The organism is Herbiconiux sp., from assembly GCF_004297105.1.
GTDB lineage: Bacteria > Actinomycetota > Actinomycetes > Actinomycetales > Microbacteriaceae > Herbiconiux.
On the sequence record NZ_SCVE01000016.1, the window covers coordinates 57,205 to 147,295 of the forward strand.

At 68.6% G+C, this 90,091-nt stretch carries 80 protein-coding genes, 4 tRNA genes and 1 riboswitch; of the genes, 50 read left to right on the forward strand and 34 right to left on the reverse strand.

Features of this window, described 5'->3' with window-relative positions:
* Positions 1–237 precede the first annotated feature (237 nt).
* Complete coding sequence (gene glgP, locus EPO52_RS12870) at positions 238–2,823, forward strand: alpha-glucan family phosphorylase (protein ID WP_290807089.1); 2,586 nt, start codon at positions 238–240, stop codon at positions 2,821–2,823.
* Between the two features lie 37 nt (positions 2,824–2,860).
* Positions 2,861–4,282, forward strand: coding sequence for a DHA2 family efflux MFS transporter permease subunit (locus tag EPO52_RS12875; protein WP_290807091.1), 1,422 nt, complete (start codon positions 2,861–2,863; stop codon positions 4,280–4,282).
* Here the strand turns inward: EPO52_RS12875 and EPO52_RS12880 are convergent.
* A complete protein-coding gene (locus tag EPO52_RS12880) occupies positions 4,215–4,853 on the reverse strand; it encodes a TetR/AcrR family transcriptional regulator (protein WP_290807093.1) in 639 nt (212 codons plus the stop codon). The genes EPO52_RS12875 and EPO52_RS12880 overlap by 68 nt on opposite strands.
* Positions 4,854–4,925: 72 nt before the next feature.
* On the opposite strand from EPO52_RS12880, the gene EPO52_RS12885 reads away from it, so the two are divergent.
* Entirely contained in the window at positions 4,926–6,389 is a 1,464-nt protein-coding gene (locus EPO52_RS12885; RefSeq protein ID WP_290807095.1) for an MFS transporter, read from the forward strand.
* A 282-nt stretch (positions 6,390–6,671) separates the two neighbouring features.
* Here the strand turns inward: EPO52_RS12885 and glgX (EPO52_RS12890) are convergent, their stop codons facing one another.
* Positions 6,672–8,732, reverse strand: a complete 2,061-nt coding sequence (glgX, locus tag EPO52_RS12890; protein ID WP_290807097.1) for a glycogen debranching protein GlgX — start codon at positions 8,730–8,732, stop codon at positions 6,672–6,674.
* 126 nt (positions 8,733–8,858) lie between these two features.
* Between glgX (EPO52_RS12890) and EPO52_RS12895 the strand changes: the two genes are divergently transcribed.
* From EPO52_RS12895 to EPO52_RS12905, 3 genes are all read left to right on the forward strand, one after another.
* Positions 8,859–10,106, forward strand: a complete 1,248-nt coding sequence (locus EPO52_RS12895; protein WP_290807099.1) for a cysteine desulfurase family protein — start codon at positions 8,859–8,861, stop codon at positions 10,104–10,106.
* Between the two features lie 136 nt (positions 10,107–10,242).
* Positions 10,243–11,163: a DUF559 domain-containing protein gene (locus tag EPO52_RS12900; RefSeq protein WP_290807101.1), complete on the forward strand. Its 921-nt coding sequence runs from the start codon at positions 10,243–10,245 to the stop codon at positions 11,161–11,163.
* Between the two features lie 178 nt (positions 11,164–11,341).
* The gene (locus EPO52_RS12905; protein ID WP_290807103.1) at positions 11,342–11,653 is read left to right on the forward strand and encodes a hypothetical protein; all 312 of its coding nucleotides are present in this window, start codon (positions 11,342–11,344) and stop codon (positions 11,651–11,653) included.
* A gap of 6 nt (positions 11,654–11,659) precedes the next feature.
* Here EPO52_RS12905 and EPO52_RS12910 read toward each other — a convergent pair whose 3' ends face one another.
* The gene (locus EPO52_RS12910) at positions 11,660–12,637 is read right to left on the reverse strand and encodes an endonuclease/exonuclease/phosphatase family protein (protein ID WP_290807105.1); all 978 of its coding nucleotides are present in this window, start codon (positions 12,635–12,637) and stop codon (positions 11,660–11,662) included.
* A gap of 96 nt (positions 12,638–12,733) precedes the next feature.
* On the opposite strand from EPO52_RS12910, the gene mnmA reads away from it, so the two are divergent.
* Genes mnmA through gatB form a run of 7 tightly spaced genes read left to right on the forward strand, consistent with a single transcriptional unit; the run spans position 12,734 to position 21,467 of the window.
* A complete protein-coding gene (gene mnmA / locus EPO52_RS12915) occupies positions 12,734–13,873 on the forward strand; it encodes a tRNA 2-thiouridine(34) synthase MnmA (RefSeq protein ID WP_290807107.1) in 1,140 nt (379 codons plus the stop codon).
* Positions 13,873–16,305 carry an NAD-dependent DNA ligase LigA gene (gene ligA / locus EPO52_RS12920; protein WP_290807109.1) on the forward strand — a complete coding sequence of 811 codons (2,433 nt, stop codon included), beginning with the start codon at positions 13,873–13,875 and terminating at the stop codon, positions 16,303–16,305. Before mnmA ends, ligA begins: the two co-directional genes overlap by 1 nt.
* Positions 16,302–16,976, forward strand: a complete 675-nt coding sequence (locus EPO52_RS12925; RefSeq protein ID WP_290807111.1) for a hypothetical protein — start codon at positions 16,302–16,304, stop codon at positions 16,974–16,976. The genes ligA and EPO52_RS12925 overlap by 4 nt, the downstream gene beginning before the upstream one ends.
* A 43-nt stretch (positions 16,977–17,019) precedes the next feature.
* On the forward strand, positions 17,020–18,069 hold the full coding sequence (locus tag EPO52_RS12930; protein WP_290807113.1) for an alpha/beta hydrolase: 1,050 nt from the start codon (positions 17,020–17,022) through the stop codon (positions 18,067–18,069).
* Positions 18,070–18,109: 40 nt separating this feature from the next.
* Positions 18,110–18,409 (forward strand): Asp-tRNA(Asn)/Glu-tRNA(Gln) amidotransferase subunit GatC, encoded by a 300-nt coding sequence (gene gatC / locus EPO52_RS12935; protein ID WP_290807115.1) that lies wholly within the window; start codon positions 18,110–18,112, stop codon positions 18,407–18,409.
* On the forward strand, positions 18,406–19,950 hold the full coding sequence (gene gatA / locus EPO52_RS12940) for an Asp-tRNA(Asn)/Glu-tRNA(Gln) amidotransferase subunit GatA (protein ID WP_290807117.1): 1,545 nt from the start codon (positions 18,406–18,408) through the stop codon (positions 19,948–19,950). The genes gatC and gatA overlap by 4 nt, the downstream gene beginning before the upstream one ends.
* Positions 19,950–21,467, forward strand: coding sequence for an Asp-tRNA(Asn)/Glu-tRNA(Gln) amidotransferase subunit GatB (gene gatB, locus EPO52_RS12945; protein ID WP_290807119.1), 1,518 nt, complete (start codon positions 19,950–19,952; stop codon positions 21,465–21,467). The genes gatA and gatB overlap by 1 nt, the downstream gene beginning before the upstream one ends.
* Before the next feature lie 114 nt (positions 21,468–21,581).
* Here gatB and EPO52_RS12950 read toward each other — a convergent pair whose 3' ends face one another.
* Positions 21,582–22,175 carry a TIGR03086 family metal-binding protein gene (locus EPO52_RS12950; protein WP_290807121.1) on the reverse strand — a complete coding sequence of 198 codons (594 nt, stop codon included), beginning with the start codon at positions 22,173–22,175 and terminating at the stop codon, positions 21,582–21,584.
* A 123-nt stretch (positions 22,176–22,298) separates the two neighbouring features.
* On the opposite strand from EPO52_RS12950, the gene EPO52_RS12955 reads away from it, so the two are divergent.
* Entirely contained in the window at positions 22,299–22,820 is a 522-nt protein-coding gene (locus tag EPO52_RS12955; RefSeq protein WP_290807123.1) for a GNAT family N-acetyltransferase, read from the forward strand.
* Positions 22,821–22,867: 47 nt separating this feature from the next.
* Here EPO52_RS12955 and EPO52_RS12960 read toward each other — a convergent pair whose 3' ends face one another.
* Both EPO52_RS12960 and EPO52_RS12965 read right to left on the reverse strand, forming a co-directional pair.
* Positions 22,868–25,357, reverse strand: a complete 2,490-nt coding sequence (locus EPO52_RS12960) for a DUF2156 domain-containing protein (RefSeq protein ID WP_290807124.1) — start codon at positions 25,355–25,357, stop codon at positions 22,868–22,870.
* On the reverse strand, positions 25,354–26,658 hold the full coding sequence (locus EPO52_RS12965; RefSeq protein ID WP_290807126.1) for an alpha/beta hydrolase-fold protein: 1,305 nt from the start codon (positions 26,656–26,658) through the stop codon (positions 25,354–25,356). Before EPO52_RS12965 ends, EPO52_RS12960 begins: the two co-directional genes overlap by 4 nt.
* A gap of 137 nt (positions 26,659–26,795) precedes the next feature.
* Between EPO52_RS12965 and EPO52_RS12970 the strand changes: the two genes are divergently transcribed.
* Entirely contained in the window at positions 26,796–28,046 is a 1,251-nt protein-coding gene (locus EPO52_RS12970) for a DNA polymerase IV (protein ID WP_290807128.1), read from the forward strand.
* Here EPO52_RS12970 and treZ read toward each other — a convergent pair.
* Genes treZ through glgX (EPO52_RS12985) form a run of 3 tightly spaced genes read right to left on the reverse strand, consistent with a single transcriptional unit; the run spans position 28,008 to position 34,396 of the window.
* On the reverse strand, positions 28,008–29,798 hold the full coding sequence (gene treZ, locus EPO52_RS12975; RefSeq protein ID WP_290807130.1) for a malto-oligosyltrehalose trehalohydrolase: 1,791 nt from the start codon (positions 29,796–29,798) through the stop codon (positions 28,008–28,010). The two genes, EPO52_RS12970 and treZ, sit on opposite strands and share 39 nt — an antisense overlap.
* Positions 29,798–32,158, reverse strand: coding sequence for a malto-oligosyltrehalose synthase (gene treY / locus EPO52_RS12980; protein WP_290807131.1), 2,361 nt, complete (start codon positions 32,156–32,158; stop codon positions 29,798–29,800). Before treY ends, treZ begins: the two co-directional genes overlap by 1 nt.
* Positions 32,159–32,200: 42 nt before the next feature.
* Positions 32,201–34,396, reverse strand: a complete 2,196-nt coding sequence (gene glgX / locus EPO52_RS12985; protein ID WP_290807133.1) for a glycogen debranching protein GlgX — start codon at positions 34,394–34,396, stop codon at positions 32,201–32,203.
* 76 nt (positions 34,397–34,472) lie between these two features.
* Here glgX (EPO52_RS12985) and EPO52_RS12990 point away from each other — a divergent pair, with 76 nt between their 5' ends.
* A complete protein-coding gene (locus EPO52_RS12990) occupies positions 34,473–34,838 on the forward strand; it encodes a hypothetical protein (RefSeq protein ID WP_290807134.1) in 366 nt (121 codons plus the stop codon).
* Between the two features lie 681 nt (positions 34,839–35,519).
* Here the strand turns inward: EPO52_RS12990 and EPO52_RS12995 are convergent.
* Positions 35,520–36,317: a DUF559 domain-containing protein gene (locus tag EPO52_RS12995; protein WP_290807136.1), complete on the reverse strand. Its 798-nt coding sequence runs from the start codon at positions 36,315–36,317 to the stop codon at positions 35,520–35,522.
* Positions 36,318–36,766: 449 nt separating this feature from the next.
* A riboswitch (TPP riboswitch) is annotated at positions 36,767–36,878 on the forward strand.
* 72 nt (positions 36,879–36,950) lie between these two features.
* Here EPO52_RS12995 and EPO52_RS13000 point away from each other — a divergent pair.
* The 4 genes from EPO52_RS13000 (at position 36,951) to EPO52_RS13015 (ending at position 40,439) form a co-directional block, all read left to right on the forward strand.
* Complete coding sequence (locus EPO52_RS13000; protein ID WP_290807138.1) at positions 36,951–37,559, forward strand: ECF transporter S component; 609 nt, start codon at positions 36,951–36,953, stop codon at positions 37,557–37,559.
* A gap of 93 nt (positions 37,560–37,652) precedes the next feature.
* The gene (locus EPO52_RS13005) at positions 37,653–39,164 is read left to right on the forward strand and encodes an ATP-binding cassette domain-containing protein (RefSeq protein WP_290807253.1); all 1,512 of its coding nucleotides are present in this window, start codon (positions 37,653–37,655) and stop codon (positions 39,162–39,164) included.
* Positions 39,161–39,943 (forward strand): energy-coupling factor transporter transmembrane component T, encoded by a 783-nt coding sequence (locus tag EPO52_RS13010; protein ID WP_290807140.1) that lies wholly within the window; start codon positions 39,161–39,163, stop codon positions 39,941–39,943. The genes EPO52_RS13005 and EPO52_RS13010 overlap by 4 nt, the downstream gene beginning before the upstream one ends.
* Before the next feature lie 7 nt (positions 39,944–39,950).
* On the forward strand, positions 39,951–40,439 hold the full coding sequence (locus EPO52_RS13015) for an ATP-binding protein (protein ID WP_290807142.1): 489 nt from the start codon (positions 39,951–39,953) through the stop codon (positions 40,437–40,439).
* 18 nt (positions 40,440–40,457) lie between these two features.
* Here the strand turns inward: EPO52_RS13015 and EPO52_RS13020 are convergent, their stop codons facing one another.
* From EPO52_RS13020 to orn, 4 genes are all read right to left on the reverse strand, one after another.
* On the reverse strand, positions 40,458–41,726 hold the full coding sequence (locus EPO52_RS13020; protein WP_290807144.1) for a hypothetical protein: 1,269 nt from the start codon (positions 41,724–41,726) through the stop codon (positions 40,458–40,460).
* Positions 41,727–41,747: 21 nt separating this feature from the next.
* Positions 41,748–42,098 carry a metallopeptidase family protein gene (locus tag EPO52_RS13025; protein WP_290807146.1) on the reverse strand — a complete coding sequence of 117 codons (351 nt, stop codon included), beginning with the start codon at positions 42,096–42,098 and terminating at the stop codon, positions 41,748–41,750.
* Positions 42,099–42,202: 104 nt separating this feature from the next.
* A tRNA-His gene (locus tag EPO52_RS13030) sits at positions 42,203–42,278 on the reverse strand.
* Positions 42,279–42,326: 48 nt separating this feature from the next.
* Positions 42,327–42,947, reverse strand: a complete 621-nt coding sequence (gene orn, locus EPO52_RS13035; protein ID WP_290807148.1) for an oligoribonuclease — start codon at positions 42,945–42,947, stop codon at positions 42,327–42,329.
* A 78-nt stretch (positions 42,948–43,025) separates the two neighbouring features.
* Here orn and EPO52_RS13040 point away from each other — a divergent pair, with 78 nt between their 5' ends.
* Positions 43,026–43,244 (forward strand): SCO4848 family membrane protein, encoded by a 219-nt coding sequence (locus tag EPO52_RS13040; RefSeq protein ID WP_290807150.1) that lies wholly within the window; start codon positions 43,026–43,028, stop codon positions 43,242–43,244.
* A 37-nt stretch (positions 43,245–43,281) separates the two neighbouring features.
* Here the strand turns inward: EPO52_RS13040 and EPO52_RS13045 are convergent.
* The 3 genes from EPO52_RS13045 to EPO52_RS13055 form a co-directional block, all read right to left on the reverse strand.
* Positions 43,282–43,354: transfer RNA gene (locus tag EPO52_RS13045), tRNA-Arg, on the reverse strand.
* A 59-nt stretch (positions 43,355–43,413) separates the two neighbouring features.
* Positions 43,414–44,304 (reverse strand): hypothetical protein, encoded by an 891-nt coding sequence (locus tag EPO52_RS13050; protein WP_290807152.1) that lies wholly within the window; start codon positions 44,302–44,304, stop codon positions 43,414–43,416.
* 75 nt (positions 44,305–44,379) lie between these two features.
* Positions 44,380–44,643 (reverse strand): hypothetical protein, encoded by a 264-nt coding sequence (locus EPO52_RS13055; RefSeq protein ID WP_290807154.1) that lies wholly within the window; start codon positions 44,641–44,643, stop codon positions 44,380–44,382.
* 52 nt (positions 44,644–44,695) lie between these two features.
* Here EPO52_RS13055 and msrA point away from each other — a divergent pair, with 52 nt between their 5' ends.
* The 5 genes from msrA (at position 44,696) to EPO52_RS13080 (ending at position 48,767) form a co-directional block, all read left to right on the forward strand.
* The gene (msrA, locus tag EPO52_RS13060; protein WP_290807156.1) at positions 44,696–45,223 is read left to right on the forward strand and encodes a peptide-methionine (S)-S-oxide reductase MsrA; all 528 of its coding nucleotides are present in this window, start codon (positions 44,696–44,698) and stop codon (positions 45,221–45,223) included.
* Positions 45,224–45,355: 132 nt separating this feature from the next.
* Positions 45,356–45,925, forward strand: coding sequence for a single-stranded DNA-binding protein (locus tag EPO52_RS13065; RefSeq protein WP_290807158.1), 570 nt, complete (start codon positions 45,356–45,358; stop codon positions 45,923–45,925).
* Between the two features lie 103 nt (positions 45,926–46,028).
* Positions 46,029–46,571: a hypothetical protein gene (locus EPO52_RS13070; RefSeq protein ID WP_290807160.1), complete on the forward strand. Its 543-nt coding sequence runs from the start codon at positions 46,029–46,031 to the stop codon at positions 46,569–46,571.
* Between the two features lie 2 nt (positions 46,572–46,573).
* The gene (gene ettA / locus EPO52_RS13075) at positions 46,574–48,256 is read left to right on the forward strand and encodes an energy-dependent translational throttle protein EttA (RefSeq protein WP_290807162.1); all 1,683 of its coding nucleotides are present in this window, start codon (positions 46,574–46,576) and stop codon (positions 48,254–48,256) included.
* A gap of 28 nt (positions 48,257–48,284) precedes the next feature.
* Positions 48,285–48,767: a thioesterase family protein gene (locus EPO52_RS13080; protein ID WP_290807164.1), complete on the forward strand. Its 483-nt coding sequence runs from the start codon at positions 48,285–48,287 to the stop codon at positions 48,765–48,767.
* Positions 48,768–48,804: 37 nt separating this feature from the next.
* On the opposite strand, the gene EPO52_RS13085 is transcribed toward EPO52_RS13080, so the two are convergent.
* Entirely contained in the window at positions 48,805–49,695 is an 891-nt protein-coding gene (locus tag EPO52_RS13085) for an acyl-CoA thioesterase II (RefSeq protein WP_290807166.1), read from the reverse strand.
* Between the two features lie 77 nt (positions 49,696–49,772).
* On the opposite strand from EPO52_RS13085, the gene EPO52_RS13090 reads away from it, so the two are divergent.
* Positions 49,773–50,441 carry a hypothetical protein gene (locus EPO52_RS13090; protein ID WP_290807168.1) on the forward strand — a complete coding sequence of 223 codons (669 nt, stop codon included), beginning with the start codon at positions 49,773–49,775 and terminating at the stop codon, positions 50,439–50,441.
* Between the two features lie 66 nt (positions 50,442–50,507).
* On the opposite strand, the gene EPO52_RS13095 is transcribed toward EPO52_RS13090, so the two are convergent.
* The 4 genes from EPO52_RS13095 to pepN form a co-directional block, all read right to left on the reverse strand.
* Positions 50,508–52,166 carry an FAD-binding dehydrogenase gene (locus tag EPO52_RS13095; RefSeq protein ID WP_290807170.1) on the reverse strand — a complete coding sequence of 553 codons (1,659 nt, stop codon included), beginning with the start codon at positions 52,164–52,166 and terminating at the stop codon, positions 50,508–50,510.
* Positions 52,167–52,211: 45 nt separating this feature from the next.
* A complete protein-coding gene (locus EPO52_RS13100) occupies positions 52,212–52,613 on the reverse strand; it encodes a globin (protein ID WP_290807172.1) in 402 nt (133 codons plus the stop codon).
* 15 nt (positions 52,614–52,628) lie between these two features.
* On the reverse strand, positions 52,629–53,621 hold the full coding sequence (locus tag EPO52_RS13105) for a mechanosensitive ion channel domain-containing protein (RefSeq protein WP_290807174.1): 993 nt from the start codon (positions 53,619–53,621) through the stop codon (positions 52,629–52,631).
* Positions 53,622–53,803: 182 nt separating this feature from the next.
* A complete protein-coding gene (pepN, locus tag EPO52_RS13110) occupies positions 53,804–56,356 on the reverse strand; it encodes an aminopeptidase N (RefSeq protein ID WP_290807176.1) in 2,553 nt (850 codons plus the stop codon).
* Positions 56,357–56,428: 72 nt separating this feature from the next.
* Here pepN and EPO52_RS13115 point away from each other — a divergent pair, with 72 nt between their 5' ends.
* The 5 genes from EPO52_RS13115 to EPO52_RS13135 all read left to right on the forward strand — a co-directional run bounded on the left by EPO52_RS13115 (position 56,429) and on the right by EPO52_RS13135 (position 61,421).
* On the forward strand, positions 56,429–57,043 hold the full coding sequence (locus EPO52_RS13115; RefSeq protein WP_290807178.1) for a DsbA family protein: 615 nt from the start codon (positions 56,429–56,431) through the stop codon (positions 57,041–57,043).
* Positions 57,044–57,143: 100 nt separating this feature from the next.
* Positions 57,144–57,632 (forward strand): ribose-5-phosphate isomerase, encoded by a 489-nt coding sequence (locus tag EPO52_RS13120; protein WP_290807180.1) that lies wholly within the window; start codon positions 57,144–57,146, stop codon positions 57,630–57,632.
* Positions 57,633–57,737: 105 nt separating this feature from the next.
* Positions 57,738–58,913 carry a DNA glycosylase gene (locus EPO52_RS13125; RefSeq protein ID WP_290807181.1) on the forward strand — a complete coding sequence of 392 codons (1,176 nt, stop codon included), beginning with the start codon at positions 57,738–57,740 and terminating at the stop codon, positions 58,911–58,913.
* The gene (locus EPO52_RS13130; RefSeq protein WP_290807183.1) at positions 58,913–59,584 is read left to right on the forward strand and encodes an FMN-binding negative transcriptional regulator; all 672 of its coding nucleotides are present in this window, start codon (positions 58,913–58,915) and stop codon (positions 59,582–59,584) included. Before EPO52_RS13125 ends, EPO52_RS13130 begins: the two co-directional genes overlap by 1 nt.
* A gap of 106 nt (positions 59,585–59,690) precedes the next feature.
* Positions 59,691–61,421 (forward strand): amidohydrolase family protein, encoded by a 1,731-nt coding sequence (locus EPO52_RS13135; protein WP_290807185.1) that lies wholly within the window; start codon positions 59,691–59,693, stop codon positions 61,419–61,421.
* A gap of 400 nt (positions 61,422–61,821) precedes the next feature.
* Here EPO52_RS13135 and EPO52_RS13140 read toward each other — a convergent pair whose 3' ends face one another.
* The 4 genes from EPO52_RS13140 to EPO52_RS13155 form a co-directional block, all read right to left on the reverse strand.
* The gene (locus EPO52_RS13140; protein ID WP_290807187.1) at positions 61,822–62,307 is read right to left on the reverse strand and encodes a DNA starvation/stationary phase protection protein; all 486 of its coding nucleotides are present in this window, start codon (positions 62,305–62,307) and stop codon (positions 61,822–61,824) included.
* Between the two features lie 84 nt (positions 62,308–62,391).
* Entirely contained in the window at positions 62,392–62,853 is a 462-nt protein-coding gene (locus EPO52_RS13145) for a hypothetical protein (protein WP_290807189.1), read from the reverse strand.
* 37 nt (positions 62,854–62,890) lie between these two features.
* Entirely contained in the window at positions 62,891–63,685 is a 795-nt protein-coding gene (locus tag EPO52_RS13150; protein ID WP_290807191.1) for a nitroreductase family protein, read from the reverse strand.
* A gap of 3 nt (positions 63,686–63,688) precedes the next feature.
* On the reverse strand, positions 63,689–64,027 hold the full coding sequence (locus EPO52_RS13155; protein ID WP_290807193.1) for a hypothetical protein: 339 nt from the start codon (positions 64,025–64,027) through the stop codon (positions 63,689–63,691).
* A 63-nt stretch (positions 64,028–64,090) separates the two neighbouring features.
* Between EPO52_RS13155 and EPO52_RS13160 the strand changes: the two genes are divergently transcribed.
* Positions 64,091–65,248: a DUF6264 family protein gene (locus EPO52_RS13160; RefSeq protein ID WP_290807195.1), complete on the forward strand. Its 1,158-nt coding sequence runs from the start codon at positions 64,091–64,093 to the stop codon at positions 65,246–65,248.
* A 21-nt stretch (positions 65,249–65,269) separates the two neighbouring features.
* On the opposite strand, the gene EPO52_RS13165 is transcribed toward EPO52_RS13160, so the two are convergent.
* From EPO52_RS13165 to EPO52_RS13175, 3 genes are all read right to left on the reverse strand, one after another.
* A complete protein-coding gene (locus EPO52_RS13165) occupies positions 65,270–66,130 on the reverse strand; it encodes an LLM class F420-dependent oxidoreductase (protein WP_290807197.1) in 861 nt (286 codons plus the stop codon).
* Positions 66,131–66,372: 242 nt separating this feature from the next.
* Positions 66,373–67,173, reverse strand: coding sequence for a DUF4240 domain-containing protein (locus EPO52_RS13170; protein WP_290807200.1), 801 nt, complete (start codon positions 67,171–67,173; stop codon positions 66,373–66,375).
* A gap of 412 nt (positions 67,174–67,585) precedes the next feature.
* A tRNA-Gly gene (locus tag EPO52_RS13175) sits at positions 67,586–67,659 on the reverse strand.
* Positions 67,660–67,764: 105 nt separating this feature from the next.
* On the opposite strand from EPO52_RS13175, the gene EPO52_RS13180 reads away from it, so the two are divergent.
* The 9 genes from EPO52_RS13180 to EPO52_RS13220 all read left to right on the forward strand — a co-directional run bounded on the left by EPO52_RS13180 (position 67,765) and on the right by EPO52_RS13220 (position 75,904).
* Positions 67,765–67,839: transfer RNA gene (locus tag EPO52_RS13180), tRNA-Pro, on the forward strand.
* Between the two features lie 42 nt (positions 67,840–67,881).
* The gene (gene tig / locus EPO52_RS13185; RefSeq protein WP_290807202.1) at positions 67,882–69,243 is read left to right on the forward strand and encodes a trigger factor; all 1,362 of its coding nucleotides are present in this window, start codon (positions 67,882–67,884) and stop codon (positions 69,241–69,243) included.
* Between the two features lie 111 nt (positions 69,244–69,354).
* Positions 69,355–70,098, forward strand: coding sequence for a hypothetical protein (locus EPO52_RS13190; RefSeq protein WP_290807204.1), 744 nt, complete (start codon positions 69,355–69,357; stop codon positions 70,096–70,098).
* 100 nt (positions 70,099–70,198) lie between these two features.
* Positions 70,199–70,792, forward strand: a complete 594-nt coding sequence (locus EPO52_RS13195) for an ATP-dependent Clp protease proteolytic subunit (RefSeq protein WP_290807206.1) — start codon at positions 70,199–70,201, stop codon at positions 70,790–70,792.
* A gap of 35 nt (positions 70,793–70,827) precedes the next feature.
* Positions 70,828–71,493, forward strand: coding sequence for an ATP-dependent Clp protease proteolytic subunit (locus tag EPO52_RS13200; RefSeq protein WP_290807208.1), 666 nt, complete (start codon positions 70,828–70,830; stop codon positions 71,491–71,493).
* Positions 71,494–71,501: 8 nt separating this feature from the next.
* Positions 71,502–72,248: an AAA family ATPase gene (locus tag EPO52_RS13205; RefSeq protein ID WP_290807210.1), complete on the forward strand. Its 747-nt coding sequence runs from the start codon at positions 71,502–71,504 to the stop codon at positions 72,246–72,248.
* Between the two features lie 124 nt (positions 72,249–72,372).
* Complete coding sequence (clpX, locus tag EPO52_RS13210; protein WP_290807213.1) at positions 72,373–73,650, forward strand: ATP-dependent Clp protease ATP-binding subunit ClpX; 1,278 nt, start codon at positions 72,373–72,375, stop codon at positions 73,648–73,650.
* Between the two features lie 51 nt (positions 73,651–73,701).
* The gene (locus EPO52_RS13215; protein ID WP_290807215.1) at positions 73,702–74,895 is read left to right on the forward strand and encodes a benzoate/H(+) symporter BenE family transporter; all 1,194 of its coding nucleotides are present in this window, start codon (positions 73,702–73,704) and stop codon (positions 74,893–74,895) included.
* A 31-nt stretch (positions 74,896–74,926) separates the two neighbouring features.
* A complete protein-coding gene (locus EPO52_RS13220; RefSeq protein WP_290807217.1) occupies positions 74,927–75,904 on the forward strand; it encodes an aldo/keto reductase in 978 nt (325 codons plus the stop codon).
* Between the two features lie 4 nt (positions 75,905–75,908).
* Here EPO52_RS13220 and EPO52_RS13225 read toward each other — a convergent pair whose 3' ends face one another.
* The 4 genes from EPO52_RS13225 to EPO52_RS13240 form a co-directional block, all read right to left on the reverse strand.
* A complete protein-coding gene (locus tag EPO52_RS13225; RefSeq protein ID WP_290807219.1) occupies positions 75,909–76,154 on the reverse strand; it encodes a hypothetical protein in 246 nt (81 codons plus the stop codon).
* Entirely contained in the window at positions 76,154–76,597 is a 444-nt protein-coding gene (locus EPO52_RS13230; protein WP_290807221.1) for a GNAT family N-acetyltransferase, read from the reverse strand. Before EPO52_RS13230 ends, EPO52_RS13225 begins: the two co-directional genes overlap by 1 nt.
* A gap of 14 nt (positions 76,598–76,611) precedes the next feature.
* Positions 76,612–79,230 (reverse strand): valine--tRNA ligase, encoded by a 2,619-nt coding sequence (valS, locus tag EPO52_RS13235; RefSeq protein ID WP_290807223.1) that lies wholly within the window; start codon positions 79,228–79,230, stop codon positions 76,612–76,614.
* 462 nt (positions 79,231–79,692) lie between these two features.
* Positions 79,693–81,528 carry a phosphoenolpyruvate carboxykinase (GTP) gene (locus EPO52_RS13240; protein WP_290807225.1) on the reverse strand — a complete coding sequence of 612 codons (1,836 nt, stop codon included), beginning with the start codon at positions 81,526–81,528 and terminating at the stop codon, positions 79,693–79,695.
* 115 nt (positions 81,529–81,643) lie between these two features.
* On the opposite strand from EPO52_RS13240, the gene EPO52_RS13245 reads away from it, so the two are divergent.
* Positions 81,644–83,086, forward strand: a complete 1,443-nt coding sequence (locus tag EPO52_RS13245; protein WP_290807227.1) for a helix-turn-helix transcriptional regulator — start codon at positions 81,644–81,646, stop codon at positions 83,084–83,086.
* 1 nt (position 83,087) lies between these two features.
* On the opposite strand, the gene EPO52_RS13250 is transcribed toward EPO52_RS13245, so the two are convergent.
* A complete protein-coding gene (locus tag EPO52_RS13250; protein WP_290807229.1) occupies positions 83,088–84,128 on the reverse strand; it encodes a phosphatase domain-containing protein in 1,041 nt (346 codons plus the stop codon).
* 123 nt (positions 84,129–84,251) lie between these two features.
* On the opposite strand from EPO52_RS13250, the gene EPO52_RS13255 reads away from it, so the two are divergent.
* The 7 genes from EPO52_RS13255 to EPO52_RS13285 form a co-directional block, all read left to right on the forward strand.
* Positions 84,252–84,884, forward strand: coding sequence for a TetR/AcrR family transcriptional regulator (locus EPO52_RS13255; RefSeq protein WP_290807231.1), 633 nt, complete (start codon positions 84,252–84,254; stop codon positions 84,882–84,884).
* A 169-nt stretch (positions 84,885–85,053) separates the two neighbouring features.
* Positions 85,054–85,866, forward strand: coding sequence for an ATP-binding cassette domain-containing protein (locus EPO52_RS13260; protein ID WP_290807233.1), 813 nt, complete (start codon positions 85,054–85,056; stop codon positions 85,864–85,866).
* Positions 85,863–86,564 (forward strand): ABC transporter permease, encoded by a 702-nt coding sequence (locus tag EPO52_RS13265; protein ID WP_290807235.1) that lies wholly within the window; start codon positions 85,863–85,865, stop codon positions 86,562–86,564. Before EPO52_RS13260 ends, EPO52_RS13265 begins: the two co-directional genes overlap by 4 nt.
* Positions 86,561–87,298, forward strand: coding sequence for an ABC transporter permease (locus EPO52_RS13270; protein WP_290807237.1), 738 nt, complete (start codon positions 86,561–86,563; stop codon positions 87,296–87,298). The genes EPO52_RS13265 and EPO52_RS13270 overlap by 4 nt, the downstream gene beginning before the upstream one ends.
* A 4-nt stretch (positions 87,299–87,302) precedes the next feature.
* On the forward strand, positions 87,303–88,238 hold the full coding sequence (locus tag EPO52_RS13275) for an ABC transporter substrate-binding protein (protein ID WP_290807239.1): 936 nt from the start codon (positions 87,303–87,305) through the stop codon (positions 88,236–88,238).
* Positions 88,239–88,460: 222 nt separating this feature from the next.
* Complete coding sequence (locus EPO52_RS13280) at positions 88,461–89,876, forward strand: cytochrome ubiquinol oxidase subunit I (protein WP_290807241.1); 1,416 nt, start codon at positions 88,461–88,463, stop codon at positions 89,874–89,876.
* Between the two features lie 9 nt (positions 89,877–89,885).
* Positions 89,886–90,091, forward strand: a 206-nt coding sequence (locus EPO52_RS13285) for a cytochrome d ubiquinol oxidase subunit II (protein ID WP_290807243.1), incomplete at its 3' end; no start/stop codon positions are given.

Consider the following 90,091-nt stretch of genomic DNA (forward strand, 5'->3'; position numbering starts at 1 on the left):
CATCCGGAACCGGGATCGTGGGAGACGGCGGGGCCGCCTCCGCCTTTGTCGGTGCGGGCTCGGGGGCGACGGGCGCGGGCTTCGAAGCCGGTGCCGCCGCAGATTTCTTGCGCGTAGCTGCCACACCTCAGACCCTACCGACTTAGGGGTGCCCTGCAAGGTGTTCACAGTCTGGAAACCGGACTGGCCTAGGCTGGCGGGGTTGGTCGGAGCATCCCCGAATAAGGAGTCCATCGCGTGAAGGCGATTCGCAGGTTCATCGTCCGTTCCGTTCTGCCCGAGTCGTTGTCGGCGCTCGGGGAACTCGCCGCGAACCTGCGCTGGGCGTGGCACCAGCCCACGCGGCAGATCTTCGCGCACATCTCGCCCGACGACTGGCGAGCGACGCTCGGCGACCCGGTCGCTCTCCTGGGTGCCGTGAGCCCCGAGCGGCTCGAGCAGCTCGCCGGCGACGCCGGGTTCGTGGCCTGGGCGAACAGCCTGCGCGACGACCTGGCCGCCTACCTCCGCGAACCGCGCTGGTACCAGGGTCTCGAGAGCCCGCGCCCCCGCTCCATCGGCTACTTCTCGCCCGAGTTCGGCATCGCCGCGGCGCTGCCGCAGTACTCGGGCGGTCTCGGCATCCTCGCGGGCGATCACCTCAAGGCGGCCTCCGACCTCGGTGTTCCGATCATCGGCGTGGGCCTCTTCTACCGCTCGGGCTACTTCTCGCAGTCGATCTCGCGCGACGGCTGGCAGGAGGAGAGCTACCCCGTGCTCGACCCCGACGGTCTCCCGCTCTCGGTGCTGCGCCTCGCCGACGGCACCCCCGCGCAGATCGTGCTCGCGCTGCCCGACGGTCGCGCGCTCTACGCCCGCATCTGGCAGGCCCAGGTGGGCCGGGTGCGCCTGCTCCTGCTCGACACCGACATCCCCGACAACGACGACGACCTGCGCAGCGTCACCGACCGGCTCTACGGCGGAGGCGGCGAGCACCGCCTGCTGCAGGAGCTGCTGCTCGGCATCGGCGGCGTGCGCGCCCTCGAGGTGGTGGCCGAACTGACGGATTCGCCGATGCCCGAGGTCTACCACACCAATGAGGGCCACGCCGGGTTTCTCGGCCTCGAGCGCATCTCGCAGCTCATCGGTGGCGGGCTCTCGTTCGATGAGGCGCTGCAGGTGGTGCGCGCGGGAACCGTGTTCACCACGCACACGCCCGTTCCGGCGGGCATCGACCGCTTCGACCGGTCGCTCGTGGAGCGGTATTTCTCCACCGACATGCTGCCGGGGCTGGATGTCGCGAACGTGCTCGCCCTGGGTGCCGAGGACTACGACGGCGGCGCCGCCGACATGTTCAACATGGCCGTGATGGGCCTCCGGCTCGGTCAGCGTGCCAACGGTGTGTCGAAGCTGCACGGCGACGTGAGCCGAGGCATGTTCGCGGGGCTCTGGCCGGGATTCGACCGTGCGGAGGTGCCGATCACCTCGGTGACGAACGGCGTGCACGCTCCCACCTGGACCGATCCGCTGCTGCAGGAGCTCGCGCGCACGAAGCTCGGCACCGGTGACACCACCACGGCCGACTGGGCCTCCGACGCGGTGACGGATGCGGAGCTCTGGGCGGTTCGTGGCGACATGCGCCGCCAGCTCGTGCACGACGCCCGACGCCGGGTGACCGAGGCCTGGCGCGAGCAGAGCCCCGACTCCATCCCGCCGTCGTGGTACCAGAGCCTACTCGACCCCGAGGTGCTCACCATCGGCTTCGCCCGGCGCGTGCCCACCTACAAGCGGCTCACCCTGATGCTGCACGACCCCGCGCGACTGAAGTCGATCCTGCTGAATCCCGAGCGGCCAATCCAGCTCGTGATCGCCGGCAAGTCGCACCCGGCCGATGACGAGGGCAAGCGACTCATCCAGAAACTGGTGCAGTTCGCGGCCGACCCCGAGGTGCGGCGGCGCATCGTCTTCCTGCCGAACTACGACATCGGCATGGCGCAGCTGCTCTACCCGGGAACGGATGTGTGGCTCAACAACCCGTTGCGTCCGCTCGAGGCGTGCGGCACATCCGGTATGAAGGCCGCGCTCAACGGCGGGCTCAATCTCTCGATCCTCGATGGCTGGTGGAACGAGTACTTCGACGGCGAGAACGGCTGGGCGATTCCCACCGCGGACTCGGCCGGAGATGCCGCCGAGCGCGACGCCCTCGAGGCGGAGGCGCTCTACGACCTCATGGAGAACCAGGTGGCGCCGCGGTTCTACGACCGCAACGCCGACGGCATCCCTGAGCACTGGATGCAGTCGATCCGGCACACCCTCGCCACCCTCTCGCCCGAACTCAGCGCCGAGCGGATGGTGCGCGAGTACGTCGAGCGGCTCTACATCCCGGCCGCCGAGGCGGAGCGGGCGATGACCGCCGACGACCACGAGGCGGCGCGCGAGCTGTCGGTGTGGAAGGAACGCGTGCGGTCGGCGTGGCCGGGCGTCTCCGTGGTGCATGTGGAGTCGGGCGGGCTCGACGACACCCCGCAGGTGGGCGACGTGCTGCACGTGCGCGCGCACATCCAGCTCGGTTCGCTGGAGCCGGCGGATGTCGCGGTGGAGGTGGTCTACGGGCACGCCGTGCACGGCGACGAGCTGTCGGACGCAGCCACCGTGGAGCTCACGACCCCCCACACCGCGGCGGCGCCCTCCGACGGATCGGGCTCCTCGGGCCTCGACCGCGTGTACTCGGGCACCGTGCACCTCGCCCGGGCGGGTTCGTTCGGCTACACCGTGCGCGTGGTTCCGAAGCATCCCGACCTCGCCTCCCCGGCCGAACTCGGCCTGCTCGCCGTGGCCCGGTGACGTGAACTCGGTGAGGCCTGCGCCCACGGTGGAGGGGGTGAACGGTGAGGGGACGGCGCGGCTGAAGCGGGTGCCCGTGTGGTTGGCGATCGTGGCGGCATCCCTGCCGATGTTCATGGCCTCGCTCGACAACCTGGTGGTGACGACGGCGCTGCCCGTGATCGGCAAAGACCTCGGTTCGTCGATCGAGCAGCTGCAGTGGTTCGTGAACGCGTACTCGCTCGCGTTCGCGAGCTTCATGCTGCTGGCCGTGGCGCTCGGTGACAGGCTGGGGCGGCGCACGGTGTTCCTCGCGGGCATCGTCGTGTTCACGGCCTCGTCGGCGGTCTGTGCGCTCGCCACGTCGTCGGAGATGCTCATCGCGGCGCGGGCGGTCGAGGGGATCGGGGCTGCGGCCCTCATGCCGCTGTCGCTGTCGCTGCTGGTGGGATCGGTGTCGGAGAGAGTGCGGCCCCTCGCCATCGGCATCTGGGGAGGTATTTCGGGCCTCGGTGTGGCGCTCGGTCCGCTCATCGGCGGGGCCGTGATCGAAGGCTTCCAGTGGACCGCCATCTTCTGGCTGAACGTGCCCATCGGCATCGTCAGCGTGCCGCTCGTTCTCCTGGCGCTGCCGAACTCGTTCGGTGCGCGGCTGCGGGCCGACATCGTGGGCGTGCTGCTGGCCGGCGTCGGCGTGCTCGCGCTGGTCTACGGCATCGTGAACGGCAACGATCGCGGCTGGGGCAGCGTCGAAGTGCTCGGTGCGCTCACGGCGGGCGCGGTGCTGCTCGTGTGCTTCGTCTTCTGGGAGCGGCGCGTGCCGAGCCCGCTGCTGCCGCTCCGGCTCTTCCGCGACCGCAGCTTCACCGTCGCGAACATCGTCGGCTTCACCTTCAGTTTCGGCGTGTTCGGGGCGGTGTTCATCCTCATCCAGTACCTGCAGATCGTCACCGGTGCGACCCCGCTCGAGGCAGGGCTGATGACCACGCCGTGGACGCTCGCCCCCATGATCGTGGCCCCTCTCGCCGGCCTCATCGCACCGCGCGTCGGCACTCGGGTGCTGATCGTGCTCGGCTGCCTGCTTCAGGCGATCGGTGTGGGCTGGCTGGCCTTCACCATGAGCCCCGAGCTGCACTACCTCGAGATGCTGCCGGCGTTCATCTTCGCCGGGGTCGGGATGGGACTCGTGTTCGCGCCCTCCTCGACCGCCGTGCTCGCGCACATGTCGGCCGACGACAACGCGAAGGCCTCCGGCACCAACTCCACCCTGCGCGAGGTCGGCGTGGCCCTCGGCATCGCGGTGCTCACTGCGGTCTTCGTGGGCGCCGGCGGCTCGTTCACTCCCACCGGCTATGTCGACGCGGCAATTCCAGCCATCGCGACGGGCTCCGGTGTGCTCTTCCTCGCCGCGATCATCGGCCTGGCGCTGCCGTCCGGGAAGGCCCCGAAGGCGTCAGCGGTGGATGCGAGCGCCGGATGATGTCGAGCTTCTCGGGGAAGACCGTGCCGAGCAGTTCCTGCACCGCAGGCTCGGTGTCGTAGTCGTCGAAGAGACGAAGACCGAGCACCACGTTCGCGAGCATCCCGCCGGCGAGGAAGTCGGCGGCTTGCTGACCTGACATGCCGGACTCGTCGCGGAGCAGGCGGTAGACGTCCATGAAGCCGCAGCGCGCGGCCGTGCCGATCACCGGGTCGGCGCCGAGGGCGAAGGCGTGCATGAGGCAGAGCAGGATGCCGCGGTCGGCGGTGAGCTCGAAGTACGCGAGCCCCAGGCGACGCTCGATTCCGACCTCCGGATCGCCGGCGATCGCGGCGCGGAACGCGGTGTCGAGCTTGTCGAGCGCCCGGTGCAGAACCTCGAGGAAGAGCTGCTCCTTGGTGCCGAACATCCGCACCACGTAGGGCTGACTCACGCCGGAGGCCCGGGCGACGGCGTCGGTCGTGGTGCCTGCGTATCCGGTGTCACCGAACACCGTCGTGGCGGCGGCCAGCACGAGTTCGCGGCGCTCGTCGGAGGGCATTCTCGTCTTCTTCTCGGTCACACTTGACATGGTATCAGTTGATTACTTATGGTCGTCGTTGTAATCATCCGATTACCTATTCGACTGAGAGAGGAGACGCTCATGGCGCTCACCGATTCGGCACCTCCGGCCACCGATCGTTCCGCCGCAGCCGTGGGGGCGGCGGATGTCGCGCCGCGGCGCCGCATTCCCGTCTGGCTCGCCATCGTGGCGGCCTCCATCCCGATGTTCATGGCCACCCTGGACAACCTCGTGGTCACGAGTGCCCTGCCCGTGCTCGGCCGGGAGCTGAACGCCTCGATCGAGCAGCTGCAGTGGTTCGTGAACGCCTACACGCTGAGCTTCGCCACGTTCATGCTGCTGGCCGTCGCGCTCGGTGACCGGCTGGGGCGGCGCAACGTCTTCCTCGCGGGCATCGCGCTCTTCACGGTGGCGTCGGCGCTCTGCGCCCTCGCCGTGGAGCCGTGGATGCTCATCGCGGCCCGCGCGGTGCAGGGCGTGGGTGCCGCCGCGCTCATGCCGCTGTCGCTGACGTTGCTCGTGGGGTCGGTGTCGGCGAAGTTCAGGCCCCTCGCGATCGGAATCTGGGGAGGCATCTCGGGTCTGGGCGTGGCACTCGGCCCGCTCATCGGCGGCGCCGTGATCCAGGGCTGGAACTGGGACGCGATCTTCTGGCTCAACGTGCCCGTGGGCATCCTGAGCATCCCGCTCGTGCTGATCGCTCTGCCGAACTCGTTCGGGGCCCGGCTGCGCGCCGACGTCGTGGGCGTGGTGCTCGCCGGTGGGGGAGTGCTGGGCATCGTCTACGGCATCGTGCGGGGTAACGACGCAGGCTGGGGCTCGTTCGAGGTGGTCGGTTCTCTCGTGGCGGGCGTGCTGCTCGTCGCGGCGTTCATCCTCTGGGAGCGCCGGGTGCCGAATCCGTTGCTGCCGTTGCGGCTGTTTCACGACCGGAGCTTCACCGTGGCGAACGTCGTGGGGCTCACCTTCAGCTTCGGCATCTTCGGGTCGGTGTTCATCCTCATCCAGTACCTGCAGATCGTGGGAGGGGCGACGCCGCTCGAGGCGGGTGTGATGACCATGCCGTGGACTCTGGCGCCGATGGTGATCGCGCCGCTCGCCGGACTGATCGCGCCGCGCGTGGGCACCCGCACCCTGATCGTGGCCGGTCTGCTGTTGCAGGCCACCGGCGTGGCCTGGCTCGCGCTCGTGATGTCGACCACACTCGACTACCCGCAGCTCGTGCCGGCGTTCATCTTCGCGGGCGTGGGCATGGGCCTCGTGTTCGCGCCGTCATCGACGGCGGTGCTCGCCAACATGAGTCCTGATGACAACGCGAAGGCGTCGGGCACCAACTCGACCCTGCGCGAGATCGGCGTGGCGCTCGGGATCGCGGTTCTCACGGCAGTGTTCGTGGGTGCGGGCGGCTCCTTCACCCCGACGGGCTACGTGGATGCGGCCATCCCGGCCATCTGGGTCGGCGCCGCGGTTCTCCTCGCGGCTGCGCTCGCCGCCCTCGCCCTGCCTGCGGGCCGCGGAGGCGCAGCGTCACCCGCGGCCCACTGAGTTCCCGTCTGCCCGAGTGCCCGATAGAGTTGGTGAATGCTCACTAAGTGCCTCGGATGTCACCGGCGTCGAGTGCCTGGCTGATCCCGATGCCGAGGTGGTCGTGCTGACCAGTCTCGAGGACTTCCTCTTCCAGCAGTGAGCCGCACGAAGCGGAGAGCGGCGGGCCGCTCCTAGCCGAACCAGGGCGGGACAGCCGCCGGACCGCGCCGCGCAGCGACGTGGAACGACGGCTGCCCCGCATGTCGCCCGCGCCGCAGAGGCGGCGGCGGCGCGGAAGATTCACACAGCGCGGTAGAGCTGCAGGGAGGCGGCGGCCACCTCGACGGTCGTGCCTGGGGCGAAGCGGGGTGGGGTCTCATCGTGATGGTGGGCCGGCGGCGCGTCATCCGAGGAGTCCCAGAGCAGTTCGTAGGCCTCGACGTCGTCGTGCACCGGCAGGGTCACCGTGATCGGGCTCTCCACGCCGTGGATCACGGTCAGGATGCGGTTGAACTCCTCACGCTCGGGGGTCGACGCCGCCACGAATTGCAGGGTGCGGTTCTCGGGCGAGTTCCAGTCGGCCATCGACATCGAGTCGCCGCCCGCGTCGTACCAATCCATCTGGCTGGCCGACGGCGTGCGTTCGCCGAACACCCCGAAGCGCACCGGGCGCAGAGCGGGATTCTCGCGCCGCACCCGCAGCAGGTGCTGCGTGGTGCGCCAGAGGTCTTTCTGCCAGGTGCGCCTGTCCCAGCTGATCCAGGTGAGCTCGGAGTCGTGGCAGTAGGCGTTGTTGTTGCCCTTCTGGCTGCGGCCGAACTCGTCTCCCGCCGTGATCATCGGCACTCCGGCCGAGAGCAGCAGGGTTCCCATCAGGTTGCGCATCGCGCGCCGTCGCGACTGCTCGATGGCCCGCGACGTCGTGGGGCCTTCGATGCCGTGGTTGTACGACATGTTGTTGTCTGTGCCGTCGCGGTTGGCCTCGCCGTTGCCCACGTTGTGCTTGACGTTGTAGGCGGTGAGGTCGGCAAGAGTGAAGCCGTCGTGAGCGGTGACGAAGTTGACGCTCGCGAGCGGTCCACGTGCCTGTGAGAACGTGTTCGACGAACCGGCGATCCGGGTCGCCAGCATCCCGACACCGTCTCCGGGGTTGCCGTTCTCGCGGATCGACTTGATGTCGCGCAGCCAGAACTTGCGCATGCGGTCGCGGAAGCGGTCGTTCCACTCCTGCCAGCCGTCGGGGAAGTTGCCGGTCTGCCACCCGCCCATGCCCACATCCCATGGTTCGGCGATCATCTTCACGCCGGCCAGCTCGGGGTCGGAGACGATGCCCGTGATGAGCGGATGCTGGTTGTCGTAGTAGTGGTCGGCATTGCGTCCCAGGGTGGCCGCGAGGTCGAAGCGGAAGCCGTCGATCTGCACGTCGTTCGCCCAGTACTTCAGCGAGTCGAGGATCATGCGCGTCACGGCGGGGGTGGAGGTGTTGATGGAATTGCCGCATCCGGTGACGTCGATGTAGTCACCGCGAGATGTCTGACGGTAGTAGTTCGCGTTGTCGATGCCGCGGAAGCTCGAGGTCGGCCCCATCCGCCCCTCTTCGGCGGTGTGGTTGTAGACCACGTCGAGGATGACCTCGAGGCCGGCCTCGTGCAGCAGCTTCACCATGCCCTTGAACTCGCGCAGGATGGCACCCGGCCCCTCGGCCTGGGCCGTACGCGAGGCGTAGAGGTTGTGCGGTGCGAAGAAGCCGAGGGTGTTGTAGCCCCAGTAGTTCGTGAGCCCCTGCTTCTGCAGCCGCTGCTCGGAGACGAAGGCGTGCACCGGCAGGAGCTGGATGGCGGTGACGCCGAGGCTCTTCAGATAGCCGATGCTCGACTCGTGCGCGAGACCCGCGTAGGTGCCGCGGAGGTGCTCGGGGATGCGGTTGTTGATCTTGGAGAGGCCCTTCACGTGGGCCTCGTAGATGACGGTGTGGTCGAGGGGCGTGCGGGGCTTCTGCACCCCGTTCCAGTTGAACTCCTCATCGACCACGACGCTGCGGAACTGTTCGCGGCCCGCCCGCACGATTCCGCGGGCGTAGGGGTCGAGGAGGGGGATCTCGGGATCGAAGGCGTGCGTCGGGCCGTCGGGCCCCGTGACCTTCAGCGTGTAGCGGCGGCCGGGCGCGAGCGAGCGCGTCCTGCCGACCCACACGTCGTGTGCGTCGCGCACGAGGGGCACCGACTTGTAGACCCAGTTCGGGTCTTTGTGGTCATAGAGGCAGAGTTCGATGCTCGTGGCGTTCTGCGACCAGACGCGGAGTTCGCCGCCGTGGGAGGTCTGCCGAACGCCGAGCCGAGCGAGGGGGTCGGCCGGGGTCATGAGACTTAGAGTAGTTGCAGGCGAGTTCGCGCCTGAAATCGCACGGATGCTGCGCCCCCGCAGTTCTGCGTCGCCTCTGCGTCGACTCGCTCGTGTCTCCCATCGTGTCTTTCGAGGATCGCCCCCATGCCCATCTACTTCGACCATGCGGCCACCACGCCGATGCGCCCCGAGGCGCGTGCGGCCTACGTGGATGCGCTCGGTCTCGTGGGCAACCCGTCGTCGATCCACAGCCAGGGGCAGGAGGCGAAGCGCCTGCTCGAGGAGTCGCGCGAGGTGGTGGCGGCTTCGCTCGGAGCGGAGCCGATCGAGGTGATCTTCACCTCGGGGGGCACCGAGTCGATCAATCTCGGGGTGAAGGGGCTGTACTGGGCCCGGCAGACTTCTTCTCCTCGGCCCGTCATCCTCGCACCCGGCGGAGAGCACCACGCCACGGTCGACGCGATCGAGTGGCTGGTGCGGCACGAGGGTGCACGAGTGGTGTGGCTGCCTGTCGACGAGGTGGGGCGGCTCGCGCCCGCTGTTCTGGCCGCGGCGCTCTCGGAGCACGGCGCATCCGTTGCCCTGGTGACGGTGCTGTGGGGCAACAACGAGGTGGGCACCATTCAGCCCATCGCCTCGCTGGTGGCCGTTGCCCGTTCGCACGGGGTGCCCGTACATGTCGACGCCGTGGCGGCGTACGGATACGTGCCGCTCGATTTCGCGACGGTGGGGGCGGATGCGCTCAGTGTCTCGGCGCACAAGATCGGGGGCCCGGTGGGTATCGGCGCCCTCGTGCTGGCACGGAGGAGTCAGGTGGAGCCGCTCATCCACGGCGGCAACCAGCAGCGCGTGCGGTCGGGCACGCAGGATGTCGCCGGCGCGGTGGCGTTCGCGGCGGCCGCTGACGCGGTGATCCGCGAGCTGGCTCCCGGCCCGGTGGCGAGCGCCGCGGCACCTGAGGGACGCGGTGTGGCCGCGCTGTCCTACCCCGCCCACCTCGCGGCGCTGCGCGACCGGCTGATCGCGGGGGTGCGCGCGGCAGTGCCCGGGGCCGTGCTGCGCGGGGACGCGACATCCGAGGGCCGCCTGCCGGGCAACGCGCACTTCACGTTCCCGGGCGCGCAGGGCGATTCGCTGCTCTTCCTGCTCGACATGGCGGGCTTCTCGGTGTCGACGGGTTCGGCCTGTCAGGCGGGCGTGCCGGAGGTGTCGCACGTGCTGACGGCGATGGGTATCCCCGACGACGAAGCCCTGGGCGCCCTCCGCTTCACTCTGGGGCACGGAACGACGGAGGCCGAGGTCGACGCCTTGGTGGCGGCCCTCCCGGCCGCCTACGCGTCCGCCGCCCGAGCGGGCCTCGCCACCCGCGACGTGACCTCCCCCGCGCGCTGACCAGCGCTCGCGGGGTCGCAGAATGTGTCGCCAGATCCGTGATTACGCGACAAATCCTGCGACCTCACGCACGGGCGCCGTGTGAGGGCTGTGGATAACTCGGAAATGAGGAGGTGGCTGGGGCAGAGTTCTGGGCATGAGTCGCCCTCGAAGCTTGCCGGCCGAGCTCATACGGGCCCCCTTCTCGGTCGCCGCCGCGGCATCGGTCGGGGTCTCTGCCCGGCGGATACGGGGCAGCGACCTCCAGGCCCCCTTCTCAGGCGTGCGTATCCACGGCCGGGCGGTGCTCACGCTCCGCGAGCTGTGTGCGGCCTACCGAGTGCGGAGTCCCGAGGGTCACGTCTTCAGTCACGTCACCGCCGCGCGGCTGTGGCGGATCCCGCTTCCCCGGGCCGTGGAGGAGGGGGACGTGCTCGACGTCGCCGTGGTCACGCCGGCCGCATTGCCACGAGCGCACGGGGTGCGCGGGCACCGGATGAGCGACGAGGGCCTAGAGGTGACAATCAGGTACGGGGTACCGGTGTGCGACGCCCTGACGACGTGGTTTCAGCTTGCGCGCATCCTGGCGCACGACGATCTCGTGGCGGCGGGAGACTTCCTGGTTCGGAGACCCCGGCGACCCGAGGCCGACGACCATCGGCCGTTTGTCGACCTCTCCGAGTTGCGCGAGCGCGCGGCTCACCGGAGGTGCCACGGCTCGCGGGCCGTGCGCGCCGCCGCCATCGATGTGCGGGAGGGGGCGGACTCGCGGCCGGAGAGCATCCTTCGGCTCGTGCTGCAACGCGCAGGGCTGCCGGAACCCGAGCTGAACCCCCAGATCGTGCACCCGCGAGGCCACCCCCTCGGCTGGGCTGACCTGCTCTACCGCGATCGGCGGGTGATCGTGGAGTACGACGGCGATCAGCACCGCACCGACTACGAGCAGTTCGAGAAGGATGCGGTGCGGCTCGAGAACTTCCGCCGCGCGGGGTACACGGTCGTCCAGGTGCGCAAGAAGGGTCTCTGGCAGAACCGCACCCGCACGATCGCACGCGTCAGGGAAGCGCTGAATGGGTGATCGCCTGGGTCGCATGATTTGTCGCCGGATGGGCCTTCAGGCGACAAATCATGCGACTCCACGGTAGGGGGTCCGTCGCAGGGTGGATGTGTAGGTCCGGGCGCGTGCCTAGCGTGGAGGACGTACGCAGTTCAGGATGCGGCGCCCGACGGGCGGCCGACCATCGGAAGGAGCGGAGATGCTGAACGACCATTCGAGCGAGAACCCCCACGAGAAGAAGAGCTGGCTCGTGCGGGGAGAGGAGAACTCCACCTGGTTCTTCGCGGGGGCGACCTTCGCGTTCGCGGGCGCCACGTGGGCATTCACCTCACACGTCTACCTCCTCGGTGGGCTGTTGGTGGCGGCCGCGACGGTATCGATCGCCGTGGGCATCGTCGTGTGGCAGCGCGGTTCCGGTGGTCGATCGACAGAGCCGACCGAGTCGGACGCGGTCGTCGGCCCGCCTCCGACCCGAGACGGCGCGGCGCCCCCACCGCCGCCGAGGATCTGAGTCGGGCTAGAGGTTGAAGGTGGTGAGCACGGCGAGGTGGTCGGAGCCGCCCACCCGCATCGTGGTGTTCGAGGTGACCTCCATGCCGCGCTGCAGCACGTGGTCGGGGCGGGTGACGGGCAGTGACGCGGGCCAGGTGAAGCCGAAGCCGCCATCCGTCTGGTTGGCCTCGCTCAGCGACCCGAAGAGGCCCGCCATGTTGCGGTCGCTCGAGCCGGCGTTGAAATCGCCCAGCATGAGCAGGCGGCTGTTCTCGTCACGCGGCACGTAGTCGGAGAGATTGGCGAGCATCTCGTCGCGGGTGGCGTGGTCGTCGGGGCGGGCGGATGCCGCGTGCACCACATAGATGCTCACGAGCCCCGTCGGGGTGGCCAGGTCGGCGGCGATGCCGCGCTGCCAGCCGAGTCCGAGGTCGAGCGCCTGTGCGTTCTCGATGGGGTAGGCGCTCCACACGCCCACCGTGCCGATGCCGTAGGAGTAGGGGTAGTTCTCGCTCAGCACGGCCTCGACCTCGCTGCGAGCCGCGTCGTCCATCTCCTGCAGCGCGATCACCTGTGCACCGGTTGCGGCGAGGGTTGTGGCCGACTCGGCCGCCGTGCCCGATCCGGCCTCCACGTTCTGGCTCGCGATCGTGAGGGTGTTCGCGGATGCGGCGGGCGCCGACCACGAGAGCGGCACGATCGCCGGCACGAACATGACCGCCCACACCACCGCGGGAACGAGAGCTGCGGCAACCGCGCCCTTGCTGCGGGTGATGAACGCCGCGATCAGGATGACCGGCACCGCGAGGCCCAGCCAGGGCAGCGCCGACTCGACGAGAAGACTCACACCGAAGAGCGGGGGGATGAGCGCGTGCAATGCCAGAGCGGCCGCGAGCACGAGGGCGATGACGCACACGACGACGGCCGGTCCGGAGCGAGCTCGGGGCCGGCGGGTCGGGGTGGCGGGCCGGCGGTGTGGCGGCGCCTCGAGGAGTGCTGACATCCGTCTCATTCTGCACCGGCACACTGGGCATTTCCCTTATCCACAGCGTGAATCGCCCGCAGTTCGCTTGTCGGATGCCCCACGTATGCTGGAAGCATGAAGGTTCTCGCAGCAATGAGCGGAGGGGTCGACTCCGCAGTCGCCGCCGCTCGCGCGGTGGAGGCCGGTCACGAGGTGGTCGGCGTGCATCTGGCGCTCAGCCGAATGCCCGGCACACTCCGAACGGGCAGCCGTGGCTGCTGCACCATCGAAGACTCGATGGATGCGCAGCGGGCCGCCAACAAGATCGGCATCCCGTACTACGTGTGGGACTTCTCGGAGCGTTTCAAGGCCGATGTGGTCGACGACTTCATCGCCGAGTACACTGCCGGCCGCACCCCCAATCCCTGCATGCGGTGCAACGAGCGCATCAAGTTCGCCGCACTGCTCGAGAAGGCGCTCGACCTCGGCTTCGATGCGGTGTGCACGGGCCACTACGCCACCATCACCACGGATGCGGCGGGCAACCGTGAGCTGCACCGCGCCGCCGCCTGGGCGAAAGACCAGTCCTATGTTCTGGGCGTGCTCACCGCCGAGCAGCTGGCGCACAGCATGTTCCCGCTGGGTGCCACGCCCTCGAAGGCCGAGGTGCGCGCCGAGGCGGCCGCGCGCGGCTTCTCGGTGGCGAACAAGCCCGACAGTCACGACATCTGCTTCATCCCCGACGGCAATACCAGCGGCTGGCTGGCCGACAAGGTGGGCACCGCCACGGGCGACATCGTCGACCGCGACGGCTCGGTCGTGGGCTCGCACGAGGGTGCGCACGCGTTCACCGTGGGGCAGCGCCGCGGGCTCAAGCTGGGCATGCCGGCGGCCGACGGCAAGCCGCGGTTCGTGCTCGAGGTGCGTCCGGTCGACAACACGGTCGTCGTGGGCCCGAAGGAGGCGCTCGCCATCGCCGAGATCGCCGGGCACCGTTTCACCTGGGCGGGCCTGCCCCCCGAGCATCCGGAAGTCGAGTTCGACTGCCAGGTGCAGATCCGTGCGCACGCCGACCCGGTCGACGCCGCCGCGGTGGTGCGGGCGGATGCCTCGGGGTCGCCCGAGCTCGTCATCACACCTGTCTCCCCGCTCAACGGAGTGGCGCCGGGCCAGACCGCGGTGGTCTACGTGGGCACCCGGGTTCTCGGGCAGTGCACCATCGACCGCACCGTGAGCGCGGTTCCCGCGCTGGCGTCCGTGGGCACCGCGGTCTGATGCCACCACGGGGGAGGGCTCCGCAGAAGGGGAGCGCGACAGCCGGAGCCGCGTCGGCGGTGGAGGAGGCCGCGCTGCCGAGCGAGACGCCGGGCGAGCTCGAGGCGGCGAAGGCCGAGGCCGATGCGCTGACGGTGCGCATCCTGGAGCTGCGCGACGAGTACTACGCGAACAACGCCTCCACGGTCACCGACAAGGAGTACGACCTGATGGTGCGCCGGCTCGAAGAGCTCGAGCGCGCGCATCCCGAGCTGCAATCGCACGACAGCCCCACCCAGACCGTCGGCGGGCGTGCCGTCACCACCATGTTCACGCCCGTCACCCACGCCGAGCGCATGCTGAGCCTCGACAACGTGTTCAGTGAGGAAGAGCTCGACGAGTGGGCCGCCAAGGTGGTGCGCGACGCCGGGGCGACGACCGTGCGGTTCCTCTCCGAGCTGAAGATCGACGGGCTCGCCATCAACCTGCGCTACGAGAACGGCGTGCTGATCACGGCCGCCACGCGTGGAGACGGCGTGGTGGGAGAAGACGTCACCGAGAACGTGCTGCAGATCACCTCGATCCCGGCGCGGTTGAAAGGTACCGGGCATCCGCCCCTCGTGGAGGTGCGGGGCGAGATCTTCTTCCCGGTGGCCTCGTTCGACGAGCTGAACGCCGCCCAGGAGGCCGCGGGGGAGCGCGTGTTCGCCAACCCGCGCAACGCGGCGGCCGGGTCGCTCCGCCAGAAGTCGGAAGGCAAGAACGAGCGGCAGCTGGCCCTCGTCACCGACCGGCTGCACCGCCTGCGCATGCTCGTGCACGGCATCGGCGCCTGGCCCGACCCGCCGGTCGCCGCCCAGTCGGAGGTCTACGGCCTGCTGGCCGAATGGGGGCTGCCCACGTCGACGCATTACCGGGTGTTCGACACCATCGACGAGGTGGCGGGTTTCATCCGCGACTACGGCATCAACCGGGCGAGCGTCGAGCACCAGATCGACGGCATCGTGGTGAAGGTCGACGACCTGCGGCTGCACGAAGAACTCGGCGCCACGAGCCGTGCACCCCGGTGGGCAACCGCCTACAAGTACCCGCCCGAAGAGGTGAACACCAAGCTGCTCGACATCGTGGTGAGCGTGGGGCGCACGGGTCGCGCCACGCCGTTCGCCGTGATGGAGAAGGTGGAGGTGGCCGGTTCCGAGGTGCGGCAGGCCACTCTGCACAACCAAGACGTGGTGAAGGCCAAAGGTGTGCTCATCGGCGACACCGTGGTGCTGCGCAAGGCCGGCGACGTCATCCCCGAGGTGCTCGGGCCGGTGGTGGAGCTGCGCGACGGCACCGAGCGCGCCTTCGTCATGCCCGAGTTCTGCCCCGAGTGCGGCACGAAACTGGCACCCGCGAAAGAGGGCGACATCGATCTGCGCTGCCCGAACGCGCGCAGCTGCCCGGCACAGGTTCGGGGCCGCGTCGAGCACGTGGGTTCGCGCGGCGGGCTCGACATCGAGGTGCTCGGCGAGGTGAGCGCCGCCGCCCTCACCCAGCCGCTGGAGCCGGCCGATCCGCCGCTCGTCACCGAGGCCGGGCTCTTCGCCCTCACGATGGAAGACCTCTTCCCCATCCGGGTCATCGTTCGTGACTCCGAGACCGGCATGCCGAAGCTCGACAAAGACGGCGAGTCGCCGAAGGTGGTGGCGCCGTTCCGGCGGCTGCGCAAGAAGACCGACCCCGCCTACGATCCGGATGCGACAGGCATCGATTTCGCGGGCGACGAGCACTACGTGCCCTCCACCAACGCGGCGAAGCTGCTGCAGGAGATCGAGAACGCCAAGACGAAGCCGCTGTGGCGCATCCTGGTGTCGCTGAGCATTCGGCACGTGGGTCCGGTGGCGGCACGGGCGCTCGCCGACTACTTCGGGTCGCTCGACGCCATCCGCTCCGCCACGCGCGACGAACTCGCCGCGGTCGATGGAGTGGGCGGCATCATCGCCGATGCGTTGATCGCCTGGTTCGAGGTCGACTGGCACCAGGAGATCGTGGAGCAGTGGGCCGCGGCCGGTGTGCAGTTCGCCACGCCGGGCCATCCTGGCCCCGGCGCGGCGGTCGGCGCGGGCGGCGTACTCGACGGCATCACCGTGGTGGCAACCGGCTCTCTCGAGGGCTTCACCCGGGAGGGCGCGCAGGAGGCCATCATCGCGGCCGGCGGCAAGGCGGCTTCGAGCGTGAGCAAGAAGACCGACTTCGTCGCGGCCGGCCCCGGCGCGGGCTCCAAGCTCGGCAAGGCGGAGGCGCTCGGCCTGCGCATCATCGACGCGGCCGAATTCGCCCTCCTCGTCACGGAGGGCCCGGGTGCGCTCCCGCCCGCTCCCGATGCGGTCTCCGATTCCGCCGGTGCCGCGGAGCCCGCCGAGGCGGGCGCAGCTCCCGCCGACACGCAGAAGGGTGAGGTCGTCGAATGAGCACTCCTGCGGGCTCACGGTCGGGCAACGGCTACTGGAGCACGCAGATCGGCGCGACTGCGCTCTTGGGGGCCGGATGCATCGTCGCCAGCCTCATCCTGCTGGAGACGAAACCTGATGAACCGGGTGGCGCGGTGCTGGTCGCCCTCATCGGCATCTCCTCGCTCACGACGTTCGGGTGGGCGGTCGATTCCGCGACACGCTCAAGTGCGCAGGAGCGCGCCCTTTTCGCCTGGGCGATCGCTCAGCACGAGGCAGCGGGCCACGGGAATGACGCGCGGGCGATGAGTGACGCTGCGCGAGCACGCGACGGTGAACTCGGTGCCGAACAGATCCGGATACTGCAGGCATTCCGTCCCGACAACCGCTATCCGGCGCTCGTACCGCTGTCCGGCGCACCCCGTGAGCGTCCGATCGACGGGGCGAAGAACCGTATCGGCGTTGCCCTCATCGCGCTCTTCCTGGCGTTGACCGGCCTGTACTTCAGTTGCATCCCGGCGGTCTCCGTGCTCGGCTGGCCATTCCAGCTGGTGGCGACGATCCTGGCCGTGGTCGCAATCGTGCCGCCCGGCCGTGGGCGTCGTCTGGGTATCGCCGCGGGGATCGTCTCGGTTCTCGGCACCCTCGTGACAGTCGTCATCGTGGCCTGGCGAATCGTCACCGTCGGCTGAATCGGCAGCGCTCTGGCAGAATGGGCGCGATCAAGGGGGCCGCATGAGCGACGACTACCGGGAGGCGACGCGTTGGCGGCCCACGCCACGCACGCGGCGAACCGCGTTCGCGTTCACGATCGCACTCGTCGTGGTGCTCGTGGTGTCGATCATCGTCTCGGCCACCCCGTGGCCGCCCGCGATGCTCATCCGGAGCGTGTTCGAGAAGGGTGCCCGCGACACCGTCGACGAGATGCAGCCCTACGTACCCGACATCAACTTCGACGAACAGACCGGGATCGTCTACGGCGACGCCGGAGCCGACACGAGCCTCGACGTCATCCGCCCGGCCGGCGCCACGGAGCCGTTGCCGGTGGTGGTGTGGATCCACGGCGGCGCGTGGATCTCGGGGCAGAGCTCGAACGTCGTGCCGTACCTCAAGATCCTCGCGGCCGAGGGCTACGCCGGCGTGGCGCTCAACTACACGCTCGGCCCCGAAGCCGTCTATCCCACCGCCGTGCGGCAGCTCAACGACGCACTGGGCTACCTCACCGCGCACGCCGCCGAACTCGGCATCGACGCCGATCGCATCGTGCTCGCCGGCGACTCGGCGGGTGCGCAGCTCGCCAGTCAGCTCGCGGTGCTCACCACGAACCCCGACTACGCCACGCTGGTCGGTATCGAGCCCGCACTCCGCCCCGAGCAGCTCGTGGGCGCCATCCTCAACTGCGGTGTCTACGACCTGCGGGCCATGTCCGACCTCGGCGGCGTCATCGGATGGGGCTTCACGATCTCGCTCTGGGCCTACACCGGCACCAAGAACTGGTCGGTCGAGTCGCCCGGTGCCACCATGTCGACCATCGACTTCGTCACGGCCGAGTTCCCTCCCACCTTCATCTCCGGCGGCAACGGCGACGGGCTCACCTGGATCGAGTCCGTGCCGATGAGCAACCGGATGCGCGACGCCGGTGTCGACGTCACCTCCCTCTTCTGGCCGGCCGACCACGAACCCGCGCTGCCGCACGAGTACCAGTTCCACCTCGACTACGACGAGGCGCACACCGCCCTGGCCGAGACGGTGGCCTTTCTGAAGACGGTCACGCGAAGCGAATAGAATTGCGGCACACCCCCGCGAACGAGAACCCCGGAGCACCATGTCCGAAATCACACAGGAGCAGGTCGCGCATCTCGCGAACCTCGCCCGGATCGCCCTGACACCCCAGGAGATCGAGAGCCTCACGACCGAGCTCGGCTCGATCGTCGACAACGTCGCGAAGGTGTCGGAGGTGGCCATGGCCGACGTGCCCGCCACGAGCCACCCGATCCCGCTGCAGAACGTCTACCGCGACGACGTTCCCACCACGACGCTCACCACCGCCGAGGCGCTCGCGGGCGCCCCCGACCACGACGGATCGCGCTTCCGCGTCACCGCCATCCTGGGGGAGGAGCAGTGACGAACCAGCAGCACGAGATCGTGCGCCTGTCTGCCCACGCACTCGCGAACAAGCTCGCCGCGGGCGAGATCTCGTCTGTCGAGGCCACCACGGCCCACCTCGACCGCATCGCCGCGGTCGACGGCGAGGTGCATGCATTCCTGCACGTCGCTCCCGAGCTCAGCCTCGCGACGGCAGAACGCATCGACGCGCGCCGGGCGAACGGTGAGTCGCTTCATCCGCTCGCCGGGGTTCCGATCGCCATCAAAGACGTGATCGTCACCAACGACATGCCCACCACGAGCGGTTCGAAGATCCTCGAGGGCTGGGTGCCGCCGTACGACGCCACGGTCATGACGAAGCTGCGCGCCGCCGGCCTCGTGCCGATCGGCAAGACGAACATGGACGAGTTCGCCATGGGCTCCTCCACCGAGCACTCCGCCTACGGCCCCACGCACAACCCGTGGGACCTCGAGCGCATCCCCGGTGGCTCCGGTGGCGGTTCGGCCGCCGCGGTGGCCGCCTTCGAGGCGCCCCTCGCACTCGGCTCCGACACAGGCGGCTCCATCCGCCAGCCCGCCCACGTCACCGGCACCGTGGGCGTCAAGCCCACCTACGGCGGCGTCAGCCGCTACGGCGCCATCGCGCTCGCCTCGAGCCTCGACCAGATCGGGCCCGTGAGCCGCACCGTGCTCGACTCGGCGCTGCTGCACGACATCATCGGCGGCCACGACCCGCTCGACTCCACGTCGCTCACCGATCAGTGGCCCAGCATGGCCGAGGCCGTACGGCGAGCGGATGTCGCGGGCCTCCGCATCGGCGTCATCACCGAGCTCGACGGCGACGGCTTCCAGGCGGGCGTGCTCGAGCGCTTCCGTGAGGCGCTCGACCTGCTTGCGGCAGCGGGTGCCGAGATCGTCGACGTGAGCCTGCCGAGCCTCGAGTACGCCATCTCGGCCTATTACCTGATCATGCCCGCCGAGGCGAGCAGCAACCTCGCGAAGTTCGACTCCGTGCGCTTCGGCCTGCGCGTCAACCCGCCGGGCGGCGGCACCGTCGAAGACGTGATGTCGGCCACCCGCGAGGTGGGCTTCGGCGCCGAAGCGAAGCGCCGCATCATCCTGGGCACCTACGCGCTCAGCGCCGGTTACTACGACGCCTACTACGGCAGTGCCCAGAAGGTGCGCACACTCGTGCAGCGCGACTTCGCGGCCGCCTTCGCCGGTGTCGACGTGCTCGTCTCGCCCACCGCGCCCACCACCGCGTTCAAGCTGGGTCAGAACGACGGCGACCCGATGGCGATGTACCTCAACGACATCGCCACCATCCCCGCGAACCTGGCCGGCATCCCCGGCATCTCGCTCCCCGTGGGCCTCGCGAAGGAAGACGGGCTGCCGGTCGGCATCCAGTTCCTCGCTCCCGCTCGCGAAGACGCCCGCCTCTACAACGTCGGCGGCGCGCTCGAGACGATGCTCGAGGAGAAGTGGGGCCACTCGCTCATCAGCCAGGCTCCCGACCTCGCCCCCGGCGAGATGGCAGCCGCTCAGGAAGGGGCCGTCTGATGGCCAAGGCAGCACTGATGGACTTCGACAAGGCACTCGAGCTCTTCGAGCCCGTACTCGGCTTCGAGGTCCACGTCGAACTCAACACGAAGACCAAGATGTTCTCCAGCGCCCCGAACTACTTCGGCGGCGAGCCCAACACCAACATCACGCCCACCTGCCTGGGGCTGCCGGGCTCGCTGCCCGTGGTGAACGGCCAGGCCGTGCGCTACTCGATCAGCCTGGGCCTCGCGCTCGGCTGCTCCATCGCACCGTCGAGCCGGTTCGCGCGCAAGAACTACTTCTACCCCGACCTGGCGAAGAACTACCAGATCTCGCAGTTCGACGAGCCGATCGCGTTCGGCGGCTCGGTCGACGTCGAGCTGCCCGACGGCCGCATGTTCACCGTGCCGATCGAGCGCGCGCACATGGAAGAGGATGCCGGCAAGCTCACGCACGTGGGCGGCTCCACGGGCCGCATCCAGGGCGCGGAGTACTCGCTCGTCGACTACAACCGCGCCGGTGTGCCGCTGGTGGAGATCGTCACCGACATCATCTACGGCGCCGAGAAAGACGCGCCTGAGCTCGCCAAGGCCTACGTGGCCACCATCCGCGACATCGTGGTGGCGCTCGGCATCTCCGACGCGAAGATGGAGCGTGGCAACCTGCGCTGCGACGCGAACATCTCGCTGCGCCCGCGCACGGCTCCCGGCGAGCCGCCGGCGCCGCTCGGCACCCGCACCGAGACCAAGAACGTGAACTCGCTGCGCTCGGTGGAGCGCGCCATCCGCTACGAGATCCAGCGGCAGGCCGCCATCCTCGCCGACGGCGGAACCATCACGCAGGAGACGCGGCACTGGCACGAAGACACGGGCACCACGTCGGCCGGCCGGCCGAAGTCGGATGCGGACGACTACCGGTACTTCCCCGAGCCCGACCTGTTGCCCGTCGTTCCGTCGCCCGAGCTGATCGAGGAGCTGCGGGCCGCGCTGCCGGAGCCCCCGGCCGCTCGCCGGCGTCGGCTGAAGGCCGAATGGGGCTTCACCGACCTCGAGTTCCAAGACGTGCAGAACGCCGGCCTGCTCGTGGAGGTCGCCGAGACGGTGGCCGCCGGCGCGTCGCCGCAGGCGGCCCGCAAGTGGTGGTCGGGCGAGATCTCGCGGCTCGCGAACGCCCGTGAGGCCGAGGCGTCGTCGCTGGTGTCGCCGTCGGATGTCGCGGCTCTCGTAGCCCTCATCGACAGCGGTGCCCTCAACGACCGTCTCGCCCGCCAGGTGCTCGAAGGCGTCATCGACGGCGAGGGAACGCCGCAGGAGGTCGTGGATGCGCGCGGCCTGGCCGTGGTGTCGGATGACGGCGCGCTGATCGCTGCGATCGACGAGGCTCTCGCCGCCCAGCCCGACGTGTTGGCCAAGATCAAAGACGGCAAGGTGCAGGCCGCCGGCGCCGTGATCGGGGCCGTGATGAAGGCCATGAAGGGTCAGGCCGACGCCGCGCGCGTGCGTGAGCTCGTGCTGGAGCGCGCCTCGGCCGAGTAGCCGCGGGTTCGCACAAACGTCGTGCCGACCGGCCCCGTGAGGGGCTCGGTCGACACGACGTTTGTGGTTGTCCGCGTGCGCGTGCGCGCGCGGCACGGCCGTGACGCCGAGACGCTAGGCCGCGAGGCGGGCGTCGCGGCCCGTGAGCGCGAGCAGGCGCGACTGGAGCGGTGCGTCATCCGGAACCGGCACCGGCGACGCGAACACGCCGCTCGCCTGCAGGGTGTCACGTTGCGGCTCGAACACCGTCCAGACGTGAGCCACGAGTTCGTCGTCGAGCCGGTCGTCGGCGCCCACGGCGCGGGCCAGGTCCCAGCTGTGGATCGTGACGTCGGCCACCTGCTCCTTGAGGTAGTCGATCACCTCCACGGTGTCGTACGAGAGCTGCACCGTCGCGGTGGGCGAGGCGTCACGCCACGCCGTGGTGGCCGCCAGCGAGTAGCGGTGCCACTCCATCGGCAGGTCGGACTCGATCGGGCGGATACGACTCCGCGCGTGCCTCGTGCCGAGACCGGAGAGCAGCCACGGCACCCACTGCTGCTCCTCGATCACGTGCGACACGAGATCGCGCACCGACCACTCGGTGTCGGGGGTCGGGCCGTCCCAGTCCTGGATGAGCGCCACCCGTGTCGTGAACTCCTGGTGGGCGCGTTGCTGGAGTCGCAACCAGGTCGTCGCCTCGTCGTGCAGCGGGGTGCGTTCGGTCATCGATGCTCCTTCGTTCTCTGGGGTCAATGGCGAAGGCGCGCGCCGCATTCCTTGGTTCGGTCCGCATCCGTCGTTCTCCGCGCTCAGCGAACACGGGCCGTGCCGCACCGATAGGGTCGCTACGTGAACGAACCCGTCCCCACCCTCGCCGTTCGCCCGCTCGAGAGCCGCGACATCCCGCAGCTCGTGGTGCTCAACCGCGCGGCGGTGCCCGCCGTGAACGACATCGACGCCGACGCGATGCAGACCCTCGTGTCGCACTCGCGGCTGGCGGCCGCAGCGGTCGACCCCGCGCATCCGGATGCCGTGCTCGGGTTCGTGCTCGCCCTCGCGCCCGGTGTCGACTACGCGAGCGAGAACTACCGCTGGTTCTCGGCGCGCGGCGGCGCGTTCCTCTACGTCGACCGCATCGTGGTGGCCGAGGGCCGGAGGAGCCAGGGCATCGGTGCCCTGCTCTACGACGCGGTCTTCGCCGCAGCGAGTGCGGATGGCGCGGCCGAGGTCGACTGCGAGGTGAACGTCGAGCCGCCGAACCCGGGCTCTCTGGCGTTCCACGGCAGGCTCGGCTTCGAGGAGGTCGGGCGCCAGGCCACGAAGGGTGGAGCCGTGGTGGTGGCGCTGCTCGCCTGCACGATCCCGGCCTGACCACTCCCCGCTGAGCCAGCAGTACAGCTAGCGGCCGCCGGCTCGCCTCACCGCGCCGACAGGGTGCGCAGCGCCTGCCGCGCCGACAGGGTCGGCAGGTACGCCCGCGTGAGCGCCAGCCCGATGGCCGGCAGGGTGAGCGGGTCGAGGTAGCACAGGTGCAGCGACTCGAACTCGGGCCGGAACTTCATCTTGAACCGCAGCAGCGACCGGAATCCGTAGACGGGCTCGAGCGTGCGGCTCAGGAAGGCGAGGATGCCGGGCGACCGGTCATCGGCCCCGCCCGCGTCCTCGTTGCGCGCCAGAGGTGCACCCGAGAGGCTCACGAACGAGATGCCCTCATCGCGGGCCCTCAGGATCGCCTGGGCGATCAAGAACTCCATCAGCCCGTTCATGCTGTCGGGGGCCCGGCGCATGAAGTCGAGCGTCCAGCCCACCACCCGTCCCTCCTCGAAGGTCGGCAGCCAGCTGGTGACGCCCTGCACGGTACCGTCGGCGTCGACGGCGATCATGAGCCGCACATCCGGGTCGATCAGCTCGTCGAGCCCGCCGAGCGTGAAGCCCATCTCGGGCAGATCCTTCTCGGCCACCCAGAGTTCCGACAGCTGCCGGATCTGGCGCGTGATCGACGGTGGCAGCTCCGAGTACGACTGCCACTCCGCTCGCACGCCCTCCTTGGTGGCGCGGTTGATGGAGGTGCGGATGTCCTGCATCTTCTTGCCCTCCGTCGACCAGCCCGCCGGGCGCACGATGGTCTCCTCCGCCACCTGCAGCGACGACCAGCCGGCGTCGGTGAGGTGACCGCGCAGCGCATCCGTCACCGAGTAGAACGCGGGTGTCCAGCCCCGGTCGGTGCAATAGGTGGCGAAGTCGAGTGCGGTCTGCGGATGCGTCGCCACCGGTCCGAGCGGGTCGCCCGTCGTCACCGCCACCCCGTTCACCACCCGGTAGGCCACCGCGCCGCCGGTGGGGGCGAACCAGTAGTGGTTGCCGGGCCAGGTGGTCATCCAGGAGAGGCGTCCGCCCGAGCCTGCCACGAGGAGCGAGCGGATGCGGGCCTCATCCGTCTCGGCTCCGTGCGGGTGCGGGCGGCGCATGCCGATCACCGCGGTCACGATCACGGCCAGCCAGAACACCACGCCCACCCACTGCGAGGCGATGACGGCCACCGGACCGCTCGGGAAGATGTCGGCCGGCTCGAAGGCGAGGAAGCCGACCGGAACGAACCTCTCCGGCAGGTCGAGCAGGAGATCGCTGAGGCTCGCCGTCGGCGTGAACTGTGTGGGAACGCTCGCGACGATCACGAAGTACACACCGGCGACGGCCACGAACTCGAGCACCACGAGAACGGCGAACCGCCGCACCGTCATGCCTTCGCTCGCGCGGTCGTCGACCGGGAACAGCCGCGACGACGCCACCAGTCCCGCGGCGATGAGCAGCGGCACGAGCGCGGAGACGAACTCGTAGGCCCGGTAGTCTTCGGCCGCCGTGGTCTGGAACGCGGTATAGGCGCTGGCGGAGAGGAAGGGGACGAATCCGAAGTACACCGCGGCGAGAGCAGCCAGGGCGACGTTGATGGCGACGGCGAGCCAGAGGCCGATACGGCGGCCGCGCTGGATGCCCCAGGCGGCCACGAGGAGCGCCACGAGCGGGAGGAAGGTGAGGAGTACGGCTCCCGGACCGTCGAGCCGCGAGAGAGCCAGCGCATCGACGCAGTGCCGGGAGTAGTCGCTGGTCTCGCAGCGGGCCGCGATGGCGGCGTAGTCGCGCAACGGGTCGCGGAACAGCAGGCCGAGGGGGTTCAGAACCCCGCTCCCCGAGGGCGATGCCACGCTCACGAGTGGCCCGAGCGCGGTCACCGCCACGACTGCCGCGAGAAGGGTGCGGCTCTCCCGGCGGGTCGCGCGTGGGCGGCGCACCCGCAGCGGGGCGCGCGCGAGCCGCATGCCGAGGAAGAGGCCGACGATCGCCGCGAACAGGCGGTAGAGATCGGAGGGCTGACCCGAGTAGAGGACGAACATCAGGATGGCGGCGAAGCCCACGATGCGGATGCGGCGTTTCCACAACGGGCTGGTGAACGCGCTCGCCGCCATCACCACGCCCACGAGGGCGATGATCGTGTCGGTGGTGCGGTGCCAGCGGCTCAGTTCGGCCGAGTACAGGTCGAGGCCGATGCCGAGACCCTCGGTGACGAGCCCGAGCACGATGCCGCCGACGGTGACGGCGAAGAACACGACGATCGTGCGCCAGTGGCCCATCCGCCGCTCCGACCACCCCATGCCCACGATGAGAGCCACCACCACCACGCCGAGCACCACGGGGTTGAACACGAAGAACACGGAGGTGAACGTGGAGTACCAGTCGTGGTGCACGAACACGGCGTCGAACCCGGTCGACACGAGGAAGTCGATGCCGCCGCGGGCCCGGCCCGGCGTGAGCGAGAGCCGCACCACGCTCGCGGTGATCACGAGGGCCACCACCACCCACGTCACGGGGATGGAGGCGGCCAGGCGCAGCGCGCGCCGCCAGAGGCTCATCGGTCGAGCCCCCAGCGGTCGGCGATGAGGCCGAGGCCCTGCTGGAACACGTACGACCAGGTGGTGGCGTCGTGGCCGCTGCCCTCGGCCTCGATGTAGACGGCATCCATCCCGGCCGCCTGGGCGTCGGCGTAGAGCCGCTGGGTGCCGGGCATGAACGAGGTGTCCAGGCTGCCGACGCCGAAGACGGCGTACATGTCGCTGTAGGGGGCGTTGGCGGCCATGATCGCCGCGGGGGAGGCGGCCGCGTAGGCGGCGGCGTCGCCGCCGAAGCCCTTGTCGATGGTGGTCTGCTCGCTGCCGAGCGAGGGGAACTCCTCGCCCGAGGCGTCGAGGATGGCGCCGTAGAGCTCCGGATGCGCCGCCCCGAGCTGGATGGAGCAGGTGCCGCCCTGCGACAGCCCACCGATGCCCCAGTAGTGCGGGCCGTCGAGCACGGGGAGGTTCGCCCTGATCCAGTTCGTGACGTCGACGGTGATGTACGTGGCGGAGTTGCCGGCGGCGGAGTCGATGCAGAGGGGGTTCTTCGTGGGAGCGCTCAGCTGATCGGGGCTCACGATGATCGGGGCCAGACCCTGGTGCGCCGCCGCGTACGCATTCGAGCTCTGCTCCAGTTTCGACGAGAGCAGGGGGTCGTCGGGGGTTCCCGGCTGGCCCGAGAGGATCACCAGCACCGGCAGCTTCGGGGGGTTCGCGGTGAGGGCCGCGGGCGGGAGGTACACCACGGCCTTGCGTGCGGGGAATCCGGATACGGTCGAGGGGATCGTGACCGACCCGACCTTGCCGGCCGACGGCATGCCGGCGGGAGCGGTCCAGGTGGCGATCGAGGCGCTGGGGTCTGCGGGGTGGATGTACGGCGTGATGTCGTCGGCGTACACGCTGATGCCGAAGGCGGCGCGCACCGTGGGGTACTGGCCGAAATCGATGTTGATCGACATGGCGGTGGTGCCGGCGAAGAGGATGACGGCGAGGATCGACCCGATCACGCGCCGCCAGCTGGCGTGCCAGAGCGAGGCGACGGCCACGGCCATGCCCGCGAATCCCGCCGCGATCCAGGTGCGGGACACGACCGTGAGCACGGCGCCGAAGAGATTGAGGGTGTCGGAGAGCAGCCAGGTGAGGAAGAGGCCGATCAGCGTGCCGGCCACGGCGGCGATGACGACCGTGAGGAGCCAGCTGCGGCGACGCCATCGGATGCTCGGACGCACCACGACGAGCAGTAGTGCGACGAGGGCTGCGACCGCGTAGACCGTGATCACGAACCATCCGGAGAGCAGCCCGATGTCGAGGATCACATTCACGAGCGGCAGTCCTGTCGGCAGAGGGGCCCCGAGGTGAGTCGGGCGTCGTCCAGTATTTTCCCCCAGACTGGGCGATCTCTGGGAGAAGCTCGAGAACGGGTGACCTGCGTGTCGCTCGTCGCGCTTAGGCTCGAGGCATGGGTGCGGGATCGGACGGGTCGCAGCGGGAGCCGAGTCCGTCGATCCTGCATGTCGACATGGATGCCTTCTTCGCGTCGGTCGAGCTGCTCTCCCGCCCCGAGTTGCGTGGGCGCCCCGTGATCGTGGGTGGGCGATCGGCGCGGGCCGTGGTCACGAGCGCCACCTACGAGGCACGGGCCTACGGTGTGCACTCGGCGATGCCCGTGGGTGCCGCCCTGCGGCTGTGCCCGGGCGCCGTGGTGCTGGAGCCGCACATGGACCGGTACCGGGATGCCTCGCGCGCCGTGATGGCGTTGTTCCGCGAGGTGACTCCGCTCGTCGAACCGCTCAGCATCGACGAGGCGTTCCTCGATGTGTCGGGCGCCAGGCGCCTGCTCGGTGAGTCCGACGTGATCGCCGAGCGCCTCCGGGCGCGGGTGCTCGCCGAGACAGGACTGCCGTGCTCGGTGGGGGTGGCGCCCACCAAGTTCATGGCGAAGCTCGCCTCCGGGCGCGCGAAACCCGATGGCATGCTCGTCGTGCGGCCGTCCGAGGTGCTGGGGTACCTTCATCCGCTTCCCGTGCGAGCGCTCTGGGGTGTGGGCGAGAGCACGGCGTCGCGGCTCGAGCGTCTGGGCCTGCGCACGGTGGGCGACATCGCCTCGACCCCCCTCGATGCCCTCGTGCGTGCGGTGGGGGAGGCGAGCGGCGCGAAGCTGCACGAGCTCGCGAACGGCATCGACACGCGGGGCGTGGTGCCCACGAGCCAGGAGAAGAGCGTGGGCCACGAGCGCACCTTCGATGTCGACGAGCGCTCGCCGGATGTTCTGCGGCGCGAGCTGCTGCACCAGTCGAACCGTGTGGCGGCGCGGTTGCGGGCGGCCGACCTGATGGGGCGCACGGTGGCGCTGAAGCTGCGATTCTCCGACTTCACCACCATCTCGCGGTCGCGCACCCTCTCGGAGCCCACCGACCTCGGCCGCCGCATCTTCGACGAGGTGCTGGCCATTTATGAGGCGGTAGGGGCGGTGGGCGAGCCGATCCGCCTGATCGGTGTGCGCGTCGAACAGCTCTCCGCGGCCGAGGGCGCCGTGCACCAGCCGGCGCTCTGGGCCGACGAGGAGTCGCCCTCGGAGGGCTGGCGCGACGCCGAACTCACGGTCGACCGCGTCGCCGCCCGCTTCGGAGCCGACATGTTGCGCCCGGCCTCCCTCATGAAGTCCCCCCGCTCAGGCGAGACGGCCGACCAGAACGGAACGCGCCGCTGAGGTCGTGAGCTCGGCCGGCAGGGGGCGGCCGCGCAGGGCTGCGTGGGAGTCGAAGAGGGGCTCGCCGAGACGGGGCGCGACGGTGGCGACGTCGAGGGGGGCATCCGAGAGGTTCACCAGGATCACGAGGGCCGGGCGCTCCAGCACGAGCCAGCGGGCATCTTCGTCGAAGCTCACGGCGATGTCGGACAGGCGAACGTCGTCACCGGCGGGCAGGGTTCGGCGGAGGGCGCCGAGCGTGCGGTAGACCTCGAGCATCGCGGCGTGCTCCGGATGCGCGGGATCGGTGAGCTCCGACCAGTCGAGCTTCGAGTTCTGGAACGTGGCCGGATCCTGCGGGTCGGGCACCACGGCCGGGTCCCACCCCATCTTCGCGAACTCGCCGATGCGACCCTTGGCCGTGGCTTCGCCGAGCTCGGGTTCCGGATGCGAGGTGAAGAACTGCCAAGGCGTCGATGCAGCCCACTCCTCACCCATGAAGAGCATCGGGGTGAAGGGGCCGAGCATCGTGAGCGTGGCGGCGATGGCGAGGGAGTCGTTGTCGAGCGTCGCCGTCAGACGGTCGCCGACGGCCCGGTTGCCGATCTGGTCGTGGTTGTGCGAGGCCACCACGAGCCTCCAGGGCGCGGTGGCCGCCCGGTCGAGCTCGACGCCATGGGTCTTCTCGCGGAAACTCGACCACGTTCCGTCATGGAAGAACCCTCGCGTGAGCACCTTCGCGAGGGCGCCGACGGAGTCGAAGTCCTCGTAGTAGCCGATGGTCTCGCCGGTGAGGTTCACGTGCACCGCGTGGTGGAAGTCGTCGCTCCACTGCCCGTCGAGCCCGTAGCCGTTCTGGTCGCGCGGCAGGAACATCACCGGGTCGTTCAGGTCGGACTCGGCGATGAGCATCCGTCGCACGCCGTCGGCCTCCGAGAGCGCGTCGACCGCGGCACCGAGTTCTGCCAGCAGGTGCACAGGGGAGTCGTCGACCAGCGCGTGAACGGCGTCGAGCCGCAAACCGTCGACGTGGTAGTCGCGCAGCCACATGAGGGCGTTGTCGATGATGAAGCTCCGAACCTCGCCCGAACCCTCGTGCGAGAGGTTCACCGATGTGCCCCAGGTGTTGCTCGACGCATCGTTCAGGTAGGGCCCGTAGATCGGCAGGTAGTTGCCGCTCGGCCCGAGGTGGTTGTAGACCACGTCCTGGATGACGGCCAGCCCCGCGGCGTGACACGCGTCGACGAAGCGTCGATACGCATCCGGCCCCCCGTAGCCCTCCTGCACGGTGAACCATGCCACCCCGTCGTAGCCCCAGTTGTGCGTGCCGTTGAAGCCGTTCACCGGCAACAGCTCCACGTGGGTGACGCCGATCGACTTCAGGTGATCGAGCCGGTCGAGCGCCGCGTCGAGCGTGCCCGCGGGGGTGAAGGTACCGATGTGCAGCTCGTAGATCTCGGCGCGGTCGAGCGGGAGGCCCGCCCAGCCGTCGTCGTTCCACGAGTACGACGAGGGGTCGTCGGTGCGTGAGAGACCGTGCACCCCCTGGGGCTGCCGCCGCGATCGGGGGTCGGGGTAGGGCCCTTCGCCGTCGATGACGTAGCCGTAGTCGATGCCGGGCGCCCAGGTCACGTCGGGCGACGGAAGCCACCAGGCGTCGTCGCCTCTGACCATCGGATGCGCGACCCGGTCGCCATCCGCCCCCGAATCGATCACGAGTTCGACCAGCTCGGCCCGCGGAGCCCAGACCCCGAACGTGTTCTCATGGCTCATCAGTCTTCGATCCTCTGCAGCAGGGCGACGGGGTAGGTGGCGAGCAGTTCGGCGAGACGGATGTCGCCCTCGCTCACGATGCGCCCGGTGAACGTGTCGACGTACCCGGCCCGGGTGGCCGGCAGCTCGAGCGTGGTGTCGTCCCACCCTCCCCGCGCCGTCAGGCCGATCGGCAGTCGGGTGGCCACGGTGATGGCACCGCCTCGATCGAAGGCGAGCACGTGTGCGGCACCCGAACCTCGGGCCTCTAGCGGCTTGTAGCCAGTGAAGAGCTCGGGCCGGTCGCGGCGCAGCCGCAGCGCGGTCGAGGCAACGAGCAGCTTGACGGCACCCGCGTCGTCGGCCTCGTCGGGCTGCCAGAGCGGCAGCTCGCCCGCATCCTGAACCGTCAGCAGCTCGGAGCGCAGGTCGTAGTCGACCGGACGGCGGTTGTCGGGGTCGACCAGCGAGTGGTCCCAGAGCTCGGTGCCCTGGTACACGTCGGGCACGCCCGTCGTGGTGAGCTGCACGAGCTTCTCGGAGAGGGAGGTGATGCGCCCCGCGCCCCGCACGGCCGCAACCTGGCTCTCGATGAGGCCCCGCGCGATCGGGTCGGTGAACACCGCGTCGATCGCGGCGCTCATGCGGGCTTCGAACTCCTCGTCGGGCGCGAGCCAGCTCGTCGCGTCGCCCGCCTCCCGGGCAGCCTTCAGAGCGTAATCCTGCGCCCTCTCACGGGTGAGCGGCCACGCACCCACGAGCGCCTGCCACAGGAGGTTCTCGAACGACCCGTCGAACAGCGGCAGCAGCGCGCGGATCTTCGCGATCGTTCCCGCCCACCCGTCGGCGATCTCGGCGAGGGCCGAGATGCGCGAACGGGTGTCCTCGGAGCGCTTCGTGTCGTGTGTCGACAGCGTGGTCATCGTGTCGGGCACGGTTCTGTGCCTGCGCCGCTGCAGCTCGTGGAAGTGCTCCACGCTCACGCTGAACTCGTCGGGCTCGGCGCCGACCTCGGTGAGGCTCGTGAGCCGGGTGAAGCGGTAGAACGCCGTGTCTTCAACCCCCTTCGCCATCACCATGCCCGAGGTCTGCTGGAACCGGATGGCGGGTGCCGACCCCGTTCGGGCGAGCACCGTCGCCGTCTCCACCAGCACCGCGTCGAGGTCGGGTCGCTGCTCGCGGGCCCGCGCGAGCGCCTCGTCGAGGTGCTCCCGGCCGGCGGGCAGGTAGGAGCGGTAGACGGGGAAGCAGGTGAGCAGCTCGGCCACCGCATCCGTGATCACCGCGCTGTCGGTGGGAGTGGCGAGCCCTCCCGCCCGCTCGATGTCGCGGGTAAGCCGGCGTGCCTCGGCCTGGAGGATGCCGTCGGCGACACCCCGCTTGGTGTCGTGGATGAGAGCACGGTAGTCACCCGTGGTTGTGGCGCTCTCGAGCCGCAACGCGGCGGCGAGCCGATCGAGCGGCTGCTCACCGGCCGGGTCGACGAACACGCGGTCGAGTCCGGCAAGGGCGTCGTACCCGGTGGTGCCCGCGGTCTTCCAGTCGCGCTCGAGCGGCTCATCGCCCTCGAGGATCTTCTCGACGAGGATGTAGCCCCCGCTCGTGAGCTCGGAGAGCCGCTCGATGTAGCCGCCCGGATCGGCGAGCCCGTCGGGGTGGTCGACCCGCAGCCCGTCGACGAGTCCTTCCCGGAACCAGCGTGCGATCTCGGCGTGCGACTCGTCGAACACCCACGGCTCCTCCACCCGGATGGCCGCCAGCGTCGACACCGCGAAGAAGCGCCGGTAGTTGAGGTCGGTGCTCTCGCGCCGCCAGTTCATCAGCTCGTAGTGCTGCCGTGCGTGCACGGTCTGCGCGTCGGCGCCGTCGTCGGCGGTGCCGGGGGCGATCGGGTAGCGGTTGTCGTAGTAGGCGAGAACGGTGTCGCCCGCGTCATCCGTCTCCAGAGCGAGCGCCTCGATCGAGTCGTCGCCCAGCACGGGGATGCGGATGCGCCCGCCCCCGAACTCCCAGTCGACGTCGAAGGCGTCGGCGTACCGCGACTCGCGCCCGTTCTTCAGGAGATCCCACCACCACGGGTTCTGTGCCGGTGTCGCCACGCCCACGTGGTTCGGCACGATGTCGACGAGCACCCCGAGCCCCGCCTCGTGCGCGGCGTCGGAGAGCGCACGCAGCCCATCGGCGCCCCCTCGCGACTCGTCGACGCGGGAGTGGTCGGTGACGTCGTAGCCGTGTTGCGAGCCGGGCTCCGCCTGCAGGATCGGCGAGAGATACACCCAGTCGGCGCCGAGGCGCGCGAGGTAGGGGACGAGGCGTGCCGCATCCCACAGGGTGAAGTCGGCGGTGAGCTGGAGGCGATAGGTCGAGCGGGGGGTGCGCATCCGGGGATCCTTCGTGCCTGAGATGACTGCGGGGCGTCGTGCCTAGCCCACGGGTGGTGGGATGATCTGGGCCGACGAGTCCGCCTGGGCGGTGAGTGACGCTGCGACCGAGTGGTCGGGTTCCACCTCGAGTTCGCGGTGGAGTCGCAGCACCACCATCGAGCGTGCCTCGACCGAGAGAATTGCGCCAGCGGTGAAGACCTGTGAATCCGCCGCCTCTCCCGCGGTGTCGATCACGACATCCCACGACTCGGCGTACTCCGCCGACGGCAGGGTGAACCTCTGCTCCTCGTCGTGGGCGTTGAAGTAGAGGAGGAAGTGCACATCCGTGAGCGGATTGCCGCGAGGGTCGCGCGCACCGATGCCCTGCCCGTTCAAGAACACACCCACCGACCTCGAGAGGCTCGAGTCCCAGTCCTCGGGCTGCATCTCGCTCGCCTCGGTGTCGAGCCAGACGATGTCGGGGAGGGGCTCGCCCGCACCGCGCTTCACGGGCCGGCCGTCGAAGAACCGGCTGCGCCGGAACGTCGGATGCTCCTTCCGCAGCCGGGTGACGGCCGCGGTGAACTCGATGAGCGGCTGGTCTTCGGCATCCCAGTGCACCCAGGTGAGGGGGCTGTCCTGGGCGTAGGTGTTGTTGTTGCCCTCCTGCGTGCGACCCAGCTCATCGCCGTGCAGCAGCATCGGAACGCCCTGCGAGAGCATCATCGTGGCGATGAAGTTGCGCTGCTGGCGGGCACGGAGAGTGAGGACCTTCGGGTCGTCGGTGGGGCCTTCGACGCCGCAGTTCCAGGAGCGGTTGTGCGATTCGCCGTCGTTGTTGTCTTCGCCGTTGGCGTCGTTGTGCTTCTCGTTGTACGACACGAGGTCGCGCAGGGTGAAGCCATCGTGGGCCGTGACGAAGTTGATGCTGGCCACCGGGCGGCGGCCCGAGTGCTCGTAGAGGTCGGCCGAGCCCGTGAAGCGGCTCGCGAACTCGCCGAGCGTCGACGGTTCGCCGCGCCAGAAGTCGCGCACGGTGTCGCGGTACTTGCCGTTCCACTCGGTCCATTGCGGGGGGAAGTTTCCCACCTGGTAGCCGCCGGGGCCGACATCCCACGGCTCGGCGATGAGCTTCACCTGCGACACCACCGGGTCTTGCTGCACGAGCTCGAAGAAGGTCGACAGCCGGTCGACGTCGTAGAACTCGCGCGCCAGGGCGCTGGCGAGGTCGAAGCGGAATCCGTCGACGTGCATCTCGGTGACCCAGTAGCGCAGGGAGTCCATGATGAGCTGGAGGGAGTGCGGATGGCGCACGTTCAGGGTGTTGCCCGTGCCCGTGTAGTCCATGTAGTAGCGCTGGTCGTCTTCGACGAGGCGGTAGTAGGCCGCATTGTCGATGCCGCGGAACGACAGTGTGGGGCCCAGATGGTTGCCTTCGGCCGTGTGGTTGTAGACCACATCCAGGATGACCTCGATGCCGGCGGCGTGCAGCGACTTCACCATGCCCTTGAACTCCTGCACCTGCTGTCCGAGGTCGCCCGTGGAGGAGTAGGTGTTCTGGGGAGCGAAGAAGCCGATGGTGTTGTAGCCCCAGTAATTGCTGAGTCCCTTGTCGATCAGCGTGCTGTCGTTCACGAACTGATGAACGGGCATGAGCTCGATGGCGGTGACGCCGAGCTTCTGCAGGTGCTGGATCACGGCCGGATGCGCGACCCCCGCGTAGGTGCCCCGCTGCTCCTCGGGGATGTCGGGGTGCAGCTCGGTGAGGCCCTTCACATGGGCTTCGTAGATCACACTCTGGCTGTAGGGCACACGCAGCTTGCGGTCGCCCGACCAGTCGAAGAAGGGGTTGATCACGACGCCGTAGGTCATGTGGGCGGCGCTGTCGTCGGTGTTCTCCGAGTCGGGGTCGCCGAAGGTGTAGGAGAAGAGCGACTGATCCCAGTCGATCGTGCCGCTCGTGGCCTTCGCGTAGGGGTCGAGCAGCAGTTTGCTCGGGTTGGCGCGCTGACCCTTCGCCGGGTCGTAGGGGCCGTGAACGCGGTAGCCGTAGCGTTGCCCGGGCTGCACCTGGGGCAGGTAGGCGTGCCACACGAAGGCGTCGACCTCGATCAGTTCGACGCAGGTCTCGACTCCCTCGTCGTCGAACAGGCAGAGCTCGACCTTCTCCGCAGCCTCACTGAAGATCGCGAAATTCGTTCCGCTCCCGTCATAGGTCGCTCCGAGGGGGTAGGCCGATCCGGGCCACGACTGCATCTGGTCTCCTGACGATGTGTGACGTTCACGCTACCCGGTTCTGGTTTCGGGGCCATGTCCGCGGTAGCGTGGGCGCATGGCCAACCTCGTGGAAACCCTCACCGACGCAACTCGATCGATCGGAGTCGGTGCCGCGTACGGTGCGCCGGTGCAGGTCGATGGTGTGACCATCATCCCGGTCGCCCTCGTCTGGTCGGGCTTCGGCGGCGGCAACGGAACCGCATCGTCCCCCGGAGCCACCGACCACAAGATCGCCGCGGGCGATGCCGGTGGCGAGGGCTTCGGCGGCGGGGGCGTGTCGATCCCGATCGGCGCCTACGTGAAGACGGATGGCGCGGCCACCTTCGAGCCCAACATCATCGCGCTGCTCGCGGCCTCGGTGCCGGTCATCATCACCACGGGCTGGGCCGTCTCCCGCTTCGTGCGCGCCCTCAAGAAGTAGCCCGCCCCACCCCCCCCGACTTGCCACAACTTGTGGCAAGCGTGGGCCGCGCGCAACACTTTGCGGCAACTCGATGCGCGGGCGTGACCGCCCTGGATCCGCTTGCCACAAGTTGTGGCAAGTCGCGCGTGCGGGCAACACTTTGTGGCGCGTGGGTGCGGGGGCGCGTGCCGCCCCGAACTTGGTTGCCACATGTTGTGGCAAGTCGCGCGTGCGGGCAACACTTTGTGGCAAGCGGGTGCGGGGGCGCGTGCCGCCCCGAACTTGGTTGCCACATGTTGTGGCAAGTGGCGCGTGCGGGCAACACTTTGTGGCACGTGGGTGCGGGGGCGCGTGCCACCCCGAACTTGGTTGCCACATGTTGTGGCAAGTGGCGCGCGCGGGCAACACTTTGTGGCAAGCGGGTGCGGGGGCGTGCCGCCCCGAACTTGGTTGCCACATGTTGTGGCAAGTGGCGTGCGCGGGCAACACGTTGTGGCACGTGGGTGCGGCGGAGGGTGCCGCCCCGAAGGTGGTTGCCACAACTTGTGGCAAGCGGCGCGCGCGGGCAACACTTTGTGGCAAGCGGGTGCGGTGGGGCGTGTCGCCCTGAAGGTGGTTGCCACAAGTTGTGGCACGCGGTCGGCAGGCGCAACAGTTCGTGGCAAATCGATGCGCGGGTGAGCTCGCCTGGGGCAGCGGTCAGGCCTCGGAGCCCGGGATCCAGCCCCGCGCCCGCATCCGGGACTCCACTCGGTTCACCGCGATGGTTCCACGCCCCGCGAGAGCGACCTTGCCGACCCGGACGACCTCGAGGCCCATCGCGCGAAGCGTGTCGAGGCGGTGGACGTCTTTCTCGTACTGCTCGTCATCGGTGCGATGCTGCTCCCCGTCGTACTCCACGACGAGCCGGAGTGCGGGGTAGTACAGGTCGAGCCACGCGTGGAAGGACCCTTCACGGATCTCGACATCCGTGACCGGTTCGGGAAGTCCATGGTCGACCAGAGCGAGCCGCAGCCGCGTCTCCTGTGGTGACGCGACGCCGGTTCGCACACGCTCCAGCGCCCGCAGCGCCTGGCCGCGACCTTTGCCGTGATAGCCGGACAGTCGCTGGGCCAGGTGCTCGATCGTCGTGAACGGTCTCCCGTCGCGATCCGCGTGAAAGTGGGGCGTCGCCACGAGGTAGTCGGCGGCCGCGACGAGATCGACGTGGCGCAGAGAGGATGCGAGGTGGATCCAGGTGCTCGCCGGGTCGGTGACGGGCAGCCCGCCCTGCTCGAGAACGCGGACGTGCGCATCCTGAAATTGGTGCCCGCAGACCCTCGAGACGCGGGACGCCCTCGCCGGCGCCATCGTGGCGACATGCAGCGGTTCTCCCGGATCCCAGCGGGCGAGCGGAACGCCCCACAGCCTCGCGGCGGTCAGATGGCTGAAGAACTGACCCGGCCGCTCGATGGTGCAGTAGGCGCGGCAGCGGGCGTCGAAAGAGTCATCGCACACGGCGTGCACCCGAACACCGCGGTACGGGCGGCGCAAGTCGCGGTTGCGGAGTCGCTGAGGTGAGAGACCGTGGGCTCGCCCGTCGCTCACGCTGAACGGGGCGTCGCGAAGCTGGGAGGGGAGGGGCGACGGATGCGGCACGAGCCCATGATGCTCGCTTCGTACCCGCCGGCCTGAGTTATCCACAGGCAGGGAGCCCGCAGGTGCGATCCAGTTGCCAGAAACTGTTGCCCGGCGCCCGCACTTGCCACAAGTTGTGGCAAGTCGGGTACGGCCGAGCGAGAGCGGCGGGAGCCGCGGGAGCGGCGGCGGCGGGAGTGGCGGCGGCGGGAGTGGGAGCGGCGGGAGTGGGAGCGGCGGGAGCGGCGGCGGTGGCTGGAGTGAGAGCGGCGGGAGCGGCGGCGGCAGGAGGGACAACGGCGGAGGGCGGGGGCAGGGCGGGAGGCCTATACTGATGCCACACGGGAGTCCGGTGAGCCGGGCTGAGAGGAAGGTTCTCAACCTTCGACCGTCGAACCTGATCTGGATCATGCCAGCGCAGGGAGGCATCTCATGCCGCGTGGTGTCATCCGCAAGCGGACGAACACGACGCGGCGACCCGTGCCCCTTCCACCGACTGAAAGGGCACGAAAAGTGCATTCACAATTCAAGACCCGCCGCACCCTCCGCTGGCGTGTCGTCGACATCGTGGTGGCCAGCGTCATCGGCGTGGCCGCCGGCCTGATCTTCTGGATCTGGAACCTGTTCTACGCCCCCGTCACCGCCCCGCTCGAGGTCGTGGCCCCCGGCGCGCAAGCCCTTCTCTACGGAGTCTGGCTCTTCGCCGGAGTGCTCGGCGGCCTCATCATCCGCAAGCCCGGTGCCGCGCTCTACACCGAGCTCGTGGCTGCGATCGTCTCGGCCCTCGTCGGCACGCAGTGGGGCGGCGCGCTCACCATCCTCTCCGGCCTTGCGCAGGGCCTGGGTGCCGAGATCGTGTTCGCCCTCTTCCTCTACGGCAACTACCGCGCCTACGTGGCGGTGCTCGCCGGGGCGGGCGCCGGACTCGGCATGGCGGTGAACGACCTCATCACCTGGTATCCGGCGATGGACTTCTCGTTCAAGGCGATCTACGGCGTCTCCGCGGTGATCAGCGGCGCCCTGATCGCCGGCCTCCTCTCCTGGCTCCTCGCCCGGGCCCTCGCGCGCACCGGCGCGCTCAGCCGCTTCGCCGCGGGGCGCGAGGTGGCGGCCAGGGCCTAGCCCGTGCCACAGACGGATGATGCGAGCCGCGCGCATCCCGCCCCGCCGCCGGCCGGCCGCGTCCCCGAGGGGGTCGCGGCCCCCGGCGCGCGCCTGAGCGCCGAGGGCTGGGGCTGGCGGCACGCCTCCCGCACCGCCTGGGCGGTCAGAGGGCTCGACCTCGTGATCGAACCGGGGGAGCGTGTGCTGCTGCTCGGCGCATCCGGAGCCGGCAAGTCGACGCTCGCGCACGCCTTCGCGGGCGTGCTGGGTGGCGCCGACGAGGGGGAGCAGGAGGGCGTGCTCACCGTCGACGGAGCGGAGCCGGAGCGCATCCGCGGCCGCGTGGGCATGCTCATGCAGGACCCCGACTCCCAGCTCGTGCTCGCCCGCGTCGGCGACGACGTGGCGTTCGGCTGCGAGAACCTCGGGGTGCCGCGCGCCGAGATCTGGCCGCGGGTGGATGAGGCGCTCGCCGCCGTGGGTCTCGACCTGCCCCTCGACCGCTCCACCTCCGAGCTCTCCGGCGGGCAGAAGCAGCGCGTGGCCCTGGCCGGCGTGCTGGCCATGCGGCCAGGGGTGGTGCTGCTCGACGAGCCGACCGCGAACCTCGACCCCGCAGGGGTGCTCGACGTGCGCGACGCGGTGGCCGAGCTGGTGCGATCGTCGAGAGCCACGTTCGTGGTGATCGAGCACCGCGTCGACATCTGGCTCGACGTCGTCGACCGCGTCGTCGTGCTCGCCCCGGGTGGCGGTGTGCTGGCGGATGGCGACCCGCACGAGGTGCTCCGCGAGCGCGGCGCCGAACTCGCGCGCGGCGGGGTGTGGGTGCCGGGCCACGACCCGCTGGAGGGCCGATCACCGCGCCCCGCGCATCCGGCCGGCGCCCGCGGCGTACCCGCCGATGTCCTCCTCACCGGGCGTGAACTCGCCGTGGCGCGGGTGCCGGGCGTGCCTGTCGCGAGCGGGCTCGACGTCGACGTGGAGGCCGGCGCGGCCCTCGCCCTCACCGGCCCGAACGGTGCCGGCAAGACGACACTGGCGCTCACTCTGGCCGGCCTGATCCTGCCCGAAGGCGGCGAGCTCGCGGGTTCCGTCGAGCTCACCCGGGGCACCGCGGTGCGCCGCGCGGCCCGTCGGATGCTGGCCCGCTCACCCCTTCTCACCAGCGCTTCGCCCTTCGTCTGGCGCTCGCGTGACCTCCTCACCCGCATCGGGACGGTGTTCCAGGATCCCGAACACCAATTCGTCTCCGGCACGGTTCGCGGCGAGCTCGAGGTGGGCCTCCGCGTGCTGAAGCTCCCCGAGGCCGAGATCGCGGCCCGGGTGATGGAGACCGCCGGGCGGCTGCGACTCGACCACCTCCTCACGGCGAACCCCTATACGCTCTCGGGCGGCGAGAAGCGGCGCCTCTCGGTGGCGTCGGCCCTCGTGGCGCGGCCGAGCATCCTGATCCTCGACGAGCCCACGTTCGGGCAGGACTCGCGCACCTGGGCCGAACTCGTGCTGCTCCTCGCCGAGCAGGTGGAGCGTGGTACGTCGGCGGTCGTGGTGACGCACGACCGTGCCTTCATCGACGCCCTGGCCGACCGCGAGCTGGTGGTCGGGGCCGGGGGAGTGCGATGACCCTGCTCGGCCCTGTGCGCGGCACCCGTCGCATCCATGCCATCAACCCGGTGGCGAAGCTCACTGCCTCGCTGCTGCTCAGTGTGCTGCTGCTCGTCACCATCGACTGGGTGTCGGCGGCGGTGGCGCTCGTGCTCGAGAGCATCCTGTTCCTGTGGGCCGGTCTCGCCCCGAGGGCCTTCTTCCGGCGCACGGCCGCCCTGTGGATCGCCGCTCCTCTCGCCGGTGTCACCACGATCCTCTACGGAGTGCCCGCGGGTCAGACCTACCTGCAGTTCGGGCTGATCCACGTGAGCGACGGATCGATCGCCCTCGCGGTGGCCACCGTGCTCCGCATCCTCGCCATCGGCCTGCCCGCCGTGGTGCTGTTCGCGACGGTGGACCCGACTGATCTCGCCGACGGGCTCGCCCAGGTGTGGCATCTGCCGAGCCGGTTCGTGCTGGGCGCCCTCGCGGGCATCCGCCTCGTGGGGCTCTTCCTGGATGACTGGCGGCAGCTGGAGCTCGCCCGGCGCGCCCGGGGCCTCGGCGACTCGGGCCGAATCCGCCGTTTCCTCAACCAGGCGTTCGCCCTGCTCGTGATCTCGCTGCGCCGCGGCAGCAAGCTGGCCACGGCCATGGAGGCGCGCGGATTCGGCGGCGACACCGTGCGCACCTGGGCGCGCCCCTCGCCGTTCGGCGGTCGCGAGTGGCTGCTCATCGCGATCGGTGCCGTCATCGGTGCGACCGCCCTCACCGCCGCGGTGCTTGCGGGAACCTTCCGCTTCGTGATCGGGTGAGACTCCCATGACCGTGATCCTCATCGACGGCCCGAGCGGATCGGGCAAGACGCAGCTCTCGCTCCGGATGCAGCGGGGCTGGGTCGGTGCCGACGCGCCCACCGTGATCCATCTCGACGAGATCTATCCCGGCTGGGACGGCCTCGAGGAGGCGAGCGCGGAGATCGCCGAGCACCTGCTCGAGCCGCTGCGCGCGGGACGGCCCGGGCGCTGGCGGCGGTACGACTGGGAGCGCGGGGAGAAAGCCGAGTGGCACACGGTGGATGCCGCACATCCGCTGGTGGTCGAAGGATGCGGCGCGCTGAGCCGCCGCAACGCGGCTCTCGCCGACCTCACCATCTGGGTCGAAGCCGACGACGCCGAACGCAAGAGGCGTGCGCTCGCCCGCGACGGTGATCTCTTCGCCCGGGAGTGGGATCGCTGGGACCGCCAGTGGCAGGCATTCGTCGCGCGCGAGAACCCGCGCGCCCTGGCGACGTTCGTGGTGCCGAACTAGCCGCAGGCCTGCGGGCGATCAGCCCAGCGGCTTCGAGTCGATGAACGCCGAGATCACCGGTATCGGATGCGTCAGCCGCCACATCGGGCCGGGATCGCCGAGGCGCTGATCGAGTTCGAGCAGTACATTGATGTCGCCATCGGGCGTGGTGACCGTGACGCTGCCGATCTGCTCGCCCTTCGACCCGGTGCTCAGCTGCTTCGCGTCGACCGTGTATTCGAGCGGGGACGTGACCCAGAGCATCCGGCTCTCCGTCGCCATCGCGACCCCGTGCGCGGTCTCGCCCCAAGGAGTGGTGTAGGTCACGAAGGCCTGCCCCTCGGTCACGACAGGGGTCTGCGCGAGGGTGGCGGATGCGGATGTCGCGAGCGTGGTGAGGTCGGCGTCGAGGGTGTCCCAGTCGGGCTCGCGGAGGAAGGCGCCGTAGAGGGTGACCGGGGTCGTGCCCGCCGCTGCGCCACCGACCGTGACGTCGAGGGCGAAGAGGAAGCACACGCCTGCCTGGTCGGTGTAGCTGCGCGAGAGGCCGCGGTAGCCCTCGTCGGCGGCGTAGGCGGCGAGATTGTCGAAGCCGCGGTTGCCGGTGACCCGGGCCTCGGTGAACGACATGATCTCGGCGATGGCGGGGTTCGCGTAGGCCAGAGCGCTCACCCGGGCCAGGTCGGTGGCGGTGCCCACATCTCCCTCGTCGAGCCCGGTTGCATCGACGAGGGAGATGCTCGTGAGACCGTTCTTCGCGAGCCAGGTGGTCGCCGCCGCGAGGTAGGCGTCCATCGAGCCGAAGGCCCAGCGGGCGAGAGAATCCGCGTGGTTGTTGCTCGAGCCGAGGAGCATGGCCTGCAGCATCTCGCGCTGCGTCCACGTCTCGCCCGTGATGAAGGGCACGGCACGGGCCCGTTCGGCGAGGTAGCGCACGTAGCTGTCGTAGTCGTCGCGGGAGACGGTGATGGTCTCGCCCTGGGCGCCGGCATCCATCGGTTTGGCGTCGAGCACGACGAGCGCGGTGATGGCCTTGGCCGTTCCTCCGATCGGCACCGCCTCGGTGAGGCCGCCCGCGGCGAGCACGGGGCTGTCGGCGCCCGCCACGATGGCGCTCGCACCTGTTGAAGGCAAGGTGGGAGCCGCGGTGACCGGGGCCTCCCCGCTGGCGTCGGCGACCGCGGCGGAGGCCGTGGGCAGGGGGCCCACGAGCGTTGCGGGGCCGTAGAGGCCGATGGCGAGGATCACGAAGACGCCCACGAGCACCACCAGCGCCCGCACCGCTTTGCGTCCTGCCGAAGATGCCATGTGAACCAGGCTACGGGGCGATCAGCCCCAGCCGAGTTCGTGCAGCTTCGTGTCGTCGATGCCGTAGTAGTGGGCGATCTCGTGCACGAGCGTGACGTGCACCTGATCGCGCAGTTCGTCGATGTCGTCGCAGATCGCGAGCAGCGGTTCGCGGTAGATCAGGATGCGGTCGGGCATCTCCCCGAAGCCGTACTGCCCGCGTTCGGTGAGCGCCACCCCGTCGTACAGGCCGAGAAGATCGAGCGAGCCGTCTTCGGGCCGGTCCTCCACTACGATCACCACGTTGTCGAGACCGTCGACCATGTCATCGGGCAGCAGGTCGAGTTCGTCGCCCACCAGGATCTCGAAGGTGTCGGCATCCATCTCGACCATGAGCATCCATTCGTCGATCGCGAGGAGGGACCCGTCATTCCGGGCCCGGATATGCCGATGGCCCGGGATCGACCCGGGCCATCGGGGCGGCTCATGACCGCCAGTGGGGTGAATAACGGGACTCGAACCCGCGACATCCGGCACCACAAGCCAGCGCTCTACCAACTGAGCTATATCCACCATGTTCACCCTGCAAACGAGTTTGCGGGGCAACGAACAAAGAGTCTATTACAAACGCGAGCCGAATTCGCGCACCACGTCTGCGGAGACCGTCTTGAGCTCGGCCGAGGTGGGCCCGGGAGGCGCGATGAACACCGCTTTACGGTAGTACTCGAGTTCTCGGATCGACTCGAGGATGTCGGCCAGTGCGCGGTGCCCGCCCGCCTTCTCGGGCGCGTTGAAGTACACCCGGGGGAACCAGCGGCGCGACAGCTCCTTGATGGAGGAGACATCGATGCTGCGGTAGTGAAGGTGGCCGTCGACGCGGGGCATGAACTTGGCGAGGAAGGCCCGGTCGGTGCCGATGGTGTTGCCCGCGAGCGGCGCCTGCTGCGGTGTCGGCACGTGTTTCAGGATGTACTCGAGCACCTGGTACTCCGCGTCGGCGAGGCTCACACCGTTCGGGATCTCGTCGGAGAGCCCGCTCGACTCGTGCATCTTCGTGACGAAGTCGTTCATGTGCTCGAGAGCCGAGTCGTCGGGTTTGATGACGATGCTGAAACCCGGATCGACCAGCGCGAGATCGAAATCGGTGACGACCACCGCGACCTCGACCAGCTCGTCGACCTCGAGATCGAGCCCCGTCATCTCGCAGTCGATCCAGACGAGGCGGTCGGAGGAAGAACTCATGAACGAAGTCTATGACGTGCCTCCGTCAAGCGGTTCGCGGCCTGACGCTCCCCTGTGGGGACTCGTAGAGTGGAGTCGATGCTCACCACACTCGCGATCCTGCTCATCGTCAACGCCGCCTGGAACGCCATCGTCTGGCCCCAGTTCTACAAGCGGGTCAGCCGCGACGAGCGAGCGAGGGACGCGAACGGCAAGCCGACGCGCTTCCTGATCGTGCACGCCGTACTGATCGGCATCTCCCTGCTGATCGGCCTGATCTCGCTGGTAGCCGGGATAGTGGCTCTCGTCGCGGGCTGAGAGCGCCTGAGCACAGGCCGGCGCGCCGGACACGGGGTGCCCCTGGCTGGATTCGAACCAGCGACAAACGGATTAGAAGGCCGGTGCTCTATCCACTGAGCTACAGGGGCGACGCGAAAAGCGTACTACGGCCGCTGCGCCGGCCCCTGCGGGCGCGACTCGATCGTGGTCAGGACGACGGGTTCTCCGAGCCGGCACGCGGCGGGAAGGCGTGCACGGGAGGCGGGATCTCGCCGGCGGCGCGGGCCTCGCCCGGGTCGGTGGTGAGCTCGAGGTCACCGAGGGGCGACGTGGTCTTCGGGTCGGAGCCGGCCGCCACCCCGCGCGAGCCGGTTCCGGATGCCACCTGCTGAACCGTGGGGCGGGGTTCGTGCGTCGGCGGCAGGGGAGCGGCCGGAGCCATCACGACGGTCGGCGCGGGGGCGTAGGGCTGTGGGGCGGCGGGGCCGGGGCCTGCGACGCCGGATGCGGCGGCCGACGACGACGGCGTTGTGCCGTACTGCGAGTGGTGCTGCTGAGCGACCCAGGCGTCTTGCTGGGCGAGCAGCTCGCGTTCGGTGGAGGAGTCTTCGACGGCCCAGCGCTCGAGGTCGCTCTGGAACACGCGCTTGGCGCGGCCGGGCTTCTGCTGCCACTCGATGAGGCGATCGCGGAACTCGAAGACCGCGGGCTCCACGACGTAGCCGAAGGTGGCGGAGTTGCGCTTCATCTCGGCGAGGGCGTGCGCGGCCCAGTTCGCCGCGACATCCGCTCCCTTGATGGGCAGCAGGCGCACCTGGATGTCGGCCTGCCCCGTGGCCCGATCGGAGAGGATCTGCTCCTGCGGGGTGAGCGAGTTCCAGACGGAGGCCTGTTCTGCCGCGTCGATGAGCGACGCGATGGCCGAGATCTTCAGCTCGCGGTCGTGCTTGGCGAGCAGACGCTTGATCGACGAACTCGCGATCCAGGCGGCCAGGAGGCCTGCCACGATGATCGCCAGGGCAGGCAGCACCAGCTGCGACACCACGTACTCGCCGCTCGTCGAGGTGAGCCAGCCAACGAATCCATTCCACCATTCCATGAGCCGCACACTACCTCCGCATCGACCGGCTGCGGGGCCGACGAGCCGGTGTGGCCGGAACTCCCAGACGACCTCTCACCGCAGGCTCTCCGTCGCCTCATCGAGTGCAGCGAACTCCCCGATGGCGAGGATGCGCAGGCCGGAGTGCAGGCGCTTGGCGCGAAACCGGAGCCGCCCCTCGTCGGTGACCTCCTCGACGTACCCGAGCACGGCGCCGGATGCGGCGGTGACCCGCCAGTACCCGTCGCGCACGCGACGGAGGCCGGGGCCGGGGCTGATCGTTCTCGTCGCCGCCTGGCTCGTCGTCGCCTGGCTCGTCTTCGCCTGGATCGTGGTCATGGTCTGACGCTACGATCGGCCACCGACATCGGCCGGGCCGTAGAATCGCGGCATGGAAACTTTCGTTCTCGCCGGAGGCTGCTTCTGGTGCCTGGATGCTGTCTACCGCACGCTCGAGGGGGTGCAGGACGTCGTCTCCGGGTACACCGGCGGCACCGTTGCGAACCCCACCTACGAAGAAGTGTGCACGGGCACCACGGGCCAGGCGGAGGCCGTGGCGGTCAGCTTCGATCCCACCGTCATCCCCGCGGAGATCATCCTCGACGTGTTCTTCACGCTGCACGACCCGCGGCAGCTGAACCGTCAGGGCAATGACGTCGGCACCCAGTACCGCTCGGCGATGTTCTACGACGGCGACGCGCAGAAGGCGCTCTTCGAGGCGGCCCTCGAGCGCGCCGGTGAGCTGTGGGACGGCGGAGTCGTCACCACGCTCGAGCCTCTCGGCGAGTTCTACCGGGCCGAGGAGTACCACCAGGACTTCTTCGCCAAGAACCCGGGCCAGGGCTACTGCATGGCCGTGGCCGTGCCCAAGGTCACGAAGGTGCGCAAGGCCTACGCGAAGTACATCAAGGCAGCCTGACCCCACTTCTCCTGCACGGCTGCGAACGGCCGGGAATCCTTCCACAGAACGGATCCCCGGCCGTTCCGCGTTCCCGCCGCGGCGGAGACTCGGTTCGTCATCCGACCGAACCGATCTGCAAGGAGTCCAGCCATGCCCGACCTCATGTCCCTCACAGGAATCGTCGCGACGCCCCCGCGCCACATCACCACCAATTCGGGCCTCGAGATCACGAGCTTCCGGCTCGCCTCCGGCCAGCGCCGCTTCGACCGCGAGCAGCGCAAGTGGGTGGATGCCGACACCAACTGGTACACCGTCACCGCGTTCCGGCACCTCGCGGTGAACATCGCCGGCTCGCTCGAGCGCGGTCAGCACGTGGTGGTGACGGGGCGGCTTCGGGTGCGCTCCTGGGAGAGCGGCGAGAAGTCGGGCATCACGGTGGAGGTCGAGGCAGATGCGATCGGCCACGATCTCAGTTGGGGCACATCCGTCTACACGCGCTCGTCGCTGCCCGCCACCGGCGGCGCTCCCGGGAGCGAGGGTGCTCAGGCGGCAGACGCGGTCGACGCACCGGCAGACGGGGGATGGGCGGCACCAGGAGTGGTGCCCGGAGGGGCGGTGGAGACGTCCAGCCCGGTCTCCCCGTTCAGCCCGCCGGAGGCGTCTGAGCCGGATGAGGGGCAGCCCGCCGATGGTCTGCAGGACGTGCTGGTGCCGTTCTGACCCGGGGCAGTCTCCCAGGCGAGGCGCGAGACCACCGCATAAACTCAGGGAGGCTTCACAGGCCGCCGCACGAGGCACCGCGACCGAGAGGATCACGCCAGCGATGCACACGACACGACGCCGGTCGACCACCACGCCATCCCGTCGGGCACTACCCGGCCGCTCCATCGCGAGAGGTCTCGCCGTGCTGGTGGTTCCGGCCGCACTCGCTCTGGGGCTCGCGGCGTGCGTTCCCGATTCGGCTCCGGCGCCGAGTGCCACGGTCTCCGAAGCGCCCACCCCCACCGAGACGCCCACCCCCACCCCCACTGCCGTGGCGGGGGCGCTGAACCCCGAGGGCACGGCCGCCGACAACAAGGCGTTCTTCGACAGCACGAACCAGGCCCTCATCGCCGCCAATCCCGCGGCCGGTGGTGTCGACTTCACGAGCAATCTGCGCACCAACGGCTTCGACATCGCGGCCATGCAGGTCACCCCCGACATCACCACGGTCGGCGTCGCCGCCGACAGCATCCAGTTCTCCGTGCGCTGGGGTGCCGACTGCCTCATCGGTCAGTACGGTCACGGTGTCTACACGAGTTCGGTGATGCCCGCCCTGGGCACCGGCTCGTGCCTGGTGGGTCAGACCCGCGCCATAGACTGGTAACCATGGCCGAATACATTTACTCGATGGTGCGCGCCCGCAAAGCGGTGGGCGACAAGCTGATCCTCGACGACGTCACGATGGCGTTCATCCCCGGGGCGAAGATCGGGGTCGTCGGTCCGAACGGCGCCGGTAAGTCCACCATCCTGAAGATCATGGCGGGTCTCGACACCCCGTCGAACGGCGAAGCCAAGCTCACGCCGGGCTTCACGGTGGGCATCCTCATGCAGGAGCCCGAACTCGACGAGACCAAGACGGTTCTCGAGAACGTGCAGGAGGGCGTCGGGCCCATCAAGGGCAAGATCGACCGCTTCAACGAGATCAGCGCGCTCATGGCCGAGCCCGACGCCGACTTCGATGCTCTGCTCGAGGAGATGGGCACCCTGCAGGAGGCCATCGATGCCGCCGACGCGTGGGACCTCGACTCCCAGCTGGAGCAGGCGATGGATGCCCTGCGCACGCCCCCGGGCGATGCCGAGGTGGCCAACCTCTCCGGTGGTGAGAAGCGCCGCGTGGCGCTCTGCAAGCTTCTGCTGCAGAAGCCCGACCTGCTGCTGCTCGACGAGCCCACCAACCACCTCGACGCCGAGAGCGTTCTCTGGCTCGAGCAGCACCTGTCGCAGTACCACGGTGCCGTGCTCGCCGTCACGCACGACCGGTACTTCCTCGACCACGTGGCCGAGTGGATCGCCGAGGTCGACCGCGGTCGCCTCTACCCCTACGAGGGCAACTACTCCACCTACCTCGAGAAGAAGCGCGAGCGTCTCGCGGTGCAGGGCAAGAAAGACGCCAAGCTCTCGAAGCGCCTCGCCGAGGAGCTCGACTGGGTGCGCAGCAACGCGAAGGGTCGTCAGGCCAAATCGAAGGCCCGCCTCGCCCGCTACGAAGAGATGGTCGCCGAGGCCGAGCGCACCAAGAAGCTCGATTTCGAAGAGATCCAGATCCCCGTCGGCCCCCGTCTGGGCTCGCAGGTGATCGACGCCAAGAAGCTCCGCAAGGGCTTCGGTGAGCGCGTGTTGATCGACAACCTGTCCTTCACCCTTCCCCGCAACGGCATCGTCGGCGTCATCGGCCCGAACGGCGTCGGAAAGTCGACGCTCTTCAAGACGATCGTGGGTCTCGAGCCCCTCGACGGCGGCGACCTGAAGATCGGCGACACCGTCGACATCTCGTACGTCGACCAGTCGCGCGGCGGTATCGACCCCAACAAGACCCTCTTCGAGGTCGTCTCCGACGGGCTCGACTACATCCAGGTCGGCAAGACCGAGATCCCCGCCCGTGCCTATGTGGGCACCTTCGGTTTCAAGGGGCCCGACCAGCAGAAGAAGGCCGGGGTGCTCTCCGGTGGTGAGCGCAACCGCCTCAACCTGGCGCTCACGCTCAAGCAGGGCGGCAACCTCCTCCTGCTCGACGAGCCCACCAACGACCTCGACGTCGAGACTCTCGGCAGCCTCGAGAACGCTCTGCTCGAGTTCCCCGGCTGCGCCGTGGTCATCACGCACGACCGGTGGTTCCTCGACCGCATCGCCACGCACATCCTGGCCTACGAGGGCACCGAGGACGACCCGGCCAACTGGTACTGGTTCGAGGGCAACTTCGAGTCGTACGAGGAGAACAAGATCGAGCGTCTCGGGCCGGATGCCGCGAAGCCGCACCGCTCCGCCTACCGCAAGCTCACCCGCGACTGACCTCGGTCACCCTCACCCGGTCGGCACCATGAGACTCAACGTCCCCATCCAGCTCCGCTGGTCAGACCTCGACGCGTACGGGCACGTCAACAATGCCTCGATGTTGAAGATCCTCGAGGAGGCGCGCGTCTTCGCCTTCTGGGTCGATGGCGACGTGAGCGCACCCGACCAGGCCGCGTGGAGCACCGCGGTGATCGATGCGAGCCCCACCACCCGCACCAAGAGCGTCATCTCCCGCCAGGAGATCGAGTACGTGCGGTCGATGCCCTACATCCGGCAGCCGATCGACGTGCAGCTCTGGATCGGGCACCTGGGCGGCGCGAGCCTCGACGTCTACTACGAGATCAAGAGCCCGATCGGTGTCGAGCCCCAGGTCACGTTCGTGAAGGCATCGACCACGCTCGTGCTGGTCGACGCCGAGACCGATCGGCCGCGCCGCATCCTTCCGTTCGAACGGGAGGCCTGGGAGCCCTATCTCGACGAACCGCTCACCTTCCGCCGCCGCGACTGACGTCGGCCGCCGGGGCAGAAGGCCGGGCCCGTTCCACCTACACCGACGGTGGGCGGGGCGCCGATCGACCGGTGCGGATGGTGCCCTCCTGCGCGACGCTCGCGACCAGCCGTCCATCGCGGTCGAAGATGCTGCCGAACGACAGCCCACGCCCGCCTGACGCGCTCGGCGACTCCTGCACGTAGAGCAGCCACTCGTCGGCCCGGGCGAACCGGTGCCACCACATGGCGTGGTCGAGGCTCGCCATCTTGAGGTCGGGCTGCGCCCAGATCACGCCGTGACGCCGCATCACCGATTCGAGGATCGTGTAGTCGCTCGCATAGGCGAGAGCGGCGCGATGGATGACGGGGTCGTCGGGCAGGCGGCCCAGCGCCTTCATCCACACCGCCTGGTGGGCGACGTGCTGCCCTTCGACCGAGATGTAGACGGGCGTCGAGACGTGCCGCATGTCGAACGCCCGCTCCTCGGCCCAGACCCGCGCCATCGGATGATCGATGGCCGCGAGCTGCTCCGCCGCACTCGGCAGGGTCTCCGGCCCGGGCAGATCGTGCGGCATCTCGATCTGATGCTCGAACCCCTCGTCCTCCGTCTGGAACGAGAGGATGACCGAGAGGATCGGCACACCCTTCTGATAGGCCTGCGTGCGCCTTGTGGAGAACGACCGGCCGTCGTGCAGTCGGTCGACGGCGAACGTGATGTCCTCCCGCGCGTCGCCGGGGCGCAGGAAGTAGCCGTGCAGCGAGTGCACGGGCCGCTCGGGCGCCACGGTGCGCGAAGCGGCGAGCAGTGCCTGAGCGAGAACCTGGCCGCCGAACACGCGCCCGTTCGGCGTCCACTGCGAGGGGCCGGTGAAGATGTCCTCACTCGTGCGGGCACCGGTGTCGATGAGATCGAGCGTGGTCAGGAATCCGGAGAGCGGATCGGACATGGTTCCTCCCGGAGTGGGACACGGCTGGTGAGGGGCCCTGTCGAAAAGCCGCCTGTGAAGTAGTTTAGACAGCACAGATGGTCCAGTCCTTCAGCCTCATCGATGCCGCTTCGCTCGGCGACCTCAAGGTGTACCTCGGGCGTGCAGCCCGAGTCGACAACGGGTCGGTGCGCTTGATCGGCGGCCTCGGCGTGCTCGCCGCCTATACCGCCAGCCTCACGCCGAAGGGGCTGCTCGATCGCACCCCCACGGTTCTGGGGTTGCGCACCTTCGCCCTGTCGAGTCCGGATGCTTTCGACATCACGGTCTCGATCCGCGCGTTGCTCGACCGACTCGCCCAGCTCTCGGTGCTGAGCAATTCGGTCGATGGTCCCGTGGAGGTGCCGCTCCCCCCGGCGGAGACCGGTATCGCCTGGGCCGGCATCAGTCCGCCCCGAGGCGGCTGGCAGGCCGAAGGAACGATCGGTGCGCTGGCCCTCGACACCGCGGCCCGCCTCGGTATCGCCGAGGTCGCCGCCGCCGTTCCCGCCGACACCGGCGAACAGCTCGTGCACCGCGTGCGCTCCGAGGTGTGGGGCCGTGCGCTCCCCGAACTGCCCGGCGAGCTGCCGGCCATCCCCGCGGGCGCCGCCTTCTGTGCGGTGAGCCTCGGTTTCATCATCCCGGGCGACGAGATGTCGGTGTACGCCTCGGGTGGCTGGCTGCGGCTCACGAGCCGGCGCGGCCACGTGCTCGTGCGTCTCTGAACGAACGCGGTCGCACAACCGGGTCGCGGTTCGCCGAGCCCGGTGTGCTCAGCCCCTCGCCGGCTGTCAGCCCCGCGCTGCGGCCCGCCCGGCCGCCCGGCCCGAGAACAGGCATCCGCCGAGGAACGTGCCCTCGAGCGCCCGGTAGCCGTGCACTCCGCCGCCTCCGAACCCGCTCACCTCGCCGGCGGCGAACAGCCCGCCGATCGGTGAGCCCGAGCCGCCGAGCACCCGTCCATCGAGATCGGTCTGGATGCCCCCCAGGCTCTTGCGGGTCAGCACGTGCAGCTTCACCGCGATGAGGGGCCCCGCCTTGGGGTCGAGCAGCCGGTGCGGCTTGGCCACCCGGATCAGCCGGTCGCCGAGGTACTTGCGCGCTCCCCGCAGTGCCGTGATCTGCGCATCCTTCGAGAACCCGTTCGCGAGTTCCCGGTCGCGGGCGAACACCTCGCGCGTCACCCGCGCCGGATCGAGAGGCCCTGACGGCTCGAGCTCCCGCATGCCGCGCAGCAGCTCGGGCAGTGTGTCGGCCACCACGAAGTCGACGCCCTTCTCCTTGAACGCCTCGACGGGCCCCGGTGCACCGGGCCGGATGCGCTGAGCGAGCAGCCGCAGATCCTTGCCCGTCAGGTCGGGGTTCTGTTCGCTGCCCGAGAGCGCGAACTCCTTCTCGATGATGGCCTGGGTCAGCACGAACCAGCTGTAGTCGTATCCCGTGCCCAGGATGTGCTCGAGTGTCGCCAGCGTGTCGAAGCCGGGGAACAGCGGCACCGGCAGGCGCGCTCCCGTGGCGTCGAGCCACAGTGACGACGGCCCGGGCAGGATGCGGATGCCGTGGGCCGGCCACACGGGAGAGTGGTTCGTGATGCCCTCGGTGTAGTGCCACATGCGGTCGGTGTTCACGAGGCGCGCGCCGGCCTGCTCGCTGATGCCGAGCATCCGGCCGTCGACGTGCGCCGGCACGCCCGAGAGCATGGTGGCGGGCGGTGCGCCGAGGCGGGCGGGCCAGAGCTGCCGAACGAGGTCGTGGTTGCCGCCGATGCCCCCGGATGCCACCACCACCGCTCCGGCGTCGATCGAGAACTCGCTCGCGACCTCCCGCGAGCTCGACTCGCCGCGCGCGGCCGTGCTGGGGGCGAGGACGCTACCGCGCACCCCGGTCACGGCGCCGTCTGAGGTGAGCAGCTCGTCGACCCGGTGCCGGTGCAGGATGCGCGCCCGCCCGGCCTCGACCCCCGCCTGGAAGCGAGCCGCGAACGGAGCCACGATGCCCGGCCCCGTGCCCCAGGTGATGTGAAACCGGGGCACCGAGTTGCCGTGACCGGTGGCGGTGTCGCCGCCACGCTCGGCCCAGCCCACCACAGGGAAGAAACGCACCCCGCGTTCGTGCAGCCAGGCGCGCTTCTCACCGGCCGCGAACTGGAGGTAGGCCTCGGCCCACTTCCGGCCCCACTCGTCCTCCGGGCGGTCGAAGCCGGCGCTGCCGAACCAGTCCTGGCGGGCGAGCTCCAGCGAGTCCTTCACGCGCATCCGTCGCTGTTCGGGGCTGTCGATGAGGAAGATGCCACCGAACGACCACCAGGCCTGTCCGCCGAGGGATGCGGCGGGCTCTTGCTCGACGATCGTCACGGTCTTGCCGGCCGCGAGCACTTCGCACGCGGCCACGAGGCCGGAGAGCCCGCCGCCGATCACGATCACGTCGGGGGAGTGGGTGGTGGTCGGCATCCGGAAACTCCTTCGTTGCGGGATGGGTGCGCTGACGCGCGGGTTCTACTCGTCGAACGTGTTCACCATGGCATGCGCGGCCCGTTCGAGGTAATCCCAGAGCACTTCTCTGTCGAGAGGTGCCAAATCGAGGGAGTCGACGGCCGTCTTCATGTGAGCGAGCCAACGATCGCGCGCGTCGGGGTTGACCTTGAACGGGTTGTGCCGCATCCGGAGCCGCGGATGTCCGCGCTCCGCGCTGTAGGTTCCCGGGCCGCCCCAGTACTGCTCGAGGAACATCGTGAGCCGGCGTACCGCACCGTCCCAGTCGTCGGCCGGATACATCGGCTTCAGCACCTCGTCGGTGGCCACGCCCTCGTAGAACCGCTCGACGAGCCGCACGAAGGTGTCGTGCCCGCCGATCTGCTCGTAGAACGGGTTCTCGGGCACCTTCGGGGTGATCTCCATGGCGGTCTTCCGGTTCTACTCGTTCTTGGGGGCCTTGACGGCCGGAGGCTTCGCGGTCGGCACCGGCTTCGTGCGCGGCGGCCGGGCACCCTTCACGCTAGCCGCTCCCTCGAAGCCGGAGAGCACCACGGAGTTGAGGGAGGGAAGCGTCACGTCGAGTTCGTCGAGAGCGCGCTTCAGACGCATCCGGAGGTCGCGGGCCACATCGTCTTTCGCCGAGGTGCGCGTCTTCACCACGAGGCGGATCACGAGCGCCTCGGCCGAGATCGACTCGAGGCCCCAGATCTCGGGCCGCTCCATGATGCGCGAGCGCCACTTGGGCTCCGTCGACATGGCCACCGCCGTCTCGAGCATCTTGTCCTGTACGAGGTCGATGTCGGCGTCGTAGGGGATGGCGAGGTCGATGATGACGCGGGCCCAGCCCTGTGACATGTTGCCGACGCGCAGGATCTCGCCGTTGCGCACGAACCAGAGCGTGCCGTTCACGTCGCGCACCTGGGTGACGCGGATGCCCACCGCCTCCACCACACCGGTTGCCGGGCCGAGGTCGACCACGTCGCCCACGCCCAGCTGATCTTCGAACACCATGAACAGGCCGTTCAGCACGTCTTTCACGATGTTCTGGGCGCCGAAACCGAGACCGGCACCGAGCGCCGCCGTGAGCAGGGCGAGAGAGCCGAGCACATTCGGGTCGACGCGGTTGACGATGAGGATGAGCGACACCACGACGACCGTGACGTTGATGACGTTGGTGAGCACCGTGCCGAGCGTGCGGGTGCGCTGCACGATGCGCACGGCGGCGAGAGGCGATGCGACGAGAGCCTGGGTGTCGGTGACGTTCTGCTTCTTCTTGACGCCGGTGACCACCTGATCGACGAGCCTGCGCACCGCGAAGAGCAGCACGGCGCGGATGATGACGGCGCCGATGATGATGAGAAGGATGCCGACGGGCACCTGGTAGGTATCGAAGAACGAACCGAGGTTCGTCCAGAATGCGTTCCAATCCATATGCGCATGATCCTACGGGGAGCGCCTTGGCGAAGGCTTGGAGGGGTTCATTGACCCTCACCTGCGAGTTCGGGGCGACCGGCCCCGCTGAAACGAAGGAGTGTCAGCCACGATGCCGGAAACGAAGGACTCCGAAGCCGAATCCGGCTCCGGAGTCCTTCGTTTCCGGGGTGATCGTGTTGTCAGGAGGCGTCGCGCGCCTGGGCAGCCAGGGCTCGGTCGACACCGGCCAGGTTCTCGATCACCAGGCGGCGCAGTGCCGGGATGCCGTGGTTCTCCGGGGCGTCGAGCCATGCCTGGGTCGCATCCCGCAGTGCCTGGTTCGCCAGCGCCGACGGGTAGAGCCCATTGATGACGGATGCCGCGATCGCGTAGCTGCGGGTCTCCCACAGCGTCTGCAGCGACTCGAAGTAGCGGCCCACGAGCGGCTCGAACACGGCCGGGTCGCTCGAGCGCTGGAAGCCCAAGCCGGTGGCCCGCACGATCGCGTTCGGCGCCGTGTCGGTGTCGACGAGCGACGCGAACGCCGCCGCCTTGCCCTCAGCGGTGGGGATGGCCGCGGTCGCGTGGGCGGCCGACTGGGCTCCGGATGCCGTGTTGTCGGCCTCGAGTGTGGCCGCGATCTCCGCGGGGCCGGCCTTGCCGCCCGCCACGAGCGCGATGAGCAGCTCCCAGGTGAGATCGGTGTCGATGTCGAGTCCGGTGAGCTCCACGGTGCCGTCGTGCAGGTGCGCCACGTTCTCGAGCTGCTCGTCGGTGGTGGCGAGAGCTGCGAAGAACTTCACGAACTGGAACTGGGCATCCGAACCGGGCTCGGCGTCGAGCGCCAGCTTCCAGAGCGCATCGGCGGCATCACGCACGGTCTCGTCACGAGCATCCGGGGTCACGTACATCGACGCCGTGAGCACGAGCTGGCCGAGAACCGTGCGGATGGTGGTGGACTCGGTCTCGCTCGCGATGTTGCCGAGCACGAGGCGCACGAAGTCGCGGCCACGGGTCTCGGCATCGCGAGTCGAGTCCCAGGCGGAGCCCCAGACGATGGAGCGAGCAAGCGGGCTCTCGATCGAGGCGAGGCGGTCGATGGCCATGTCGAGTGAGAAGGCGTCGAGACGGATCTTCGCGTAGGCGAGGTCGTCGTCGTTCAGCAGCACGAGCGCCGGGCGCGTGCGGCCCACGAGCTCGGGCACCGAGGTGCGCTCGCCGTCGACGTCGAGCTCCACGCGGTAACTGCGCACGAGCTTGTCGCCCTCGGCCGAGTAGAAGCCGATCGCGAGGCGGTGCGGACGGATGGTGGGCCACTCGAGCGGCGCCTCCTGCAGCACCTCGAACGACGTGATGACGTCGTTCTCGTCGTAGACGATCTCGGGGCGCAGCGTGTTCACGCCCGCGGTCTCGAGCCACAGCTGCGACCACTCGGTGAGGTCGCGGCCGCTCGTGGCCTCGAGCTCCACGAGCAGATCCTGCAGCTCGGTGTTGCCCCACTGGTGCTTGCCCACGTAGGCGGCGACGCCCTTCATGAACTCGTCCTGGCCCACCCAGGCCACCAGCTGCTTCAGAACGGATGCGCCCTTCGCATAGGTGATGCCGTCGAAGTTCACCTGCACGTCTTCGAGGTCGTTGATCTGGGCGACGATCGGGTGGGTGGAGGGCAGCTGGTCCTGGCGGTAGGCCCAGCTCTTCTCCATGGCGGCGAAGGTGGTCCAGGCCTCTGTCCATTCGGTGGCCTCGGCGGTGGCGAGGGTCGACATGTATTCGGCGAACGACTCGTTCAGCCACAGGTCGTTCCACCAGCGCATGGTCACGAGGTCGCCGAACCACATGTGGGCCAGCTCGTGCAGGATCGTGACGACGCGGCGCTCGCGCACCGCATCCGTCACCTTGGAGCGGAACACGTAGGTCTCGGTGAAGGTCACCGCACCCGCGTTCTCCATCGCACCCGCGTTGAACTCGGGAACGAAGAGCTGGTCGTACTTGGCGAACGGGTACGCGAAGTCGTAGTGCTTCTCGTAGAACTCGAAGCCCTGGCGGGTCTTCTCGAAGATGTAGTCGGCATCCATGTACTGCGAGAGGGATGCGCGGCTGAAGACGCCGAGGGGGATGACCCGACCATCGGCGCTCGTGAGCTCCGAACGCTCGACGATGTAGGGGCCGGCCACGAGCGCCGTGATGTAGCTCGAGATGCGCGGGGTGGGCTCGAAGCTCCACATCGCCGACTGACCCTCGACCGCCGTGACGGGCTCGGGCGTGGGGGAGTTCGAGACGACCTCCCAGTAGTCGGGTGCCGTGACGGTGAAGGCGAAGGTGGCCTTGAGGTCGGGCTGCTCGAACACCGCGAACATGCGGCGCGAGTCGGGCACCTCGAACTGGCTGTAGAGGTAGACCTCGTCGTCGACCGGGTCGACGAAGCGGTGCAGACCCTCGCCGGTGTTCGTGTAGATCATGTCGGCGTCGACGACCAGCGTGTTCTCGGCCTGCAATGCGGGCAGCTGGATGCGCACGCCGTCGCTCACCTCGGCCGGGTCGAGCGACTCGCCGTTGAGAGTCACCGCGTGCACCGTGCGGGTGATGGCGTCGACGAAGGTCGAGGCTCCCGGGGTGGCGGTGAAGACGATGGTGGTTGTGCTGCGGAACGTCTCCGGACCTGTCGTGAGGTCGAGGACGACGTCGTAGCTCGTGGTGTCGACGATGGCGGCACGTTCGCGGGCTTCTGCGCGGGTGAGGTTTTCTCCAGGCACTGAATGCTCTCCTTTTCGATTGCCCGTTCAGCCTATGACCCCGCTGTCTGTGCCGGGTGCGAGGATTGACCTATGACTGCTTCGAAGACCAAAGTCGACTTCTGGTTCGATCCCTCCTGCCCCTGGGCCTGGATGACCTCCCGCTGGGTCGACGAGGTGGCGCAGCACCGTGACCTCGACGTCACGTGGCACATCATGAGCCTCGCGGTGCTGAACGAGAACAACCACGACATCCCCGAGTCCTACAAGGCGTTCTTCCCGCGCGCGCTGCGCTACACGCGTCTCGTGGCCGCGGCGTCGGAGCTGCACGGTGCCGAGATCGTGAAGCCGCTGTATGACGCACTCGGCACGCGCATCCATCCGGGCGGTTCCACCGATTCCGACGAGGTCATCGCGGGGGCGCTCGCCGAGGTGGGCCTGCCCGCCGACTTCGCGGCCTACGCCGACTCCGAGGAGTACGACCCCCAGATGCGCGCCTCGCACTTCGACGGCATCGAGCGCGTGGGTCAGGATGTCGGCACCCCCGTCATCGCGGTGAACGGCGTGGCCTTCTTCGGTCCCGTCATCAGCCCGGCCCCGAAGGGCGAGATGGCGCTCACGCTGTGGGACGGCGTCGTGGCCGCCGCCTCCTTCGACGGCTTCTTCGAACTCAAGCGGTCGCGCACCCGCGACCCGATCTTCGACTGAGTCCGCCGCGCCCGTTCTGACGCTTCGCGCCCCCCATGCTCGGCGCGAGACGCCAGAACGAGCGCCTCGGCACTGATCGGTGCGTTCTAAGCTGGGTGGCATGCGCATCCACATCGGCACCGATCATGCCGGGCTCGACTTCAGCAAGCAGATCCAGGAGCACCTCGCCGCCGCCGGCCACGAGGTGATCGATCACGGGCCCGAGAGCTACGACCCCATCGACGACTACCCCTCGTTCTGCATCAACGCCGCCCACGCCGTCGTGGTCGATCAGGAGGCTGGAATCGAGGCCCTCGGCATCGTGTTCGGCGGGTCGGGCAACGGGGAGCAGATCGCCGCCAACAAGGTGCGCGGTGTTCGTGCGGCCCTCGCCTGGAGTGAGGCGACCGCCAAGCTCGCCCGCCAGCACAACGATGCGAATGTCGTGGCCATCGGTGCCCGCCAGCACACCGTGGAGGAGGCGCTCGCGCTCATCGACTTCTTCGTGAACGAGCCGTTCTCGCTCGAAGAGCGGCACGTGCGCCGCATTGCACAACTCGCCGAATACGAAGCCACCGGCACCATCGCCGACCGGGTCGTCGACGCCTGAGCCGGGCCGCAAACCGCCCCGGCCGCATCCGTTCGGCCCGCGCCGCGGCCCGCGCCCCGCTCGCCATTCGCCTTCGGTCGGCTGAGGAGCCATTGAGGAGTCATCGTGCCTGAGGGCCATTCCGTTCACCGCATCGCCCGGCAGTTCGCGCGCAATTTCGTGGGCCGGCCGGTGCGGGCGTCGTCGCCTCAGGGGCGGTTCGCCGAGGGCGCAGCGGTACTCGACGGGCGCGAGATGATCGCGGCGCGGGCGGTGGGCAAGCAGATGTTCCTCGAGTTCGACGGCGGGGTCTGGCTGCGCGTGCACCTCGGCATCTACGGCGCCTGGGACTTCGCGGGCGAGATCACCACCGATGCCACCATCCGCTCCGCCGGCGGAAGAATGGGCCAGACGAACCAGCGCGGTACCACTGACGACGTGGAGACGGATGCGCTCGGCGCGCAGTCGGAGGGAACCCTCGACGAAATCGCGCTCGGGTCGGGCAGGGCTGACGCCTCGGTGGCGGCTGCAGCTCCCGCATCCGGCTCGTCGGGCGCGCCCCGCAACGCGTCCGGCGCCACTGAATTCGCCGATCTCGCCGATCTCGCCGATCCCGCTGATCCCGCCGCAATCGACGATGCCGACGGCGAGGACTCCGTGCGCTCCATCGGTGCCCCGAGACGCGCCCGGCTGCGGATGGCCGAGCAGGAGAAGGCCGGCGACGAGGAGGGCGACTTCCCCCCGGAGCCCGTCGGCGCCGTGCGCGTGCGCCTGCTCACCGACACGGCCGTCGCCGACCTGCGCGGCCCCACCGCCTGCGAGGTGCTGCATGAGGCCCAGGTCGATGCGGTGATCGCGAAGCTCGGGCCCGATCCGCTGCTCGACAACAGTGCCGAGGCAGAACAGCGCTTCGTCGACACCGTGCGCAAGAAGCAGACGCCCATCGCGTTGCTGCTGATGGACCAGTCGGTCGTGAGCGGTATCGGCAACGTCTACCGGGCCGAGATGCTCTTCCGCGCGCGCCTCAACCCGCACACCCCGGGCAAGCAGGTCACCGAGTACACGGCTCGTGCGCTCTGGCGCGACTGGGCCTATCTGCTCGACCTCGGTGTGCGCACGGGGCAGATGATGACGATGGACGACCTGTCCGACGCCGATCGGGCGAAGGCGATGGCGAACCGCGCCGACCGGCATTGGGTCTACAAGCGCGAGGGCCTGCCCTGCCGCATCTGCGGTACCCACATCGTTCTCGAGGAGCTCGGCGGCCGCAAGCTGTACTGGTGCCCGAAGGATCAGGCCTGATGCGGCACACTCCCTCCTTCGACCTCACCGACCCTGCCGAGATCGCGCGGCTCGTGCGCGAGAACCCGTGGGCCACGCTCGTCTCCGCGACATCCGGCGGACTCGTCGCCTCGCACTACCCGGTGCTGATCGACGACTCCGCCGACGGCTTGGCGCTCGTCACGCACGTCGGACGACCGGATGAGACCCTGCACGAACTGGGTCAGCACGAGCTGCTCGTCATCGTGCAGGGCCCGCACGGCTACATCTCGCCGGGCTGGTACGACTCGTCGCCGGCCGTGCCCACCTGGAACTTCATCACGGCGCACCTCTACGGGGTGCCCACCCTCTTGGAGCCGGCCGAGAACCTGCGCGTGCTCGAAGAGCTCGTCGACCACTTCGAAGACCGGATGCCGAATCCCCGGCGCATGCGCGGAACCCTTGAGAACTCGGCCTACGCCGACCGCATCTCGGCGGGAACGGTCGGTCTGCGCATCCCGATCACGCGCTTCGTGGCCAAACAGAAGATGAGCCAGAACCGCCCCGAGGAGACGGTGACGCGAATCGTGGAAGAACTCGAGGGCGAGGGCCCCTATGCGAGCGCGGAGCTGGCCCGCGAGATGCGGCACGCGCATCCGTCGCTCTTCGGCGACCCGGATGCCACCAGCGCGCAGGGGCCGGGGCAGAAATGACGGAGTTTGGGCCGGATTCCGGTCTGAGAGTCCTCCGTTTCCCGAATTCGCGTCGAGACTCCGTCGTTTCGTCGCGGGATGGAGCGGCACGACAGGGAGCCCGCGAATGAGTGAGGTGCTGGTGCTCACCGGTGGACGGATGCCCGGTGCGGTCGACCTCGTCGACGTCACGATCATCGACGGCATCGTTGCGGCCATCGAACCCGCCCGCAGCGGAGACCCCTCGCATCAGGATGCGCAACTCATCGCACTCGACGGGCGCTGGGTGGTGCCCGGGCTCTGGGACAACCACGTGCACTTCAGCCAGTGGGCCGCCGCCTCCCGCCGCCTCGACGTCTCGGCAGCGCGCTCCGCTGCGGAGACCGTGGCTCTTGTGGCCGCCGCCCTCCGACGGGCGACGCACTCCGTTTCGGGCGCGCACTCCGACGCGGGTTCGTCTCATCGCTCATTCGCTGCGGCCTCCGGCACGATCGGCGGCGCGCCGGGGACCACCCCACGCCAGACGGAACCCGCTGGCGGGGGAGCGGATGCGCGGGTCGCGCCGCTCGTCGGCGTCGGGTTCCGCGACGGGCTCTGGCCCGACGAGCCGACCGCGGCGCTGCTGGATGCGGTGACGGGGCCGCATCCGGTCGTGCTGATCAGCGGAGACCTGCACTGCTGCTGGCTGAACTCGGCGGCGCTCGCGCAGACCGGGCTGGCGGGGCATCCGACGGGTCTGTTGCGTGAGGAGGAGGCCTTCGCGGTTCACCGCGCGCTCGACGAGGTGCCGGCGGAGGTCGTGGATGCCTGGGCGCTCGATTCGGCGCAGGCCGCCGCCGCCCGCGGGGTGGTCGGCATCGTCGACCTCGAGATGGCCTGGAATCACGAGGTCTGGACCCGCCGCCTCGCGGCCGGCCACGACCTCCTCCGCGTCGAGTTCGGCGTGTACCCCCACCACCTCGACCGGGCCATCACCGAGGGCATCCGCACCGGCACCCCGGTCAGCGCGCCCAGCGATCGTGCCGGCTCCCCGGTCAGCGCGCCCAGCGATCGTGCCGGCTCCCCGGCCTCCCGCGGAGGGTTCGGCAGCAGCGTCACTGCACCACGGGCGGCTCTCGCGGGTGGCGCATCGGTGCTTGTTCATGTCGGCCCCTTTAAGGTCATCACCGACGGGTCGCTCAACACCCGCACCGCCTACTGCTTCGACGAATACCCGGGACTCGAGGGGCAGCCCGGCTCGCGCGGACTCCTCACCACTCCGCCCGACGAGCTGCGCGCGCTGCTCACCCGTGCGGTGGCCGCGGGCTTCGTTCCGGCTGTGCACGCCATCGGCGACCACGCCAACCGCCTGGCCCTCGACGCCTTCGAGGAACTCGGATGCGGCGGCTCGCTCGAGCACGCCCAGCTCGTCTCCGAGAGCGATTTCGGCCGCTTCGCTGCGCTCGGCGTGACGGCGAGCGTGCAGCCTGAGCACGCGATGGATGACCGCGACGTCGCCGAGCGCTACTGGTCGGGCCGTACCGGCCGCTCGTTCGCGCTGGCCAGCCTGCTCGAGGCGGGCGCCGTCCTCGCGATGGGCTCCGACGCGCCCGTCGCCCCGCTCGACCCGTGGGTCACGATGGCGGCCGCGATCGGTCGCGCCCGCGATGGGCGGGAGCCGTGGCATCCGGAGCAGTCCATTGCGGCGTCGGCAGCCTTGGCTGCCTCCGCGCGAGGGCGCACGAGCAGCCGCGTCGGTGACGTCGCCGACATCGCGGTCACCGAACTCGACCCCCTCGCTACGCCCCCGGATGCACTCCGCACCATGCCCGTAGCCCTCACCCTCCTGGCAGGCCGCCCAACCCACCGCACCCTCTGACTTGCCACAAATTGTGGCAACCGGGCGCCGCAAACCACACCTTCGGGCAAGTGGCTTCGCTGTGGTCTGCCGGTTGTCGCCGGCTTGCCACAAGTTGTGGCAACCGGGCGCCGCAAACCACACCTTCGGGCAAGTCGCTTCGCTGTGGTCCGCCGGTTGTCGCCGGCTTGCCACAAGTTGTGGCAACCGAGTGCCGCACCCCACACCTTCGGGCAAGTCGCTTCGCTGTGGTCTGCCGGTTGTCGCCGGCTTGCCACAAGTTGTGGCAACTGGGCGCCGCACACCACACCTTCGGGCAAGTCGCGCCTACGGTGCACACGGCGGAGCCACCCCACGTGCCCGGAACGCGAAAGGCGGGCGCCCCCTGGGGGACGCCCGCCTTTCAGCGAGGGAGGAGCGACTACGCGGCGATGTGCGCGAAGAGGAACCAGCGGTCTTTGTCCAGGCCGCGGGCGATCTCGATCGCGACGTCCTGTGAGGAGGCGTCGATCTCGCCGAGCTCCTTGACCGCCTTGTTGACCACGGCGAGGGCCACGTCGATCTGGTTGATGATCGTGGCGACCACGGCGTCCGACTTCTGGAAGCCGGCGGGCATCTCGGCGGCGGTGCTCTTCGCGGCGACCGTCTGGATGCGGGCATCGATCGGCAGGCCAAGGGCCACGACGCGCTCGGCGGCGGTGTCGGCGTACTCCTGGGCGTGGTCGACCACGGTGTCGAGGAGCTCGTGAACGCCGATGAAGTTGGCCCCACGCACATGCCAGTGCGCCTGCTTGCCGTTGACGGCGAGGGCCTGGAGCTCGATGACCACGGGGCTGAGGAACTGCGCTGCGGCAGCGGCGACGTCGGGGCTCGTGGTGCTGGTCGGGGTGGTGATTACTTCAGTCATGGGGGTGTCCTTCCGATTCCCTATGCTTCAACGGTACTCACGCAGAAATCTTCCGCAAGCAAGCTGAGGCTGGGCTAATCTCCGCTATTCGGCGGGAAAAGGGCGCCGGAAGTACGCGTTCGAGTTCGGCAGGTACATCGTGATCACGGCCACCACGATGAACAGCGCGTGCGCCACCGCGACCCCCACATTGCTCTGGAACTCGAGGTAGAGGCCGAGCGCTCCGAGAACCGCGAGGATGGTGAGCGTGTTGCGTGCCCACACCCGCCCGCGCAGCATGAAGACGGACGCGATGATGCGGAACACGCCGAGAAGCACGATCAGCACGCCGACCACGATGAACACGGCCACCGTGGCGACGGCGGCGTCGCCGTCGACTCCCGCCACGGCCGCCACGAGTGCGGCGCCGCCGATCATCAGGATGCCGCCGATGATCGACAGGATGGCTTCGGCCAACCACAGCCCGAACGACAGCTTGATCTCCCAGGGGGCCGCCTCGAGGGCGGTCTCGCCGGTGAACTCGGGACCGGAGATTTCATCGGACATGCGTCGGCGCCTTTCGTCGAACGGGTGTGTTCAGAGACTAGTGGTCGTCCCACTCCGTCTCGGGCGTGGCGCAGGTATTGCGGAAGACGTACTGCGACGGCCGCTTGCGCTCATGACTCGACCAATCGATCGCGGGGCGCTGCTGCGACTCCGGCAGGTAGCCGAGCCGGTACACGGCCATCAGCTCGAGGTCGGATGGCACCCCCAACAGCTCCTCGATGAGCGCCCACTTGCCCGGCACCTCCATGGGGAACGACACGAACTGGATGCCCATCCCGAGCTCCACGGTCGACAGCCAGATGTTCTCCATCGCGGCCCCCATGCTGAACACCGAGTAGAACGAGCTCAACTCGCCCGGCCGGTACTCGGCCCGATCGAGCATCACCCCGAGCAGAAGGGGTGACCCGGCGACGAGCCTGCGGTTCTCCTCGCCGAGGGTCTGAGGCACGCGAAACGTGTTCATGAGCTTCTGGCCGCGGGGCGTGAACACCTGCTTCGTGAACGGCCGGAGCGCGACCGGGAGCTTGTCGAAGAGCATCCCGCTGCGCTTCTCGGCCATCTCGTCGGCGCTGAAACGGAAGTACGGCTTGTAGCGCTCGAAGAAGGTGCCATTCGACATGGCCTCGGTCATGCTCTCGCCGCTGATGGTGGCGATGGCTTCGATCGTGGGGCGCTCGTCGATGATCACGAAGCGCCACGGCTGGCTGTTCAGCTGCGACGGGGCCCGGCCGGCCACCTCCATCAGCAGGCGCTGGTGCTCGCGACTCACGGGGTCGGGTCGAAAGGGCCCGTTGGTGGTCGTGCGACGGCGCACCACGTCGAGGAACTCCATGGTTCAGCTCCTTCGGGAGAGCATTAGGGCCGCCGCGAAGAACGGGGCGGCCGTGAGGGCGAGCAGCGGATGCCGGCGCGAGCGCGCGCTCACTCGCGGGATCGCGGCGAGCGGCACCGCCGTGGGAAGCAGAGCGGCGGCGGCACGGCGGTCGCGCTCGTCGCCGAACACGAGTGCGCTCGCGGCGGCGGTGCCGGCCAGAACGCACGTGGTGACGTACAGCGCGTGATGCACCCACCGGATGCGACTGGTGTCGACGATCCGGGCGGCCACGGCTGCTCCGAGCGCGCAATTGACCGAATAGCTGGCGGTCGCTGCGACGAGGAGACGCGTCGAGCTCATTTCGCCAGACTACGCTCGTGGGTCGGCGCGGCAAGAGGGGCGCTGGGTGCAAGACTTGAGGCGATGACGAACCTGCCTCCCGTTCCGCCCATTCCGAACGGGCTGCCGTCCATCCCTCCGTCGCTCGCCGATGACGAGACCGCGCCGGCGGAGCCCCTGCTCCCGGCGATGCCCGCGTCCGATCCGGCCGCGAAAGCGCCCGAGCCCGATCCGGATCCGTCGGGAGAGGCGCCTGCGCCGGAGCCGGGTTCGTCGGGAGAGGCGCCTGCGCCCGATCCGTCCGGTGAGGAGATCGCGACCGTGCCGGCAGGTGCCGAGCAGGCTGGGCCGGTGCCCGGCTCCGGGGCGACCCAGCCCGGGCCTGTGTCCGCCGCATCCGCCCCGCCAGCTGTGTCGGGCGATGAGCCCGCAGCGCCCGCAGCAACCGCAGCCCCACCGGCGCCGGATGCGCCTCCTGCGCGAGCACCTCGCCCCCCGAAGCCGTCCAAAACGCGGCCTGCCCGCGACGCACCCACCCCAGGCCGAGGTCGTCCCGGCCGGTTCCTGGCGATCGCCTCTCTCGTGCTCGGCGCGGTCGCCGTGATCGGCGCGTTCGTGCCCTTCGTCACCTACGGATCCTGGTTCATCGGCGTCGCCGGCATGGCGCTCGGAGTCGTCGCCCTCCTCCGCCGGGCGCGTGGCCGCGGCCTCGCCGTCGGCGGAATCCTGCTCTCCGGCCTCGGCTTCTTGCTCTCGATCATCCTCGCCGCCGTGTACACGATCGGCTTCCTCTCGAGCTGGGGTCACGGCATGCCGGGCAGCCCGGACGTCGCGCCGACGTCGCCCGCCGTCTCCGCCGAGACCATCCCTGCCGTCTTCGGCCAGACCGTCACCTACGACGACGGCCTCCAGCTCCAGGTCAGCGCGCCCACGACGTTCGACCCGTCGTCGGATGCCCGCGGCGCCGACCAGGCCTGGAACCTCTCGTTCACGGTCACGGTCTACAACGGTTCCACGGCCGATGTCGCGCTCGACCCGTCGCTCGGCGTGTACTCGGCCGGCGTCGCCGGCTCCCCGATCATCGACCCCACGAGCGGCATCGACGCCGGGCTGCCTGCGGACACGATCGCCGTCGGCCAGACGCGGAGCTGGGTGATCGGCTCTTCAGTCGAGAACCCGGCCGACGTCACCGTTCAGATCGGCCCGGCCGCGCCCTATCTGGTGTCGAGCTTCACGAACTGACTCCATCGGCCCTGAGACGGCTCAGAGTGCGCGAGCCTCCTCGGCGACCGAGGCCACGAGCTCGACCATGCGAAGGGGTTCGGGCGATCCGGGCATGATGTAGGTCACCGTGAACCCCATCTGCGAGGCCTCGCGAAGCGTGTCGAGCAGGCGGTCACGCGTCCACGACGGGTCGACGCCGATGAGCGTCGTCTTCTCGATGCTGTCGTAGTCGCGGCCGAGCGTGTCGGCGTGGCCGCGCAACACCTCGAGCTTGTGCACGGCTTGCTCGCCGAAGAAGATATTGCACGCATCCGCGTACTGGGCCACGAGTCGCAGGGTCTTGCGCTCGCCCGAGCCGCCGACCATGAGATACGGATGCGGCCTGCTGAGGTTCTGCGGCGAATTGAGCGTGCGCCCCAACTGGTAGTGGGCGCCATCGAACGGCCCGTCGTCGTCGCTCCACATCTGCAGGCAGATCTGCAGCGTCTCCTCGAGCCGCTCGAAACGCTCCTTGGTGGAGGGGAACGGCAGGCCGAGTCCGGTGGCTTCGTCTTCGTTCCAGGCGGCCCCGATGCCGAGCCCGGCTCGTCCGTTGCTCAGCACGTCGAGGGTGGAGATCTGCTTCGCCAGCAGCCCGGGCACGCGGTAGGTGACTCCGGTCACGAGCGTGTGCAGCAGCACCTTCTCGGTGTGAGCCGCCAAAAAGCCGAGAGTCGTGTACGCCTCGAGCATGTCGTTCTCGGCGGGCCCGACACCGCGGATCTGCCACAGATGATCCATCACGGTCAGCCGAGTGATCCCCCCATCCTCGACGGCCCGCGCGATCGTCACCAGATCGGAGGAGAGCGCCGAAGGCCCGTCGGCATAGGTGAAGTTGGCCAGATGAATCCCGAGTTCCATGCGCCGAACCCTACGCCTTCAGCATGACATCTCGGCGAGCTGCCGAGCCGGCGAGGACGTGACTCGTAGTTGAGCAGCCTCCGATGTCGATCTCAGGAACCTACACATGGCAACAATGGTCGAAAACGCACGTTCTCGAATTCCTTCAAGGCCGAGTCTGTCGGGCGTGACTCTATCTCAGACTGACGATGATCCTTGACCCGGCGAATCGGAATATAGCTCCCACCTGGTATTCGAGTTGCTCATCGCTCTGTCCAACCCTCGATGTTGGTGAAGCTCTCATACGAGATCGGCGAAACATACTCGTAAGCGCCCGGATGTCGCACCTCGAATGCCATGGCGTCGAGATTAAGCAGAGCCTCAAATTCGCAGTCTTGGATGACCTTCGACGGGTCCGATCTCACGAGTTCGTAGTAAGCGCGCCCATTTGCGATAAGGTCACATCTCTTGTATAAGAAGTCGTCTGAGGAGATTGCATTGTAGTCGGGATCGAGCCTGCCTGAGTAGATGTGGCGGCAATACTCACGGGTGTCGAAGGAGTGGAGGAGCGTTGCCAGAATGTCCGAGAACGTCTGGATCGAAGGCTCGCTCATTGTGCCGAGAGCATCGATCGCTCTGCGCATGACAGCCTCATCGTCACCTACGTGCCTCCAGTCGAAGAGTGCGATTATTCGCCAAAAGACGTCAACGTTCATGTCTAGGGTCGACCACTGAGGTGGACTCCAAGGCGTGAGAGTGGCGAGGACAGTCTCCTCGTATCCCTTCCCGATTTTTGCTTCGACCTGCCGATCTGCCCACTCAACGGCAGCAGATTCTGATTCGAATGATCGTTCGAATCTGCGTGCCTTCCTTCCTATGCGACCTGAAGTCGTGACAGTGCTGGGGCCGTCGACCGCAATCGTCCAGAACTTATCGGAGACATCATCTCGATAGAAAAATTCGCGCGTAGACACGACGATCCCCTCGGTTTCAGAAAAAAGCTCCACACCCACGGAGATATCTCCCGTGAGGAGCAGTATCGATGTAGATACTATAGTGAGCAATCGTCGGGATACTACTGCCTGGTTTCGAAGTGACCACTCAACCCGCGCATGTCGTCGGTCTCTGCTCTTGATCTGCTGAAGCGGCACAGATCGCTGAGGCAACTAGAGCGAGTAAGTTGCGCAGCCTACTCAACCTCACGTCATGCCCAGCGCTCATGGGATTCCCAGTGCCCGAGTTTGGGGAGTGGCTCCGAGGAGAGCGGTGCCGAGCCACGGGTGATTGCGTTAGCCAAGCCAAAATTCTTGAGGTGGGGACGCGACCGAACGTCGCTCAACCTGTTTCTTGGTGGCCTGACTCTTGAGCAGATTGTTTGGATTTAGCCGCCATCGCGGCGCAGGGCGAACTCTTGTGCGGGGGTTCCGACCCACGACCGGACTTGGAGAGCGGCGGATGCCTGAATTCCCTACTCTCTGGAGGGGATGACGGGAATCGAACCCGCGTGATCAGTTTGGAAGACTGAGGCTCTACCATTGAGCTACATCCCCGAGCAGGGCTTCGCAGCCCGGCACCCGAACATCGTAGTACAGCTTCGAACGCCCTGTGTGACGGCCCCCGCGCGTGCGGTAGGCTTGCCGAGGTCATTTCGCCGCCGGGGCGTAGCTCAGCTTGGCTAGAGCGCCCGCTTTGGGAGCGGGAGGTCGCAGGTTCGAATCCTGTCGCCCCGACACGGATCCGACCATCTCGAAACCCATCAGGAGACATCCAACGTGAAGACCACGGTCGAACAGCTCAGCCCCACCCGCGTGAAGATCGCCATCTTCGTCACCCCCGAAGAGCTGAAGCCCAGCATCGATCACGCCTACAGCCACATCGCGGAGCAGGTGAACATCCCCGGCTTCCGCAAGGGCAAGGTGCCGCCGCCCATCATCAACCAGCGCGTCGGCAAGGAAGCCGTGCTCGAGCACGCCGTCAACGAGGGCCTCGACAAGTTCTACCGCGAGGCCGTCACCGAGAACGAGCTGCGCCCGCTCGGCCGCCCCCAGGCCGACATCGTCGAGTGGCCGAAGGCCGAAGACTTCTCCGGCGACCTCGAGCTCGCCATCGAGGTCGACGTGCGCCCCGAGATCGACCTGCCCGACTACGAGGGCTTCGAGGTCGCCGTCGAGCCCGCCGTCGTCGAAGACGCGGATGTCGACGAAGAGCTCGAGCGTCTGCGCAGCCGTTTCGGCACCCTCGTGACCGTTGATCGTCCCGCTGCCAAGGGCGACTTCGCCCAGCTCGACCTGGTGGCCACCGTCGATGACGTCGAGGTCGACAACGCTTCCGGCATCTCCTACGAGATCGGCTCGGGCGAGCTGCTCGAGGGCATCGACGAGGCGCTCGACACCCTCACCGCCGGTGAGACCACCACGTTCGAGGCGCCCCTCCTCGGAGGCGACTACGCCGGCCGCGACGCCCTCGTCACCGTCACGCTCAACTCCGTCAAGGAGCGCGAGCTGCCTGAGGCCGACGACGACTTCGCTCAGATCGCCAGCGAGTTCGACACGCTCGACGAGCTGAAGAAGTCGCTCAAGGAGCAGGTCGAGAAGCAGAAAGCGTTCGGCCAGGCATCCGAGGCCCGCACCAAGATCGTCGAGTCGCTGCTCGAGAAGGTGGAGATCCCGGTTCCCCCGGCGCTCATCGAAGACGAGGTGCACCGTCACCTCGAGGGCGAGAACCGCCTTGAAGACGACGAGCACCGCGCCGAGGTCACCGAGTCGTCGACCAGCACGTTCAAGACCCAGATCCTGCTCGACGCCGTCGTCGACAAAGAAGAGGTCAAGGTCTCGCAGGACGAGCTCACGCAGTACCTCGTGCAGTCCGCCGCCCAGTACGGCATGGACCCCAACGAGTTCGTGAAAATCCTCTCCGAGTCGAACCAGATCCCGGCCATGGTCGCCGAGGTCGCCCGCAACAAGGCGCTCGCCATCGTGCTGTCGAAGGCCAAGGTCGTCGACACCAACGGCAAGGCCGTCGACATCTCCGAGTTCACCACCCTCGCGGGTGACGGCGAGGGCGACAACCTGCTCGACGCGTCCGACGACCACGCAGGTCACGACCACGACGGCCACGAGGGCCACTCGCACTAGTCGCGAACACTGGTCACAAGAGGTGACCCGCCAGTCCGTCTCCCTCCTGCGTGGATCGGAGACGAACGGACGGGTCATTCTCATATGAGGATGATTCATTAGAATCGGGCCGTGCCTTCACACGAACTTGCGGTTTTCGAGACGCCACTGGGCCGAGTCGTCATCACGGCGGCGATAGGCGGCGACCCGCTAGCCCTCGTGGCCGCGCGCGTCGCAATGACAGACGATCAGCGGGAGTCACGGGCTGACTGGTGGCTCGCTGGCGACGTGCACGTCTGCTTGCGCACGACTTCTCTCGTCGATGTGGTCGGGGTGTCCTGGTCGGCCGACGAGCTTTCGCCAACCTATGGTGAACGCACGTTTGCGGAGGGGGTGCGAGCAGCTCTCCTGACCGTGACCGCTCCCGGAGGGTGCGGACGTATTGAGCTGCGGGCCGGGTTCGCTGAGCATCGCTCCGGGGGATGGGCGACGGGCCAAGACCTCGCTGCACGATCGTTCGCTGCGGGTGCGACAGAAGTCGTGATTGGCGGTGGCGACGATGACCTCTTCGCGCGGCGGGTACGCGATGGCTCATTCCCCGCCGATTGGGCGACCCTGCTCGTGCCAGACCAAGCCGATACGGTGTTTGGTGAAACCGGGCGTACGGTGCACATCCCCGAGCAACTGACTCCAGTGTTGGGCCGGAGTGATGACGGGGTCGGCTGGATGCTCCCACCCGTGCCGCCAGGCGCGTCCGTCGACCTCCACGCGGTCGTCGCATGGGCGGTGGGCCCCGGTGCGGCGACAGCGGCTTGGTATGCGGTGGACTGGTCGCCGGATGCGATCCGGCGTGCGTGCGTGCTGCGCGACACATGAGCGGCGCGGGGCCATGCGCTCTGCCGACGGCGAACACGGGCCCCGCGCTGCGCCGCACCCAGTAGATTCAAACCACTGCAAGTGAATTGGAGCGACACACATGGCCGAAACGGCTCTCCCATCCAGCGTCTTCGACCGACTGCTGAAAGACAGGATCATCTGGCTCGGGTCCGAGGTTCGCGACGACAACGCGAACGAGATCTGCGCCAAGATCCTTCTGCTCGCAGCTGAAGACCCCGAGCGCGACATCTACCTCTACATCAACTCGCCCGGTGGCTCCATCACCGCCGGCATGGCGATCTACGACACCATGAAGTTCGTTCCGAACGACATCGTGACCGTGGGCATCGGAATGGCCGCCTCGATGGGCCAGTTCCTCCTCACCTCCGGTACCAAGGGCAAGCGCTACATCACGCCCAACGCCCGCGTGCTGCTGCACCAGCCGCACGGTGGCTTCGGCGGTACCTCCTCCGACATCCAGACCCAGGCGCAGCTCATCCTGAGCATGAAGCACACCCTGGCTCAGATCACCGCATCGCAGACGGGCAAGACCGTCGAGCAGGTCAACGAAGACGGTGACCGCGACCGCTGGTTCAGCGCCCAGGAGGCTCTGGAGTACGGCTTCGTCGACCACGTGCGCGAGTTCGCCACCGATGTCGTCGGCGGCGGCGGCACCATCGAAGCAGACAACTAGCACCGGATCTTTCGAGAGAACAGGTAAAAGAGAACATGGAAACCCCCACCCTCGGTGCGAGCGCCTACGGCAACGGCACGATGCCGTCGAGCCGCTACATCCTCCCCACCTTCGAGGAGCGCACGGCCTACGGCTTCAAGCGTCAGGACCCCTACGCGAAGCTCTTCGAAGACCGCATCATCTTCCTCGGCGTGCAGATCGACGACGCCTCGGCCGATGACATCATGGCCCAGCTGCTCGTGCTCGAGTCGCAGGACCCCGACCGCGACATCGAGATGTACATCAACTCTCCCGGTGGCTCGTTCACCGCGATGACCGCGATCTACGACACGATGCAGTACGTGCGTCCGCAGATCCAGACGGTGTGCCTCGGCCAGGCGGCATCCGCTGCGGCCGTGCTGCTCGCCGCCGGAACCCCGGGCAAGCGTCTCGCCCTGCCGAACGCGCGCATCCTCATCCACCAGCCGGCCACCGGCCAGGGTGGCGGCCAGGCCTCCGACATCGAGATCCAGGCCCGCGAGATCCTGCGCATGCGCGGATGGCTCGAGAACACGCTCTCGCACCACTCCAACCGCACCCTCGAGCAGGTGAACAAGGACATCGACCGCGACAAGATCCTCTCGGCCGATGAGGCTCTCGAGTACGGTCTGATCGACCAGGTGCTCTCCTCGCGCAAGAACGTGCCCGCCCTCGCCGGCTGACACCTTCCATGCACCACGCCGGTTCGTCTGACGACTGGCTGACCGACAGCCGGGCCATCCGCGGAGTCTCGTTCTTCGCGGATGCCCCGGCTGTTCCGCATTCCTGGCCCATGACGGTGCCGGCGATCGCGCAGTTGGCGGAGGGGCTCGAGTTCGAGCCGGGTGTCACCTTCCTCGTGGGGGAGAACGGCAGTGGCAAGTCGACGCTGCTCGAGGGCATCGCGATGGCGTTCGGCTTCCCGGCCGAGGGCGGCAGCCGCAACGGCGGCGCGTCGACGCGCGCGAGCGAGTCCCCGCTCGGCGACTGGCTGAAGATCGACCGAGGGTTGGTGGCCCCGCGCTGGGGCTTCTTCCTCCGCGCCGAGACCATGCACGGCTACTACAGCTATCTCGAGGCTCTGCCCGATTCGCCCGACCGCGACCTGCACGAGATGAGCCACGGCGAATCGTTCCTCGCCCTGCTCGACCGCAAGATCGACTCGCCCGGCTTCTTCTGCCTCGACGAGCCGGAGGCCGCGCTCTCGTTCGGCTCGACGCTGCGCTTCATCGCCCAGCTCGACACCCTGGCGAAGGCCGGCGCGCAGATCGTGTGCGCCACGCACTCGCCGGTGCTCGCGTCGCTGCCCGGTGCCACCATCCTCGAACTGGGGGAGTGGGGCATCCGCCGTTCGGAGTGGGACGACCTCGAACTCGTGCAGCACTGGCGCAGCTTCCTCGACTCCCCGCCCCGCTACCTGCGGCACCTGCTCGCCTGACCGCGAGCCCGGATGCCGCCGCGTCACGCGTCTGCACACCCATCGGCGAGATTCCTGCGTGGTGTCGATGTGTGTCGGGCGTTCGGGTTAGGCTCGACAGAACACATCGAAGAGGAGACTGGGGATGGCACGCATAGGAGAGAGCGCCGACCTACTCAAGTGCTCGTTCTGCGGAAAGAGCCAGAAGCAGGTTCAGCAGCTCATCGCCGGTCCCGGTGTGTACATCTGCGACGAGTGCGTCGAGCTGTGCAACGAGATCATCGAAGAACGTCTGTCCGAGGCCAGCGAAGAGGCGGCCGGCGAATTCGAACTGCCGAAGCCGAAAGAGATCTACAACTTCCTCGAGGAGTACGTCATCGGTCAGGATGCCGCGAAGCGCGCCCTCTCCGTCGCCGTGTACAACCACTACAAGCGCACCCGCGCCCGCACCGCCATCGTCTCGGCTGAGGCGCAGGCCTCCGAGGTCGAGATCGCCAAGAGCAACATCCTGCTCATCGGGCCCACCGGATGCGGCAAGACCTACCTCGCTCAGACGCTGGCCAAACGCCTCAACGTGCCGTTCGCGGTCGCCGATGCCACGGCCCTCACCGAGGCGGGTTACGTCGGTGAAGACGTCGAGAACATCCTGCTGAAGCTCATCCAGGCCGCCGACTACGACGTCAAGAGGGCCGAGACCGGCATCATCTACATCGACGAGGTCGACAAGATCGCCCGCAAGGCCGAGAACCCGTCGATCACCCGCGATGTCTCCGGCGAGGGCGTGCAGCAGGCGCTGCTGAAGATCCTCGAGGGCACGGTCGCCAGCGTTCCGCCGCAGGGTGGGCGCAAGCATCCGCATCAGGAGTTCATCCAGATCGACACCACGAACGTGCTGTTCATCGTGGCGGGCGCGTTCGCCGGGCTCGAAGAGATCATCTCGCAGCGCGCCGGCCGTCGCGGCATCGGCTTCAACTCCCCGCTCTACAGCAAGAAGGCCGAGGCGAACCTCTTCGGCGAGGTGCTCCCCGAAGACCTGCACAAGTTCGGTCTCATCCCCGAGTTCATCGGCCGGCTCCCCGTGGTCACCACGGTCACGCCGCTCGACCAGGCCGCGCTCATGCAGATCCTCACCGTGCCGCGCAACGCGCTCGTGCGGCAGTACCAGCGCATGTTCGAGCTCGACGGGGTCGAGCTCGACTTCGAGACCGACGCCCTCGAAGCCATCGCCGACCTGGCCGTGCTGCGGCAGACGGGTGCTCGCGGTCTGCGCGCCATCATGGAGGAGGTGCTCGGGCCCATCATGTTCGAGGTTCCCTCCACCGACGAGGTGGCCCGGGTCATCGTCACCCGCGAAGCCGTGCTCGAGAACGCCGCGCCCACCATTGTGGCGCGCAAGCCGCGCCGCGAAGAGAAGTCCGCCTAGCCCGTCACGGCGGCACCACGGCCCCGCCGCCGAGGTGCTCGTGCACGTGAAGTGATCTCCGGGGGAGACACGCTCATCATCCAGCCCATCTCCGCCGGCATCGTCTCGGCCATCACCGGGTTCGCGAGCTCGTTCGTTCTCGTCGTCGCCGGTCTTCAAGCCGTCGGCGCCACCGAGCGCCAGGCGGCCAGCGGGCTCCTCGCCGTCTGCATCATCAGTGGCCTCTGCTGCATCGTGCTCGCCCTGACGTTCCGCCTGCCGATCTCGTTCGCGTGGTCGACTCCCGGCGCCGCTCTGCTGGTGGCCGCGGCGGCGACGACGGATGATTTCGCGGCGGCCACCGGCGCGTTCCTCGTGTGCGGTGCCCTCATCCTGCTCTGCGGGCTCTGGCCGGCTCTCGGCCGGGCGATCACGAGCATCCCGAGACCCCTGGCGAGCGCGATGCTCGCGGGCATCCTGTTCCCGATCTGTGTGGCACCCATCACCGCGGCCGTCGAGATCCCCTGGCTCGCCCTGCCCGTGATCGTCGCGTGGCTGATCTGTTTCCGCTTCGCGCCGCGCTGGGCGGTGCCGGTCGCCATGGTGGTGGCCGCGGTGGGTATCGGGATCACGGCGGGCACCGACTGGCTGTCGCGGGTCTCGCTGGTTCCGCAGGTGGAGTTCGTGGTACCGCACTTCGATCCGCTGGTGATCGTGAGCCTGGGCCTGCCCCTGTTCATCGTCACCATGGCGGGCCAGAACGTGCCCGGCTTCGCCGTCATGTCGACGCTCGGCTACACCGTTCCGGCACGGCCGCCGCTCGTGGCCTCGGGCGTCGGAACGATGGTCGCCTCGTTCTTCGGGGGCCACGCGGTGAACCTCTCGGCCATCACGGCCGCGATCATGGCCGGCCCCGACTCGCATCCCGACCGCTCCAAGCGCTGGATCGCCACCGTCACGAACGGCATCGGCTTCATCGTGTTCGGCCTCGCCGCCGGGTTCGCCACGGCGCTGATCTCCGCAGCGCCGCCGATCCTCATCACGGCCGTCGCCGGGCTCGCGCTGCTCGGCTCCCTCGTCACGGCGGTGGCGGCCGCGATCGAGGTGCCGGCCCACCGCATCCCTGCCATCGCCACCTTCCTGGTGACCGCATCCGGAATCGTGGTGGTGAGCATCGGATCGGCGTTCTGGGGATTGCTCGTCGGCGGTGTGGTCATGGCGTGGAGCGCCTTCCCCCGGCGTCGCGATCGGCGGGCCGTAGGCTGAGGGGCGAGAGTCGAGGGCAGAGGGGTTCGTCATGCAGCACGTGCGGTTAGGTGATTCCGGGCTGAAGGTCTCGCAGATCGTGCTGGGGTGCATGAGCTACGGAGAATCGTCGCGGGGCACCCATCCGTGGACCCTCTCCGAGGCCGAGTCGCGCCCGTTCTTCATCTCGGCCTTCGAGGCGGGTATCACCACGTTCGACACGGCCGACATGTACTCCGACGGCACCAGTGAGGAGTTCACCGGGCGGATGCTGGGCGAGCTCGCTCCACGCGACCAGGTGGAGATCGCCACGAAGGTGTACTGGCCGACGGGCTCGGGGCCGAACGATCGCGGGCTGTCGCGCAAGCACATTATGGCGGCCATCGAGGCAAGCCTGAGGCGGCTCGGCACCGACTACGTCGATCTCTACCAGATCCACCGGTGGGACGACGAGACGCCGATCGAGGAGACGATGGAGGCTCTGCACGACGTGGTGAAGGCCGGCAAGGCGCGCTACATCGGTGCCTCGTCGATGTGGGCGTGGCAGTTCGCGAAGGCGCAGCACGTCGCCGCCTCGAACGGCTGGACCCGGTTCGTGAGCATGCAGGACCAGTACAACCTGCTGCAGCGCGAGGAGGAGCGGGAGATGCATCCGCTCGTCGCCGACCAGGGCGTGGGGGTGCTCCCGTGGAGCCCGCTGGCGCGCGGCCGGCTGACCCGGCCCTGGGGCGAGGAGACGGCGCGCACGTCGACCGATGAGGTCACGAAGTCGATGTACGGTCAGGCCGAGGCCGCCGACCGGGCGATCGTGGACGCGGTCGGACGCGTCGCCGAGGCCCGCGGCGTCAGTCGTGCGCAGGTCGCCCTCGCCTGGGTGCGCCAGCAGCCGGTTGTGACAGCCCCCATCGTGGGCGCGACGAAACCGCATCACCTCGACGACGCGGTGGCCTCGCTGTCGCTCGACCTCGCGCCCGATGAACTCGCAGCCCTCGAAGCGCCCTACACCCCGCGCAATCCCGAAGGATTCTGACCGGTCAGGAGCCCGGAGTCACCACGGCGGAGTCGTCGTCGGCGTCGTACTCGATCACCGTCTCGTCGTCGAGTTCGACGACCGGCTTGCCCTCGAGCCAGGTGAGGGTCCAGCTCCACTCGCCGGCCGCGGCCACGCCCTGCTCGGCGAGTTCGCCTTCGACCTCGTACACGGCGTCGATCACGGCCTGGGGGAGGCGCGACGGCGGTTCGTCGCCCACCAGCCAGCGGGTTCCGAGTTGGATCATCATCACAGCGCCTTGTCGTAGGTGACCCAGTGGGTCTTCTCGGCCACGGTCTTGTAGAGCGAGCGCGCCGTCTCGTTGTCTTTCGCCGTGATCCAGCGCACCACGCTCGCGCCACGCTGACGGCCGATGGCCGCCACGGCCTCGATCAACGCGGTCGCGATGCCCTGTCCCCGGCGCTCCGGCACGACGAAGAGATCGTCGATGTAGAGGCCGCGGCTGCCCGCGAGCGGGCGGGCGAACGCGCGGAAGTGTGCAAGCCCGACGACGTCGTCACCATCGACCGCCACGAGGCACTCCACCTCGTTGGCGTCGTCGATGATCCAGCTCCACACGAGCACGGCCTTCTCATCGTTCAGCGGGGTCTCGTAGAACTCCGCGTATCCGGTGTAGACGGCGTGCCACGGGAAGAACTCCCCGTGCGCTACTGGTCGGACCTCGATCGGCATCGTCGCCTCCTGGCTCATACGGTGCCCTCCGTCTTCTCTTCGGGCGCTAGAACTATATCGCTCACCAGCAGTTCTTCTGCGGAGGCGAAGCCGAGCTCGGCGATCCGGCCCACGGCGCGCAGGTCGGCGGCAGCGAGCTCGATCAGTGCGATCTCGGCCTCCGGGCCGGCGATCGTGGCCGAGGCGACCGGGGTCTTCTGAGATGCCTTGGCGTCGGTCTTCGCGCGACGGATGCCCACGAGGGCTTTCGAGGCGAGCGGCAGCAGCCCGGCGTGCTGGGGGAGCGTCGCCGTGACGCCCGAGGGCAGCGCGGCGGAGACGGATGAGGGCCACGGGGCGGTGTGCACGGATCCCTCATGCGTCCACGACCACACCTCTTCGGTGGCGAACGGCAGGTAGGGGGCGAACAGCCGCAGCAGCACGTCGATCGCGGTCTGCAGCGCCAGCACGGCGGAAGCCTTACCCGCGGGCTCGGACTCCTCGCGGTAGGCGCGCTCCTTGACGAGTTCGAGGTAGTCGTCGCAGAACGTCCAGAAGAACGTCTCGGTCACCTCGAGGGCGCGGGCGTGGTCGTAGTTCGCCAGGGCGGCCGTGGCCGTGCGCACGACCTCGTCGAGCTCGCTCAGCATGCTGAGGTCGATCGGCTCGCTGACCGCCGTGTGACCGGTCGGCAGCTCGAAGCCGTAGACGAACTTGGCCGCATTGAGGATCTTGATGGCGAGACGGCGCCCGATCTTGATCTGCGTGGGGTTCTTCTCGTCGAAGGCCGCATCCGTGCCGAGGCGCGAGGAGGCGGCCCAGTAGCGCACCGCATCGGAGCCGTGGGCGGCCAGGATGTCGGCGGGCGTCACCACATTGCCCTTCGACTTCGACATCTTCTTGCGGTCGGGGTCGACGATGAAGCCCGAGAGCGCGGCGTGCGCCCAGGGCTTCTCGTTCGTCTCGAGCGTGGAGCGCAGCATCGTGGAGAACAGCCAGGTGCGGATGATGTCCTGCCCCTGGGGCCGCAGGTCGAACGGGAACACGCTCGCATAGAGCTCGGGGTCGCGCTCCCAGCCGCCCGCGAGCTGCGGGGTGAGCGAGGAGGTGGCCCAGGTGTCCATCACGTCGACCTCGCCCTGGAAGCCGCCGGGCACCCCGCGCTGGTCTTCGGTGTAGCCGGGGGCGGCATCCGACGACGGATCGACGGGCAGGAGGTCGCGGGTGGCCACGATCGGGCTGTCGAAGACCGGGTTGCCGTCGCCGTCGAGCGGGTACCAGACGGGGAGAGGCACGCCGAAGAAGCGCTGGCGCGAGATGAGCCAGTCGCCCGTGAGGCCGCCCACCCAGTTCTCGTAACGCACCTTCATGAACTCCGGGTGCCAGTCGAGCTCGGATCCGAGCTCGAGCAGGCGAGCCCGCAGCTGCTCGTCGCGCGCACCGTTGCGGATGTACCACTGGCGTGTCGACACGATCTCGAGCGGACGGTCGCCCTTCTCGAAGAACTTCACCGGGTGCACGATCGGCTTCGGGTCGCCGATGAGCTCGCCCGTCTCGCGGAGCAGTTCGACGATGGCCTGCTTGGCCGAGAACACCGTCTTGCCGGCGAGCTGCGCATACGCGGCACGGCCGGCTTCCGACTCGATGGCCGCGGGGGCTTCGCTCACGATTCGCCCGTCGAAGCCGATGATGGCGCGGTTCGGCAGGTCGAGGTCACGCCACCAGATCACGTCGGTGAGGTCACCGAACGTGCAGATCATGGCGATGCCCGAGCCCTTGTCGGCCTGGGCCAGGTGGTGGGCCACGACGGGCACCTCCACGCCGAACACGGGGGTGGTGACCGTGGTGCCGAAGAGCGGCTTGTAGCGCTCGTCATCCGGATGCGCCACCAGCGCCACGCACGCCGCCAGCAGCTCGGGGCGGGTGGTCTCGATGAACACCGGCGAGCCATCGGGCTTGTGGAACTCGAGGCGGTGGTAGGCGCCGGGCTGCTCTTTGTCTTCGAGCTCGGCCTGGGCCACGGCGGTGCGGAAGGTCACGTCCCAGAGCGTGGGAGCCATGGCCTGGTAGGCCTCGCCGCGCTCGATGTTGCGCAGGAACGCGAGCTGCGAGGCGGCCTGTGACTCGCGCGAGATGGTGCGGTAGGTCTGGGTCCAGTCGACGGAGAGGCCGAGATCGCGCCAGAGCGTCTCGAACTGCTTCTCGTCTTCGACGGTGAGGATCTCGCAGAGCTCGATGAAGTTGCGGCGCGAGATGGGGATCTGGTCGGCCGCCTTCGACGACTTGTTGTCGCCGCCCTCGAAGGGCGGGGTGAAGTCGGGGTCGTAGGGCAGCGACGGGTCGCAGCGCACACCGTAGTAGTTCTGCACGCGGCGCTCGGTGGGGAGACCGTTGTCATCCCAGCCGATGGGGTAGAACACGCGCTTGCCGGCCATGCGCTGGTAGCGGGCGATCACATCCGTGTGCGTGTACGAGAACACGTGGCCGATGTGCAGCGAACCGGATGCGGTGGGCGGCGGGGTGTCGATCGAGTAGACCGTGTCGCGCGTGGCGCCCTCACGGTCGAACAGGTAGGTGCCCTGCTCGGTCCAGGTGGTGTCCCACTTCGACTCGAGCCCTTCGAGGGCGGGCTTGTCGGGCACGTTGGCAGACATAGGGGAACCTCCTGGCGATATAGACGGCACCGTGTCAGGTGGAGAGGTGCCTGAGTATTGAGAGTTAGTTTACTGCTGGTGGTTCGATGCCGCTGCGCGGCGTCGAACCACCAGGCGCCGCCGGTCCCCGCCCGGCGGCGCGCGTGCAGCCTTGCCAAGACGAGTACGGCCCCCGGTTGTCGGTCACGTGACCGGGTAACTACGTGAATGAAGCAGACCGGGGCCGTATAGGGGGTCGGTCTGCCGCGTTTGCGTAGTTACACGGTGGGGACGCGTCGGTTTCACTGCCACAAAGGGGCCGCGCGCAGGAATGCTGCGGGCCGTTTTCAACGACCCAGGGTGAGCGCGCCGCCGCGGCAGCGACGGCACGCGAACATGTCGCGTCGCGCCGGGCAGGGACCGGCGCGACCCGCAGACGGCTGCGCCGCGAAGCGGCACAGCCGCCTGCGGCAGCAAGCACAGCTACCGGATGTTCGCCCTCAACGTCACGAGCTCGCGGTGCAGCTGCTCCGGGATGCGGTCGCCGCCGAGCTCGTCGAAGTAGCGGGCGATCTCGTCGACCTCGCGGGCCCAGGCCGGGCGGTCGACCGAGAGGATCGACTGCAGGTCCTCGTAGCCGATGTCGAGGCCCTCCACGTTGAAGTCGCGCACTCGCGGCAGCTTGCCGACGGGGGTGTCGACGGCCTCGACGGTGCCCTCGATGCGGCGCACGATCCACTCGATCACACGGGAGTTCTCAGAGAACCCGGGCCAGAGGAACCGGCCGTCGGCGTCTTTGCGGAACCAGTTCACGCTGAACACGGGAGGAGCATCCGCCCCGAGCTGCTCGCCGATCTCGAGCCAGTGCGCGAAGTAGTCGGTGATGCTGTACCCGCAGAACGGCAGCATCGCGAAGGGGTCGTGGCGGAGGCGCCCGACGGCGCCCTCGGCCGCAGCCGTGGTCTCGGACGCCATGGTGGCGCCCATGAACACGCCGTGCGACCAGTCGCGCGCCTGCGACACGAGGGGCACGGTCGAGGGGCGGCGGCCGCCGAAGAGGATCGCGTCGATCACGACGCCTTCGGGCGAATCCCACGCGTCGGCGATCGACGGGCACTGGTCGGCGGTCACCGTGAACCGGGAGTTCGGATGCGCGGCCGGAGTCGCCGAGGCGGGGGTCCAGTCGTTGCCCTGCCAGTCGGTGAGGTGCGCCGGCGCGTTGGGGGTGAGACCCTCCCACCACACGTCTCCGTCGTCGCGGAGTGCGACGTTCGTGAAGATCGTGTTGCCCCACACGGTGTCGACCGCGGTGGGATTCGTGGTGATGCCGGTGCCGGGGGCCACCCCGAAGAAGCCGCGCTCGGGATTGATGGCGCGCAGTCTGCCGTCGGCACCGGGACGCATCCAGGCGATGTCGTCGCCGATGGTCTCGACCTTCCAGCCGGGGATCGACGGGTTGAGCATGGCGAGGTTCGTCTTGCCGCACGCCGAGGGGAACGCGGCGGCGACGTGGTACACCTCGCCTTCGGGCGAGGTGATCTTGATGATGAGCATGTGCTCGGCGAGCCATCCCTCGTCGCGCGCCATCACCGAGGCGATGCGCAGGGCGAAGCACTTCTTGCCGAGCAGCGCGTTTCCGCCGTAGCCCGAACCGAACGACCAGATCTCGCGGGTCTCGGGGAAGTGACTGATGTACTTCGTGGGGTTGTGCGGCCAGGCCACATCATCGGTGCGGTTGCCGTCGGCGTCGACGAGGGGAGCGCCGACCGAGTGGATGGCGGGCACCCATGCGGTGTCGGGCTCGATCAGGTCGAGGGCGGCGGTGCCGATGCGGGTCATCAGCTGCATGCTGACGACCACGTAGGGGGAGTCGGTGACCTGCACGCCGAGCTGCGAGATGGGGCCGCCCAGGGGGCCCATCGAGAAGGGCACCACGTACATGGTGCGGCCGCGCATGCTGCCGGCGAAGAGCGTGTCGAGTTCTTCGCGCATGGCGAAGGGGTTGCGCCAGTTGTTGGTGGGGCCCGCATCCGCTTCGCGTTCGGAGCAGATGAAGGTGCGGTCTTCGACGCGCGCCACGTCGGCCGGGTCGCTGCGGGCGAGGAAGCTGTTGGGGCGCCACTCGGGGTTCAGGCGGATGAGGGTGCCCTGCTGCACCATCATCTTCGTGAGCTCGTCCCACTCGCGGGTGGAGCCGTCGCACCACACGATGCTGTCGGGCTTGGTGAGCCGCGCGATGTCGCGCACCCAGTCGTTCACCTCGGAGTTCTTCGAGGGTCCGTCGACATCGACCATGGTGCTCGTTTCGAGGATGCTCATCGTAGAGGTCCCTTTTCTCGTCGTTTGAGGGGTGATTCTTCAACTATGTGGAGGATTTGACGCGAAATCGGCATAATGGCCCGTAAAGATCGGCGAATCTTTACAGGAGGCAAAATTGGCAGAGAGCAGCGACCTCATCACACTGGGGCGACGCATCCGGCACCACCGGAAGGAGAAGGGGCTCACCCTCGACCAGCTCGGGGCCGTGGTGGGTGTCGTGGGCAGCCAGCTCTCCCTCATCGAGAACGGCCGGCGCGAGCCGAAGCTCTCGCTGCTGCAGTCGCTGTCGGCCGCGCTCGGCGTGACGGTGCCCGACCTCTTGAGCGAAGAGGCTCCGGATGCGCGCACCGCACTCGAGATCGAACTCGCCAAGGCGCAGCAGGGGCCGCTCTACGCCTCGCTCGGTCTTCCCTCGGTGCCCGCCAGCCGCAGCCTGCCCCTCGAGACCCTCGAGTCGCTCGTGGGGTTGCACCGCGAGCTGCGTCGCCGTGCCACCGAGTCGATCGCCACCCCTGAGGAGGCGCGGCGCGCGAACACCGAGAATCGGGGGGCGATGCGCGAGAAGGGCAACCACCTGCCCGATCTGGAGAAGCTCGCCGAGGAGACCCTCGCCACGGTCGGTCACACCTCGGGTGCCCTGACGCATCGCAGCGTGTCGCTGCTGGCCGAGAACCTCGGCTTCACCCTCATCTACGTCGACAACCTCCCCCACTCGGCGCGTTCGGTCACCGACCTCGAGAACGGGCGCATCTACCTGCCGCCCGCCTCGATCCCGGGCGGTCACGGCTTGCGCTCGATGGCGCTGCAGGCGATGGCCCACCGGCTCCTCGGCCACACCCCGCCGAAGAGCTACGCGGAGTTCCTCCAGCAGCGGCTCGAGATCAACTACTTCGCGGCGGCGTGCCTGATGCCGCAGACGGCCTCCGTCACCTTCCTCCAGGCGGCGAAGCACCGCAAGGATCTCTCGGTCGAGGATTTCCGCGACGCCTTCGGGGTCACCCACGAGGCCGCCGCGCTCCGCATGACCAATCTGGCCACCTCACATCTCGACATGGATGTGCACTTCCTGCGCGTGGGGGAGGACGGTGCCATCTACAAGGCCTACGAGAACGACGGCCTGCCGCTTCCGGTCGACGTCACCGGGGCCGTGGAAGGTCAGCTGGTGTGCCGCAAGTGGGCGGCGCGCGGGGCGCTCGGCCGCACGAATCGCACCACCGAGTTCTACCAGTACACCGACACCCCGGCGGGCACCTTCTGGTGCGCGACGCAGACCGGCAAGACGGAGGCGGGCGAGTTCTCGATTTCGTTCGGCGTGCCGTTCTCCGATGCCAAGTGGTTCCGCGGGCGCGACACCCAGATGCGGCAGCGCTCCACTTGCCCCGACGAGTCCTGCTGCCGCAAGCCCGCCTCGGAGCTCGCGGCCCGCTGGTCGGACAGCGCGTGGCCGAGCGCCAAGCTGCACGCCCACATCCTCAGTCCTCTCCCCTCCGGCAAGTTCCCGGGGGTCGACGAGAACGAGGTCTACCAGTTCCTCGAAGCCCACGCGAGCGGCGAGTGAGTCAGTTCATCTCGTTCAACTGCTCGTACAGCCCCGCCCCATCCGGCGCGTAGATCCACGGCACCGCGCCTTCTGCGGCGGGCTGGTCGAGCTTCGACCGGCCACCGGCCAGCACCGCCTCGCTCGTCGAGAGCTGGCGGATGGCGATGGCGCGGACGTGGCCCGGGGTGTCGAGCGCGAACTCGCCGTAGATCTCCTCGTCGTGCTGCCCGTCGTCGCCGATGAGCACCCAGCGGATGCCGGGGAACTCCTCCGCCAGGCGCCGCAGGTTCTTCTCCTTGTGCTCACGACCGTTGCGGAAGAAGCGGTCGTGCGTGGGCCCCCAGTCGGTGAGCAGCAGCGGCCCGCGCGGGTACAGGTTGCGGGAGAGGAACCGGGTGAGCGTGGGTGCCACGTTCCAGGCGCCGGTCGAGAGGTAGATGACAGGAGCGCCCGGATGGTTCTCCGTGAGCCGCTCGAGGAACACCGCCATGCCCGGGGTGGGCGTGCGCGCGTGCACGTCGAGGACGAAGGTGTTCCAGAAGGCGAGGAAGGGCCGGGGGAGCGCGGTGACCATCACGGTGTCGTCGATGTCGCAGACCACACCGAATTCGGTGTCGGGCGGCACGATGTACACCGGCGCCTCGACCGATTCGGAGCCGGGCGTCTCCATCGTGATGGTGTGCCAGCCGGGCTCCAGCTCGACGTCGACCGAGACATCCACGACCCCGCCGCGGTCGGCCTTGACGGTGCGCACGATGCCCTCGACCTCGATCGTGACATCCACATCGCCCACCGGTGCGCTCGTGAAGCTGCGCCAGCCGCGCACGCGCTCCTCGCGTCTCTGCAGGGTGCGTGCGGCGCGCGATCCCGGTTTGGGCTGCTTGGTCAGCAGCACCCGCCCCAGTACCCGGATGCGGGTCGTCGACCCGTAGCCGGCGTAGGGGATGACCGTCGGGAGATGTCCGCGACGCCGTGCCCACTTCTCCCGGAAGTCGTGGATCACGTCGTCGATACGAGCGGCTCGGTGCAGGCGGGGTGCCGCGGCAGAATCTGTTGGCACGTCCCCAGTCTGTCATGCCTTGCGGCGTGGCGGAGGGTCTCGGATGCGACGCCAAGTGTTGAGGGAACTACACTTGGGGTCGGGAATCGGGAAGGAATGGGCGGATTGTCATATAGCGATCTTGTGAGCGCGGCCCTCACGACGACAGGCCAGGTTCGGAACGAGCCCGTGCAGGCCCGCAGCAGCGAGCGAATCGGCGCCCTGCTGGATGCGGCCTCCGCGGTCGTGGCCGAGGTCGGCATCGAGCGGCTCACCACGGCCATGGTCGCGGAGCGCGCGGGCGCCTCCATCGGCACGGTGTACCGCTACTTCCCCGATCGCATCGCCGTGCTCGGCGCGATGAGCCTTCGCGGCTTCGAACGGTTCCTGCGCCTGAGCGCCGAGAAGCTCGAGGCGACGGCGCCCACCGGCATCGAGGCGGCCTTCGGCTGCCTGATCGACGCCACCGTCGAACTGCACCGCACCGAACCCGGCTTCACGTCGATCCGCCTGAGCGACCAGATCGCCCTCCCCGAGGTCGACGGCGGCACCGCCGCGGCCGCACGGGTCTCCGGTCCGCTGGCCGCCATCTTCGTCGACGAACTCGGAGTGACCGACGACGGGTCGCTCGCCGACACACTCGATGTGGCCCTCACTATCGCCGACGCTCTCATCGTGCGCGCCTTCATCGCCGACCCGAAGGGCGACGCGGCGGCGATCGCCGCCTGCCGCCAGGTGGTCTCGGGATACCTCGCGGGAGCATCCGTCTCCGCCTGAGTCGGCTCGGGGCATCCGCGGCACGGAGTGTCGGGGCAATCCGGCGACCCCGCCGGCTCCGGATGAATTGTGACGATCTCTGACCAGGGGCTTTGCGTTTACCCCGAACGATGTTTGGGTTGTTCAGCAGGACCGCACCCGGGTGGTCCGTCGACGATTGGGCCCCGCGATGATCGAGTTCCGCTCGGTGACGAAGCAGTTCCCGGATGGGACGGTCGCGGTCGACAGCTTCGACCTCGTGATCCCGCCGCGCAAGACCACGGTCCTGGTGGGATCCTCCGGATGCGGCAAGACCACCTTGCTCCGCATGATCAACCGGATGATCGACCCCACGTCGGGCAGCATCCTGATCGACGGAGAGGACACCTCGGGGCTCGCCCCCGTGAAGCTGCGTCGCCGTATCGGCTACGTGATGCAGAACTCCGGGCTCCTGCCGCACCGCAAGGTGATCGACAACGTGGCAACCGTGCCGATCCTCAACGGCGTGCCCAAGAAGGACGCCCGGGCACGTGCCCTCGAGCTGCTCGACACCGTCGGTCTCGACCGGTCGCTCGCCTCGAAGTACCCGCGCCAGCTCTCGGGCGGCCAGCAGCAACGCGTCGGCGTGGCGCGCGGTCTCGCGGCCGACCCCAACATCCTGCTGATGGACGAGCCGTTCGGCGCCGTCGACCCGATCGTGCGGGCCGAGCTGCAGCAGGAGACCATCCGCCTCCAGGAGGGCCTCGGCAAGACCGTGGTGTTCGTCACCCATGACATCGACGAGGCCTTCCTGCTCGGGCACCAGGTGGTCATCCTGCAGAAGGGCGGTCACATCGCCCAGGTGGGCTCGCCCGCCGAGATCCTCGCGAACCCCGCGAACGACTTCGTGGCCTCCTTCGTGGGCGCCGACCGGGGCAAGCGTGTCCTGCGGATCGAGCGGGTCGACGGCCGAGACGTCGTGGTCGACGAGAACGGCACGCCGACGGGGGTTCTCCAACCGTGAAGTGGGTGGAGTCGAACCTCGGCCTCGTGTGGGATCTCACCCTCACGCACGTGGCACTCTGCATCCCGCCCATCGTGATCGGATTCCTCCTCTCGATCCCGATCGGCTGGTTCGCGAATCGGTTCCGGGTCTCGCGCGGCACGATCCTCGTGGTGCTCGGGCTGCTCTACACGATCCCCTCGCTGCCGCTGTTCATCTTCATGCCGCTCATCCTCGGCACCTCGCAGGTGTCGTCGCTGAACGTCACCGTGGCTCTCACCATCTACGCCGTGGCGCTCATGGTGCGATCGGCGTCCGACGGCTTCGGTTCGGTCGACTCCGACATCCTGCAGGCCGCCTCCGCGATGGGCTACTCCGGATGGCAGCGCTTCTGGCGCGTCGAGCTCCCGCTCTCGGGTCCCGTGCTGCTCGCCGGCCTGCGGGTGGTGTCGGCGAGCACGGTCAGCCTCGCCACCATCGGTTCGGTGATCGGCGTGACGAGCCTCGGCTACCTCTTCCTGAACGGGCTGCAACGCACCATCCCCGCCGAGGTCGCCAGCGGAATCGTGGCGGTGCTCGTGATCGCCGTGGTGTTCGACCTCGTGATCGTGCTCGCGGGCCGGCTCCTCCTGCCCTGGAATCGCGGCGACCGGTCCGCTCGAGCCACTGCCCGGGCGGCTCGCCGCCGGGCCGTGCTCGTGGCCGAGGGTGCCTCGTGAACCTGCTGGGCGAGGGAATCGCCTGGATCGTCGATCCCGCCAACTATGCCGGGCCCCAGGGCTGGATCGTGCGGATGCTCGAACAGCTCTTCTACACGTTCGGTGCCATCGCTGTGGCCGCCGTCATCGCCATCCCGCTCGGCTATCTGGTGGGCCACACCGGCCGGGGCCGCGACATCGCCGTGTCGCTCTCGGGCGGGTTCCGGGCGTTGCCGAGCTTCGGCGTCATCATCCTGCTCGCGCTCGGACTCGGGATCGGGTTCAAGGCGCCGCTGCTGACCTTCGTGATCATCGCCATCCCGCCGATCCTCGCGGGTGCCTATGCGGGATTCGAGGCGGTCGACCGCAAGACCATCGATGCGGCCCGGGCCATGGGGATGACCGAGTGGCAGGTGATGACGCGGGTGGAGGTGCCGCTCGGATTGCCGTTGCTGATCGGCGGGGTGCGTTCATCCGCTCTGCAGGTCGTGGCCACCGCGACACTGGCCGCCTATGTCTCCGGCGGGGCGCTCGGGGTGTTCATCTTCCAGGCCTTCGCCACGCGCGACTACCCGCAGGCGCTCGGCGCCTCGGTGATCGTGACGGCGCTCGCTCTGGCGCTCGAGGGAATCTTCGCGCTCATCCAGAAGTTGGTGGTTCCACGCGGCGTCGTCGCGAAAGAACCCAAAGACGTTCGTGCCCGGGCACCTCGCCCGCGTGCGACGACGGGAATCCCCGTCCAAGAAGGGAAATGATCACATGTTCACAGCAATCAAGAAAGGCCGGCTCCTCACAGGGCTAGTCGCGGTCAGCGCCGTGGTGGCGCTGGCAGGGTGTGCGTCGAGTGATCCGCTCGGCAACTCGTCCACATCCGGTTCGACCGACGCCGCCTCCGGCCCGATCGTCATCGGCTCGCAGGCGTACTACTCGAACGAGATCATCGCCGAGATCTACGCGCAGGCGCTGGAGGCGAACGGCATCGAGGTGACCCGCCAGTTCAACATCGGCCAGCGCGACGCCTACCTGCCCGCGCTCGAGAGCGGCGACGTGCAGCTCTTCCCCGAGTACACCGGCAACCTGCTGCAGTACTACGCCCCCGACACCACGGCGCGCACGAGCGACGACGTCTACGCGGCGCTCGCCGACGCTCTCCCACAGGGCCTCGAGGTGCTCGACCAGTCGCCGGCCACCGACCAGGACTCCTACAACGTCACCAAGGAGTTCTCCGACTCCAACGGCGTGACCAGCCTCGAAGATCTGGCGAAGGTCACGACCCCTCTCACACTCGGCGGCAACTCCGAGCTGCAGACCCGCCCCTATGGTCCTGAGGGACTGCTGTCGACCTACGGCGTGACCGTGGGCTTCACCCCGATCGAGGACTCGGGCGGACCGCTCACCATCGCGGCGCTCAAGGACAACACGGTGCAGCTGGTGAACATCTACTCGGCCGACCCGAATATCAAGACCTCGGGTCTCGTGACGCTGGAAGACCCGAAGGGCCTCTTCCTCGCCTCGAACGTCGTGCCGCTCATCAACTCCGATGCAGCGACTCCTGAGGTGACGGCCGTGATCAACAAGGTCAGCGCGGCGCTCACCGCCGAAGACTTGGTCGACCTCAACTCGCAGAGCGTGAACGACCAGAAGTCGGCCGACACCATCGCCGCCGGCTGGCTCGAGAAGGTCGCGCTCTTCTAGGAACGACCCCCGGTCAGGAGACCCCGTCCACTCGCGTGGGCGGGGTCTCGCTGGTTGTTCGGCGCACTCTTGCGTGTATACAACTGTGCCCACAGCGCGTTCTCGCAGGAATTCGAGGGTGCCTACATCCCTGAAATCACGCGGATCCAAGGAGTCGGATGTCGCTGTGCACGTTTTCCCATGTGGTCGTTCTGCTTGTATACAAGCGCGTAGAATCATGGCATGGTCAACGATCTCCTCGATCCACTCCTGTTGTCCCGGTGGCAGTTCGGTCTCACGACGATCTACCACTTCCTGTTCGTGCCGCTCACGATCGGCCTCGCCGTCACGGTCGCGATCTTCCAGACCGCGTGGGTGCGCACCGACAAAGCCAAGTACCTCCAGCTCACCCGCTTCTTCGGCAAGATCTTCCTGATCAACTTCGCCATGGGTGTGGTGACGGGAATCGTGCAGGAGTTCCAGTTCGGCATGAACTGGAGCGACTACTCGCGTTTCGTGGGCGATGTCTTCGGCGCCCCTCTGGCGCTCGAGGGTCTGCTCGCGTTCTTCCTCGAGGCCACGTTCATCGGTCTGTGGATCTTCGGCTGGAACCGGCTGCCCAAGAAGCTGCACCTGCTCACCATCTGGGTGGCCGCCATCGGCAGCGTGCTCTCGGCCTACTTCATCATCGCCGCGAACGCCTTCATGCAGAACCCCGTGGGCTACCAGATCAACGAGGTGAAGGGGCGGGCCGAACTCACCGACATCTGGGCGCTGCTCACCAACAAGGTGGCGCTCGCCGCCTTCCCGCACACGATCTTCGCCTGCTTCATGGTGACGGCCGGCCTCATCATCGCCGCGGCCGCCTGGCACCTCTACCGCAACCAGCACCTCGAGACCATGCGCCCGGCCCTGAAGTTCGGGCTGTGGATGATGGTGATCGCGGGCATCCTCACGGTGCTCTCGGGCGACCAGCTCGGGCTCGCCATGGTGGAGACCCAGCCCATGAAGATGGCGGCGGCCGAGGCGCTCTACACCACGTCGACAGGGGCGGATGCATCCTTCTCGATCTTCACCCTGGGCACTCCGGATGGCGTGCACGAGCTCTTCTCGATCCGCGTGCCGTATCTGCTCTCGTTCCTGTCGACGCACACCTTCGACGGCACGGTGGAGGGCATCAACGACCTTCAGGCTCAGTACACGCAGCTCTACGGCCCTGGCGACTACACACCCACCATCTGGGTCACCTACTGGGCCTTCCGGTGGATGATCGGTCTCGGCATGCTGCACGTGCTCATCGCGGTGGTGGGCCTCTGGATGACCCGCAAGGGCCGTCAGCCGCGCTGGCGCTGGATGTGGCGGGTGGCGGTCTGGGCGTTCCCGATCTCGCTCGCGGCCATGATCATGGGCTGGGTCTTCACCGAGATGGGGAGGCAGCCATGGATCGTGTTCGGCCTGCTGAAGACCTCGGACGCCGTCTCCCCAGGAGTCACCGGGCTCGACGTTCTCATCTCGCTGATCGTCTTCACCGTGTTGTACGGCTCGCTCGCGGTGGTGGAGTTCAAACTCATCAAGAAGGCGATCCAGAAGGGTCCCGATGAGCCGCCCGAGCAGGATCCCGAAACCGGGGAGCTCAAGCACGAGGCGACGGTCTACTAGGGAGACATGATGGATCTGACAATTCTGTGGTTCTGTATCGTCGGCTTCTTGTTCGTGGGGTACTTCGTGCTCGATGGGTTCGATTTCGGCGTGGGCATGTCGTTGCCCTTCCTCGGGAGAGATGACACCGACCGGCGGGTGCTGATCAACACGATCGGGCCGGTGTGGGATCTGAACGAGACCTGGGTGATCGTGGCCGGCGCGGCATTGTTCGC

Excerpts from the sequence above, each read along its gene's own strand:
- EPO52_RS12880 (WP_290807093.1), bottom strand. The coding sequence starts at position 4,853 with ATGTCAAGTGTGACCGAGAAGAAGACGAGAATGCCCTCCGACGAGCGC.
- EPO52_RS12885 (WP_290807095.1), top strand. The coding sequence starts at position 4,926 with ATGGCGCTCACCGATTCGGCACCTCCGGCCACCGATCGTTCCGCCGCA.
- glgX (WP_290807097.1), bottom strand. The coding sequence starts at position 8,732 with ATGACCCCGGCCGACCCCCTCGCTCGGCTCGGCGTTCGGCAGACCTCC.
- EPO52_RS12895 (WP_290807099.1), top strand. The coding sequence starts at position 8,859 with ATGCCCATCTACTTCGACCATGCGGCCACCACGCCGATGCGCCCCGAG.
- EPO52_RS12900 (WP_290807101.1), top strand. The coding sequence starts at position 10,243 with ATGAGTCGCCCTCGAAGCTTGCCGGCCGAGCTCATACGGGCCCCCTTC.
- EPO52_RS12905 (WP_290807103.1), top strand. The coding sequence starts at position 11,342 with ATGCTGAACGACCATTCGAGCGAGAACCCCCACGAGAAGAAGAGCTGG.
- EPO52_RS12910 (WP_290807105.1), bottom strand. The coding sequence starts at position 12,637 with ATGTCAGCACTCCTCGAGGCGCCGCCACACCGCCGGCCCGCCACCCCG.
- mnmA (WP_290807107.1), top strand. The coding sequence starts at position 12,734 with ATGAAGGTTCTCGCAGCAATGAGCGGAGGGGTCGACTCCGCAGTCGCC.
- ligA (WP_290807109.1), top strand. The coding sequence starts at position 13,873 with ATGCCACCACGGGGGAGGGCTCCGCAGAAGGGGAGCGCGACAGCCGGA.
- EPO52_RS12925 (WP_290807111.1), top strand. The coding sequence starts at position 16,302 with ATGAGCACTCCTGCGGGCTCACGGTCGGGCAACGGCTACTGGAGCACG.
- EPO52_RS12930 (WP_290807113.1), top strand. The coding sequence starts at position 17,020 with ATGAGCGACGACTACCGGGAGGCGACGCGTTGGCGGCCCACGCCACGC.
- gatC (WP_290807115.1), top strand. The coding sequence starts at position 18,110 with ATGTCCGAAATCACACAGGAGCAGGTCGCGCATCTCGCGAACCTCGCC.
- gatB (WP_290807119.1), top strand. The coding sequence starts at position 19,950 with ATGGCCAAGGCAGCACTGATGGACTTCGACAAGGCACTCGAGCTCTTC.
- EPO52_RS12950 (WP_290807121.1), bottom strand. The coding sequence starts at position 22,175 with ATGACCGAACGCACCCCGCTGCACGACGAGGCGACGACCTGGTTGCGA.
- EPO52_RS12960 (WP_290807124.1), bottom strand. The coding sequence starts at position 25,357 with ATGAGCCTCTGGCGGCGCGCGCTGCGCCTGGCCGCCTCCATCCCCGTG.
- EPO52_RS12970 (WP_290807128.1), top strand. The coding sequence starts at position 26,796 with ATGGGTGCGGGATCGGACGGGTCGCAGCGGGAGCCGAGTCCGTCGATC.
- treZ (WP_290807130.1), bottom strand. The coding sequence starts at position 29,798 with ATGAGCCATGAGAACACGTTCGGGGTCTGGGCTCCGCGGGCCGAGCTG.
- treY (WP_290807131.1), bottom strand. The coding sequence starts at position 32,158 with ATGCGCACCCCCCGCTCGACCTATCGCCTCCAGCTCACCGCCGACTTC.
- glgX (WP_290807133.1), bottom strand. The coding sequence starts at position 34,396 with ATGCAGTCGTGGCCCGGATCGGCCTACCCCCTCGGAGCGACCTATGAC.
- EPO52_RS12990 (WP_290807134.1), top strand. The coding sequence starts at position 34,473 with ATGGCCAACCTCGTGGAAACCCTCACCGACGCAACTCGATCGATCGGA.
- EPO52_RS13010 (WP_290807140.1), top strand. The coding sequence starts at position 39,161 with ATGACCCTGCTCGGCCCTGTGCGCGGCACCCGTCGCATCCATGCCATC.
- EPO52_RS13015 (WP_290807142.1), top strand. The coding sequence starts at position 39,951 with ATGACCGTGATCCTCATCGACGGCCCGAGCGGATCGGGCAAGACGCAG.
- EPO52_RS13020 (WP_290807144.1), bottom strand. The coding sequence starts at position 41,726 with ATGGCATCTTCGGCAGGACGCAAAGCGGTGCGGGCGCTGGTGGTGCTC.
- EPO52_RS13025 (WP_290807146.1), bottom strand. The coding sequence starts at position 42,098 with ATGGTCGAGATGGATGCCGACACCTTCGAGATCCTGGTGGGCGACGAA.
- orn (WP_290807148.1), bottom strand. The coding sequence starts at position 42,947 with ATGAGTTCTTCCTCCGACCGCCTCGTCTGGATCGACTGCGAGATGACG.
- EPO52_RS13040 (WP_290807150.1), top strand. The coding sequence starts at position 43,026 with ATGCTCACCACACTCGCGATCCTGCTCATCGTCAACGCCGCCTGGAAC.
- EPO52_RS13050 (WP_290807152.1), bottom strand. The coding sequence starts at position 44,304 with ATGGAATGGTGGAATGGATTCGTTGGCTGGCTCACCTCGACGAGCGGC.
- EPO52_RS13055 (WP_290807154.1), bottom strand. The coding sequence starts at position 44,643 with ATGACCACGATCCAGGCGAAGACGAGCCAGGCGACGACGAGCCAGGCG.
- msrA (WP_290807156.1), top strand. The coding sequence starts at position 44,696 with ATGGAAACTTTCGTTCTCGCCGGAGGCTGCTTCTGGTGCCTGGATGCT.
- EPO52_RS13065 (WP_290807158.1), top strand. The coding sequence starts at position 45,356 with ATGCCCGACCTCATGTCCCTCACAGGAATCGTCGCGACGCCCCCGCGC.
- EPO52_RS13070 (WP_290807160.1), top strand. The coding sequence starts at position 46,029 with ATGCACACGACACGACGCCGGTCGACCACCACGCCATCCCGTCGGGCA.
- ettA (WP_290807162.1), top strand. The coding sequence starts at position 46,574 with ATGGCCGAATACATTTACTCGATGGTGCGCGCCCGCAAAGCGGTGGGC.
- EPO52_RS13080 (WP_290807164.1), top strand. The coding sequence starts at position 48,285 with ATGAGACTCAACGTCCCCATCCAGCTCCGCTGGTCAGACCTCGACGCG.
- EPO52_RS13085 (WP_290807166.1), bottom strand. The coding sequence starts at position 49,695 with ATGTCCGATCCGCTCTCCGGATTCCTGACCACGCTCGATCTCATCGAC.
- EPO52_RS13090 (WP_290807168.1), top strand. The coding sequence starts at position 49,773 with ATGGTCCAGTCCTTCAGCCTCATCGATGCCGCTTCGCTCGGCGACCTC.
- EPO52_RS13095 (WP_290807170.1), bottom strand. The coding sequence starts at position 52,166 with ATGCCGACCACCACCCACTCCCCCGACGTGATCGTGATCGGCGGCGGG.
- EPO52_RS13100 (WP_290807172.1), bottom strand. The coding sequence starts at position 52,613 with ATGGAGATCACCCCGAAGGTGCCCGAGAACCCGTTCTACGAGCAGATC.
- EPO52_RS13105 (WP_290807174.1), bottom strand. The coding sequence starts at position 53,621 with ATGGATTGGAACGCATTCTGGACGAACCTCGGTTCGTTCTTCGATACC.
- EPO52_RS13115 (WP_290807178.1), top strand. The coding sequence starts at position 56,429 with ATGACTGCTTCGAAGACCAAAGTCGACTTCTGGTTCGATCCCTCCTGC.
- EPO52_RS13120 (WP_290807180.1), top strand. The coding sequence starts at position 57,144 with ATGCGCATCCACATCGGCACCGATCATGCCGGGCTCGACTTCAGCAAG.
- EPO52_RS13130 (WP_290807183.1), top strand. The coding sequence starts at position 58,913 with ATGCGGCACACTCCCTCCTTCGACCTCACCGACCCTGCCGAGATCGCG.
- EPO52_RS13135 (WP_290807185.1), top strand. The coding sequence starts at position 59,691 with ATGAGTGAGGTGCTGGTGCTCACCGGTGGACGGATGCCCGGTGCGGTC.
- EPO52_RS13140 (WP_290807187.1), bottom strand. The coding sequence starts at position 62,307 with ATGACTGAAGTAATCACCACCCCGACCAGCACCACGAGCCCCGACGTC.
- EPO52_RS13145 (WP_290807189.1), bottom strand. The coding sequence starts at position 62,853 with ATGTCCGATGAAATCTCCGGTCCCGAGTTCACCGGCGAGACCGCCCTC.
- EPO52_RS13150 (WP_290807191.1), bottom strand. The coding sequence starts at position 63,685 with ATGGAGTTCCTCGACGTGGTGCGCCGTCGCACGACCACCAACGGGCCC.
- EPO52_RS13155 (WP_290807193.1), bottom strand. The coding sequence starts at position 64,027 with ATGAGCTCGACGCGTCTCCTCGTCGCAGCGACCGCCAGCTATTCGGTC.
- EPO52_RS13160 (WP_290807195.1), top strand. The coding sequence starts at position 64,091 with ATGACGAACCTGCCTCCCGTTCCGCCCATTCCGAACGGGCTGCCGTCC.
- EPO52_RS13165 (WP_290807197.1), bottom strand. The coding sequence starts at position 66,130 with ATGGAACTCGGGATTCATCTGGCCAACTTCACCTATGCCGACGGGCCT.
- EPO52_RS13195 (WP_290807206.1), top strand. The coding sequence starts at position 70,199 with ATGGCCGAAACGGCTCTCCCATCCAGCGTCTTCGACCGACTGCTGAAA.
- EPO52_RS13200 (WP_290807208.1), top strand. The coding sequence starts at position 70,828 with ATGGAAACCCCCACCCTCGGTGCGAGCGCCTACGGCAACGGCACGATG.
- EPO52_RS13205 (WP_290807210.1), top strand. The coding sequence starts at position 71,502 with ATGCACCACGCCGGTTCGTCTGACGACTGGCTGACCGACAGCCGGGCC.
- clpX (WP_290807213.1), top strand. The coding sequence starts at position 72,373 with ATGGCACGCATAGGAGAGAGCGCCGACCTACTCAAGTGCTCGTTCTGC.
- EPO52_RS13220 (WP_290807217.1), top strand. The coding sequence starts at position 74,927 with ATGCAGCACGTGCGGTTAGGTGATTCCGGGCTGAAGGTCTCGCAGATC.
- EPO52_RS13225 (WP_290807219.1), bottom strand. The coding sequence starts at position 76,154 with ATGATGATCCAACTCGGAACCCGCTGGCTGGTGGGCGACGAACCGCCG.
- EPO52_RS13230 (WP_290807221.1), bottom strand. The coding sequence starts at position 76,597 with ATGCCGATCGAGGTCCGACCAGTAGCGCACGGGGAGTTCTTCCCGTGG.
- valS (WP_290807223.1), bottom strand. The coding sequence starts at position 79,230 with ATGTCTGCCAACGTGCCCGACAAGCCCGCCCTCGAAGGGCTCGAGTCG.
- EPO52_RS13240 (WP_290807225.1), bottom strand. The coding sequence starts at position 81,528 with ATGAGCATCCTCGAAACGAGCACCATGGTCGATGTCGACGGACCCTCG.
- EPO52_RS13260 (WP_290807233.1), top strand. The coding sequence starts at position 85,054 with ATGATCGAGTTCCGCTCGGTGACGAAGCAGTTCCCGGATGGGACGGTC.
- EPO52_RS13275 (WP_290807239.1), top strand. The coding sequence starts at position 87,303 with ATGTTCACAGCAATCAAGAAAGGCCGGCTCCTCACAGGGCTAGTCGCG.
- EPO52_RS13280 (WP_290807241.1), top strand. The coding sequence starts at position 88,461 with ATGGTCAACGATCTCCTCGATCCACTCCTGTTGTCCCGGTGGCAGTTC.